At 36.7% G+C, this 113,643-nt stretch carries 112 protein-coding genes and 1 rRNA gene; 44 read left to right on the plus strand and 69 right to left on the minus strand.

Annotation, left to right across the window (positions count from 1 at the left end; all coding sequences use genetic code 11):
• Both T323_RS0122915 and T323_RS0122920 read right to left on the minus strand, forming a co-directional pair.
• Window positions 1-282, minus strand: a 16S ribosomal RNA gene (locus tag T323_RS0122915); the annotation flags it as partial.
• A gap of 541 nt (window positions 283-823) precedes the next feature.
• On the minus strand, window positions 824-2,884 hold the full coding sequence (locus T323_RS0122920; protein ID WP_026675362.1) for a cation:proton antiporter domain-containing protein: 2,061 nt from the start codon (window positions 2,882-2,884) through the stop codon (window positions 824-826).
• A 215-nt stretch (window positions 2,885-3,099) separates the two neighbouring features.
• Between T323_RS0122920 and prpE the strand changes: the two genes are divergently transcribed.
• Together prpE and T323_RS0122930 are read left to right on the plus strand one after the other, a co-directional pair.
• Window positions 3,100-3,840, plus strand: a complete 741-nt coding sequence (gene prpE / locus T323_RS0122925; RefSeq protein ID WP_026675363.1) for a bis(5'-nucleosyl)-tetraphosphatase PrpE — start codon at window positions 3,100-3,102, stop codon at window positions 3,838-3,840.
• Between the two features lie 21 nt (window positions 3,841-3,861).
• Entirely contained in the window at window positions 3,862-4,299 is a 438-nt protein-coding gene (locus T323_RS0122930) for a hypothetical protein (protein ID WP_026675364.1), read from the plus strand.
• A 173-nt stretch (window positions 4,300-4,472) separates the two neighbouring features.
• Here the strand turns inward: T323_RS0122930 and T323_RS0122935 are convergent, their stop codons facing one another.
• The 4 genes from T323_RS0122935 to T323_RS0122950 are packed head-to-tail and all read right to left on the minus strand — an operon-like array spanning window position 4,473 to window position 7,222.
• Entirely contained in the window at window positions 4,473-5,363 is an 891-nt protein-coding gene (locus T323_RS0122935; RefSeq protein ID WP_035179775.1) for an RluA family pseudouridine synthase, read from the minus strand.
• Between the two features lie 3 nt (window positions 5,364-5,366).
• A complete protein-coding gene (locus tag T323_RS0122940) occupies window positions 5,367-6,161 on the minus strand; it encodes an NAD kinase (RefSeq protein ID WP_026675366.1) in 795 nt (264 codons plus the stop codon).
• A gap of 25 nt (window positions 6,162-6,186) precedes the next feature.
• Window positions 6,187-6,813: a GTP diphosphokinase gene (yjbM, locus tag T323_RS0122945; RefSeq protein WP_026675367.1), complete on the minus strand. Its 627-nt coding sequence runs from the start codon at window positions 6,811-6,813 to the stop codon at window positions 6,187-6,189.
• A 43-nt stretch (window positions 6,814-6,856) separates the two neighbouring features.
• Window positions 6,857-7,222, minus strand: coding sequence for a UPF0738 family protein (locus tag T323_RS0122950; protein WP_035179814.1), 366 nt, complete (start codon window positions 7,220-7,222; stop codon window positions 6,857-6,859).
• A gap of 163 nt (window positions 7,223-7,385) precedes the next feature.
• Between T323_RS0122950 and T323_RS0122955 the strand changes: the two genes are divergently transcribed.
• Window positions 7,386-7,967, plus strand: a complete 582-nt coding sequence (locus T323_RS0122955) for a CYTH domain-containing protein (RefSeq protein ID WP_026675369.1) — start codon at window positions 7,386-7,388, stop codon at window positions 7,965-7,967.
• 84 nt (window positions 7,968-8,051) lie between these two features.
• Window positions 8,052-8,693, plus strand: a complete 642-nt coding sequence (locus T323_RS0122960; protein ID WP_035179778.1) for a lytic transglycosylase domain-containing protein — start codon at window positions 8,052-8,054, stop codon at window positions 8,691-8,693.
• A gap of 81 nt (window positions 8,694-8,774) precedes the next feature.
• Here the strand turns inward: T323_RS0122960 and T323_RS0122965 are convergent, their stop codons facing one another.
• A complete protein-coding gene (locus T323_RS0122965; protein ID WP_026675371.1) occupies window positions 8,775-9,131 on the minus strand; it encodes a (2Fe-2S) ferredoxin domain-containing protein in 357 nt (118 codons plus the stop codon).
• A gap of 177 nt (window positions 9,132-9,308) precedes the next feature.
• Between T323_RS0122965 and T323_RS0122970 the strand changes: the two genes are divergently transcribed.
• From T323_RS0122970 to T323_RS27540, 3 genes are all read left to right on the plus strand, one after another.
• Window positions 9,309-9,713 carry a globin domain-containing protein gene (locus tag T323_RS0122970; protein WP_026675372.1) on the plus strand — a complete coding sequence of 135 codons (405 nt, stop codon included), beginning with the start codon at window positions 9,309-9,311 and terminating at the stop codon, window positions 9,711-9,713.
• Window positions 9,714-9,716: 3 nt separating this feature from the next.
• A complete protein-coding gene (locus T323_RS0122975) occupies window positions 9,717-10,628 on the plus strand; it encodes a ClpXP adapter SpxH family protein (protein ID WP_026675373.1) in 912 nt (303 codons plus the stop codon).
• A 76-nt stretch (window positions 10,629-10,704) separates the two neighbouring features.
• Window positions 10,705-10,884: a hypothetical protein gene (locus tag T323_RS27540; protein WP_035179780.1), complete on the plus strand. Its 180-nt coding sequence runs from the start codon at window positions 10,705-10,707 to the stop codon at window positions 10,882-10,884.
• Between the two features lie 88 nt (window positions 10,885-10,972).
• On the opposite strand, the gene pepF is transcribed toward T323_RS27540, so the two are convergent.
• From pepF to mecA, 4 genes are all read right to left on the minus strand, one after another.
• Window positions 10,973-12,790, minus strand: coding sequence for an oligoendopeptidase F (gene pepF / locus T323_RS0122985; RefSeq protein ID WP_026675374.1), 1,818 nt, complete (start codon window positions 12,788-12,790; stop codon window positions 10,973-10,975).
• A 102-nt stretch (window positions 12,791-12,892) separates the two neighbouring features.
• The gene (locus T323_RS27545; RefSeq protein ID WP_035179785.1) at window positions 12,893-14,077 is read right to left on the minus strand and encodes a competence protein CoiA; all 1,185 of its coding nucleotides are present in this window, start codon (window positions 14,075-14,077) and stop codon (window positions 12,893-12,895) included.
• A gap of 344 nt (window positions 14,078-14,421) precedes the next feature.
• Window positions 14,422-15,933 (minus strand): cardiolipin synthase, encoded by a 1,512-nt coding sequence (gene cls / locus T323_RS0122995; RefSeq protein WP_026675375.1) that lies wholly within the window; start codon window positions 15,931-15,933, stop codon window positions 14,422-14,424.
• A gap of 120 nt (window positions 15,934-16,053) precedes the next feature.
• The gene (mecA, locus tag T323_RS0123000) at window positions 16,054-16,713 is read right to left on the minus strand and encodes an adaptor protein MecA (RefSeq protein WP_026675376.1); all 660 of its coding nucleotides are present in this window, start codon (window positions 16,711-16,713) and stop codon (window positions 16,054-16,056) included.
• A gap of 381 nt (window positions 16,714-17,094) precedes the next feature.
• On the opposite strand from mecA, the gene T323_RS0123005 reads away from it, so the two are divergent.
• The gene (locus tag T323_RS0123005) at window positions 17,095-17,766 is read left to right on the plus strand and encodes a TerC family protein (RefSeq protein ID WP_026675377.1); all 672 of its coding nucleotides are present in this window, start codon (window positions 17,095-17,097) and stop codon (window positions 17,764-17,766) included.
• A 47-nt stretch (window positions 17,767-17,813) separates the two neighbouring features.
• On the opposite strand, the gene spxA is transcribed toward T323_RS0123005, so the two are convergent.
• Window positions 17,814-18,209, minus strand: coding sequence for a transcriptional regulator SpxA (gene spxA / locus T323_RS0123010; RefSeq protein WP_026675378.1), 396 nt, complete (start codon window positions 18,207-18,209; stop codon window positions 17,814-17,816).
• 386 nt (window positions 18,210-18,595) lie between these two features.
• Between spxA and T323_RS0123015 the strand changes: the two genes are divergently transcribed.
• Together T323_RS0123015 and T323_RS0123020 are read left to right on the plus strand one after the other, a co-directional pair.
• Window positions 18,596-19,813 (plus strand): efflux RND transporter periplasmic adaptor subunit, encoded by a 1,218-nt coding sequence (locus T323_RS0123015; protein WP_026675379.1) that lies wholly within the window; start codon window positions 18,596-18,598, stop codon window positions 19,811-19,813.
• Window positions 19,810-22,875 carry an efflux RND transporter permease subunit gene (locus T323_RS0123020; RefSeq protein ID WP_026675380.1) on the plus strand — a complete coding sequence of 1,022 codons (3,066 nt, stop codon included), beginning with the start codon at window positions 19,810-19,812 and terminating at the stop codon, window positions 22,873-22,875. Before T323_RS0123015 ends, T323_RS0123020 begins: the two co-directional genes overlap by 4 nt.
• Before the next feature lie 133 nt (window positions 22,876-23,008).
• Here the strand turns inward: T323_RS0123020 and T323_RS29630 are convergent, their stop codons facing one another.
• Both T323_RS29630 and T323_RS0123030 read right to left on the minus strand, forming a co-directional pair.
• Window positions 23,009-23,134, minus strand: a complete 126-nt coding sequence (locus tag T323_RS29630) for a hypothetical protein (RefSeq protein WP_279390764.1) — start codon at window positions 23,132-23,134, stop codon at window positions 23,009-23,011.
• 23 nt (window positions 23,135-23,157) lie between these two features.
• Window positions 23,158-23,724 (minus strand): GNAT family N-acetyltransferase, encoded by a 567-nt coding sequence (locus tag T323_RS0123030; RefSeq protein ID WP_026675381.1) that lies wholly within the window; start codon window positions 23,722-23,724, stop codon window positions 23,158-23,160.
• A 270-nt stretch (window positions 23,725-23,994) separates the two neighbouring features.
• Between T323_RS0123030 and T323_RS0123035 the strand changes: the two genes are divergently transcribed.
• Complete coding sequence (locus tag T323_RS0123035) at window positions 23,995-24,177, plus strand: hypothetical protein (protein ID WP_026675382.1); 183 nt, start codon at window positions 23,995-23,997, stop codon at window positions 24,175-24,177.
• 81 nt (window positions 24,178-24,258) lie between these two features.
• On the opposite strand, the gene T323_RS0123040 is transcribed toward T323_RS0123035, so the two are convergent.
• The 3 genes from T323_RS0123040 to trhA form a co-directional block, all read right to left on the minus strand.
• Window positions 24,259-25,482, minus strand: coding sequence for a putative glycoside hydrolase (locus T323_RS0123040; protein ID WP_245613761.1), 1,224 nt, complete (start codon window positions 25,480-25,482; stop codon window positions 24,259-24,261).
• A gap of 25 nt (window positions 25,483-25,507) precedes the next feature.
• Entirely contained in the window at window positions 25,508-25,738 is a 231-nt protein-coding gene (locus T323_RS0123045) for an excisionase family DNA-binding protein (RefSeq protein ID WP_026675384.1), read from the minus strand.
• A 70-nt stretch (window positions 25,739-25,808) separates the two neighbouring features.
• On the minus strand, window positions 25,809-26,447 hold the full coding sequence (gene trhA, locus T323_RS0123050) for a PAQR family membrane homeostasis protein TrhA (protein WP_026675385.1): 639 nt from the start codon (window positions 26,445-26,447) through the stop codon (window positions 25,809-25,811).
• A 192-nt stretch (window positions 26,448-26,639) separates the two neighbouring features.
• Here trhA and T323_RS0123055 point away from each other — a divergent pair, with 192 nt between their 5' ends.
• Both T323_RS0123055 and T323_RS0123060 read left to right on the plus strand, forming a co-directional pair.
• Window positions 26,640-27,179 carry an HD domain-containing protein gene (locus T323_RS0123055; protein WP_026675386.1) on the plus strand — a complete coding sequence of 180 codons (540 nt, stop codon included), beginning with the start codon at window positions 26,640-26,642 and terminating at the stop codon, window positions 27,177-27,179.
• A 285-nt stretch (window positions 27,180-27,464) separates the two neighbouring features.
• Window positions 27,465-28,460: a sodium:calcium antiporter gene (locus tag T323_RS0123060; protein WP_026675387.1), complete on the plus strand. Its 996-nt coding sequence runs from the start codon at window positions 27,465-27,467 to the stop codon at window positions 28,458-28,460.
• 207 nt (window positions 28,461-28,667) lie between these two features.
• On the opposite strand, the gene T323_RS0123065 is transcribed toward T323_RS0123060, so the two are convergent.
• Window positions 28,668-29,213 carry a TlpA family protein disulfide reductase gene (locus T323_RS0123065; protein WP_245613763.1) on the minus strand — a complete coding sequence of 182 codons (546 nt, stop codon included), beginning with the start codon at window positions 29,211-29,213 and terminating at the stop codon, window positions 28,668-28,670.
• A gap of 268 nt (window positions 29,214-29,481) precedes the next feature.
• Window positions 29,482-30,597 (minus strand): MGDG synthase family glycosyltransferase, encoded by a 1,116-nt coding sequence (locus tag T323_RS0123070; protein WP_026675389.1) that lies wholly within the window; start codon window positions 30,595-30,597, stop codon window positions 29,482-29,484.
• Window positions 30,598-30,769: 172 nt separating this feature from the next.
• Between T323_RS0123070 and trpS the strand changes: the two genes are divergently transcribed.
• Window positions 30,770-31,759: a tryptophan--tRNA ligase gene (trpS, locus tag T323_RS0123075; protein WP_026675390.1), complete on the plus strand. Its 990-nt coding sequence runs from the start codon at window positions 30,770-30,772 to the stop codon at window positions 31,757-31,759.
• 786 nt (window positions 31,760-32,545) lie between these two features.
• Here trpS and T323_RS0123085 read toward each other — a convergent pair.
• The 5 genes from T323_RS0123085 to T323_RS0123105 all read right to left on the minus strand — a co-directional run bounded on the left by T323_RS0123085 (window position 32,546) and on the right by T323_RS0123105 (window position 37,680).
• Window positions 32,546-33,292 (minus strand): YjbA family protein, encoded by a 747-nt coding sequence (locus tag T323_RS0123085; RefSeq protein ID WP_026675391.1) that lies wholly within the window; start codon window positions 33,290-33,292, stop codon window positions 32,546-32,548.
• Between the two features lie 87 nt (window positions 33,293-33,379).
• Entirely contained in the window at window positions 33,380-33,610 is a 231-nt protein-coding gene (locus T323_RS0123090) for a YuzI family membrane protein (protein WP_026675392.1), read from the minus strand.
• A 69-nt stretch (window positions 33,611-33,679) separates the two neighbouring features.
• The gene (locus T323_RS0123095) at window positions 33,680-34,528 is read right to left on the minus strand and encodes a DUF2268 domain-containing putative Zn-dependent protease (protein ID WP_026675393.1); all 849 of its coding nucleotides are present in this window, start codon (window positions 34,526-34,528) and stop codon (window positions 33,680-33,682) included.
• A 199-nt stretch (window positions 34,529-34,727) separates the two neighbouring features.
• Complete coding sequence (locus T323_RS0123100; RefSeq protein ID WP_026675394.1) at window positions 34,728-36,698, minus strand: hypothetical protein; 1,971 nt, start codon at window positions 36,696-36,698, stop codon at window positions 34,728-34,730.
• Window positions 36,699-36,795: 97 nt separating this feature from the next.
• Window positions 36,796-37,680, minus strand: coding sequence for a diacylglycerol/lipid kinase family protein (locus tag T323_RS0123105; RefSeq protein ID WP_026675395.1), 885 nt, complete (start codon window positions 37,678-37,680; stop codon window positions 36,796-36,798).
• A gap of 331 nt (window positions 37,681-38,011) precedes the next feature.
• Between T323_RS0123105 and T323_RS0123110 the strand changes: the two genes are divergently transcribed.
• Both T323_RS0123110 and T323_RS0123115 read left to right on the plus strand, forming a co-directional pair.
• The gene (locus tag T323_RS0123110) at window positions 38,012-38,383 is read left to right on the plus strand and encodes a Na-translocating system protein MpsC family protein (RefSeq protein ID WP_026675396.1); all 372 of its coding nucleotides are present in this window, start codon (window positions 38,012-38,014) and stop codon (window positions 38,381-38,383) included.
• A 213-nt stretch (window positions 38,384-38,596) separates the two neighbouring features.
• The gene (locus tag T323_RS0123115) at window positions 38,597-39,613 is read left to right on the plus strand and encodes a sodium-dependent bicarbonate transport family permease (protein ID WP_026675397.1); all 1,017 of its coding nucleotides are present in this window, start codon (window positions 38,597-38,599) and stop codon (window positions 39,611-39,613) included.
• 855 nt (window positions 39,614-40,468) lie between these two features.
• Here the strand turns inward: T323_RS0123115 and T323_RS0123120 are convergent.
• From T323_RS0123120 to T323_RS27550, 4 genes are all read right to left on the minus strand, one after another.
• Window positions 40,469-42,628, minus strand: coding sequence for a DNA topoisomerase III (locus T323_RS0123120; protein WP_026675398.1), 2,160 nt, complete (start codon window positions 42,626-42,628; stop codon window positions 40,469-40,471).
• 76 nt (window positions 42,629-42,704) lie between these two features.
• On the minus strand, window positions 42,705-43,085 hold the full coding sequence (locus T323_RS0123125; RefSeq protein WP_026675399.1) for a hypothetical protein: 381 nt from the start codon (window positions 43,083-43,085) through the stop codon (window positions 42,705-42,707).
• Entirely contained in the window at window positions 43,082-43,387 is a 306-nt protein-coding gene (locus T323_RS0123130; protein ID WP_026675400.1) for an antibiotic biosynthesis monooxygenase family protein, read from the minus strand. Before T323_RS0123130 ends, T323_RS0123125 begins: the two co-directional genes overlap by 4 nt.
• Before the next feature lie 71 nt (window positions 43,388-43,458).
• The gene (locus tag T323_RS27550; protein WP_051556694.1) at window positions 43,459-44,589 is read right to left on the minus strand and encodes a D-alanyl-D-alanine carboxypeptidase family protein; all 1,131 of its coding nucleotides are present in this window, start codon (window positions 44,587-44,589) and stop codon (window positions 43,459-43,461) included.
• Between the two features lie 297 nt (window positions 44,590-44,886).
• Here T323_RS27550 and T323_RS0123140 point away from each other — a divergent pair, with 297 nt between their 5' ends.
• The 6 genes from T323_RS0123140 to T323_RS0123165 all read left to right on the plus strand — a co-directional run bounded on the left by T323_RS0123140 (window position 44,887) and on the right by T323_RS0123165 (window position 50,487).
• Complete coding sequence (locus T323_RS0123140; RefSeq protein WP_026675401.1) at window positions 44,887-45,474, plus strand: cell wall hydrolase; 588 nt, start codon at window positions 44,887-44,889, stop codon at window positions 45,472-45,474.
• 257 nt (window positions 45,475-45,731) lie between these two features.
• Window positions 45,732-48,290, plus strand: a complete 2,559-nt coding sequence (locus T323_RS27555) for a CBS domain-containing protein (RefSeq protein ID WP_051556695.1) — start codon at window positions 45,732-45,734, stop codon at window positions 48,288-48,290.
• A 33-nt stretch (window positions 48,291-48,323) separates the two neighbouring features.
• Complete coding sequence (gene sigY, locus T323_RS0123150; protein WP_026675402.1) at window positions 48,324-48,836, plus strand: RNA polymerase sigma factor SigY; 513 nt, start codon at window positions 48,324-48,326, stop codon at window positions 48,834-48,836.
• 2 nt (window positions 48,837-48,838) lie between these two features.
• Complete coding sequence (locus T323_RS0123155; protein ID WP_035179789.1) at window positions 48,839-49,156, plus strand: YxlC family protein; 318 nt, start codon at window positions 48,839-48,841, stop codon at window positions 49,154-49,156.
• Window positions 49,153-49,377 carry a sigmaY antisigma factor component gene (locus tag T323_RS28585; protein WP_084309384.1) on the plus strand — a complete coding sequence of 75 codons (225 nt, stop codon included), beginning with the start codon at window positions 49,153-49,155 and terminating at the stop codon, window positions 49,375-49,377. The genes T323_RS0123155 and T323_RS28585 overlap by 4 nt, the downstream gene beginning before the upstream one ends.
• Before the next feature lie 141 nt (window positions 49,378-49,518).
• On the plus strand, window positions 49,519-50,487 hold the full coding sequence (locus T323_RS0123165; RefSeq protein WP_035179792.1) for an LCP family protein: 969 nt from the start codon (window positions 49,519-49,521) through the stop codon (window positions 50,485-50,487).
• Window positions 50,488-50,534: 47 nt separating this feature from the next.
• Here T323_RS0123165 and fabF read toward each other — a convergent pair whose 3' ends face one another.
• The 4 genes from fabF to T323_RS0123185 form a co-directional block, all read right to left on the minus strand.
• Entirely contained in the window at window positions 50,535-51,773 is a 1,239-nt protein-coding gene (gene fabF, locus T323_RS0123170) for a beta-ketoacyl-ACP synthase II (RefSeq protein ID WP_026675405.1), read from the minus strand.
• A gap of 34 nt (window positions 51,774-51,807) precedes the next feature.
• Entirely contained in the window at window positions 51,808-52,746 is a 939-nt protein-coding gene (locus T323_RS0123175) for a beta-ketoacyl-ACP synthase III (RefSeq protein ID WP_026675406.1), read from the minus strand.
• A 303-nt stretch (window positions 52,747-53,049) separates the two neighbouring features.
• Window positions 53,050-53,229, minus strand: coding sequence for a ComZ family protein (locus tag T323_RS0123180; RefSeq protein ID WP_084309385.1), 180 nt, complete (start codon window positions 53,227-53,229; stop codon window positions 53,050-53,052).
• Between the two features lie 23 nt (window positions 53,230-53,252).
• Window positions 53,253-54,203, minus strand: a complete 951-nt coding sequence (locus tag T323_RS0123185; protein WP_026675408.1) for a BMP family ABC transporter substrate-binding protein — start codon at window positions 54,201-54,203, stop codon at window positions 53,253-53,255.
• Between the two features lie 278 nt (window positions 54,204-54,481).
• Between T323_RS0123185 and T323_RS0123190 the strand changes: the two genes are divergently transcribed.
• Complete coding sequence (locus T323_RS0123190) at window positions 54,482-56,077, plus strand: peptide chain release factor 3 (RefSeq protein ID WP_026675409.1); 1,596 nt, start codon at window positions 54,482-54,484, stop codon at window positions 56,075-56,077.
• A gap of 39 nt (window positions 56,078-56,116) precedes the next feature.
• Here T323_RS0123190 and T323_RS0123195 read toward each other — a convergent pair whose 3' ends face one another.
• The 5 genes from T323_RS0123195 to T323_RS0123215 form a co-directional block, all read right to left on the minus strand.
• Window positions 56,117-56,299, minus strand: a complete 183-nt coding sequence (locus T323_RS0123195) for a hypothetical protein (RefSeq protein ID WP_026675410.1) — start codon at window positions 56,297-56,299, stop codon at window positions 56,117-56,119.
• 38 nt (window positions 56,300-56,337) lie between these two features.
• A complete protein-coding gene (locus tag T323_RS0123200; RefSeq protein WP_026675411.1) occupies window positions 56,338-57,240 on the minus strand; it encodes an NAD-dependent epimerase/dehydratase family protein in 903 nt (300 codons plus the stop codon).
• 70 nt (window positions 57,241-57,310) lie between these two features.
• Window positions 57,311-58,063, minus strand: a complete 753-nt coding sequence (locus T323_RS0123205) for an alpha/beta fold hydrolase (RefSeq protein ID WP_035179796.1) — start codon at window positions 58,061-58,063, stop codon at window positions 57,311-57,313.
• A gap of 634 nt (window positions 58,064-58,697) precedes the next feature.
• The gene (locus tag T323_RS28590) at window positions 58,698-58,874 is read right to left on the minus strand and encodes a YjzC family protein (protein WP_084309386.1); all 177 of its coding nucleotides are present in this window, start codon (window positions 58,872-58,874) and stop codon (window positions 58,698-58,700) included.
• Between the two features lie 48 nt (window positions 58,875-58,922).
• On the minus strand, window positions 58,923-59,645 hold the full coding sequence (locus T323_RS0123215; protein WP_026675413.1) for a YwiC-like family protein: 723 nt from the start codon (window positions 59,643-59,645) through the stop codon (window positions 58,923-58,925).
• Between the two features lie 129 nt (window positions 59,646-59,774).
• Between T323_RS0123215 and T323_RS0123220 the strand changes: the two genes are divergently transcribed.
• A complete protein-coding gene (locus T323_RS0123220; RefSeq protein ID WP_026675414.1) occupies window positions 59,775-60,302 on the plus strand; it encodes a hypothetical protein in 528 nt (175 codons plus the stop codon).
• 227 nt (window positions 60,303-60,529) lie between these two features.
• Here the strand turns inward: T323_RS0123220 and T323_RS0123225 are convergent, their stop codons facing one another.
• The 10 genes from T323_RS0123225 to mobB form a co-directional block, all read right to left on the minus strand.
• Window positions 60,530-61,240, minus strand: coding sequence for a Crp/Fnr family transcriptional regulator (locus T323_RS0123225; protein WP_051556696.1), 711 nt, complete (start codon window positions 61,238-61,240; stop codon window positions 60,530-60,532).
• Window positions 61,241-61,341: 101 nt separating this feature from the next.
• On the minus strand, window positions 61,342-61,896 hold the full coding sequence (locus T323_RS0123230) for a glycerol-3-phosphate responsive antiterminator (RefSeq protein ID WP_026675416.1): 555 nt from the start codon (window positions 61,894-61,896) through the stop codon (window positions 61,342-61,344).
• A 205-nt stretch (window positions 61,897-62,101) separates the two neighbouring features.
• Window positions 62,102-63,631: a glycerol kinase GlpK gene (gene glpK / locus T323_RS27560; protein WP_051556697.1), complete on the minus strand. Its 1,530-nt coding sequence runs from the start codon at window positions 63,629-63,631 to the stop codon at window positions 62,102-62,104.
• 90 nt (window positions 63,632-63,721) lie between these two features.
• Window positions 63,722-64,549 (minus strand): MIP/aquaporin family protein, encoded by an 828-nt coding sequence (locus T323_RS0123240; RefSeq protein WP_026675417.1) that lies wholly within the window; start codon window positions 64,547-64,549, stop codon window positions 63,722-63,724.
• A gap of 259 nt (window positions 64,550-64,808) precedes the next feature.
• Entirely contained in the window at window positions 64,809-65,006 is a 198-nt protein-coding gene (locus tag T323_RS0123245; protein WP_026675418.1) for a hypothetical protein, read from the minus strand.
• Window positions 64,999-65,529 (minus strand): QcrA and Rieske domain-containing protein, encoded by a 531-nt coding sequence (locus T323_RS0123250; RefSeq protein WP_026675419.1) that lies wholly within the window; start codon window positions 65,527-65,529, stop codon window positions 64,999-65,001. The genes T323_RS0123245 and T323_RS0123250 overlap by 8 nt, the downstream gene beginning before the upstream one ends.
• A gap of 15 nt (window positions 65,530-65,544) precedes the next feature.
• On the minus strand, window positions 65,545-66,087 hold the full coding sequence (locus tag T323_RS0123255) for a 4Fe-4S dicluster domain-containing protein (protein WP_026675420.1): 543 nt from the start codon (window positions 66,085-66,087) through the stop codon (window positions 65,545-65,547).
• 18 nt (window positions 66,088-66,105) lie between these two features.
• The gene (gene fdhF / locus T323_RS0123260; protein ID WP_026675421.1) at window positions 66,106-68,229 is read right to left on the minus strand and encodes a formate dehydrogenase subunit alpha; all 2,124 of its coding nucleotides are present in this window, start codon (window positions 68,227-68,229) and stop codon (window positions 66,106-66,108) included.
• Window positions 68,226-69,368, minus strand: coding sequence for an MFS transporter (locus T323_RS0123265; protein ID WP_026675422.1), 1,143 nt, complete (start codon window positions 69,366-69,368; stop codon window positions 68,226-68,228). The genes fdhF and T323_RS0123265 overlap by 4 nt, the downstream gene beginning before the upstream one ends.
• Window positions 69,369-69,602: 234 nt before the next feature.
• Window positions 69,603-70,112, minus strand: coding sequence for a molybdopterin-guanine dinucleotide biosynthesis protein B (gene mobB, locus T323_RS0123270; RefSeq protein ID WP_051556698.1), 510 nt, complete (start codon window positions 70,110-70,112; stop codon window positions 69,603-69,605).
• A 138-nt stretch (window positions 70,113-70,250) separates the two neighbouring features.
• Here mobB and modA point away from each other — a divergent pair, with 138 nt between their 5' ends.
• From modA to T323_RS27570, 5 genes are all read left to right on the plus strand, one after another.
• Window positions 70,251-71,003: a molybdate ABC transporter substrate-binding protein gene (modA, locus tag T323_RS0123275; RefSeq protein ID WP_026675424.1), complete on the plus strand. Its 753-nt coding sequence runs from the start codon at window positions 70,251-70,253 to the stop codon at window positions 71,001-71,003.
• A 2-nt stretch (window positions 71,004-71,005) separates the two neighbouring features.
• The gene (gene modB, locus T323_RS0123280; RefSeq protein ID WP_026675425.1) at window positions 71,006-71,686 is read left to right on the plus strand and encodes a molybdate ABC transporter permease subunit; all 681 of its coding nucleotides are present in this window, start codon (window positions 71,006-71,008) and stop codon (window positions 71,684-71,686) included.
• Window positions 71,686-72,723: a sulfate/molybdate ABC transporter ATP-binding protein gene (locus T323_RS0123285; RefSeq protein WP_026675426.1), complete on the plus strand. Its 1,038-nt coding sequence runs from the start codon at window positions 71,686-71,688 to the stop codon at window positions 72,721-72,723. The genes modB and T323_RS0123285 overlap by 1 nt, the downstream gene beginning before the upstream one ends.
• 32 nt (window positions 72,724-72,755) lie before the next feature.
• The gene (locus tag T323_RS27565; protein WP_281175767.1) at window positions 72,756-73,610 is read left to right on the plus strand and encodes an Mrp/NBP35 family ATP-binding protein; all 855 of its coding nucleotides are present in this window, start codon (window positions 72,756-72,758) and stop codon (window positions 73,608-73,610) included.
• Between the two features lie 68 nt (window positions 73,611-73,678).
• Window positions 73,679-74,362, plus strand: a complete 684-nt coding sequence (locus T323_RS27570; protein ID WP_051556700.1) for a Crp/Fnr family transcriptional regulator — start codon at window positions 73,679-73,681, stop codon at window positions 74,360-74,362.
• A gap of 340 nt (window positions 74,363-74,702) precedes the next feature.
• Here T323_RS27570 and argF read toward each other — a convergent pair whose 3' ends face one another.
• The 10 genes from argF to ctaG form a co-directional block, all read right to left on the minus strand.
• Window positions 74,703-75,659: an ornithine carbamoyltransferase gene (argF, locus tag T323_RS0123300; protein ID WP_026675427.1), complete on the minus strand. Its 957-nt coding sequence runs from the start codon at window positions 75,657-75,659 to the stop codon at window positions 74,703-74,705.
• A 15-nt stretch (window positions 75,660-75,674) separates the two neighbouring features.
• Window positions 75,675-78,830 (minus strand): carbamoyl-phosphate synthase (glutamine-hydrolyzing) large subunit, encoded by a 3,156-nt coding sequence (gene carB, locus T323_RS0123305; protein ID WP_026675428.1) that lies wholly within the window; start codon window positions 78,828-78,830, stop codon window positions 75,675-75,677.
• On the minus strand, window positions 78,823-79,902 hold the full coding sequence (locus T323_RS0123310; protein ID WP_026675429.1) for a carbamoyl phosphate synthase small subunit: 1,080 nt from the start codon (window positions 79,900-79,902) through the stop codon (window positions 78,823-78,825). The genes carB and T323_RS0123310 overlap by 8 nt, the downstream gene beginning before the upstream one ends.
• 84 nt (window positions 79,903-79,986) lie before the next feature.
• Window positions 79,987-81,132, minus strand: coding sequence for an acetylornithine transaminase (gene argD / locus T323_RS0123315; protein WP_026675430.1), 1,146 nt, complete (start codon window positions 81,130-81,132; stop codon window positions 79,987-79,989).
• Between the two features lie 15 nt (window positions 81,133-81,147).
• On the minus strand, window positions 81,148-81,933 hold the full coding sequence (gene argB, locus T323_RS0123320; RefSeq protein WP_026675431.1) for an acetylglutamate kinase: 786 nt from the start codon (window positions 81,931-81,933) through the stop codon (window positions 81,148-81,150).
• 22 nt (window positions 81,934-81,955) lie between these two features.
• A complete protein-coding gene (argJ, locus tag T323_RS0123325) occupies window positions 81,956-83,188 on the minus strand; it encodes a bifunctional ornithine acetyltransferase/N-acetylglutamate synthase (RefSeq protein ID WP_026675432.1) in 1,233 nt (410 codons plus the stop codon).
• Window positions 83,189-83,235: 47 nt separating this feature from the next.
• On the minus strand, window positions 83,236-84,273 hold the full coding sequence (gene argC, locus T323_RS0123330; RefSeq protein WP_026675433.1) for an N-acetyl-gamma-glutamyl-phosphate reductase: 1,038 nt from the start codon (window positions 84,271-84,273) through the stop codon (window positions 83,236-83,238).
• Between the two features lie 302 nt (window positions 84,274-84,575).
• Window positions 84,576-85,067, minus strand: coding sequence for a FixH family protein (locus T323_RS0123335; protein WP_026675434.1), 492 nt, complete (start codon window positions 85,065-85,067; stop codon window positions 84,576-84,578).
• Between the two features lie 13 nt (window positions 85,068-85,080).
• Complete coding sequence (locus tag T323_RS0123340) at window positions 85,081-85,677, minus strand: SCO family protein (protein WP_026675435.1); 597 nt, start codon at window positions 85,675-85,677, stop codon at window positions 85,081-85,083.
• A 24-nt stretch (window positions 85,678-85,701) separates the two neighbouring features.
• Window positions 85,702-86,625 (minus strand): cytochrome c oxidase assembly factor CtaG, encoded by a 924-nt coding sequence (gene ctaG, locus T323_RS0123345; RefSeq protein ID WP_035179801.1) that lies wholly within the window; start codon window positions 86,623-86,625, stop codon window positions 85,702-85,704.
• A 201-nt stretch (window positions 86,626-86,826) separates the two neighbouring features.
• Between ctaG and T323_RS0123350 the strand changes: the two genes are divergently transcribed.
• The 3 genes from T323_RS0123350 to T323_RS0123360 all read left to right on the plus strand — a co-directional run bounded on the left by T323_RS0123350 (window position 86,827) and on the right by T323_RS0123360 (window position 88,993).
• A complete protein-coding gene (locus tag T323_RS0123350) occupies window positions 86,827-87,648 on the plus strand; it encodes a Cof-type HAD-IIB family hydrolase (protein ID WP_026675437.1) in 822 nt (273 codons plus the stop codon).
• A gap of 127 nt (window positions 87,649-87,775) precedes the next feature.
• Window positions 87,776-88,228 (plus strand): GNAT family N-acetyltransferase, encoded by a 453-nt coding sequence (locus tag T323_RS0123355; RefSeq protein ID WP_026675438.1) that lies wholly within the window; start codon window positions 87,776-87,778, stop codon window positions 88,226-88,228.
• A 165-nt stretch (window positions 88,229-88,393) separates the two neighbouring features.
• Window positions 88,394-88,993 (plus strand): YkzI domain-containing protein, encoded by a 600-nt coding sequence (locus T323_RS0123360; RefSeq protein WP_026675439.1) that lies wholly within the window; start codon window positions 88,394-88,396, stop codon window positions 88,991-88,993.
• A gap of 96 nt (window positions 88,994-89,089) precedes the next feature.
• On the opposite strand, the gene T323_RS0123365 is transcribed toward T323_RS0123360, so the two are convergent.
• Together T323_RS0123365 and T323_RS0123370 are read right to left on the minus strand one after the other, a co-directional pair.
• Entirely contained in the window at window positions 89,090-89,341 is a 252-nt protein-coding gene (locus T323_RS0123365) for a DUF6154 family protein (protein WP_026675440.1), read from the minus strand.
• Between the two features lie 40 nt (window positions 89,342-89,381).
• Window positions 89,382-89,939, minus strand: a complete 558-nt coding sequence (locus T323_RS0123370; protein WP_026675441.1) for a helix-turn-helix domain-containing protein — start codon at window positions 89,937-89,939, stop codon at window positions 89,382-89,384.
• An 83-nt stretch (window positions 89,940-90,022) separates the two neighbouring features.
• On the opposite strand from T323_RS0123370, the gene T323_RS0123375 reads away from it, so the two are divergent.
• A complete protein-coding gene (locus T323_RS0123375; RefSeq protein ID WP_026675442.1) occupies window positions 90,023-90,727 on the plus strand; it encodes an AzlC family ABC transporter permease in 705 nt (234 codons plus the stop codon).
• The gene (locus T323_RS0123380) at window positions 90,727-91,035 is read left to right on the plus strand and encodes an AzlD domain-containing protein (RefSeq protein ID WP_026675443.1); all 309 of its coding nucleotides are present in this window, start codon (window positions 90,727-90,729) and stop codon (window positions 91,033-91,035) included. Before T323_RS0123375 ends, T323_RS0123380 begins: the two co-directional genes overlap by 1 nt.
• Before the next feature lie 81 nt (window positions 91,036-91,116).
• Here the strand turns inward: T323_RS0123380 and T323_RS0123385 are convergent, their stop codons facing one another.
• Window positions 91,117-91,422 (minus strand): hypothetical protein, encoded by a 306-nt coding sequence (locus tag T323_RS0123385; protein WP_035179803.1) that lies wholly within the window; start codon window positions 91,420-91,422, stop codon window positions 91,117-91,119.
• Between the two features lie 165 nt (window positions 91,423-91,587).
• On the opposite strand from T323_RS0123385, the gene T323_RS0123390 reads away from it, so the two are divergent.
• From T323_RS0123390 to T323_RS29045, 3 genes are read left to right on the plus strand one after another with little or no spacing between them, the layout of a single operon-like run.
• Window positions 91,588-92,868 (plus strand): hypothetical protein, encoded by a 1,281-nt coding sequence (locus tag T323_RS0123390; protein WP_026675445.1) that lies wholly within the window; start codon window positions 91,588-91,590, stop codon window positions 92,866-92,868.
• Window positions 92,852-95,857: a DEAD/DEAH box helicase gene (locus T323_RS0123395; protein WP_026675446.1), complete on the plus strand. Its 3,006-nt coding sequence runs from the start codon at window positions 92,852-92,854 to the stop codon at window positions 95,855-95,857. Before T323_RS0123390 ends, T323_RS0123395 begins: the two co-directional genes overlap by 17 nt.
• A gap of 22 nt (window positions 95,858-95,879) precedes the next feature.
• Entirely contained in the window at window positions 95,880-96,053 is a 174-nt protein-coding gene (locus tag T323_RS29045; protein WP_156942520.1) for a hypothetical protein, read from the plus strand.
• Between the two features lie 117 nt (window positions 96,054-96,170).
• Here the strand turns inward: T323_RS29045 and T323_RS0123405 are convergent, their stop codons facing one another.
• The 4 genes from T323_RS0123405 to T323_RS0123420 all read right to left on the minus strand — a co-directional run bounded on the left by T323_RS0123405 (window position 96,171) and on the right by T323_RS0123420 (window position 98,683).
• Window positions 96,171-96,647: a BsuPI-related putative proteinase inhibitor gene (locus tag T323_RS0123405; RefSeq protein ID WP_026675447.1), complete on the minus strand. Its 477-nt coding sequence runs from the start codon at window positions 96,645-96,647 to the stop codon at window positions 96,171-96,173.
• 17 nt (window positions 96,648-96,664) lie between these two features.
• Entirely contained in the window at window positions 96,665-97,486 is an 822-nt protein-coding gene (locus T323_RS0123410) for a YitT family protein (RefSeq protein ID WP_026675448.1), read from the minus strand.
• A gap of 23 nt (window positions 97,487-97,509) precedes the next feature.
• Complete coding sequence (gene yjfP / locus T323_RS0123415) at window positions 97,510-98,274, minus strand: esterase (RefSeq protein ID WP_026675449.1); 765 nt, start codon at window positions 98,272-98,274, stop codon at window positions 97,510-97,512.
• 145 nt (window positions 98,275-98,419) lie between these two features.
• Window positions 98,420-98,683: a YbyB family protein gene (locus T323_RS0123420; protein ID WP_026675450.1), complete on the minus strand. Its 264-nt coding sequence runs from the start codon at window positions 98,681-98,683 to the stop codon at window positions 98,420-98,422.
• A 127-nt stretch (window positions 98,684-98,810) separates the two neighbouring features.
• Between T323_RS0123420 and T323_RS28595 the strand changes: the two genes are divergently transcribed.
• Window positions 98,811-98,942, plus strand: a complete 132-nt coding sequence (locus tag T323_RS28595; RefSeq protein ID WP_084309388.1) for a DUF3941 domain-containing protein — start codon at window positions 98,811-98,813, stop codon at window positions 98,940-98,942.
• 311 nt (window positions 98,943-99,253) lie between these two features.
• Here T323_RS28595 and T323_RS0123435 read toward each other — a convergent pair whose 3' ends face one another.
• From T323_RS0123435 to T323_RS0123445, 3 genes are all read right to left on the minus strand, one after another.
• The gene (locus T323_RS0123435; RefSeq protein WP_026675451.1) at window positions 99,254-99,622 is read right to left on the minus strand and encodes a rhodanese-like domain-containing protein; all 369 of its coding nucleotides are present in this window, start codon (window positions 99,620-99,622) and stop codon (window positions 99,254-99,256) included.
• A gap of 68 nt (window positions 99,623-99,690) precedes the next feature.
• A complete protein-coding gene (locus T323_RS0123440; protein WP_026675452.1) occupies window positions 99,691-100,776 on the minus strand; it encodes an AI-2E family transporter in 1,086 nt (361 codons plus the stop codon).
• Between the two features lie 53 nt (window positions 100,777-100,829).
• A complete protein-coding gene (locus T323_RS0123445; protein ID WP_026675453.1) occupies window positions 100,830-101,729 on the minus strand; it encodes an AraC family transcriptional regulator in 900 nt (299 codons plus the stop codon).
• Between the two features lie 143 nt (window positions 101,730-101,872).
• On the opposite strand from T323_RS0123445, the gene T323_RS0123450 reads away from it, so the two are divergent.
• The 4 genes from T323_RS0123450 to T323_RS0123465 all read left to right on the plus strand — a co-directional run bounded on the left by T323_RS0123450 (window position 101,873) and on the right by T323_RS0123465 (window position 107,462).
• Window positions 101,873-103,240 carry an MATE family efflux transporter gene (locus T323_RS0123450; protein ID WP_026675454.1) on the plus strand — a complete coding sequence of 456 codons (1,368 nt, stop codon included), beginning with the start codon at window positions 101,873-101,875 and terminating at the stop codon, window positions 103,238-103,240.
• A 108-nt stretch (window positions 103,241-103,348) separates the two neighbouring features.
• On the plus strand, window positions 103,349-104,005 hold the full coding sequence (locus T323_RS0123455; RefSeq protein ID WP_026675455.1) for a GerMN domain-containing protein: 657 nt from the start codon (window positions 103,349-103,351) through the stop codon (window positions 104,003-104,005).
• Between the two features lie 368 nt (window positions 104,006-104,373).
• Window positions 104,374-105,330, plus strand: coding sequence for a TAXI family TRAP transporter solute-binding subunit (locus tag T323_RS0123460; RefSeq protein ID WP_026675456.1), 957 nt, complete (start codon window positions 104,374-104,376; stop codon window positions 105,328-105,330).
• Window positions 105,331-105,515: 185 nt separating this feature from the next.
• On the plus strand, window positions 105,516-107,462 hold the full coding sequence (locus T323_RS0123465; RefSeq protein ID WP_026675457.1) for a TRAP transporter permease: 1,947 nt from the start codon (window positions 105,516-105,518) through the stop codon (window positions 107,460-107,462).
• A gap of 291 nt (window positions 107,463-107,753) precedes the next feature.
• On the opposite strand, the gene T323_RS0123470 is transcribed toward T323_RS0123465, so the two are convergent.
• Window positions 107,754-108,608, minus strand: coding sequence for a MurR/RpiR family transcriptional regulator (locus T323_RS0123470; protein ID WP_026675458.1), 855 nt, complete (start codon window positions 108,606-108,608; stop codon window positions 107,754-107,756).
• 242 nt (window positions 108,609-108,850) lie between these two features.
• Here T323_RS0123470 and T323_RS0123475 point away from each other — a divergent pair, with 242 nt between their 5' ends.
• Window positions 108,851-110,029 (plus strand): KamA family radical SAM protein, encoded by a 1,179-nt coding sequence (locus tag T323_RS0123475; protein ID WP_026675459.1) that lies wholly within the window; start codon window positions 108,851-108,853, stop codon window positions 110,027-110,029.
• A gap of 49 nt (window positions 110,030-110,078) precedes the next feature.
• Here the strand turns inward: T323_RS0123475 and T323_RS0123480 are convergent, their stop codons facing one another.
• Complete coding sequence (locus tag T323_RS0123480) at window positions 110,079-112,181, minus strand: methyl-accepting chemotaxis protein (protein WP_026675460.1); 2,103 nt, start codon at window positions 112,179-112,181, stop codon at window positions 110,079-110,081.
• A 200-nt stretch (window positions 112,182-112,381) separates the two neighbouring features.
• On the opposite strand from T323_RS0123480, the gene T323_RS0123485 reads away from it, so the two are divergent.
• Complete coding sequence (locus T323_RS0123485) at window positions 112,382-113,137, plus strand: membrane lipoprotein lipid attachment site-containing protein (protein ID WP_026675461.1); 756 nt, start codon at window positions 112,382-112,384, stop codon at window positions 113,135-113,137.
• Window positions 113,138-113,643: the final 506 nt, after the last annotated feature.

The raw sequence follows: 113,643 nt of genomic DNA on the forward strand, positions 1-113,643 counted from the left end.
TAAGCCGTTACCTTACCAACTAGCTAATGCGCCGCGGGCCCATCCTGTAGTGATAGCCGGAGCCATCTTTTAAAATGGAATTATGCAATTCCATCTATTATCCGGTATTAGCACCGATTTCTCGATGTTATCCCAGTCTACAGGGCAGGTTGCCCACGTGTTACTCACCCGTCCGCCGCTAACATCAAAAGAGAACAAGTTCTCTCATGAAGTCCGCTCGACTTGCATGTATTAGGCACGCCGCCAGCGTTCGTCCTGAGCCAGGATCAAACTCTCCATAAAAGTGTTTGATATAGCTCAAAATAATCATTTCATTTCATTCGCTTGGCTTTTTTCTGTTCAGTTTTCAAAGAGCTATTGGGGTGTCAGACACCGGCTGTCAAACAGCGACAGAATTAAATCATACCATCTTTTCTACATTCATTGCAACTACTTTTTTTTGGTAAAATGTTTATTTCATTGTTGGAACATTGTAAAAAGTGTTGTTCGCTTAAAGCGGCAAATATTATCTTACCATTTTGTCTTTCACTATATCAACAACTAATTACTGGAAATAAACTAGAATATTTAGATGATATTTTGTTCCTCTAATCGGATGTCGCTTTAAGCGACAAGAAATAATATAACATTTTAGTTTTAAAGATACAATAGTTAGCACCACTACAAATATTGGAAACAAATCATTTAGCAATTTATCTAAATGTAGATGGTATGATTTTTCGCTGTAGTTTCTTTATCCCCGATACTGAATTTGTCCTAAACATGAAAAAACAAAAAAGTTCGGAAAGGTTTAGTTACAACCTTTCCGAACTTTTTCTTCTTTTTAATCTTCATATTGCCCATATGGCAAATATGTTCTTGGGACTGCTGTTCCTCTAGCACCTCTCATATCATATTCTTCTGTTTCTTGAGGATATATCATAATAAAGCTTTCTGGAACGGCCTTTGATAACTCTCGAGGCAACCGCTCTAATTGAGGATGCCATGCAATCGTACCTCGTCTCGCACTTACAACAACAACTAAATCATCGTTTTTTAACATTAATAACACATTTTCCAGTAATTCTGACCATGTATTCATCGTTACAAACTTTGATGTGACATCAGGTTTTATTTCTTGGAACACAGTTTCATATTGACCGCTATTATCTTTCATTACAAATGCATAGATAGACGCACCGATACCAAAAGCAATCGTTTTTATTTTTCGAACTGCTTCAAAAAAACCTGTTTTATGGTTTACGCCTGGGGGCAAAACAACAATAATCCGTTTAGTCGTATTTAATGGATGCCCTAGTTTCGATACGAGAACCATTTCATTTGTACGCTCAAGTAATTGATCAAGAATTCCTCCAAAAATCATCTGCGGTGTGGATAACTTCCCATTCCATCCTATAATAATCGTTGAAATTCGAGTTTCTTCAATTGCTCGAACGACTCCTCTTGAAATATTTTGATCGACCCTTGTTAATAATTGAATTGGAATTTGTGCACCTGCTGCATAGGTGACAGCATGGCCGAGCATTTTTTCCGCCTCAGCGACTTTGCTTTCTGACGTCCCATTTCCTTTTTGTACAACCGTTAACGGGTATAGTGGCTCTTGACTTTGCCCTCTTAACACAAAAGCCAAATCAAGTAATGACTCCATCGTCTTAGGGTTCGCTAGCGGAATTAGAATTCTTTCTTGTAGCTGATTAGGCTTATACGGTTTTTGTTCTTCTGCAATCGAAATCGTTCTACTATATTTTTCAACCATATATGGCCCAACAATACATGTTACTAAAATCATAACGATAACCGCATTTACTGTGGCGCTGTTAAATAACCCTAACTCAAAACCAACTAATGTCGCAGCTAATGTCGCCACAGCTTGTGGGACAGATAAACCAAACATTAACTTAATTTCTTCTTTTGAATATCCGTTCATCTGCCCGCTAATCCAAGCAGCCATATATTTTCCAAATTGAACGAACACGACAATACCAGCCGCTAAAATCCAAGCTTCCGGTTGTTGCAATAGCACTTGAATATCCATTAGCATTCCTACGGACAATAAAAAAAACGGGATAAACAACGCATTTCCTACAAACTTAATTCGATTCATTAACGGACTTTGGTCTACTATGTAACGGTTTAAACAAAGACCAGCTAAAAAGGCACCGATAATCGGCTCTAACCCAACAACAGTCGCAAAAAAAGCTGTCACAAATAAAATTGCCATAACAAAAATGAATTCTGTCGAGCCTTCACTAATATTCCGAAAAAACAGTTTTGCTAACCTCGGAATAATAACTAAAACTAACAGCACATATACACTAAGTGAAACAAGCATTTGAACCCAAAAGATTGGCGATAAGTCTCCTTGTAATGAGGCCGCGATGACAGCTAGAAACAATAATGCAAACGTATCTGTCATAATCGTTCCACCGACCGTTGTGGTCACCGCCTGGTTTTTCGATATACCTAAACGGCTTGCGATAGGATATGCCAATAGTGTATGTGACCCTAACAACGATCCTAATAATAATGAAGCTTCTACCGAATAACCTAGCGCAAAGCCTAAACCCGTTCCTAATATACAAGGTATAAAAAAAGATAAAGACCCAAAAATAATACTTCGTCTGCGATACTTGCGAAATCCTTCTAAATCAATTTCTAATCCTGCAATAAAGATGATATATAGTAACCCAACAGTTCCTAATAATACAATAGTAGGATCACGATCAAGGAGTCCTATTCCATTTGGGCCAATAACAACACCAGCCAAAATTAAACCAATAATCCCGGGTAATTTTAATCGGACCATAATGATGGGAGCTATGAGGAAAATAACCATTGCAATAGCAAAGATTAGAACTGGATTTGTAACCGGTTGGTCGATCATAGTAGGTCTCCTTTCTTTTATCGTATAAAAAATATAAAAATCATTATAGCACTCTCTCAACTATCACACAAAAAGATGTCCTCTGTTTAGAATAGTTATTGTACAGGCCTAAATATGACAACAAAACCCACTTGTCATTTTTTTGCAAACTCATTTCAGTATGCTAAGATCTTCTTGTTTGTATCCTTATATTCCTTTTGAAAGGACGGATAATAATGACTTATGATATTATTGGTGATATCCATGGCTGTTACGATGAATTTAAACTTCTTACAGAAAAACTTGGTTATGACTGGAGTAATGGCATTCCGATCCACCGTGACAATCGTTTATTAGCCTTTGTTGGAGACTTAACAGACCGTGGACCAAATTCAGTCGGAGTGATCAAGACCGTTTGTGCTCTTGTCAAACAAAATAAAGCGATTTATGTTCGCGGTAATCATTGCGATAAGCTGTATCGCTATTTTCTTGGCAGGAAGGTTCAAATTACACACGGATTAGAAACAACAGTGGAAGAACTAAGTTTCCTTACTAAAGAGACAAAACAAGAGATCTCTTCATCATTTCGACAACTTGTTGAAAACACACCGCTTTACGCCGTTTTAGATGAAGGAAAATTAATTATTGCTCATGCTGGAATTCGCTCTGATTATATCGGTCGTCATGACAAAAAAGTAAAAACCTTTGTTTTATATGGAGACATTACAGGAGAAACAAATAAAGATGGGACTCCCGTTCGAAGAGATTGGGCCACTAAATATGATGGACAAGCTCTCATTGTTTATGGACACACCCCTGTTACACAACCACGATTCATTAACCAAACCGTAAATATTGACACCGGTTGTGTATTTGGTGGACAATTAACTGCATTACAATACCCTGAAATGAAGATCGTTTCCGTTCCTTCGTCACAAGAGTATGTCCCTGAAAAGTTCCGCTCCTTTGATACGTAATTAATATAAGTAGGTGATGATATGAAAAAAATCATGTTAACTTTCTTGTTTTTATCCAGTTTCATCCTCATCAGTTGTGGTCCACAAGTCGCCATTGAAGGTGACCTCGAGGAAAGCCGGATTATTATCGATGAAGAACGCCAATTATTTACTATTTATACTCGCGTAATGAATACGAGTACTCTTCCATCTGGTGAGTTATTTTTAAACTTTATTGTTCATCATGATGAATTGCGGTCATTTTTAGGGACAGATACGATTGTAATTGATAATCGGGATCATACTCCAATGTCATTTACGATAAGCGCACAAAGTGGTTATTTAATCTCCGAAACCTTTGAGTATGATGAGACGGTCCAACTCGAAGACCTTGAAAATGCCATTGAAGTGATTGTTTATGATAAAAACGGTGAGGAAGCTACACGCTATTTTATTAATCAGATCGAAAAAGAGGAATAACTGTCAATAATAAAGAAACCTGTTGATGATACCAACAGGTTTTTGTATGCTAAAAACAGATAACAAATGCAAGGAATTTCCTATGAATTGACCTATTTGTAAAGTCACAGAAGAAATGACGTAAAATGTTAGCGTTTAATTCATAGATTTATGTTTTTATGACCAGCAATCGGTTATTCTTGTTCTATTGCTCTTTGAATATCTTGAGGGGGATGTTGTTCTAGTTCAATCTCTTCTTTCGTAAAAGGATGAAGAAAGCGCATTTTCCAACTATGTAACGCTTGCCGCTGAATCTTTTCAAGGGTTCCCCCATATAAATCATCGCCAAGTAAAGGATGACCAATAGATGAAAAGTGAACACGAATCTGATGTGTTCTCCCCGTCGATAACTTTACTTCTACAACAGAGTGGTCCTTATCTGCTTTACGGACAACGACATTTGTTAGCGCGTGTTGTCCATCTTCCCGAACTTCCCTTTCTATGATACTACCATCTTTCCTGCCAATTTTTGCATTGATTTGAAATTCCTTTTGAATTAATTTTCCATGGACAACAGCAAAGTACACCCGCTGTATATGTCCTTGTTTTTGTTGAGTACTCATTAAATCATGGGCATAACGATGCTTTGCTATTAACACTAAGCCTGACGTATCTTTATCTAATCGATTTACCGCATGAAAAGTAGAATCAATGTTGTGTTGATCATAATAACCTAATACTGCATTTGCTAATGTTTTAGATGGATACATCCATGAAGGAATCGTTGGCATACCTGCTTGTTTGTTTACAACAAGAAAATAGTCATCTTCGTAAACGATTTGAATGTCTATGTTTTCAGAAAGTAAAGTAGGGCTCCGTTGTTCAGGTGGGAATTTTATTGTAACCGTATCTCCAGCTTGTAGCTTTTTTCGAACAGTCGTTTCAATGCCATTAACCGCGATATTTCCCCCTTTATACTTGATATCAGCTAATGCTCCTTTTGAAATCGCTTTTTCCTCTCGAAGAAATTCTCGAAGGAGGAGTCCCTGTTCTTTTGTAGTAACTTTCCAAGAGAAGTTCACCATTTTTTATTCTCCAACAAATGATTCTTTTACTCGTTTCCAAAACGGAAATGGTCGGAATCTCGCAAAACGAACTTTCTCTTCTGAAACTCTACATTGAATTGATTTCACTTTTGTATGAACAAGTGATAAATGATCGATGGTAATTTTTAAGTCCACATCATTTAACGGCTTTAATAAACAAGTATGATGTTGAGGTAATACAAGAGGTGATCCAACTGTACGGTACACACGATTATTAATAGAAGCCATTTCCGAAACTTGAATAGACGCTAAGGATGGATGTAAAATCGCCCCACCTAACGCTTTATTATATGCTGTACTTCCTGAAGGTGTAGAAATGCATAAGCCATCTCCCCGAAACGTTTCAAAATTATCCCCTTTAATATCCACATCACAAACAAGGGACCCTTCAAGAGTTTTTACCGTACATTCATTTAAAGCAAGATAATTTTCACAATCACTGTCCCCATGATGCCGAATAACTACTTCAAGTAATGGATACTCTACAATTTGATACGGGGTTTTCGCAATGTGAATAACCAACTTTTCTACTTCTTCCGGCATCCAATCTGCATAAAACCCTAAGTGTCCCGTGTGAATTCCTACAAATGCAGTATCTTCGAGGCGGTGTTTATAATAGTGGAACGCATGAAGAAGTGTTCCATCTCCTCCAACCGTGATGACAATTGCTGGTTCGATGTCATCGTACGTTAATCCGAATTCTTGTAAATATGTTTTTATTTTTTCTCGAAGTGCATTAGATACCTGATCTCCTCTTGATCGAACCGCATACTTCATAGAACAAAATCCATCCTTTATCACATTAATGTTGTTGCTCTTGTTTCCTCGTAATGATTTGTTGAGCTTCTCGAACTTCCCCTCGTATTTGAGAAACCTCTTCATCAAGTTGAAATGCCGCTTCAGCTGCGCGTTTTAACCGAAGTTTAATATCCTCTGGAATTTCTCCTCGATATTTATAATTCAATGAATGTTCAATTGTAGCCCAAAAATTCATAGCTAATGTTCGAATTTGTAACTCGACAAGGATCATCCTTCGTCCACTTATTGTTTCTACCGGGTACCGTAATACAATATGATAAGAACGGTAACCACTCTCTTTCTGTTCAATAACGTAATCACGTTCTTCTACAATAACAAAGTCAGTTCGCGACCGAATGAGTGACACAACCGTTGAAATATCTTCAACAAATTGTGTAACAATGCGAAGTCCCGCCAAATCTTGCATTTCTTCTTCAAGACGATCTAAAGGAATATTTTTTCTCTTAGCTTTATCTAAAATACTTGAAACCGGCTTTACACGTCCTGTAACAAATTCAATTGGTGTATGTTTCGATGACTTTTGGTATTGTTCTCGTATTCCTCTAAGTTTCACTTTTAACTCTTCCACAGCCTGTTTATAAGGAGATAACATAGTATCCCAATTGTTCATATCACCACACCCAATCATATTCTCTATTCTCTACTTATGTGGTTTATTGAAAAACCGCCGCAACTGCTGACGTCATTTTTTCTCCGTAATTACTATTATCTTCAATATTTGATAGTAAATATTCAAGTTCATCTTGGAAAGCAACAGCTTCTACCTCTTCTTTTTCATTTATTTTAATAAACACTTGCTTTTCCTCCTCTAAGGCTTCCTTTACTTGACGCCATAACGGTTCACGAACGCTAATATAAACATATTCGTCTTCACTTTCTAAAATATATATAAATGCCAGTTCATCGGAATCGACTAACATTCTTTGTCCAGGCTTTAATGAGTGCACATTTGACTCTTCGATTGTGAACTCTAGTCGATTTTCAAGTAACTCTGCTTTAATCACTTCAAGTCTTACCATAATTACATCCCCCACTCCATACTCTAATCCTCCTATAGTTTACCATAACTTACGTTTCAATAAGAAATAATAACAGACACCAACCTCTTATATTCTGCCTTTTCATGTTGCTCTTTCCATGTCATAATAGGAACAATTCAAACAAAAAGGAGTTTTTTTCCCGATGACAAAAGAGATTGAAATCGAAGCTAAAAACCTCGTCACAAAAGATGAATTCGTTCACCTTTGTTCTTCTTTCCAATTAAAAAAACAAGATTTCCACGTTCAACACAACCATTATTTTGACACCGCTCATTTTGACTTAAAAGAAAAACAATCTGCTCTTCGCATTCGAGAAAAACAACATAAATTTATATTGACTTTAAAACAACCTCATGAGGTCGGAAAACTAGAAACACACCAATCGATCGATAAACAAACGAAGGATTATATACTAGCAACTGGGATTATTCCAAATGGTGATGTTGCAAACCAATTGAGGGAACTTGGCGTGACAACGAACACGTTTATTCTCCTTGGAACATTAACAACATCACGAGCAGAAATCGATTATAAAGGAGGCACTCTCGTATTTGATGAAAGTTCTTATTTATCTATTATTGATTATGAATTGGAATACGAAGGTGAAGAAGAAGATAAAGTGGAATCGACATTTGGAGCTTTATTAAAGGAATTTAATATTCCGAAACGGGACACTGATAATAAAATTGCACGCTTCTTTAAAGCAAAAGCTGAGCAACGCTAGAATACTTTTAACAAAAAACTCCATTGTCCATTTTCCTTTCTTTCTATATAATGAATAGGAGTATATGATAAATGGAGGAAAACTATGAACAACATTTCAATGCTACATCAAATTGCAGAAATGAGTGCGATTCAGCAACTACGAACTAATAGAAATAATCAAGCATCACCATTTCAATCGTTTTTTTCTTCCTTTATGCAAGAAGAGCTAGGGAAATTAAGTGGAATTCAACAAGCTCCGACTCGAAATATGAGCTTATTTCTACATCCATCCCTACAACTAGAAACCGAACAGCAGTTAAAAGCGTCTGTTGTTGGACAAACACCTGCTTTATCTAAGAAAAATCCATCTCAATATGATGACCTTATACAAGCTGCAGCAAAGAAACATGGAGTAGATCCAAATTTAATCTCTGCTGTTATTAAGCAAGAATCGAATTTTAATCCGAACGCGAAAAGTCATGCAGGTGCAGCAGGATTAATGCAATTAATGCCCGGAACTGCTCGTTTCCTAGGCGTGACAAATGTGTATGACCCAGCACAAAATATTGAGGGTGGAACGAAATATTTACGCCAAATGTTGGACAAGTATAACGGAGATGTTCGTCTTGCTTTAGCCGCATACAACGCAGGTCCAGGGAATGTTGATAAATTCGGAGGGATCCCACCATTTAGAGAAACACAAAAATATGTTCCCGCTGTTTTAAAAAATTTTATGAATGCGTAACTGTATTAAAAAGCTGTCGAGCCCTATTATCGACAGCTTTTTTTCTTTGTTCTTGAAATAACGGACTACAAGACCGATACGTTATTTCTTTTTCCCTTCACTATTTCCAGGCTGAAGCTTAAAGTGGTCTTCATATGTATACAACACTTCGTTGATATTTTTGTTTTCTTTAATAATATATTCCGTTATGATTTTCTTTCCAATTTCAGGGGTTACGTCTTTAAACCATGTTCCTTCAGGATATAATATCGTTACACAGGCATTTTCACACCTGCCATTGCAGCGCGTCCTTGTTGTATGAATAACTCGGTCTAATTTATGCTCTGCAATCGTATCTCGAATCGCTTGAGTAACCTCTTCCCCACCTTTTTTCATGCAACTGCTTCCGTTACAAATGAATATATGATGTTTTGTTTCTTCCAAATCCCAAGTCGCCATCATTCACACTCCCATTTTTTTGTAAAGCGTAATCTTTCTTACATCATCATAGTACAACAAATTGGAAACGGCAATATGAAACAGATAATTTGCTGTTCTTCATATAGATTGCTAAAATAAACGTAACCATTGTTAACAATGGTCTATTTCTTCAGTTAGGCAAAGGAGAATCAAATGATGGAAGGTCCTCAACAAACACCTTATGAGGCAATTGGTGGGCATGCTTTTCTTGATAAATTAGTTGACACCTTTTACAAAAATGTAAAATCACATCCAGAGCTTGCTCCTCTTTTCCCTGAGGATTTGACGGAAACTGCTCGGAAACAAAAACAATTTTTAACTCAATTTTTAGGTGGTCCAACTATTTATTCTGATGAACATGGACACCCTATGCTTAGAGCGAGACATATGCCGTTTCGCATTACTCCAAAAGGAGCCGAAGCTTGGTTATCTTGTATGAGTGATGCAATGGATGAAGTACAATTTTATGGTCCATTACGTGACCAATTATTTGCTAGATTGACAATGACAGCTCATCATATGGTAAATCATCCGAATGAAGCCGGGACGGAAGGAGGGTAACCTTTGTCTTCACATAAAAACAATTCAGCTTGTGATTCTCAACAAGGTTGGTGTGGACCAAGCGAGCCATCAGAGATGTCATGTAATAAGCCGTTAGAAATCTATACATTTATTGACCCTTTATGTCCAGAGTGTTGGGCATTTGAACCCATACTAAAAAAACTACAAATTGAATTCGGACGTTATTTTCATATTAAATATTTTGTAGCCGGACGCTTAGAAGCTTGGAACTATAATCAAGCGAAATTAAATAAAGTTTCCTCGTTAGAAAACTTAGCTGAAATATGGGAAAAAACAGCGAACCGAACAGGAATGAGCTGTGATGGTGACGTTTGGCTAGAAGACCCGGTTGGCTCTGCTTATACAGTTTCACTTGCAATTAAAGCAGCTGAGATGCAAGGGAAACAAGCTGGATTTCGGTTTTTACGGAAACTACGTGAGTATTTATTTTTAAATAAAAAAAATGTATCTAAAGAAGCGGTCTTACTTCAATGTGCCACCGAAGCAAAGCTAGATGTCACTGAGTTTACTCAAGACTTGCATTCTGAAAGTGCAATTAAAGCCTTGCAATGTGATGTAAAAATGACAAAAGAAATGGGAATCGATTTTTCTCCTACCTTTGTTTTCTTTAATGACAATGTAGAAGAAGACGGTGTAAAGGTAGTTGGCGTTTATCCTTATGAGGTTTACGTTCATATTATAAGGGAAATGTTAGGTTTTGAACCAAAGCGAGATGAATCAATGACATTACTTCAATTTTTAGCAAAATATAATTGTGTCGCTACAAAAGAAGTTTCGGTTGTTTTTGATATTTCAATAGAAGAAGCCGAGCGACGGTTACGCCGTCTTTTACTTGAACAAAAAGTAGAAAGACTCCCTGTCAAATATGGTACGTTTTGGCGTTATAATGGTTAATTACATTTAAATCCATTCATAAATGAGTGACATGGTCATACAATTGTACAAAGTGTATGTTCATTGAGGTGAGGATATGGCCCAGCGTATCTTAATCTATTTAGGAATCGCCATGACAATTGTGTGTTATTATTTTTTCATTTTAGCTTTAATGAACTTGTTTCCTCTCTTTATTGCAGGTCCGCTTTTATTTGGGGCGATTATGTTTACAATTAAAATGTTTAACGAAAGAAAGAAGTTCCGAGGATTTCACTAGAAAGTCTGAAGCGAAAAACAAACATGGAAAAAAGCTGCCGACACTTAAATCGACAGCTTGATGAGGAGTAACCACTCCTCATCTTTTTTTATTGTTCTGAAAGAAGTTTCTCCATTTCATCCAATGTTTTTTCAAACACTGAGCATGCTTCTTGGATTGGTTCAGCTGATGTCATATCAACACCTGCTTTTTTCAATACTTCAATTGGATAATCGGAACTACCCGCTTTAATAAAGCTAATATAACGTTTCACTGCTTCTTCGCCTTCTTCTAAAATTTGTTTCGATAACGCAGTAGCAGCACTATATCCCGTCGCATATTGATACACATAAAAATTATAATAAAAATGTGGGATCCGCATCCATTCCAGACCGATTTCTTCGTCAATGATAATGTCACTTCCAAAGTATTTCACATTTAAATCATAATATGTTTTCGTTAGTAAATCTGCTGTTAAAGACTCCCCAGCTGCTGCCATTTCATGAATCTTTTGTTCAAATTCAGCAAACATTGTTTGTCTAAAGACAGTGCCTCTAAACCCTTCTAGAAAATGATTGAGTAAATACAGCTTTTCTTGTTTGTCTGTTGTAATTTTTAATAAATGGTCGTTTAACAAGGCTTCGTTTAATGTAGAAGCGACTTCTGCAACGAAAATTGTATAATCACCATATGGGTATGGTTGTGTCGCACGAGTATAATAACTATGCAAAGAATGGCCTAACTCATGAGCAAGTGTAAATAAATTATTCACATTATTTTGCCAGTTCATTAAAATATATGGCATTGTTCCATATGCCCCAGAAGAATACGCACCACTTCGTTTTCCTACATTTTCTTCAACATCAATCCAACGATTGTCGTAACCTTGTTTAATAATATTTACATATTCTTCACCAAGAGGAGCTACACCATCCACAACTAATTGTTTTGCTTTTTCATACGGAATTTCCATTTTTACATCTTTGACTAACGGTGTGTAAAGATCATACATATGCAATTCTTCAACACCTAGTATTTTTTTTCGTAGTTTTACATAGCGGTGCAATAAATGTAAGTTTTTATTTACCGTTTCTACTAATTGGTCGTATACAATCTCAGGAATATCATTTTTACTTAACGCGGCATGTCTTGCTGAGTCATACTTTCGTACATTCGCATAAAATAAATCACGTTTCACTTGGCCACTTAATGTACTTGCAAACGTATTTTTATACTTTCCATACGTTTCATACACGGCTTTAAACGCATCTTCTCTAACTTGGCGATTACTTGACTCAAGGAATGTAATAAAACGTCCATGCGTAATTTCAATTTCTTCACCGTTCTCATCGGTAACAGTCGGAAATTTAATGTCTGCGTTATTTAACATCCCAAATGTGTTACTTGGTGAACTCGTTACTTCACTTGCTTGAGCTAAAATGGATTCTTCTGATTCCGTTAAAACATGTGGACGTTGTTTCGCTACTTGATCCAACATATGTTCGTATAAACGTAAACCATGGTTTTCCTTTAAAAATTCCGCAATTTTCTCTTCAGGAATTGCTAAAATTTCTGGTGTCATAAAAGAAGCCGCTTGAGCAACTTGAGCCGCTAAGCTTGCTGCTCTGTCATGTAAACCTTGGTAAAATGAATTTGTTGTATCTTGGTCATTTCTCATATGAGCATATGTATAAAGTTTTCCTAGCTTTAATGAGATTTCATCTGATTGTTGTAACGCATCAAATAACACTTTTGATGAACTGTCTAACTTCCCTTGATACTCTTTGATTTTTGGGAGTAAATCTTTAATAGCATTAAATTCTCTTTCCCATTCACCGCCATTTTCGTATATCGCTTGTAAATCCCACGTTTTTTCAACAGGAATCTCCTCACGCTTTGGTAATGTTTTTGTCGCTTTTATTGTCAAAAAAAGCACCTCCTAGTATGTCTCTCTTTCATCAGGAACATTGTCCTTATTAATATACGTTCGCGATAAGAGGTTTCATTCCTTTAACTTCATAATAATTTCTTAAAATTTATTTAGGGACTCAAAATGTAAAGTATATAAATTTGCATCTAGCTTATTTGCTTCCTCAATCGAACATGGAAGTGTGACATCTTGTATGCGATAATATTTCTCATTTTTCATTTGTAGCAGACCTATTTTTACTAAAAATTCAACATATGATTTAAGAGCTATTTTATAGTTTCCTTTTTGTAGGATAATAGGACGAACAAAGAAAATATCGTTATTTACCATCGTTTGAAATGTATGGGCAATCGTTTCGAAATGAAAGGGGGAATGTTTTGGTTGAGACATAATGGATTCAAGTAAAACCCAACTTTGCCAAATATAAGGGGGTGTTTCAATCCAATGGAGATTCGGAGTCGGCCATCCAGCTTCAATCGGAAAAAGAAAGGAAGAACATGTTCGCTTCATACAAAACAGTTCAAAATAAACCTGAGTCTTACTTTTAAAAGGCCGAACTTGGTAACGCCAATGTTTTTTTTGATCTAACCATGCTGAAAAGATAGGGGTATTTTCCAAAGGGGAAAGAAGTTGGGGAACAGACATTTGTTCTAATTGTTCAAACAAAACTGTCGCTAACACTTTTTGAGTTGAACAAGAAACCATTCCAGACAACACACTAATCTGTTTTGTACTTGAACAGTAATAGATAAGGGTAGGATACGAAAATGAGGTATAAGAGCAAAGCCACTCAAACGGATAGAGCAAAAAGGTATTAGTTGATTTTCTTCGGAGACGATTTCCGCCTAATATCCAAATAGGAACAATAGAATGGCGTAAATACGTTGTTGTCCTTTTTAAAAATAATGTTTCATGAAGACTTGAGCATTGATATTCTATCGCATAATACCGATTGTGTAACTGAAGAAAAACATCTGGGCGTTGGTGAATCGATGATAAATATGGTTCAAGCCATGTTTTGCAATGTGGCTGACTTTTTAGCCAAACATGTAATTGTAATTTCCCTTCTCTGTGGTAGATGGATTCAGGTTCTGACTCATAAGAGCATGTTTCCTTTGTATGTGCGAAATGCCATTGCCGTCGTTCACCAAGCTTTAAATCAACTTGTTGTTTACATATAGGACAATAGAAACGCTGCTTTTTCCGTAATTGAAATAGATCCGATTTATCCCATTTTTCAGCAAGAGAGAGTATTTTACCTTTTTCATCTAACGCAGTTAGCACCGTGCACGCTCCTTTCTACATTTTCATACCTTAGTTTCTTTCTTCACTCTCCGCCTTTCTCCTTTTAAAGATTTCGTAAATTTTTTTACCATAAGTAAAGCATTATTTTAAGAAAAACGCAGAGTGTCTTTTCGTTTCAAGCGAAGTGCGGAGCCCTGCCCGCTTTTAACAGTGAACCACAAATGCTCTTCTTGGGGTGAAACGCGCAGGTGCGTAGCCTTCGCTCTTCTTGAATAAGCTTTCAGAGCTTCGCTGCTAGACCAAAAATTTTATAATTTCTTATCTTTCAAAAGAAAGAAGCATCTTCCATGCTTCTTCCGACTTTGCTTCCTTGTCATCAGACCCTAAAGTAACGGACTTAATAACCTCGATGTTGACTCAATCACTCGTAGAAAAATAGAGCGTTTCTTGAAGACTTCATAACTGATTTGATTTGAATGTTCTAAATCAAAAATATAATCGCCAACAAGCGTTGTTACACTTTTTGTTTGATAAAGAAACGCATTGACTTCAAAGTTCAAATGGAAACTTCGCATATCCATGTTAGAAGTTCCAATCGACGCAATTTCATTATCGACTATAATAATCTTGCTATGCATAAATCCGCGATGGTATTCGTAGATTTTCACTCCTGCTTCAAGAAGTTCAGGAAAATAAGAGCGTGACGCATGAAACACGATTTTTTTATCTGGTCGGTTTGGCACTAAAATCCGAACATCTATTCCACTTAAAGCCGCAATTTTTAACGCACTTAATATATCATCATCAGGGATAAAATATGGGGAGGCAATCCAAATTGATTTTTTTGCCGAGGTAATCATCGAGAAAAATAATTTCTTAATGACTTCCCAGCGCTTATCTGGCCCACTAGCAATCATTTGTACGCCTCCATCCTTCCCTTCCTCTATAAGGATTGGAGACAAGTAACTCGGCTTTAATAGTGCTTCTCTCGTTTCATAGTACCAGTCCTGGATAAAAATAAGCTGCAGTGTTCTAACAGCCTCTCCTCTCACAAATAAATGAGTATCACGCCAATAGCCAAAATAGCGGTCCTTACCTAAATATTCATCACCAATATTTAAGCCTCCTACAAACGCAACATGCCCGTCAATGACAATAATTTTTCTATGATTGCGGTAGTTTATTTTATTCGTTAGAAATGGAAGCTTAACCGAAGAGAAGGGAACCATTTCTACTCCATTAGCCCGTAACTCTTTAATATAACCTTTAGATAATCTCCAACTTCCTACGGCATCATATAAAAAGCGAACTTCTACCCCCTCTTTTGCTTTCTCGATTAATATGTCTTTAATCTCATTTCCAATTTCATCATGACGAACAATATAATATTCAAGATGAATATGATGTTTTGCCATCTTTAAAGCTTGTAAAATATGGGTAAATGTTTCTTTTCCATCCGTTAATACTTTTGTTTCCGTAGCAAATGAAATCGGGTTATTCCCTAATTTATGAGCCAATCGAAATAATAATTGTTGATGTCCACCCATTTTTTTTATTTCTTTCTCATTTAACTGCTTATGTCCTTGGATTTTTTTAAAGGCTTGTTCATCGAATAATGCTTTTTCAGTAAACGAGCGTTTCTTACGATAATTTTGTCCAACCATCAAATAAAAGAAAAAGCCAACAAGGGGGAAAACGCCAAGAACAATTAGCCATGTCAATGTTTTTGTTGGATGGCGATTTTCTAAAAAAATGACAATCGCGACAAATAAGACAGAAAGTGAAAACAATAAACTAAACGCACCAACAAACCATCCTGCCCAATAGTCTTTTGTTAAATATAAAATTAAAATTATAATGAAAAGAAAAGAAAGAACATTAAACCGGTTATTCATTTCATCGCCTCATCTAAAAAATGTTAGATTTATGCACCAATTAACAGTATACTGCATTTCTTAATGTATATGGGTAATGTAAACGTAAAGAAGCCGATTTCTGATGAAATCGGCTCTAGTTTAACGTTTTGAAAATTTTTGACGAAGCGATGTAATCGCATCATCAAGTATGATAGCTTTTCCATATTCTTGTAAGCGACAAACTGTTAATTCAGATTCATACCCAAACTCTAAAATTTGGCTTAGCATATTATCTTGCTCGTCTTCGTTATATTCATCATCATTAAATGTAACATGTAAATAATAACGACCTTCAAAGTGATACAGTGAATTATCAATTTGTTCATTTACGAAACTATGGCTGAGTGAAATAATATCTTCAAAATCGGAAAAACCGATAACGAGTTCTAATTGTTCTTCTTCTGTATCTAAGTTATCACGGAATTGCGCATCAAGCATATCGACAATATTATGGTCAACAGGTAAATCTGTACTTTTATCAGAAGATACTGGGATTTCTAACTTCACACTTCCGTCTGAAATTTGCCCTCTTGTCACGACGATTTCTAATCCTTTTTCGAGAGCTTGGACTTGAATCCATAAAGGTCCTTCTATTTCAAAATCCTCACGGTCGTGAGCTTCATTCATCATCTCAAAAAATAATTCTTCACTCCGTTCACGGCTATACCATATTTCATCCCGGTCAAAGCCACGGTCCTCTATATCCTTATACGTAATATAAAACTTAATGGTAGAATCGTTTACTCTTTCGATTTCCATTGTATCTCCCTCCTCTTTTTAATATCTTGGCGGAAGGATGCAACACTTCCCCAAATTCTACTGTTCGTACGACAACTTTACGTATACAAACGGATGTTAAATGCTTTTTTTCTTTTATTAAGTTTTTGAGGGCTTTTCAAATTCTTATTTCTATTTTATGATAAAACGCTCAAGAATGGAAATTAAAAATGCTGACTATTTTGTCTTTTTTTCAATTTCAACATTAGCCTGTTACATTATACAGAATTAAAAGTTCTGATATGCCTGTCTTTGTATACATATAGTAATGATAACATTGCCAAGCCTATTATTCCTAATGAGAAATAAAGGGAAATAAGATTTTCACAAAAAAAGGAAAGACAAAGAAAAAGGATGGTGACCATGGTTGACTTAGAACTGCTCATCGCGCTTCTCACGATAATCGGCATTGATATTTTATTAGGTGGTGATAATGCTATCGTTGTCGCGCTAGCTTGTAGAAACTTACCAAAGCACCAAAGAAATAAAGCCATAATTCTTGGTATAACATTAGCATTACTTATGCGAATCTCACTTACATTTATTGCTGTTCAGTTACTAGAAATCCCTTATTTACTAGCTTTAGGGGGAGCTCTTCTTATTTATATTGCCTATAACCTTTTAACCGAACATGGAAACGACCAAAATATAAAAGGAGAAACGAGCTTGTTCGCAGCAATAAAAGCAATATTAATTGCAGATCTTATTATGGGCTTTGATAATGTTATCGCTGTTGCTGGCGCTGCACATGGAAATATGACGCTCGTCATAATCGGATTGCTCGTCTCTGTCCCCATTATTATTTATGGAAGCAAACTAATTCTAACGGCTTTTGAACGGTTTCCTTTTATCATTTATATCGGTGCTGGAATTCTTACATATACTGCAAGCAGAATGATAACACATGAACCTATGCTCCAGCCACTATTTCAATCTCATCCCTTTATTACGACACTCTTTCAAGTTATCGTTATCTTCTCTGTTATTATTATCGGTGTCTGGAAAAACAAGAAACCAAACCACATTACCATTTAAATGAAAACAAAAACTTCTACAGGCATAGGCTTGTAGAAGTTTTTCTATTAATTAACCATCTTTTGAGCTTCTTGTAAATGAAACGTTCGAACTTTTCTTGGAAGAAAACGACGAATTTCTGCTTCATTGTAACCAACTTGAAGACGTTTATCATCAAAGATTATCGGACGTCGTAACAATCCAGGATTTTCACTAATCAGTTGAAAAAGAGTTTGTAACGACAAAGATTCAACTTCAACATTTAAATCTTGAAAAACTTTTGAACGTGTTGAAATAATTTCGTCCGTACCGTTTTCAGTCATTCTAACGACTTCTTTCACTTCTTTAACTGATAATGGTGCTGAAAATATGTTCCGCTCTTGAAATGGAATCTCATGTTCCTCCAACCAAGCTTTTGCTTTTCTGCATGATGTACAACTTGGTGATGTAAGTAGGGTTACCATAATTATCGGACATCTCCCTTCAATATATATAAAGCAAATTTGCAGTCATTTTTTTCTTGCATTTATCATTATACAATAATAATTCTAATTTGAATAGGGCGTTTTCTTAATAAAGTATACATTTATTATACAAGATTGTGTCCGTTTGACGGCGATTCCCCCTCACCAAAAAGGATGTATATATGTAGTAAACTCAAGTTTATTTTTTCATATACCCTATTCTTTTTAATAATAAACCTCTTTTTTATTTTTTATTTTTTGTTCATAAATATGGAATGATTGTAACACCATAACAACTGTATACGTTTTGTCAAACGGTCATTTTGATTCTCACTGAAAATCAAAAGTGGACATGCTTTTTACTGGAATGCAGGAGCTGAGCCATAATGAAAAAATACTGGATTATTATGTTATTATTTATTCTTATAAGCTGTAACGGGGAGGACCATCATGCCAAACAAGAAAATGAATCGTTTCTTGTTGATGTAACAACGGTCACAAAAACAACGCTATCAGAAACACTAGACTTAAATGGACAAGCTCTTCCATCTAAACAAATTCCCATTTTTACCCAAGCGCCTCTTGAAATTAAAACTGTACATAAACAAATTGGGGAGACTGTAAAAAAAGGCGACCCTATTATTTCGCTGCAAAGCGAAGAAGCCAATTTACAATTGAATCGTGCCAGAACGGTTGTAACCGAAATTGAAGGGGCACTAGAACAAGCCAATCGTGTAAATGCTATGGCTCAACGTTCGGTCCTTGAACTCGAAACGTTACAAAGCGACATGCAATCAACCGTAAACCGTACATATGAATTGATGGAACAAATCGCTAACAGCAATCTAGATAAATCGCTAATTCATCTTTTACAACAATCACTAGAACTAACGATAAAACAAGCCGAGCTCACACAAGCTACAAATGTCATGATGCAATTACCAACTATAAATACAACGGAATTAGAAATTCAACTTGCAAGTGCAAGGGAGAGTGTCAAGCAAGCGGAACGTCTTGTAGAAAGTACAACAATACGTTCTCCTGTCGATGGCATCATCGGTCAACTTGATGTCGCTGTTGGACAAACCGCCATTCCGAATACACCGCTTGCAACAGTTGTCGTTCTAGACCCTATCATCGCTACTTTTACTGCCAATCCATTTCAAGTTGTTCAAGTACAACCCGGATTAAATGCGACGATTGCTGTCGATGGATTATCAGAGGTATTTCAAAGTCAGATTTCAACGGTATCCCCTACTGTAGACCCAAACTTGCAATCTTTTTTTATTGAAGTTCCACTTGAAAACAAAGAGGCAAGGATTAAAGGAGGCATGAAACTTGAGGGGCGTTTTGAAGTTGGATCAACAGAAGAGGCAAAAGTGATTCCTGCAGATGCAATTTTTTATGAAGAAAACATTCCTTATGTCTATCTCGTAGATAATAATAAAGCGAAAAAGCAAAAAATAGTGACCGGTACACGCTCTGAGACTTTAATAGAAGTGATTAAAGGAGTAGAGTTTAACGACAAGATTATTACAACTGGGAAAGAACAACTCTCTGATGAATCCGAAATTACAATAAGAAAGAGTGAGTCGATTCAATGAACATTGCAAAGCTTTCTGTCTTTCGTCCAGTCGCTATGGCCATGGTCATCGGTTTACTTGGGATATTAGGACTTGTTTCTCTTCGGGATTTATCTATCGATTTATTTCCTGAACTCACGTTTCCTATTGTTGCTGTCACTACATCATATGAAGGAGCTGGACCAGAAGAAATTGAGAAGTTAATTACTCAACCAATTGAAGAAATCATGTCTAGTGTACCTAATGTCGAATCGGTATCTTCTACATCTAGAACAGGTGGTTCCCTTGTTTTAGTAGCTTTTGACTGGGGAACGGATATGGATTTTGCAGCTCTTACGATGCGCGAACGGATTGACATGGTTCGAGATTCATTACCTGAAGGTGTTCAGACACCACAAGTTTTGCGGTTCGATCCGAATATGTTACCAATCCTTCAATTAGCGATTACAGCTCCTTCACAAAGTGTAATTGAGGTAAGAAAACTCGTAGAGAATGAAATCAAACCTCGCCTTGACTCTGTTGATGGTGTTGCTTCTGTTCAAGTTGAAGGAGGCGCAACTGAAGAAATTCAACTTCTTGCAGATGCAAACCGTCTCGCGATGTATGGGATTACGTTGCAAGAATTACAACAATATATCGGTAGTGAAAATCTAACAATGCCTGGTGGTCAATTGCTAGATGGAAATGAACAAATTCCGATTCGGATTTCAGGTGAATTCAGTTCCATTTACGACCTACAAACATTACCTATTCCAACTTTAACTGGGTTTATTACACTTTCTGATTTAGTCGAAATAAAAGAAACCATTACACCTTCCCTTCAAGAAAGTTATTTAAATGGCGAGCCTAGTATTGGTATCTCGATTTTAAAAGCGTCAGGAACAAACACAGTAGCGGTGGTAAACGGGATTCACGATGAACTCCTATTATTAGAAGAACAACTACCGGCTGGCATCGAAGTTGTGCCCATATTTGACCAAAGCCGATTTATTATTCAATCCATTAAAGCTGTTGCTTGGAATATCGTCGTAGGTAGTCTTCTAGCTTCATTTGTCCTTTATACGTTTTTGCGTAATCTTCGGAGTACGCTCATTATTGCATTTTCCATACCGATTTCTATCATAACAACATTCCTATTTATGTATGGAAGTGGACAAACTTTAAATGTACTAACGTTAGGGGGATTAGCTCTCGGGGTCGGGATGATGGTCGACAACGCCATTGTCATATTGGAAAATATTTATCGACTCCACCATCAAGGAGTTTCTATTAAAGAAGCCGCTATTAAAGGGACAAATGAAATTGGAGGGGCGATTATTGTCTCTACCTTAACAACGATTGTTGTTTTTTTACCTATCGTGTTTGTTGACGGATTGGCGGCTCAACTGTTCAAACCGCTTGCGTTAACAGTAGCATTCTCATTGTTTGCTTCTTTGTTCACTGCATTAATTATTGTTCCTTTACTTACAGCAACCTTTTTAAAGAAAAATTCGGAGACTTCTTCTTTTCAACATGGTTTTGAAAGATTGCTTGCCCTTTATAAAGCACTTTTACATCATGCGCTAACAAAACCAAAACGTGTTATCATCACAACCATTAGCTTATTCGTCTTATCTCTAGTCGGAATTCCTTTTACTGGAACTGAATTTCTACCTGCACAAGACCAAGGAATGGTTACCATTGATGTACGACTTCCAGCCGGTAAAACAATTGAAGCGACAACATCGACCGTTCATGAAATCGATGAAAAAATTAAAAGTATTCCAGAAGTCCAATCTGCATATGTAACGGTAGGAGGGACAGATAATTTTACAATATCTGCTGGAACTCAAACGAACCGTGCAACTTATACATTATTGTTACATGAGCGAAAAAATCGGAATCGAACAGATGTAGAAATTGCCGAAGATATTCGAAATAAAATAAAGCATATTCCCGGAGCTGACATTTCGGTCTCAGGAAGTGACAGTGGTTTTACCGGAGAGCCTATCTCGATTACTTTACATGGACGAGATATTGAGACATTACACTATTTTTCAAAAGAAATCATTGAACTGATTAAAGGCGTGGATGGAGTTAGAGAACCTTCCTCTAATATGGCAAGCGGAAATCCTGAAATAAGCGTGGAAATTAACCGTAAAAAGGCTTCTCAATATGGAATTGGCAGTATGCAAATGGCGTCTACCATTAACACCGCAACACGAGGACTTGTCGCTACAAAATTAGCACGTCAAGGAGATGAAACTAATGTTCGATTGCTTTTAGACGATTCGACGGAAAAAACAGTAAACGCTCTTAGTCAACTATTACTTGATACACCTTCAGGGGAACGGATACCAATTTCAGCGGTTGCCACGTTAACGAGAGATGTTGGCCCAACAACCATTCGAAGATCAGACCGATTACGAGAAGTTACCATTCATGCTTCCATTATTAATCGGGACCTTGGTAGCATTGTCACCGATATTAAAAATAGACTTGATGATGAATTGGTACCGATTCTTCCTGCTGGCTACTCCATTACGTATGGTGGACAAGACGAACAAATGCAAGATGCCTTTTTAAAATTAGGAGGGGCTATTGCTCTTGCGATTATCCTTGTGTATATGGTTCTTGCCGGACGCTTCGAATCTTTCTTTTATCCGCTTCTCATCATGTTTTCTGTTCCCATTACGTTAATTGGGATCGTATTTGGTTTATTAGTTACGTTTCAACCGATAGGGGTTGGCTCACTTATAGGGATTTTAATTTTAACAGGAATTGTCGTCAATAACGCCATTGTGTTAATCGACTATATTAATACACTAAAAGCAAGGGGATTGACTAGCTTTGAGGCGATTATTGAGGCGGGGCCAACGAGATTACGACCTATATTAATGACCGCGTTAACGACTATTTTGGGGTTAATTCCATTAACACTTGGGTTTGGCGAAGGTACTGAAATCCAACAACCGATGGCCATCGTCATTGTGTTTGGATTAGCCGTCTCAACACTCATTACTTTGTTTTTTATTCCTACGTTGTATTATTTGTTCGATAAAAGAAAAGAGGAAAAAGAAAAGAAGAAAAACATGGTTATGTAAAAAGTGAAGAGGCTACAACAAATAAAATTTACAGATTAACTTCTACGGGCACATCTTCGCTAGCAAAGGTTTGTGCACGTGTCCCAGTTATCCACTTTTATTTTGTCTAGCGCCTCTTCTTCATTCCTCTTTCTTATGCAATTGTTTTTTGAGCGGCAGGGCCTGTCGTTGGCTTTCTTTGCAATGGCTTAAGGTTTTTTTTCAGAAATCCTTTTAAAATATCACGCTTTTTCTTTTTTAGCTTTTGCTTCCTTTTCATAACCTTCACCACCCTCGCATAAACTATGACAATTGGTTTTCCTCTTTCGTTTCATCGTATGTGAGTACATCATTCACACTTTCATACGATTGACCGTATAGCTCTTTGTCTTTATACGTATGAATCGTTTCATACGTCTTCTTCATTTTATCAAAAATATTCTCTTCTGACTCATCAATTGGTGACCAGTATAAAATTTCCAATTTATTAACTTCATTTGTTGCTAATGACTTTCGACTATAGCCAATGGAAGTGGCATGCTTAAACCCTTCTCTTTCATAAAATCGAAAACGCTTCTGAGTATCTGAATCTTCATAATCAAGTGGCTCTACTTCAAGAATGATTGGTTTTCCTTTTGCTTTTAACTTTTCAAGCAATTTCTTTCCTAACCCTTGCCCTCTCGCTTCTTTTGACACAAATAAATAATCTACAAAAACAAAGTCTTCCATCTCAACATACATCATCACATGATGCTTTCCTTCGTCTTTAAAGTAAATATCTGACTTTTCTTCAAGTAAAAGCTCAATATGTTCCTTTGATTTCATCTCTTCAATCGGAAAATATTGACTTAATTTTTTATACCAATTCACGTGAATGACCTCCATTTTCTTTATACTTATTAGTATATGCTCAATTAAAAAATACATAAACTTGGATATTTTACGATTTTCCTTAATATCCTATAAGTGATACTGTCTATTCACGATAAGGTCGTGCTTCTATATAAATGCCAATTGATCCCCCTTTTTCCTTCTCTTTTTATATTTGAGGGAAGCCCTTTCATTTTTAGCGCTTTTCCGTTAGAATAAAAAAAGATATATATGTCTTTCTTTACAACATATGTGCTAGGAGGTATTGTTGTGACAAGCTTTATTATTGATTTTCTATTACTAGCAGTGGTTATCATTGGAATTACCGCCTTAAATGGAATCATAACAAATGTATTTGGAATGAAAATATTCGGACGAGGGCAAGTTAATAAATTCACTTCAAAAACGTCCCATATCCAATCAGGTTGGAAACAAGTTGGTGGGAAGAAATAACGATGAGGAATACAAAAGGGCACGGAAAAGTTTTTTTCTTTTCCATGCCCTTTTTCCAATTATTTAAACGCCAATACTCTATCAATCGCTACCCGGAGTATAATTCACTCCTTTTGTATATTTGTTTCCTGCATTCCACAGTAAAAATTCTTCAATGCCATTATCATGTAAGGCTCGAATTTGCGCTTCGACTTCCTCTTTTCCATACCTTATATAATTGCCTTCGCCTAAATAGCTTGCAGTAAAATCTTGTAGCCAAGGTCGGGATATTGGAGGATTTTCCAACTTACCTAACACTTCATTCTCTACTTTTGCATACTCATTTACGAGTTCATATGGATGTAAGTCAGGTTTATTAATCCCAAAATAAGATGTCCAATGGCTTGGATAAATCATCGAGGAAATGACATCTACATTTTCGGAAATCTTCGTGAAATTTTGTCCAATACCAGGTGCTTCTTTTATTGTCGCAGCATAACCAAATATATCAACGGACACATCAACGTCATACGGCTCAAGTCGTTGTTTAGCATAAGCGACAAAATCAGTTACAGCAGTCACTCTTTTTTGAACATTATCCTCGTCTATTTCTTCATACTCTCCCATTCCATATTGCAAGTCCGCGTCTCTTCGTTCAAACCCTTCAGGGAAACGAACATAGTCAAATTGAATTTCTTGAAATCCCAGTTGTGCCGCTTTTTCAGCAATATTAATATTATAGTCCCATACCTCTTTTAAAAATGGATTAACAAAAGCTTCATTCCGACTATTTTTCCACACCTCTCCATCACTCGTTTGAAAAGAGAGCTCCGGTTTTGCTTCAGCTAATACCGAATCTTTAAACACAACAATTCGTGCAATCGGATAAATTTCTTTTTCTTCTAAGATGCTCATCATCTCTGATATATCTTGTATAAAATTTTGAGAAATGCCATAATACGGAGAAGTTTCATCTGGTTTATACGTTAAATATCCATGATCTTCTTTAATATCAATCACCATGGCATTTAATTCTGTCGTTTCCACGAATTCAACTAAGCTTAAAAAGCGCTCTCCCCCGGCACTATTTCCCGTTACATAAATCCCCCTAACAGCGTCTGGATAGGAAAATGAATAGTCTGAATTCACTTCAGTTGAAAAACGTGCAATTTCTTCAGGTAATACTAAGACTTTCCCCCCCTGTTCTTTTTTGCTGTGGAATAAAATCGAATTAGTTTCTTCCTTTTTTGCATAACCCGTTGATGTTCCAAATAAAGCAATGATAAGAACGAGAAATAAAACAAGCTTTTTCATATTTGTAGCCATCTTCCTCCCCTTTATTTTGTAAAGACTAATCTTCATCTTTAACATCAATATCTTCTGGAATGTCCTCTTGCTGTTCTTCTACCCATTGTGCTACTTTCTTTTCAATTTGCTCTTTATGCCAATTAAATTGTTCTTTATTTACTAAATATGTACGCCCGTCATATACGGCTTTAATATTACCAATTGTAACCTGTTCTTTTATATAACTTACAGATACGTTTAAGTATTCCGCTAGTTCTTCTAACGTGATATACATCGTCTAATCCCTCCTAGTACAAAGTATACCATGATTATTCTCCAAAAAAATAAAACACCAGAGCGGTGTTCTATTTTAAAAGCTGAAGGACAGAAAAGAAATGAGCAACGGTCCCAGCTATCACAAATAAATGCCAAACCATATGATGATATTTAAAGCCTCTCCACATATAAAAAACAGACCCGATGGAATAAAGCACACCACCTATGACTAAAAAAACAATCCCTGTTCTTGTTACATTTTCTATAATTGGATTCCAAACAAATATCACACCCCACCCCATCACTAAATATAATAGTGTGGAGAGATATAAATATTTTTTTACAAAGAAAGATTTAAAAACCGTTCCGCCAATGGCTAAACCCCACATTATCCCAAAAAGCGTCCAGCCTACCCAACCAGTTACAGCAATAAATAAAAAAGGCGTGTATGTTCCAGCAATAAAGAAATAAATGGAGGAGTGGTCTAAAATTTCAAAAACGTCTTTTGCCTTCCCTTGTGGTAGCGCATGAACAAAAGTGGAAGAAAAATACAAAATGACCATCGTAACTCCAAATAATGTAAAGCTAACGACATGCCACGCAGTTCCATAAAGAGAGGAAAATACAATTAATAAAACGAGAGCAGCAATGCTTAACAATGCACCAATTCCATGAGTAATTGAATTTGCAATTTCTTCTCCTTTTGAAAAAATATGTGTTGTTGCCAATGCTACCATCCTTTCATGACCAAACATTTCATGGCAATTATACCAAATTACTCGCCAATTAAAAACTAATGAGCGCTACACAAAAAATATTGAGAAATAACCTTGCATATCCCATTGCATCTCTGATTATAAATCTTTATAATAGAAAAAATACCTAAAAAGCCAACTCTACAAAAGGAGGAATGAACGATGATTAGAACGGTCACATTAACTGAACTTTTTGAACATCCAATTACAAAAAAATACGTAAAACGGTCTGGTTTGGCTCATGCCATTGCTACTGCTCACCATGCCTTTAAGCTTTCAGAACAGTATAATGTAAATCCAGACCTTGCAACAAAAGCTGCATTCCTTCATGATATCGGTCATTACACATGGTATAAAAGAAATGGCGATTGGGATTTTCAATCGTATCGAGAAAATGATATCCATGCGATAAAAGGAGCTGAGCGTGCACATAAACTCCTCATCCGACTTGGAGAAGAGCCTTCTTCTGCAAAACAAATCGCGTTAGCCATCCTTCTTCATACCGATTCCTATTTGCCTGAAGGAAACCTTAAATTAGACCCTTTACAGAAAGTCGTTGCATTAGCTGATGCAGCAGATGAAGAACCAAACGGGAACCACCATTACCGGGATATTTCGTTTGACCTCGCTAGAAAAAAGCTTCAACTTCTTGACAAATTAGTCGACGAAGCACTGAAAAAAAATCAATTACAACGAACGGTTTAGAAAGGAGTGCCTGATTCCTTTCTGTTTTCTTTTGTTTTTTTATTGACTGTTATTGGAACACATGCTACATTATAGAAAAGCGAATAACCCAAAAAGGGGAGTAGCGACCTACTATAGGTTAATGAGTCGTCATGACGGTGAGTTTCTCACTCGGTTCATTAAGCTTTATCTATGATGGATAACATTAACAGGTAAAGTCCGCAAGACCTTTTTATGAGAGTTTGATTTAAGGGTAAACTTTCATAAAAGGGTCTTTTTCGTGTTGTTAAGGAGGAGAAAAGTTTTATGGTGTTTTTATTGTTTTTTATTTGTGCCGTTGTGACGGTCATTACCGCAATTAAACTTTCTACGTATGCAGACGTTTTAAGTGAAAAATCGGCTCTTGGTGGGATGTTAGTTGGGACTGTTTTGCTAGCAGGAGCTACATCTTTACCGGAAGTTACGACGAGTGTATCGGCCATTGTTTTAAATAATCCTGACATTGCAATCGGAAATGTGTTAGGAAGTAACATGTTCAATATACTCATTATCGCTTGTTTTGATTTATATTATCGAAAACAACAATTTTTTAATGGGGCTGCTAAAGAACATATTTACACAGCGACAGTTGGTTTTCTTTTAGCCGTAACAGCATTTTCAGCTTTGATTGTTCAAATTAACATTGAAATCTTCCATATAGGGCTTGATACGCTAACCATTTTATTGATTTACATTGTAGGAATGTTTATTATTGCTAAAATAACGAAATATGAAAATTCAGTTAAACCTATACCACCTAAAGAAGAAGAGGAAAAGCAAAATACAAATGCGATTTCCTTGAAACGCGCGATTATCGGTTTTGTCATCGCTGCGATCGTCATTTTAGCTGCAGGCTCTTTGCTAACCATTACAGGTGACCGCATTGCGGTTATTACCGGATTAGGTTCTAGCTTTGTCGGGAGTTTCTTAATTGCAGCAACAACATCATTGCCAGAAGCCGTGTCTGTTCTTATCGCCATTCAGCTACGAAATTATAACTTAGCGATTGGTTCAATACTCGGAAGTAACTTATTTAATATGATTATTTTAGCTGGAACAGATGTGATTTACCGTCCTGGTGCGATTTTATCGTATGTTGCACCTGTTCATCTCATCACAGCGACAGCCATATCAGTATTATCGATTATCCTTTTATATTCAATAGGAAGAAAAACATCACGCTCATCCTTTACGTATATGTTACCTTCTATCTTGTTAGTTGTTGTTTACTTCATTTCTTCGTATTTAATCTTTATTCAATAAGGAAAATGCGGGAGCGTCTTTTCTAGAATAAGCTTTCAAAGCTTCACTGCAATACCAATATTTGCATGTTTCATTTTTGCGGTCAGAGCCGCCGTTATTTGTGAACATGATACGGGTTTCCGTTTTTTAGCGGCCACAGGAGCGCTTAATCAATTTTTTATAATCTCTTATATGTTAAATAAAGAAAAAAGCAAATGAGACTATCGCTCATTTGCTTTTTCCTATCTCTTCTAACATTTCCTCCGTAACCATACCATTGATTCTTTTTTCAATAACACCATTCTCATTTATGACGACCGTTGTCGGGATTCCAAAAATAGAGTATTGTTTCATTACTTCTCCAGTTTCATCATACAATACTTCAAAGTTCGCATTAAAATGGTTTAAAAATGGCTCGACGTCTGCTTTAGATCGTTCTTGACTTGTTAAATTCACACCAAGGAGAATCGTATTTTCATCAAGTGTTTGTTCATATTTCACTAAAGCTGGCATCTCCTCTTGGCAAGGTAAACACCAAGTTGCAAAAAAATTAACAATAACTCGTTTTCCTTGGAAAGATTGTAATGAGATTTCGCTACCATCTTTATCTTTTAACGTAAAGGGAACCGCTTGTTTCCCTTCAAAAGCACCAACAGAAGCTGTAGCAGCAACGGCTTTTTCAACTTGTTGGAATACAGGCTCTGATTGTTCATATACCATTCCGATTCCGAACATAAGAAAAAACAAAGCACAAAAATAAAACATTTGTTTCATTTTCAAAGGTAATCACCTCTTTCCACCCTTTATTCACCTTGATATAATATATGAACAACAGACAAGTTTCATGAAATGAGGATGTTTATGCTTACTATTTTTTTATTTTTATCGATTATAAGTCTTTGTTCATATGTGATTTTCAGTTATACAACTGGATTTACAAATTCAATCCTTTTTATTTTCCTCATCTTAATTTCCATTACTTTATTTGCTTTTAAAAAGAAAAAATCATAATATTTTTTGTCCTATTTCCTCGGAAATTAGATTATTGAATCGCTTCTTCACTTTCACTATTCACAATAATTTCCTCAATAATATGTGTTGCGGCATTTGGTTTTTTTAATGTTCTTGCTGCTTTTTTCATTTTCTCATTTACCTTTTTCGCAAAAATGCGATTTAATAAAAACGGAATCTCAACTTCTTCCTGGGCTTTTAATGCTACACCGTTATCAATTAAAAATTTAGCATTGTGCTCTTCATGTCCTGGTACAGGTTGGTAGACAACTATCGGTGTTTCACATATAATCGCTTCAGCCATCGTAAGTCCACCAGATTTTGAAATAATAACATCACTAGCTCGTAAATAATCTAAAAAGCGGTCAGTAAACGGGATGACATCAACAATATGTTTACTCTTCATTTGTTTCAGTTTTTGTTCAACTTTTTTATTATGACCTGTCATACATAAAATTCGAAGCTGACGATTACAATTTTCAAGTGAGCGTACTACTTCCGTGTAATTTGTAAGACCAATCCCCCCTCCTGCAATGAGGACAATTTTTTGGTTGTGCTCAAAACCTAATTCATACCGACATTTCCATTTCGAACGAGAAAAAGCTGGATTTTTCGGTACGGGGATTCCAGTCGTAATAAACCGTTCTTGTGGTAAATTATGTTTTTTAGCAAATAAACGAACATCGGGATCAGCCGTAAAGTATCCTGTGATTTCATCACGCCAATAAGCACGATGCAAAACAAAATCTGTAATTACCGTATACAAAGGGATTTTTAGCTTTTTTTTCTTTTTTAAAGTCGTTAAAAAAGCCGTAACAAATGGATGTGTTGATATAATAAAAGGAGTTTTGGATCGATCAATAAACGCTGCTAACTTTTCTACAAATAGTTTGCCAAATGAATCTAAATACAAAAAATATAATTTTTCTTCAGAACGATAATAAATATTTCTCCAAATGTTTGGACTAATCTTCAATAAGGAAAGATATGAATGCAACACAAATTTATGAAGCGTCGGACTAATGGAATGAAAGGTATCAATGATTATTGGTTCATAGCCTTTATTCATTAATTCTGTCTCTAAAGCTTTTGCAGCCTGTTGATGACCGTGACCTATTGATGCAGAAAAAATTAAAGGTTGATTCATCATGCTCCCCTCTTTCATCACAGTTGTATCCATATTATTTGTTATTCGATTGGAAAGCATTCACAATGACTACGGATGGATAATATTAGTCATGTGTTTTGTTTTAGTTTACTCTCTCGCTAGTTTTCGTTAAGATAACAGTAAAAGGAATGAGTGAAAGGAAGACATTTTTATGAAAACTGTTTTTTCTGGTATTCAACCAAGTGGGACATTAACACTTGGAAATTATTTAGGAGCAATGAAACATTTCGTTGAAATGCAAAATGACTATCATTGTTACTTTTGTATTGTTGATCAACATGCAATAACAGTTCCACAAGATCGCTTAAAGCTTAGGCAGAATATAAAAAGTTTAGCTGCACTTTATATCGCTGTCGGTATTGATCCCGATAAGTCTACGTTATTTATTCAATCAGAAGTACCTGCACACGCTCAATTAGGTTGGATGATGCAATGTGTTTCTTATATTGGTGAACTTGAGCGGATGACTCAATTCAAAGACAAATCAACAGGAAAAGAAGCCGTTTCTGCCTCTTTACTTACCTATCCTCCACTTATGGCAGCTGATATTCTTTTATATCAAACTGATATTGTTCCAGTTGGGGAAGATCAGAAACAACACTTAGAATTAACAAGAGATTTAGCGGAAAGATTTAATAAAAAATACAACGATATTTTTACAATCCCTGAAGTGAAGATTCCAAAAGTAGGGGCTAGAATTATGTCTTTGAATGATCCAACAAAAAAAATGAGTAAATCCAACCCAAATGAAAAAAGTTATATTTCAATGCTGGATGATGAAAAAACAATTATGAAAAAGATGAAAAGTGCCGTCACAGATTCGGATAATTCCGTTCATTATGACAAAGAATCAAAACCCGCATTAGCTAACTTACTATCGATTTACTCGCTTTGTTCTGGAAAATCAATTGAGGAAATCACCGCTATGTATACTGGAAAAGGGTATGGGGATTTCAAGCAAGATTTAGGTGAAGTCGTAGTCGAGGCACTGAGACCGATTCAAGAGCGGTATTATGAATTAATCAATTCAGAAGAATTAGATCAAATTCTTGATATGGGACAAGAAAAAGCAAACAAAGTCGCGCAAAAAATGTTAGCAAAAGCTGAACGAGCGATGGGATTAGGGCGAAAACAAAGGTAACGGGTAGAACATATCTCTCATACAAAAGTGAGAAAGAACAAATTCAAGGTTTGGACACGCGAATAAATAGTTTGTACAAACAATAATGATTTTCGACTAATGTAAATATACGCTTTGATACTTACGAGGCAACTTTTATGCGGTCAGAGCAGCCGTTATTTGTGAACATGATACGGGTTTGCGTTTTTTTGCGGCCACAGGAGCGCTTATTCACGCAAAAGCAACACTATTCCACGCGATATATGAAAAACACCCTTTGCGGGGCGATACGCTCGCTGTGCGCTACACTGTGGTAAACCACCACAGTGTTGCTTAAGACACTACAGCGGCTTCTCTCCCTTACGCAAACGATCCCAAAGGGAAAAGCACCCTTTGGGCGGGCGATACGCTCGCTGTGCGCTACACTGTGGTAAACCACCACAGTGTTGCTTAAGACACTACAGCGGCTTCTCTCCCTTACGCAAACGATCCCAAAGGGAAAAGCACCCTTTGGGATCGTTTGCTATCAAAAAAGCATACAGTTTTTATGTATGCTTTGCTTTCTTATTAATAACCTTTTTGCTTTTTCCAAATGGCACCTACTAATAATGAAATTCCAATCGTACCAACTACGGCAACAACGGTTAGAATTTGCATTGCTCCATGTACAAATCCATCCACTGTCATCCCTCCTCCGTCTATGAATTACAGTTGCGTTGTTCATTTCCTACTATCTCATTATAAAGGTCTTTTTTCCTTGTGTAAATATTCGATAGAGAAGGTTGTAATGTTGACACAATTTCATCATTATTTCACACTTTCTCCGTGCTCTAATTCCCATAACTTCTCAAAGAACGGTTGACCCTTTACCATTTTACTACATAGTTGGTAATGCCTGCTTGTCCAACCTAATTTCACTTCCTCAAATAAACCATTCCATGCTTCTTCCATTGACATTTGCTGGATGTCCATATATAGATTTGGGTTCCATTCAGTATACCAATACCGTATTTCTGCCTCATTTCCCGAAGTATATAATTGGTCAAGTGCCATAAATAATAATTGCTTTAATTGCCGTTCTTTTCTTGTTAATCCTTTCATATCTTCAGGACTTGGAGAAAGGATATGATATTCTTTTGAAAAGATTATATTGTCTAACGTATATTCTTGCATTTCTTCTGTTTCGACTAAATCAAACACAATTTGTTCTTGTCTTGGTGTTAATCGACTTTTTCGTATCGGGGTTTTATATCCGATCGTATCTACTGCTATTATTCTTTTACCATCTGTCGCTATAAAACAGTAATCCAGTTGTATTCTTGACATATTTTTGCGTAAATAGCTTTTTTGAAAAACGGCTAATAGTAAAGAATCCGGCAATTCAGCAATGTTATTTTCAATATAGTCAAATAATTCTTCGCTTACTTTTACAACATAAGCTTGATCCAACACTTCAATCCTATCGTCACTTCTCCACTCATAAAAGTCACAGACATTGTATCCATTTTCTTCACCTTCAAACCAATTTACCCAGACATCACGAATGTGGACCATCGTTAACATGCCCCCCTGCTAATAATGTTTGTACCATCAGTATAGTCAGAGAGTACCCAATTTATTCCACGACTACTATATTCATGCTTATAAGTTTTTATGCGACTTTTTTTTCGAAGAGCTTGGCCAATATAAACAAAGAGTAATAATTATAAAACCACCAATCAACAAATAAAATTCTACTCTGCGAACAATAAAGGAAGAAAAACTTGAAACATCATAACCTACCGCAAAAAGATTGAGATAGGCAAGTATACTTATTCCACCTGACACGGCTAATCCAAAACCTACGAGCAACATTATAAATCGAAAAACCATCGAACAACTCCTATTTATAACCTTGCCTATCTTTTTCTCGCTTGAAGGTAAAAAAACCTGCCTTCTTTTTTATGTTTCTGTTTCAAAGGACGTATTTTTTATTATTTCTTTCGCTGACATTCCTAACAATTCTTTTGAATTTTTTTCATCTCGTTTAGCACACTCGTCGACAATAGCATAGCCAAGAGCATAACCAATCCATTGTGGCCACCCTAAGCCACGATGACCAAACAAATAAGGATTATGGTTTTTTCTTCCTTTTACTGTTAGCCTTGCTTTAAATAAATAATCCCACCAATATACCAACACATCATCGGTGTATATCGACGTCCATATTGCATTCATTTCCTTTCCCAACTCTTCTTCAACCGCTTTCTCAGCCAATCCTTCAATAAGTAAAGAATCAAGTAGAGTTAGTTCGCTTTCATCGTTTTTTTCAAATCTTAGTCGACATACATGATGATATTCATGAGTAACTAATGCTTCTATTTCTTTTTTCGTAGTTGTTGCTGAAAGAAACAAAATAATTTTCTCTGTAAAGCCAATGCCCATCTTCTTTCCTAAATGTTTCATAATCATTTCATTTCTTTCTTCTACAGGAAAAATAAAAATATGAACATCAGGACCATGCCACTTTTTTTTCAAATAACGAAACTGTCTTTCTACAATTTCCCATACTCTCTTTTCTTCAAACTTTTCAATCGTATTCACAATATCAACATCAGGATGAAAAAGTCCCTGTCCTAGTAAATATTGATGTAATTCAATTGGATGAGGATGTTCTTTAAAGACATTTTGTTCAATCATTGGTTTTATCAGCATATCGCACTGTGCTTTAAATTGTTGTTCACGCGTATTTGCTTTTTTTACCGATTGACAATATTGTTGTAACCATTTGTTAGTATTAACGACTCCCATCTCTCCTGCTCCCTTTTTGAAGTGTTGTAATATACTATGCGACTAGCATTAGAAAGGGACTCCATTTATCTAGAGTTGATAGACAGAACTATGCTCCATCTACAATATATTAGAATACATGTCCGAAACATCACGCTGCACTGCTATACTAAATTTTTTCTTATCTTACAAGAAAAAGCCAGGAAATCCTGGCTTTTCTCTACTTATTTCTACTGCTCGTTAATGACAGCAAATACTTCACTAACGCCTCTTGTTCCTCTTTTGTAAAACCACTTTCTTCATCTACCCAATACTCATGGCCGCTTCCTTCTACATGGGCGTCTTGTAAATGCTTATTTTCTTTGTTTGCTTGAACGACTTTCTCCCGGAGGTTTCGATCCACAACCGCACGTAAGCTGTGATAAGGATCTGGGTTGATTCCTTTTATTACTGTACCAGGTAATCCTAAGTCTGTATTTGGATTAGGACCGACGGATACTCCCCCATCATGTAAATAAGGTGGCGACCACGCTAAGCCAATTAGTCCCTTTACTTTATACCCGCCTTTTTCGTCTTTATCTTTAGCAAATACAAATTTCTTTTGTTCTTCATCAACATGTTCAGTCGGAACTTCAAGAATCGTTGCATCTTCTGGGACAGGTACAGGAGTATCAGGTGAATAGGTTAAAGACTTTCCTAGAAAATCCGGAATGTCTTTAAACGATTGAGCACGAGAAGGTTCAGTCTTTATTTCTTGTTGTGGAATAATTTCATGGTTTGTATAGGTTGGACCTGCATGACAAGATATACAGCCCGCTCGGTTAAACACTTCACGACCAGTAGCCAGTACGCTGCTATCGACATGTTGGTTGTACTTCGGAGGAACTAGCGCATTTTGATATGCTGACATTGCATTAATTTGTTCCCCGACGCGAAAACCAGGCGAACTAACAATCGTCCCATTTGGTGAGTACATCGATACTTTTGGATAATTGGGTGGTTTGACCATTTCATTTACACCAGGTACTTTAGGTTCTTTGTCAATAGATGCTAAAAACTGTGATGGAGTCATCTCACTCTCAGGATTGAAGCGATAATTTTTATTGGCTGCATTTTGTAATATCGTTCCAATAAATTGGTCTTTATCAATGTTAAATAACGGTTCACTTTGTCCAGCTTGTGCTAATATATCTGAATTTTGAGCATGGACATTATTATTTAATGAGCTTAATCCTTTGAAAGGACCAACTGCCGCAAAGCCATTCCAACCATAAGGATGGTCTCCTAACGTAAACGAATCTGGAATTTGAGTAGGGTTATTCACTAAATCCATTGTAGAATCGAAATTACCTGCTGGCCATTTTACTAGCATCTCATCAACCGCTTGTTCAAACTTTTCTGCATCGGGTAAGGAAACTTCTTCTCCATCTTCATTTCGAACTGTTGGAGTATGCTCTGTAATATATTCCTTTAATTTCTCTGCATCCATGTCTGTATTCGTAAAGTAAGCTGCTGAGTTGGTTGCTAAAGCCAGCAGCAGTCCACCATTAAAGTTTTTATTAGGTGCGCCTTCAACGACCATTCCTGTTTTCATATCAACAGAAGCATGACATGCTGCACAACTAACTCCCGCTTTAATACGTCCTTCTGAAAAAGAAATTGGCATCCCTAAAGGTGTTAGTGAACCTTTCGCTACATCTAACCCTGTATTAATTTTTTCCCCTTTTTTAAAGATTTGGCCCCCTATTCTTACATCTTCTGCCAACTCTACCTGTAAATTATCAGTATACCCACCACGTAACTCTAATATAGCTTTAGAAATATTCGTTACTGTCAATGGACCATCTAACATTCCTAATATATCCGTAATAAAAACTTCATTATTAAATGTTTCATTATAAAAAAGCTCTCTCCCTAATGTTATAAATTCTTCGTCCACCTTAACAGCTCCGTTGCTTTCAGAAAGAGGTCCACCTTTTCCTTGAGCCAGTAATGAATCAGAAGTAACATCATCTCCTTTAATCGTGACTCCCCATAAATCATACATGGTAGATTCCTCAATATTCATCGTTTCATTTAAAATATTATCTTCAGGTGGAATATAAGAATATTGAGGTTCGATAATATAAAGACTAGCTACAAGTAAAATGATTACGGCGACAATCCCATAGAAAATATACCGTTTTTTCATCGTATCCCTCCTTATCTTTACACCTATTTTTTCACAAATTATATTCAATATGTAAAAAGGAACGAAAGAATAAGAATAGCCTTACTCTTTCGTTCCTTTATACGATATGTAGCATACTTTTTTGAATCGTGACTTCAACAGGGGTTTCTCCAATGATTTCACCATCTCCGTGAATGATGACTGGACTTTCAGATGTAACCGTCACTGATTTTCCTTTCATTAACGTAATGGCAGAATGATGAATATGTTTTCCTTTAAATACTTTCGGAAACACTTGCAGCAATTTTATCTTAGATATATTATGAACAATACAAACATCTAAATACCCGTCATCACTTAAAGCTTCAGGACAAATATTCATCCCACCACCATAATAAGGAAGATTCGCAATTGCAATTAACCACACATTTGAAAATTGAACGCTTTTCCCATCAATCATCATTGTTACAGACGTTGGCCTGTATTGAAAAAGCACTTGTAATACGATAATCCCATAAATAAGTTTTCCAAGATTAAAACGATTTAAGATTTTTTTTAATTTTGATTGATTCGCCAGTTGAGCCACTTTCCCGTCAAACCCAATGCCAACGACAGTTGTACAACATTTTTCACCAACAAATAAAATATCCATTTGTTTTTTTATCCCGGACAAGATTCGATCTAATGCTAATAAATGATGTTTCGGAACGCCCATTGCACGAGCGTAATCATTACCTGATCCTGCAGGAATAATTCCAAATGCGATTGGTAAATTCCGAATTCCATTTACAACATCATGTACGGTTCCATCTCCACCGATAGCGACAACAGCAGTTACCTTTCTTTCATCAAGTCCAATTACACAATCTGTTGCATGACCACGATACCTAGTGAATATCACGTCATACTCAACATTTTTCTTTTGGAGTACTGTTTCAATTTCTTTCCATATTATATGACCACGACCATTACCTGAAATCGGATTTACAATAAAAATATACATTGCCGAGATTACACCCCATTTCCCCAACCACTCTTACCATTTTTTCCAGTCTTAGCACGGTTATACCACTCTTGTCATTGTTACCCTAATTTTACCGTTAAATCAAAAAAGTTCAATATTAACTATTGACACGTTCCTTTTTCATTCTTATAATCAATAAAAAGAATAAATGTGGAAATTTAGTGTCTTTTTTTGATTAGTGAGCATTTTATTATAATATGATAAAATGAAAACTATAGTAAAGATTACTAGAATTCATTGCTTATTTTTTATATTTCATCTTTCCTCAAATGGTAGTGAAATATACTTTAGCACCTTTTGGAGGGTTTTGATGAAGATTTTAAAAAAAGGATTACTAGAGGCCGAAATAAGTAAAGCATTAACCCAATGGGAAAAAGAATACCTTGGAAGAGGCTCTGTTCAAGTCAAGACAGATATTCTCCGAAATATGGTCATAGTTGCTTTAAAAGGGATATTAACCCCTGCTGAACAAGCATTAACGAAAACAACGGCAGGCCTTCTTTCGATAAAAAAAACTCGGTCTGATCTTATTGAAACAGGCAGCGACCAAGTCAAAGAAATCATTCACGCGTTAACAGGAATTAACGTCTACAGTTTCCATACAGATATTAGCACGAGAAGTGGCGAACGCCTGATTATTTTTATGTTAGAAGAAAATTTAGAAAATAAATTAACAGAATAGCTCTGGGAGTTCTATTCAACAATTATACATTGAGGGATAAAAAGACCGGCTTATGATGATCGTGACAAACGTCTTCTTAAGCTGGTCTTTTTTATGGCTTATTTCGTAAACAATGTGATTTTCAAAAAGTGGAGACAAGCAAAATCACAACAGCTGGACGAAAAAAAGCCTTATACACATAAAAAGATATAGAAAAAGGATAGGAGGAGAAAAATGTTTGATATCGTCGTACAAAACTTACTTTCACCCGTTGTATTATTCTTCATTTTAGGACTCATTGGTGCCATTGTTAAATCGGACTTTAAGTTTCCACCTGGGTTAAGTGAAGCGCTCAGTATTTATTTATTAATTGCGATTGGATTAAAAGGTGGGATGGAATTATCAAACTATAGTTTCTCCGAAGTCGCACTTCCGATTGCAGCAACACTATTCCTCGGTTCTATCATTCCTGTGATTACAATGGTCATCTTAAAGTGGATGATGAAGTTAGACCTGAAAAATTCCATAGGTCTAGCTGCGACCTATGGTTCTGTCTCCATTGTAACTTATGGTGCAGCCCTTACTTTTTTAGATAGTACGAACACAAGTTATGAAGCGTTTATGAACGGATTAGTCGTTGTAATGGAAATACCAGCTATTTTTGTTGCCCTATTACTACTAGCCATTCTTGAGAGTAAAAAAGCGGAAGAGTTACCGAATACAAAATCAGTTGGTATTTCTGCTACAAGCTTATCTTCAATTATTAGTCCTGAGGTCATTAGAGAAAGCCTATTCGGAAAAAGTGTTTTCCTATTGGTAGGAAGTTTGTTAACAGGACTCATCGTTGGGAAAGAAGCAGCGATGCCTGTCGTGCAACCTTTATTTATTGATTTATACCAAAGTGTGCTTCTGTTGTTTTTATTAAACATGGGATTAATTGCTGGGCAACGATTAGCCGTTGTTCGACGTCACGGTATAAAACTTTTACTGTTTGGTATCGTTACTCCTGTTTTATATGGAATTCTTGGCATTTTTGTAGGTTACGGCGTTGGACTTTCATTAGGGGGGGCAACATTACTTGGAATTCTTTCCGGTAGTGCTTCTTATATCGCCGCACCCGCTGCACTTCGGGCCTCTGTTCCTGATGCGGATCCGTCCATTTATTTAGGTCTTGCACTCGGAGTCACCTTCCCGTTTAATTTAGCAATAAATATACCGTTGCTCTATGCGATTGCGAGCTTGCTTTATTAATAAGAAAAACGCGAGAGCGTCTTTTCTTTTCAAGCATAGTGCGGAGCCCTGCCCGCTTTTGAAAGTGAACCCCAAGTGCTCTTCTTGGGGTGAAACGCGCAGGTGAGCAGCCTTCGCTCTTCTAGAATAAGCTTTCAAAGCTTCATTGCTACATCAAAATTATTATGCTCCCTCATTTGTCTCATTTTCGCGGTCACAGCAGCCGTTATTTGTGAACATGATACGGGTTTCCGTTTTTTAGCGGCCACAGGAGCACTTATTCACGCAAAAGCCACTCTATTCCTAGCGATATATTATGATTAACTGCTCCTGTGTCCACCAACGTTCCAAAACGCTAGCCATGTTCACAGATAACGGTTTTCATGACCGCTTACTTCCCATAACCACCAAAAGATAAACCCGACCCAAGTGTTGAATGATTCACTTGGGTCTTTTCTTGCTTGTCTCATAGTACTCCAAATCCCTAATTCATTCTAAGAATGTATTAGAGCAATGTTTTACACAAGTCGTATTTTATAGTTTCCTAAACAATAAGAAAAACGCGGAGCGTCTTTTCTTTCAAGCGAAGTGCGGAGCCCTACCCGCTTTTAACAGTGAACCTCAAGTGCTCTTCTTGGGGTGAAACGCGCAGCTGAGCAGCCTTCGTTCTTCTTGAATAAGCTTTCAAAGCTTCACTGCTTTCTATTTCGTTTGGACATGTGTTCGGCTATTTAATAGAAAATGAGCTTTTTTCAATTCATTACAGACATACGATCTACTATTTACTCAAAAGCACCCTAAAAACCCGTAATTTTTAGAATTTAAGGGATCCTATGTCCGTTTAAAAAAGGGGACAGCTCGAATTCCCCTGTGCTGCTACTGCTTTTGTTGGTCATTCGTCACATATTGAAACTCAATTTTCTTTTTCTCTTTATTCCAAAGCAATTTTGCATCAAATGATTGCTCTCCTTTTTTGAACCCTTTGATTACATTTGTTTGTTCATGTTCAAGTAGTTTTTTCACATTCGTTTTCGTTAGTTTTTTCCCTAACATCATTTTTGAAATTGTAAAAGTACATTTTGTTTTTTTATAATGAGAACACCCGTAAAACTCACCTTTATCGACGATTTTCCCATTACAAAGTAAACAAGGTCCTACCGTTTTTCCTAACGTATATTTTGATGTTAAGGAAGAAGTTTGTTCATATTGGGAAACATTCCAATTTGTTGAAGAAGAGATTGCACCTTCAATCATCACATGAGCAAGTTTTTTTATTTGTTCCATGAATCCTTTCGCAGATGCTTGTCCTTCTCCTATTTCAGCTAATCTCTGTTCCCACTTCGCTGTCATTTCCGGTGAAGCTAATATCGTATCACCGATAACATCAATGAGGAGTTTTCCTTTATCGGTTGCATACACCATATTTTTTTTCACATCGATATATTTTCGATCTTTTAACATTGTAATAATGTTAGCTCTTGTTGCTTCTGTACCTAACCCTTCTGTTTTGTTTAATACCTTTTCTAGTTCATCATTTTCAATATATTTTCCCGCTGTTTTCATGAGGGTAATAAGTTGACCTTCCGTAAACCGTTTTGGCGGTTCTGTTTTACCGTTTTTAATTATCGTTTTTTTAACAACACCTTTATCTCCTTTGTTTACATCAGGTAGTAAAATGTCTTTTTCTTCTTTTGCGAAGGCGGCGATTTTTCTCCATCCTTGCTTGATACACTTTTTCCCTTTTGTTAGAAACGAGACTTGTTCATCTACGGTTGTAGTTAACGTCGTATAATCATAGATCGCATCTTCACAATGTGCGGCAAGCAATTGGCGAACAATAAGGTCATATATATTCTTATCTTCTGCACTCAGTTTTTTTATATCTACCTTTTTTGTTGTTGGGATAATTGCATAATGGTCTGTGACTTTTTTTTCATTCACATATCGTTTATTATGTAAAATCGATTTTGGCAACGGAAAATAATGATTATATTCATCATACTCGCTCACATTTGCTAAAATTTGTGGAAATGTCGCCGCCTCTCCTTTAGTCACATACGAAGAATCAGAACGAGGATAGGAGATGAGCCCTCGTTGGTATAAGCGTTGCAAAATATCTAATGTTTTTTTCGGTGAATATTTAAATAACTGATTTGTTTTCGCCTGAAGGGAAGATAATGAAAACAGCAGTGGAGGTTTAAACGTTTTTCTTTCTGTTTCGAACTCTTTAATTATTGATGACTTTCCTTCACAAAACTGCGCGATTTTTTCAGCTTGTTCTTTTGTTTTTAACCGACTCTTTCCATCTTTCATCCATTTCCCGCGGTAACTTCCTTTATCAAACGAAAAGTCCGCCTCTACTTCCCAAAATTCTTCTGATGTAAACGAAGCAATTTCTCGTTCCCGTTTAACGATTAACGCTAATGTTGGTGTTTGAACTCTACCCGCAGAAAATACATCTTCATATCCTCGTTGTTTTAATAAAATTGTAAAAACTCTGGAAGCATTCATACCAATTACCCAATCTGCACAAGATCTTGTATAAGCTTCGAAAAACAAAGGTTTTGTTTCTTTTTCATCGATCAAATTGGAAAACCCATCGTAAATAGCTGCTTCCGTTAAAGAAGAGATCCATAATCGTTTTAACGGTTTATTTACTTTACATTCATGCAAAATGAGGCGAATAATTAATTCCCCTTCCCGCCCGGCATCTCCTGCATGGATAATTTCAGTGACTTCCTCTTTATGAACAAGTTGTCGAATAATGTGAAATTGCTTTCGTTTAGAAGGGATCGTATCAAATGTAAATTGATTTGGGATTATAGGTAAACTTTCGATATCCCATTTCTTCCATTTTGGATTGTACGTTTCTGGAGGAGATAATTGTAATAAATGGCCAACTGCCCAAGTACAGTAAGCACCATTGGGAAATAACTCATTTGGATAAACAAGAATATAGCCATCCGCTTTTTTATGTTTAAACTGTGATACAAGTGTTTTTGCTTGGTCAGGTTTTTCCGCAATAATGACTTTCATTTTCTAGTTCCTTCTTTCTTCTCAAACTGCTTAGTCGTTACTCCTATACAGTTCAGTAAAAAACGAGCAAGTCCACTTACACCTGCTCGTTCCTGGTCTTTTCCATTCGAAGAACTTGAATGGCTTGATGGATATACAATTGAAATTTCTCTTCTTTTTCTTTTTCAATGTTTCCTGTAATAGCGACAGCAATTCGTTCGAAATTATCAATGAGGTGGCTCGTCTTCATTCCGTGACGAACCAAAATTCCGTTCAGCCAAATGGCATAATCGACAAAAATTTCTTCGCTATCTAGTTGATATGCGGTTTCAAGGTGGTGAAAGTGATGCTCATTATCTTCTCTACATTTTTGTTTCCCTTTTTCACCAAACTGATGTAGCTCTGGGAATGCCTCATACATTCGTAGTACAACTTCATCTATTAATGGGTGGTATTGAGGATAAGGAAAAGTGATCACAAGGCAACCACCTCGTATTGTTTAACAATTGGAATAATGGAAGCAAGCTCTTGGTCTGGATATTTTTTTTCAAATTCATGAATTTGCTTAAAGTCATCACTGCGAACCCATGCTAAATAATCCTCTTTTGTGTCCCATTCAATTTGGACAGTTAATTCGCCTTGCTTTTTATCATTTTGCAACAATCGAAAATGACGAAACCCTTTTGCTTTATCTACAGATTTTGAACGTGATCGGTAAATCGAAATAACCTCTTCTGCTTTTTCTGTTGGAACAAGAAAAGTAGAGTGAACGATAAACATTGAATCCCTCCGAACAATGAAACTTACTTGCTTTTCATTATACATGGTTCATCATTCTATTGCTATTAGGACTACTTTTTCTCAACTTGTTGGAGTGTTGAAATGATGGACTCGTACAATCCTTGATTTAATTCTACTTTACTTTCCGTTTCAATATGCTCTTCTTTTACTTGAGTGAAAGCTGATGTTATAGGTCGTTCTAAAGGCTTTATTAATACAAGGCGATTTTGCTCTGTTAACAATCGCATATACCCATACACACTAATTTCGATAGTAAGCTTTTCCCCTTTTGGAACCGTCACAGCTAAGTCTTCACTTAAATTGTATTTGTTTCCAAACTGATCTTTATATTCAGTTCCACCAGCAATCCATTTTGTTTCATAATGTTGAAAACCGTAATCTAATAATTGAATCGTATCTTGAACTGAACGATGGGCTGTAGGCGCATTTAACGTGACTACAATTAAATCAAGATTATTCCGACTTGCTGTTGTAACAAGCGTAAAGCCTGCTTGCCCGACGTAACCATTTTTTACTCCTGTTACACCGTCATAATGACCTAATAAACGATGATGGTTAACAATGGTTGTTTCCCATCCCTCGCCTTTCCACTCTAATTCTCTTGTTGCGACAATGTCACGAAACTCTTTGTTTTTCATCGCATATTGTGTAATCTTAGCCATATCATAAGCTGTTGTATAATGTTCTTCACCAAACAACCCATGTGGATTAGTAAAATTGGTATCCTTTACACCGATCACTTCTCGGACAAACTTGTTCATCCGCTCTGCAAATCTTTGCTCTGTGCCATCGAAATGTTCAGCAATTGCCAAACCAGCGTCATTTCCAGAGTTAATCATCAATCCTTGAACAAGCTTATATAATGGAACTTGTTCGCCTTCCAATAAATATACACGTGTCCCAATTACTTCTCTAGCGTTTTTACTGACTGTTACGATGTCTTCAGGATTCCCTTGTTCTAATGCAATAATGCCTGTCACAATTTTTGTTAAGCTTGCCGGGTACATTTGTTTTTTACTCTCTTGGTTATATAATACCTTTCCAGAATTCGCATCAATCAGAATTGCCGTTTCACTATGCAATTCAAATTCTTGTTCAACGATATTTGCATAAGTGGAGAAAGGTGCAATCGCGACTAATATCATAATTATAAAAAAAGAAATGCCAGTCTTTTGTATCATTCTTGGTTTCCCCTTCCATACGACAATCCTATTTCCTAGTATACCGATTTTTCATAATATTGTCTTTTCAATTATATGACACTCTTATTACAATTCATTTTCCAGTATTTTATCAACATAAAAATAAAAAAAAGAATGTTATCTAATTGTAACAATCGTTAATGGTACTATATCACTACTAGTGTTTTCAACCCTTGCATTTCTCACTGGGAAATCTCCCCTAGCGACTTTCAATCTAGTATTTGTTAGTCTATTCATTGTGATTGCGAGATTGATAAACAACTAGGAGGTTTTCACATGAAAAAAATAGTATGGTTAACATTCGCATTTTTGACATTTACCTTATTTGGTTTTAATACAGAAGCAGACGCTAACACCGTTCACACTGTAAAAAGTGGTGATACATTATGGAAACTTGGTACTCATTATGGTGTACCTGTCGAGTCTATTAAATTAAGAAACAATCGTAAGTCAGATACCATTTTTGTTGGAGAGAGATTAACAATTCCTGCTAGTTTATCAGCTACTGACCGAGACTTATTAGCAAGACTTGTTCGTGCAGAAGCAGAAGGAGAACCATATGCAGGAAAAGTAGCTGTGGCAACAGTAGTGTTAAACCGTGTAGATAATCGTAATTTCCCAAATACCGTTCGTAGTGTAATTTATGAAGTTTCACATGGTCACCATGCATTTACACCTGTTCAAAATGGAAGAATTAATCGTGCATCTGATGCCGAATCTAGACGCGCAGTTAACGAAGCACTTGCTTTCCGTGGCCAAGGTGCAGGTTCTCTTTACTTTTATAATCCTCGTACTTCTACAAATCAATGGATCCTGTCTCGTCAAGTAACAGTGAGAATTGGAAACCACGTATTTGCAAAATAGATATTCAGTATAGAATTACACACCTCACCTACTTTAATTAAAAGTAGGTTTTTTTATTTTGTTCTGAACGTTTTTTTATGTGTAAACGTCTTACTATTACTTCTATTATTTTTTTAAATGAAAAAAAATATTAAATGGTTCATTTTGAATCACAACGTGTTCAACACGTCCTTCTAACGACTTTCGGAAAACTGTATTTAATGGTATGTTATCAATAGTGGAAAGCAACTATCTTATAAAGAAAGGGGAGGTTATAGTTGGAAATTATTGTTTCTCATACAAACACAGATTTTGATGCTCTTGCCTCTCTTGTTGCAGCAAAAAAATTATATCCAGATGCAAAAATGGTGATTTCTCATAGTCAACATGTTCAAGTCCAGCAATATTTAGCGTTATACCGCGACCACTTTTCTTTTTACTCTGCAAAGGAAATAAACTGGAAAGAAGTGACACATCTTATTTTAGTCGATGTTCATTCCATTGAACGCACTGGATTAAAACATGAACAATTACACCCCTTACATATCACTATCTTTGACCACCATCCTGCTTTAGAACAAACCATTACAGCAACACAAGATAGTACGATTGAACAAGTAGGTGCAACAATTACATTGCTTGTTGAACGATTAATGGTGAAAGAGATTCCGCTCACACCAATAGAAGCGACTTTATTTGGATTAGGGTTATACACAGATACAGGTGCTTTTACTCACCCTACGACAACAACCCGTGACTTTATAATTGCATCTGCGTTATTACAATATGGAATGAATCTTGAATTCATTACTCGTATGACAAAACAAATAAAAAACCAAAATCATGAACTTTTTTACAATCTTTTACAAAAATCAACAGAATATCTTCATGACGGGATTGCGCTCACAATTTGTACACATTCGGAACAAACATACACATCAGGGTTAGCTACCATCACAAAAAAACTCTTAGTTACAACGGAAGTTGATGCTGTCATCACAATTGTTGAAATGGGCTCCCGTACCTTTGTTGTTGGACGTGCAAACTCAAAACGAATCAATTTTTTACCTCTTATAAAAAAATTAGGTGGAGGCGGTCACCCGATGGCTGCATCTGCTTCGATTAAAAACGGCTCGGTAGAAGAGTTGAATGAACAAATCGTAAGTGAAATCAAGTCGATGATTACTCCCGCAGTTATAGCAAAACATATGATGTCTGCTCCTGTTAAAACGATTGCTCCTGAAACGTCATTACAAGATGTTGCTGAAATGATGTTTCGATATGGTCATACAGGATTTCCAGTTGTGGAAAATGAAAAAGTCATCGGAATGATTTCTAGACGAGATATCGACAAAGGCATCCATCACGGTTTAGGCCATGCCCCTGCCAAAGCTTATATGAGCCAACCTGTTCTCACAGTTGAAACAATAACACCACTAGAAGAGATACAACGATTAATGATTCAACATAATGTCGGGCGATTTCCCGTTATGAACAATAATACATTGGTTGGGATTATTTCAAGAACAAATGTTATAGAGACTCTGAACAACCCAAAAAAACAACACGGTCTAACAGAAAAAGATGATACCATTACTACTAAAATGAAAGCTTTTTTCTCAACCACTGAATACAAGTTACTAAAAAAAATAGGTGAACTAGCAGATGAAAAGAACCTTCGTGCTTTTTTAGTTGGCGGGATTGTGCGTGATTTATTTTTACAGCGTCCGAATGATGATATTGATATTGTCATTGAAGGCGATGGCATTCAGTTTGCAAACGAATTAGCTCAGAAATTCGGTGGAAGCTGTATAGACCATGAGCCTTTTGCAACCGCAAGCTGGAAAACAGAAGACGGTATAAAAGTCGATATCGTAAGTTCAAGAACGGAATATTACGTTAAACCCGCTGCCCTGCCAACAGTGGAAAAGTCGAATGTAAAAGAGGATTTATTTCGACGTGACTTTTCAATTAATGCTATGGCCATTCACTTAAACTCATCAACATTTGGCTTCTTAGTTGATGAATACAACGGTCTATTGGACATTAATGAAAAAAAAATTCGAGTTTTACATCCATTAAGTTTTGTCGAAGACCCTACTCGTATTCTTCGTGCCGTTCGGTTTGAACTTCGTTTCCAGTTCCAAATGGATGAGCAAACAGAGAAATTCGCGTTCCAATCGATAAATGGACTAAAAAATATATCATCCAAGCGACTAATTGCCGAGGTAAAGCGATTATTTCAAGAAGCTCAAGTGGGTGCCATTATGCAACGGCTAAATTCTCTCTTGTTTTGGGAAACGTTTATCGGTCGTTCTTTAAAGAAACAAGACTTTGACACCATTGAAAAACTAACATCTTCCATAAGGAAAGCTAAGCTTGATTATAAGCCAACACAACACTGGTTTTATTATTTTTTACTTCCTTTTATGGAAGCAAACGAAAATGAAGTACTGAAGCTATGGGAAACAGAGGCTAAAGCAGAAAGAAAACAAGTTATCGAATGCACTCAACTCGTTTCAAAATGGAAAGGGATTCTGTTTACATCTTTAGGTCAATACCATAAACATTTGCATAAATACGATGACTTCCCACTAATACTTTTTAGTTTGTACCTTACACAAAAAGAACAACAAGAACGATTGCTGGAGTATGTGTGGAAACGCAAAACGATACCACCCCTAATTACTGGTAGTGATTTAGCTTCGCTTATCACACCAGCTGGCCCTATCTATAAAACAATTATACTTGACATCGAAACAAGATATTTAAACAATCAAATTCAAACTCGTGAGCAAGCTGTCGCATGGCTTAAGGAGCAATGGGAGAGCGAATAGGAAAAACGAACGAAAGAAAAGAGGCAAAGAGGGATGGAAGAAAAAGACTTAATAAAAGCCGCGAAAAAAGGAAATCAACGTGCTTTTGCCATTCTATTGCAACAAAATTATACTTTCGTTAAACATTATCTTTTGAAGATAACCCTTCATCCGTCTTTAGCGGAAGATATTACACAAGAGACAATGATAAAAAGCATTGAAAAAATCCATCAATATAACGGAAAAGCAAAGTTTTCTTCTTGGCTTCTCTCGATTGCGTCAAACCTATATATCGATGAACTTCGGAAACAAAAACGAAAGACAAAGTGGCTACAAAATCAAGGTGTACATCAACTTCTATATGAAAATGCCCCTAACAATGATGAATGGGTAGAAGTGATTGAAGTATTAACGAAACTTTCAAGCGATTATCGAATCCCACTTATTTTAAAGCACTATTATGGATACACGTATGAGGAAATTAGTTCAATGATTGATATACCCGAAGGAACCGTTAAATCTAGAGTTCACGGGGCGTTAACCCAAGTAAGAAAGGAGCTACAATAGTGATGGAAGAAAAAAATAAATCAGAAAAAAAAATTGTAGAGGCCTTATATAAAATGGAAAGCACTATAAAAGAACAACCACCTACAGTACAAAACTTCGAACACCTTATTGTAAAAGTACAAGCTGAACAAAAACAAAAACTCATAAAGGAACTTTTCATTTTTTGGTTCATTTCTCTGTTCATTCTGTTTATCGTTATCTGGGGATATGCTCACTTTTTCTTAGGTCTTTTATTCCTTCAAGCGATTATAATTATCGGGGGCCTGAGTTATGTTCTTTATACAAGAAGGTCTCAACAAATGAGGAATGATGTTTCATGAATATAAAACCTGAAGACATGCCGATTTATTTTTGGATTGTCATTGCCTTAATCTTGCTTGCACAAAGTACTTGGTTATTTATTGATGCTAGACGAAGAGGACATCATCGGTGGTTTTGGGGGATATGGGGACTGATTCATTTCCCTTCCCCGTTGCTTTTCTATTTATTATGGTCACGTTTCTTAAAGAAGAAGTTCTTTTCAAAACGTCACCGTACCTAATAAAGCTATCCCTCCCAATTGTTGGTGAAAACTGTACAATTTTTCATTTCATAACATGAGATTAACAGTTCATACTATAACTACATTGTTATAGACAGATTGTGTGATTGTGTGTTACCTATCAGTATAGGGAGGGTTTTTATGACGTTTATAAAGAAACCCATCATATTCTTTTTCTTACTTTTCGTCCTCATCGGGATTGCATTTTCTCTATATGTATTTAGTGAATTTCAAACCGGACGTAATGCTTCTTTGCAGCAACTTGATGACAACACAACACCCGAAAATGAACAACTTCCTACAGAAAACACCGATATCGAATTTAATTCAGAACATCCGATTGAAAATGAACCGATTAATATCCTTCTTGTCGGTGTTGATGCCAGACAAGATGAAAAAGCAAGAACAGATACGATAATGATTGCACAATATCATCCTAAAAATGAATCATTCAAAATTGCTTCCATTATGCGTGATAGTTATGTTTCCATTCCAGGTTATCAAAACAATAAAATTAACACTTCCTTCTTTCTTGGTGGTCCAGAACTATTACGAAAAACGATTAAAGAAAATTTTGATATTGACCTTCATTATTATGCTATGGTTAATTTCGAAGGATTTATCCATGTTGTCGACTTAATTGCACCGGACGGTATTACTGTCAATGTTCCGAAACGAATGGTCCATAAAAATGATATTAATCTTTATCCTGGTGTCCAAACACTCGATGGAAAACAATTATTAAATTATGTGCGTTTCCGTAGTGATCATGAAAATGATTTTGGAAGGGTTCGCCGTCAACAAGAAACGATTAGTTTACTAAAAGACGAATTGTTAACATTAAAAGGGTTAACTAGAATTCCACAGCTTGTTGGTTCGGTTGAACCGTATGTTGATACGAATATGACGACAGGAAAAGTCATTAGCTTAGGAAAAGATTTTGTCCTTCACCCTGTTGATGAAGTCGAAACATTAACCATTCCTGTTCAAGATGGATATGAGGATAAACGATATCTTCATGCCGGACAAGTACTGGAATTAGATATTGAAAAAAACAAATTGGCTCTTCAAGAATTTTTTAATCTCTCACCACATCACGCCACAAATTAAAAAGCTGTAACAAGTTCAAACGACGTTGACCTTGCTACAGCTTTATTTTATTCGTATTTTTTAAATACTAATGTTGCATTATGTCCACCAAAGCCTAATGAATTACTCATTGCTGCTTTCACTTCTTGTCTTCTTGCTTCATTTGGAACATAGTCTAAATCACATTCTGGGTCAGGTGTTTCATAATTGATTGTCGGAGCAATAATTCCTTCTTGAATTGTTTTTACAGTTAATATAGCTTCAACCGCACCAGCTGCTCCTAACAAGTGACCTGTCATTGATTTTGTTGAACTCACGGCTAACTTTGATGCGTGGTCTCCAAAAACGGTCTTTAACGCCATTGTTTCATATTTATCGTTATATGGCGTACTTGTTCCATGTGCATTCATATAATCAATTTCATGTGGTTCTAACCCTGCATCTGCAATGGCTTGTGACATTGCTCGCACGCCACCTTCTCCTTCTGGTGCTGGTGCAGTTACATGGTATGCATCTCCAGTTGCACCATATCCAACGATTTCAGCATAAATGTTCGCGCCACGCTGTAATGCACTTTCTAATGATTCCAAAATAACAATACCTGCACCTTCACCCATAACAAAGCCATCACGATTAGCATCAAATGGTCTGGATGCTGTTTTCGGATCCTCATTTGTACTAATTGCTTTCGCTGTACTAAATCCTGCTACAGCCATGTCTGTAATTGGGGCCTCTGCACCACCTGTAATCATAATATCAGCGTCACCACGTTGAATGACTTTAAAAGCATCCCCGATTGAATTCGTACCAGATGCACACGCGGTTACAGAACATGAGTTAATTCCTTTTGCACCAGTTACAATCGATACTTGTCCTGCCGCCATATCAGGGATCATCATTGGGACAAAGAAAGGACTTACGCGCCGGTATCCTTTTTGTTCAAAAATACGGAATTGCTCTTGATACGTTTCCATTCCCCCGATACCAGAACCGATCCAAACTCCTACACGCGGGGCTATGTCATCTGTAATTTCAAGTGAAGCATCTTTTAACGCCATTATAGATGCACCTACCGCAAATTGTGTAAACCGATCCATCTTTCGCGCTTCTTTTCGATCCATAAAAGCAGTAGGATCAAAGTCCTTTACCTCAGCTGCTACTTTCATTGGGAATTTCGAAACATCGACTCTCGTTAATGGTCCAACACCTGATACACCATTAATGGCGTTGTTCCACATCGTTTTTGCATCTAAACCTAACGGTGAAACAGCCCCAACTCCCGTAATAACAACACGTTTTTTTTCCATTTATCTCGCTCTCCTTTACTATTAATTTTTCACTTTAACGACCCCAACGAAGCGCAACAGCACCCCAGACAAGTCCTGCTCCAAACCCAACGAGGACAAGAACATCTCCATCTTTTATTTTCCCGTTATTTAACTCTTCTACCATCGCAACTGGAATGGAAGATGCTGATGTATTCCCGTACTTTTTCACTGTTGTTGCCATCTTTTCAGGTGGCAAGTCAAGACGTTCCCTTGAAGCTTCCATAATACGAATATTGGCTTGATGAGGAACTAAAAAATCGACATCTTCTTTTGTTAAACCTGCTTTTTCAATAACTCCTAGGGCAGATTCACCCATCTGTCTAACAGCAAACTTAAAGACTTCTCGTCCATTCATATACAGGAATTCATCTTGTAAATGAATATGCATACCACCAGTTCCATCGGCTCCTAATTCAAAGGCTAAAATTCCTTTATCGTCACTTACAGGACCAAGTACAGCAGCTCCGGCACCATCACCAAATAATACAGCTGTATTTCGATCATTCATATCCGTTATTTTTGATAACTTTTCCACACCAACAACAAGAATCTTTTTATAAGCACCATTTTCAATAAATTGTTGCGCGGTCACAATACCATAAATAAACCCAGCACAAGCTGCACTTATATCCATTGCGGCTGCATTAGAAGCCCCTAACTGTTCTTGAATGATTGCTGATACAGAAGGAAAAGCCATATCTGGTGTTACTGTAGCGACAATAATTAAATCGAGTTCTTCGGGTGAAGTGTCTGCCTGTTGTAATGCTTCTTTTGCTGCCTCAAAGGCCATGTGTGAACTGTCTATCTGTTCAGAAGCAATTCGTCTTTCTTCAATCCCTGTTCTCGTTCGAATCCATTCATCTGTTGTATCTAATCTTTGTTCAAAATCTAAATTGGTTACAACCTGATCTCCTAAACTTCTTCCCATACCTAAGATACCAGCTTTTGTCATATCATTTCCCCCTTACCTTCTACTATTTCTAGTTTACAGGTAAATATTAAGACCTGATACCAATTTTATCTGATTTTTTTTTCCTTGTCTATGTATCATGCTTTCATAACATTATTTTTCAAATTATAAAGTGAATTGTATTATGAGTATGGACAAACAAAAGTAATGTTAATGCATAACAGATTTTGTTTTTTCATGTAGATATGACTATCCGATCCATCTCACTGAGCAAATCCACGCCATGTCCACGCACCATTACAAACAAAGCTATTAAAGGAAAAAAACCTTTAATAGCTTTATCATTTACTTATTCTCTTCTTTTCCAAGCTCATATGCTTCGTTCATGACGCTTAACAACATATTTAACACCGGTTGCAAATCATCCATCGATAATTCGATTCCTTTATTATCAAGTAATGCCTTTGCCTCAGGCATATGTTTCATCGCGATTTGCATAAATTTCATTTTTAATTCTGGATCCATACTTACACCTCCTATATTCATTGTTACTCAGGAAGTTTTCCTGTTTGTACATACTCTTTAATCGCTTGATTGACATTTGCTTGCACATCATCTGGTACTTGAGAGCTAAACTGCCCTAACGAAATGACACCATCTGCAAAGTCATAATATAAATTCCCTGATTCAAGTTCCCCTTTGCTATATCGGTCTGCAACCAGTTGATACAACGCATCTACATGTTGAACCGTACTCGTAAGCACGGTAGAACCACCTAAATCAGATTGGTCACTAATAAATCCGATCGCAAACTTGCCCTCTTTTTTAATTTCCTCAAGCAATTGGACATGAAAGCCATCACCAGCAGGATAAAAAACATCGGCACCTAACTTGGACATACCCTCATAAATATCTAATGCTTTTTCAGTATTCGACCAATCGCCTACGTAATCAACAGAAACTTTTATAGACTCGTCTTGATAATGAACGCCCTCAACAAAACCAGCTACTTCTGGTTGCCACGAATAAGCAGCAATGACACCAATATGATCAGTTTCAGACATTTGTGCTGCTACCATCCCTGCAAAAAAACCCATCGAATGGCTTTCAAAATGCAAACTTGTAATATTATCACCAGATACACTTCCATTAAAACTGACAAAATGAATATGTGGATACTCATCTTTTATTTCCGTGAAAAACTCAGCAAATATTCGCCCATGGCCAAAAACTAAATTTACGTCATTTTGAGCAAATTCTTCGACTGCCATTTTTGCATTTGATAAGCTATTTATTTCTTCTTTAAATTGGACATCTACTTTTAAACTACTTTGTATTTGTAATAGCCCTTGATAGCCTTTACTGTTCCACCCTTGGTCATCAATTGTATCCTCAACTAATAAACCTACTCTATGTATGCTAGATGTAGAACTTGTAGTCGCACAGCCTGTCCCAACTAAAACGAAAATGAGTAAGGCCATAACAAATCTGTTTCGCATGAGTAAGACAACTCCCTTATCTTTTTAACCAAAATTAATTATACTGGATTTTTAACGATATTACCGCAACAAATTAACTACATGGAAGGAATTACCTTGATTTTTATAAGGATTCTAACATGTAATCATTCGACAAATAAGAGAAAAGTCCTCTTATCCTCATATCTGTAATCATTTTTTAATGTTATTGAAATATTACATGAAAAGATTGACAAAAAGATGCATATCTAATTTTCACCTGTTATAATCAGAAAGAATGACATGTAAAGGGGATTTTTATGAACAATTATCATAAAGAAGTGCAAGCACGTCGTACTTTTGCGATTATCTCTCACCCAGACGCGGGAAAAACGACATTAACAGAAAAATTACTTTATTTTGGTGGAGCTATCCGTGAAGCCGGTACTGTAAAAGGACGAAAAAATTCAAAACATCCACTTAGCGATTGGATGGAAATCGAAAAGCAAAGAGGAATCTCTGTTACGAGCTCTGCCCTTGAATTTGAGTATAACGGATACAAAGTCAATATATTAGACACTCCTGGACACCAAGATTTTAGTGAAGATACGTACCGTACCTTAACAGCAGCAGATTCTGCAACAATGTTAATTGATGCGGCAAAAGGGGTAGAAGCCCAAACAAAAAAATTATTTAAAGTTTGTAAAATGCGCGGTATACCCATCTTTACTTTTATGAATAAATTAGATCGGCAAGGAAGAGACCCGTTTGATTTAATGGAGGAGCTAGAAGAATTACTAGGCATTCGTTCTTATCCAATGAATTGGCCAATTGGAATGGGTCAATCTTTCGTAGGTGTCTATGATCGTCACAATAAAAGAGTGGAGCTTTTTAATCCCGATGACAGTGGTGCTATTGATGTTAAAGATGTGACAGGACCAGATGACCCACTAATTGATGAGATTGTAGGTGACGAAAGCTTACTGGCCCAATTTCGAGAAGAAATGGAACTTCTTGATGTGGCTGGTGATCCTTATGATGAGGAAGCTATCCGAAATGGTACACTTTCTCCTATCTTTTTTGGAAGTGCAATATCAAATTTCGGTGTTCAAACATTTTTAGAAAACTTCTTAGAAATGGCCCCCTATCCAACAAAGCGGGAAAGTAATAAAGGGGTTGTCTCCCCGCTAGAAACAGAGAAATTTTCAGGTTTTGTTTTTAAAATTCAAGCGAATATGAACCCCGCTCACCGTGACCGCATTGCATTTTTGCGAATTACTTCTGGAAAATTTGAACGAGGGATGGCAGTAAACCATGTACGACTAGGTAAAACAATCAAGATTTCACAGCCTACGCAATTTTTAGCCCAAAATCGAAACATTGTTGAAGAAGCCTATGCTGGAGATATTATCGGCTTATTTGATCCTGGTACTTTCCGAATAGGAGATACATTAGTTGAAGACGATCATTTTGAATTTAGTGAAATGCCTCATTTCTCACCAGAACATTTTGCTGCCGTCACAGTAAAAGAAGCGTTAAAACATAAATCGTTTGAAAAAGGGATAAAACAATTAACAGAAGAAGGTGCCATACAACTTTTTCAAACGTACAATAAAGTCATTGAACAACAAATTGTTGGAGTTGTAGGTGTGCTCCAATTTGAAGTGCTTGAATATCGCCTTAAACATGAATATAAAGTAGATATCATTCTTGAACGTATTCCTTTTTCCATTGCTCGATGGGTACATGGTCCTGAAAAAGACATGGAAAAATTCAAGAAGATGCAAAGAAATCTAGTGACTGACCGAGATGGAAGAATTGTTGTCTTGTTTGAAAATGATTTCCAATTACGGACCGCACAAGACAAATACCCAGAAATTTCATTTTACGAAAATTCATTTGCAAAATTAAATTAACGATTATTATTCGAATAAAAAACGCGAAAAGATGTTATCCTACCTCTTCGCGTTTTTTTTCTTCAATATATTGTAGACAAATTCAGAACCAATTCCTAATAGTATTGCTAGAACTACAGCTGTCCCTTCACTTATATTCAAGAATATCGCTAGTATGATATAGGCAATAAGCGTCACAATCACAAACAGGAATGTGCTAATGAGCACTTGTTTTTTCTCCAACTTTATCCCCCCTCTGACTTGAAAGGGGACAATCCCCTCTATACGTTATTATATAATGCTTTCCACTGTTTGACATGCTCTTCTTGTCTTTTTAGTCCTGCTTCGATTGACGTTCTTTTTTTAAACTGAAGATCGTTTGCTGCTTTTTTGTTTGATATGAAGGTTTTTTGAGATGAATGTGGCATTTTATACGGTTCGTCTAATAGGATAGATTTAGCGCGATACCATTCGTCAACTTCTTCACTGCTTAGATTATATATTCCATTCACTTTTTTCGTTGTTCCTGCTAGATAAAAGGCTTGAGCAACGTCTGTTACATAAAGTAAATCAACCGTATTACGGTCCTCTTTCATTTGTAACGGTTCATTATTTTCTTTTTGTAGCAAAACTTGGTGAAAAGCCATATCTTCCCTCTGCCAAGGACCGTAAACGGTTGGCAATCTTAAGGTGATGATCTCCCTGTCATCCCTTTTTTCAATATAACGTTCTGCTGCTAATTTTGTCATTGCATACGCGGAACTTGGGGAAGTTGGTGTCTTTTCCGTTAACTCTCCAAATCGTTCTCCATACACATCGATCGAAGAAGCATAAATCATCCGTGATGAAGAAGACTTATGTTCAACAAGTTGTTTTGTAGCCTCCACATTTTCTTTTAATAATTGATCAAATTTAGACCACCCGATATAGGAAGACGTAATGGCTGCTAAGTGATATACCACATCACACTGCTTAAGTATATCTTGTTTGATTACATCCTGAATACTTTCATTTCTATAATGAAACAATGCATTTCTACCGAAACAGAACAGCTTTTCTTCAACTAGTGGAGAAGAGGGTGTACAAAAGTCAACAGCTATTACCTCAACCCCTTCATTAAGTAAAGTTTCACATAAATGGAAGCCAATAAAACCAAGTGCACCGGTGACCATTACTTTTTTCATTTATATTCTCCTCCCCTTCATTTGTAAAGAGGATGTCTCAAAGCTTTTTTCTTTGAAACATCCTCTTTCGTTACAACGAGGATTTTTTCTCAAGTTTTTCATTTTTTTTCAAATGAGACAGTGTAGGATGTGCATAATAGGAAAATGGTTTTTTCGGTAAATGTAACGATAACGATACTTCTAGTCCTCTTTGACGCTGATATTGTTCAAATCTGCGTCCATGGTCTTCCAATGAAAATGGCTCGTTTCCCATCTCAATCACCATACGAATTGGTGGCGACTGCTCAAGTTGCCACAGATGATTCTTTTTTAACACTTTCGCCTCTACCTCACTCGTATCAACACCATAGGCTTCAGATAATTCATATAATAACCGTTTATAAAAAAGCTTCGTTTTCCGCTCTTTTTTATAAAACCGATATAAATGAAGACAAGGATTAATTAGCACAGCCGAACGAAATTGCTCTGGTGCTTGTTGTAGCAGCTTAACCGCGACTAATGCTCCCATACCTTCAGCTATAATATGAACTTTATCATTTAAAATTTCTTGTCTTTGTAATACGTGATGAAGCTGTAAAGCCAGTTGACACGCAGGTTCACTTCCCCAATGGTTACCGTATAAATTGGACGTAAACACGGTATACCCTGCCTGTGTTAATTCCTTTAAAAAAAACGTTCGTTCAGGGTTTTGCAACCAGGACGAATTGTTGCTTTGGACAAAATAATTTCGATCACCGAGCAGCAAAACCCCAAAACCATTGGGCTGTTCAGGAAGATGAACGACGTTCCATTGACCATCTATCGAAAAAAACCGTTCGTTCATAAGGCACACCTTCTCCTTGCATAGTAAATCGGGGGTTATGTCCCTCCTTATACATTATGCAATCGCTAAAAAAACGCAATGAATGCTATGAAAAATGGGGATTCTTCTCATGGTTTTTATTACAAAAACATCCTTTATTACATTGTTGTTTCTCTCTTTACTCTCCAGTTTATGAGTATGTAACGAAAACATGATATTGAATAACCGATGCGAACTGTTTTCGTGGTCAGAGCAGCCGTTATTTGTGAACAGATACAGGTTTCCGTTTTTTAGCTGTCATAGGAGCGCTAATTAACGCAAAAGCAACTACAATCATAGCAATTTATTATGATTAACTGCTCCTATGTCCACCAACGTTCCAAAACGCTAGCCATGTTAACAGATAACGGTTTTCATGGCCGCTTGATTACACGATAAATAAGAAAAACGCGGAGCGTCTTTTCTTTCAAGCGAAGTGCGTAGCCCTGCCCGCTTTTGACAGTGAACCCCAAGTGCTCTTCTTGGGGTGAAACGCGCAGGTGCGGAGCCTTCGCTCTTCTTGAAATAGCTTTCAAAGCTTCACTGCTACACCAAAATTTTTCTTATCTTTCAATAAAAAAACATCAAAGGGAGACTCCCCCTTGATGCTCCTTTTTTATTTGTGTTTTAATTTCCATTTACGATTATGGTTACTCGTTTCAGGAAAAGTATCTCCGGCTTTTAATTTTACCGATTTAGGATTTTGCACTTCAGTTCCTGTTTCACCGATTTCAACATAAATCCCATTATTCGGAGCTTTCTGACCATGGTCAAACTGCCGATTTTGTCCCATATTCAATCTCCTCCTTTTCTTTATTACTATGTCCTAAAGGAAGCTGATTCATGAGAAAAATACAAGAACCGCAACTAGAAAAAAGAGGCTATTGATGATCTCAATGATTCCAATCGTTATCGGCTTAAATTTTTGTTTAACAGGCATCAACCAATGTTTTATGAAACTGAAGGAAAATATGATGGCGATAGCAGGTAACCCTACAAGTAATGGACCGATAATCCAAAGCGAATGGTACACTCTAGCCAAGTGTAAAAAGGTTGAATTGCCTTTTTCTCGGATAAAAACTTTAACATGAAAAACACTTCCAACAAAAAAAACGATTGAAAGACCCGCTACAATAAAAGCTGTAAGTGGAACTTCTTGCACCGCAATATACGAACACATTAACAAAAGGATCGAAAAAGCGACTATTGCTACTACATCATTTAAAAAAGCACGTTCTTGTTTTACTTTAGCAAACATGATATTTAAGGTAAATAACGGGAACACTATAATGAAAAAAACAAACAGAAACGGGAACTTTATGACGACAGGAACTAAAAGTAGAATTCCAGTCACTGCATAAACCAAAAACGCAGGTTGTGCTTCTTTTCTTCTTTTTGGTTTTCGAACAAACACTAAAAATGGGCTAGTGGCCATATACAAAAGCGTTATGCTTATAAAAAATAATAAATGATATCCATTTGGCTGATATAAAAAGGTACCTAGTAATAAAGGAACAAACAACATTGCCCACGCTCCATGTTCTTTAGGAATAAACCAGTTCATTTTACTCCCCCTCTCTATCTTAATTATACATCTTTCATTTTATCGTTGATGTGAGTCTTGTCACTGTGATATTCATCACTTCCATATGAAACTGTTTTTGTTATTGTTAATGTGAAAGGAGTGTTTCTCATGTTACAAGTATGTTTAACTTATAAAAATGAGCAACATGTTACTGCCCTACTTGCGCCTTTACTTCAAGTTGGCACACGTTTTCATAAAAAGCTTGGGAAGATTACAATTCAGCTTGAACAAAATCGCGAGAAAAATCAATTAATCGTTTATTTTCCTCCCAATGACTTTGATGCTCTTGAGCAAGTTCATCATTATATTCAAGAATTAATTCATACATGTGATGTCACTCAAATTAATGACGATAGCGCCCATGTTGGATTTTTAAAAAATGGAGATATCGCAACCATTACGCATCGTTTTCATGAATGGCAAACCTTTCTCTTAGAAGCGCAATACAGATCAATGGAAGGTCAAAAAATTGAAGTATTTAACGGGCCTTTAAAGTTAGGGGAAGGGATTTTACTCTCTTATGTACTAGAATCTATTCAACCGTTTCTCGTTCAATCTGCAACTGTCATTACGACATTCGGTGAAGAAGTATTTTCAGGAACTGATTTAAAATTAAAAGCTACGAGCCAATGGTAAAATAAGAAAAACGCGGGAGCGTCTTTTCGTTTCAAGCGAAGTGCGGAGCCCTGCCCGCTTTTAACAGTGAACCCCAAGTGCTTTTCTTGGGGTGAAACGCGCAGGTGCGCAGCCTTCGCTCTTCTAGAATAATCAATCAATACTTCACTGCTAGACCAAAACTTTTATGCTTTCTTATCTAGAAAATAAAGACCAAAAAGCTTAAAGCTCTTTGGTCTCTTTTTTTCTTATATTGTACAAATCTCAATTGGACAATCACCGCAGTGTAAATAATCTTTCAAGAACTTTAAATCCATTACGACGATAAAACCATTCTCCATCATCACGACGTTTTTCTTTTTTAGTTCATTTAACATTCGATTTACACTTTCCCTAGCGGTACCGATATAATTGGCTAAATCTTGATTTGTTAACTGCACATTAATTAATATCCCTTTTTCATGCTCAATTCCATATGAATTACAAAAACGGATTAATGTAGAATAAAGCGCCCCTGACTTTCCACATAATAACAAATCTTTAAATTTTGCTTGTGTTGATTGTGTATGTCTCGCAAACCATTTCATAAAAGCGACTGCAATTTCACCGTTGACATAAAACAATTCTTCTAATCGATTTGTTTCAAACCTTACTAGCTCAGCATCTTCTTGAACGGTCGCCGTTACACTAATACTCATTTCATTAAATAAGCCAACTTCACCAACTAATTCATCTTTTTGCTTAAGGTGGACTGATATTTCTTTCCCGTCTATCGTCATCTTGCTAAGACTAACCTTTCCAGAGCGAATAAGATAAACAAATTCTGGCTTATCACCTTCAGAAAATAACTTTGTTCCTTCCGTTACTACAGAAGATGTTCCAATCTCCAAAAGGATTTTTTGATTTTCGGGTGATAATTCAGTAAAGAACCGCTTAAACGGCAAAGCTTTATTTTCCATTAGAACACCTCTTTTGTGCAAAGCAGTTTGCACGAATCTGAATTCACTATATCACCCTTTATTATTTATTCATAGTGGAAATATATAAAAGTCAAAAAATGTTACGATCTATAATTCCAAAGCTCTTTCCTTGAGGTTGTCACTGCTTTTGCACCTGCATCAATAGCACTGGTAATTTCTTGCTCTTCATAAATTAATCCCCCCGCAATAATATCAATTTTCGTATCCTCATTTACTTTTTTTATAAAGGTTGGTAACACCCCAGGTAAAATCTCAATAAAATCTGGTTGGATTTTTTTAGCTAGCTTATAACTCGTTTCGAGTGCAATCGTATCGAGTAGAAATAACCGTTGAATGGCCAATATGTTATTTTTTTTAGCCGTTTGTAACACTTCTCCTCTTGTCGAAATGAGTCCGGCTGGCTTTAAACATTGACACAAAAATTCCGCTGAATATTTATCGTTTTTTAGTCCTTGAATTAAGTCGGCATGCAATAGAAGCTTTTTCCCTTTACTTCTTGCATATTTCATAATCCCAGCTAATTGTGAAATATGAAGATCCAACATGACCATATATTCATACTCACTGTTTAACACCGTTTCAAAATCTTTCATTTGTTTAATGGCTGGAAGTACTTTTTGCCCGTTAAAGTCCAAAATTACGCCCCCTTCTTTTACTACGGTCTGTCTCTCTTTTACCATTTTCTATACAAGCGTTAAGTTGACCTCTTTATTTTTTTTATTATACTGGGACGTTCCCTTCTTTTACAATGAAAAAAGACAACAACAAACTAACGAACATAAAATGTTCGCAGTTGTTGTTGTCCTCTCATCGACCTCGACGTTTCATTAACTTGTCATCTTACACAGATTGCTCTGTTTTTTCCACTCGTTTTACTGGTTTGAAACCCATTGTTGCTTCGACTGCTTTTTTCCATCCATCATATAGCTGTTCTCTTGTTTCATTATTCATTGTTGCTTCAAATGTTCGTTCTACCTTCCAATTTTGAGATATTTCATGTTTACTTGCCCAGAAACCGACGGCTAAGCCAGCTAAATAGGCTGCGCCTAGTGCCGTTGTTTCATTTACTTCTGGTCTTTCTACTTCAACATTCAAAATGTCACTTTGGAATTCCATTAGGAAATTATTTTTAACAGCGCCACCATCTGCTCGAAGCTTCTTTAATTCAATGCCTGAATCTGCTTCCATTGCTTGTAACACATCTTTTGTTTGATATGCTAACGATTCTAATGTTGCACGAATAAAGTGCTCTTTCGTTGTTCCGCGTGTTAAACCAAAAATTGCTCCACGTGCATCACTATCCCAATATGGAGTTCCTAACCCTACAAACGCTGGGACCATATAAACCCCATCTGTCGACTCAACATTTGCAGCATATGATTCAGTGTCTGGAGCTGACTTTATCATACGAAGTCCATCTCTTAACCATTGAATAGCTGAACCGGCTACAAAAATACTTCCTTCTAATGCGTATTCAACTTTCCCATCAATGCCCCAAGCGATTGTTGTTAACAATCCGTTCTCAGATGGAACAGCTGTTTCGCCTGTATTCATTAACATGAAACAACCTGTTCCGTATGTGTTTTTGGCCATTCCCTTTTCAAAACACGCCTGCCCAAATAAAGCTGCTTGTTGGTCACCTGCAACACCTGCAATTGGAACATTTTGACCAAAGAAATGATAATCAACAGTATGTGCATAGACTTCTGAAGATGATCGTACTTCTGGTAACATGGAAGCAGGGACAGTTAACATATCTAATAAATCTTGATCCCACTCTAAATTATAAATATTATACATTAATGTTCTTGATGCGTTTGTATAATCGGTAACATGAGCAACTCCACCACTTAGCTTCCAAATTAGCCACGTATCAATTGTTCCAAATAGCAAATCACCGTTTTCTGCTTTTTCTCTCGCACCTTCTACATGGTCTAAAATCCATTTGACCTTTGTTCCAGAAAAATAAGCATCGATTAACAAACCTGTTTTTGAACGAACAACATCATTATACCCATCTGCTTTTAATTGCTCACAAATGTCAGCCGTTTGTCGTGATTGCCATACAATAGCATGATAAACAGGTTTACCAGTATTTTTATCCCAAACGACGGCTGTTTCTCTTTGATTTGTAATGCCGATGCCGGCAATCTCAGCAGGTTTAACTTCTGATTCCGACAATACTTCTGCAATGACGGATAGAACAGAACCCCATATTTCGTTGGCATCATGCTCAACCCATCCTGGATTAGGAAAATGTTGCGTGAATTCTTTTTGTGCACTATGAACAATTTCCCCTGCTTTATTAAATAAGATTGCTCTTGAGCTCGTTGTACCTTGGTCTAATGATAGAATATATTTTTTTTCCATATATTTCTCCTCCTAATAAACTAGACTTTTTTTCATTTTCGAATTATAATAATTCTAAATAAGATTCTCATTTTTTTGTAGTGTCTCTCTTTAGGATGCTACTTTTTTTGTTGTTTCCATACCTGGTGATTCTTTCGGTGCTATTGCTTTTGATGCAAACACCGCAATAGCAACTACACCTAAGAAAATATAAAATCCAGTCATTGATCCACCTGTAAATAAAGAATGGTAAAACCTTGCTCCTAATATTCCCCCAATGACAGGACCTACAACAGGAATCCAAGCATATGACCAATCTGATGATCCTTTACCGGCAATCGGCAATAAGAAATGGGCAATTCGCGGTCCTAAGTCACGAGCAGGATTAATAGCATAGCCCGTTGTTCCTCCTAATGATAAACCAATTGCAACAATTAAGAAACCAACGATAAGCGGGTTTAACCCTTCAGTAAATTGATTTGCTCCGATAAATAAAATTCCAAAGACTAAAACGGCTGTCCCTAAAATCTCACTAATTAAGTTTGATGGTGTATGACGTATCGCAGGGGCTGTTGAAAAAACAGCAAGCTTTGCTCCTTGGTCCTCAGTTGCCCTCCAATGAGGGAGATAATAAAGATAGACGATAATAGCTCCTAGAAATGCTCCTAACATTTGCGCTGCAATGTAACCTGGAACTTGAGACCAAGCAAATTCACCGACTGATGCTAATCCTAGTGTAACAGCTGGATTTAAATGGGCACCACTTACTGCACCTACCGCATAAACCCCAAAGGCAACGGCAAACCCCCATCCCATCGCAATAACAATCCAACCTGATGCTTCTGCTTTTGACTGTTTTAAAACAACGCCAGCTACGACACCCCCTCCAAAAATGATTAAAATCATTGTTCCAATGACTTCACCTAAATAAGCTGACATATGTCATTCCCCCTTTAGAATTGAAGTTCATAAATGAAAGCGTTTACAAGACATACGAAAAGAGACAGCTTTTGAATCAAGACATACGTTTAGTGTGGTCCTGATACAAAAAGCTGTCCCTCAATGATCTCATCAGCTCATTTATAAACTTATCTACACTATACATAAATTGGACACAATTGTAAATAGTTAATTTATAATAGTCAAATAGAATCCTAAACGATTATTCGTAGACATATTTTCGTCAAATTTTTGTTTTTTAATTTGAATGATATTCATGTTTTCGCCATATAAAAAACGCAACTAATGCACAGATGACAGAAATAACTGCCACTGTTGAATACACATAGATTTTCTCATATTCTAGTCCTAGATATGCTTCAATTGTCCATTGTAACATCACAACATTTACAGCAATTGTTATAAAAATAACAGCCCAACATATTTTTTTAGCCATGGCGAATTTTCCTTCCAACGGCATACACAACCCCATTATCAACTTCAAGTTCAATTAATGGCAATTCTCGTTGTGGTGGTCCTTCAACAGGATGGCCGTTACCTAAATCAAAATATCCTTTATGACATGGACAAACGAGTGTCTCTCCTTCTGCTTCATAAAAAACCGGACACATCAAATGTGTACATGCACTATTATAAGCTTTCCATTCTCCTGATTTCGTATGAATTAATAAAGCAGCATCATGCTCGGTAGGATAGTTAAATGTAATTGAATTTCCTTTTGGGATTTCATCCACTTTTGCAATTGCGAAACGCTCAGGTTCTTCTTCCTCTATGCCTAACATTGCTCTGACAGAAAAGGGGACAGTGGCTAACCCTAACGCAACGGACACACCAACAGCCGACTTTAAAAAGGCACGACGATTATACTTTAAATCATCATCACGATTTAAATTATCAACAAGGTGGATCATATCGTCTTGTGTATCTTTTTGATTCCGTCCTGTTTTTTTATTTGTCATTGCTCTTCCCTCCTTTTAGTCCGAGTACACTCCAAAAAACTCAGGTACATATTTCCATTTATCTTGCTCTGTCGGTTTTTTTCCTTCTATTAAATTCAACTGTGTTCTTCTACGTCGCAATGCTTGCATTTCATCAAAGTCAATAAATCGAATCGCATCACTTGGACAAACAGAAGCACACATTGGTGAAATATCATGTTTTGTACGGTCATAACACATATCACATTTGTACATTTTATTTTCTTCAAAATCAAATTTCGGTATTCCGAATGGACAACCAAATGTACAATTTCTACAACCGATACACTTTTCTTCCATAGCTGAAAGTACAACACCTTCTTCTGTTATTTGAATTGCATTGGCAGGACATACTCTTGCACATGCAGGGTCTTTACATTGCATACATAACATCGGAAAGGTTTGTCGACTTTCCATGAAATCGACATACTCTACATAGTTTCTTTCTTTTGCATCATGCCCCCCACACTCTCGACAAGCCGCTTGGCATGAACGACATCCTATACAACGTTCAAACTCTAAATACATCACTTTTTTCATATTATCCACTCCCTCCTATTATGCTTTTTCCATTTTCACTGCACACACTTTAAATTCTGGCATTCTTGAAACCGGATCAAGTGCCGCATTTGTAAGTTGGTTTATCGCTAACTCTTTTCCCCAATGATAGGGAACAAAGACCGTATCTTTTCGAATTGCTTTTGTTAAACGTACCTCTAAAATCATGTCTGAACGTTTCGTCGTCAATTTTACTTTTTGACCGTTTGTTAGCCCGTACTGACTTGCAAGTTCTGGGTGTAATTCCGCATAAGGAACTGGACATTGTTCCATTAAAAATTTTGTTCTTCTCGTTTGTGAACCAGAAAGATAATGGAATACAACCCGTCCTGTCGTTAAATAAAGTGGATAGTCTGTTGTCGGAGTTTCATCAGATGGACGATACTGAACAACAGGTAAATTCGCTTTGCCATCTTCTGTCCCAAACTTGTCTTTAAACATTGTTGGTGTTCCTGGATGGTCCTCTGAAGGACAAGGCCAAAATACACCATCTTCTTTATCAATTCGTTCATACGTAATTCCGTAATAGTCTGCTTTTCCCCCTTTGGAGGCTAATCGGAATTCGTCAAAAATTTCTCTTGGGTTATCGTAAGGAAATAAATGTCCTTTACCCATTCGTTTTGCTATCAACTGCATAATTTCCCAGTCTGGTTTAGATTCTCCAACTGGATCTTTCACTTTCCGAATTCGAATGACACGACCTTCTAAATTTGTTGTTGTTCCTTCATCTTCGGCCCATGACGTTGCTGGTAATACGACATCAGCAAACTCCGCTGTTTCGGATAAGAAAAAGTCACTCACAACCATAAAATCCAATTTATTAAAGCCATTCCATATATGAGTTAAATTCGGAGCAGATACAGCTGGATTACTACAAATGACATGCATTGCTCGAATTTCACCTTTTTCTATTTCATCGAACATCTCATAAGCCGAAACACCTGCTTGTGGCATTTCTTTTGGGTCAATCCCCCACACACTTGACACATATTCTACTGCTTTCGGATCGGCAATTTTACGATATCCCGGAAGAGCATCTGCCTTTTGCCCATGCTCTCTTCCACCTTGCCCATTTCCTTGCCCGGTAAATGTTGCTACTCCTGAAGCAAATTTTCCAATTTGTCCACGTAATAAGGCCATAGACGTATATAAAGTAACATTATCAACACCTTTTGATTGTTGTTCAATTCCTCTAGCAAACATGACGACAGAACGTGGAGACCGACCATAAATATGAGCTGCTTTTTCTATTTTTTCAATATCGACACCGGTGACCTCAGCTGTATATTTTGCTGTGAACGGTTCAACCGATGCTTTTAACTCTTCAAAATTGTTACAGCGTGCTGATACATATGTTTCATCCACATAGCCGTGTTCGATGAGAAGATGTAACATTCCACTCGCTAGCGTATCATCTGTTCCAGGGCGAATATCTAAGTGAACATCGGCAATTCTTGCTGTTGGTGTTTCTCTAGGGTCAACAACAATCATTTTTGCCCCTTTATCTCTTGCTTTCCATAACCATTGAATGCTTGTTGGATGACATTCAGCTGTATTTGAACCTGCCATAAAGAAGCAATCGGTATGCTCTAATTCCGGCCAAGGTAATGTTGAGCCACGGTCTGTTCCTAATGTTTTCATAAATCCACCAGCCGCTGAACTCATACAAAAACGACCATTATAATCAATAAACCGTGTACCTAATACGGCTCTTGCATATTTACCAACTAAATAACATTTTTCATTTGTCATCGATACGCCACCAAAAACTGACACAGCATTTTTTCCGTATTCATTTTGAATCCGTTTAAAGTTAGACTCGATTAAATCAAGTGCTTCTTCCCACGACGCTTTTACAAATTGACCATTTTTCTTAATTAATGGTGTTTTGATTCTTTCTTCGTGATCAACTGTTTGATAGGCGGTTACCCCTTTGGGACACATTTTCCCTAAAGTTACTGGCCAATCATAGCGCGGCTCTACTCCGACAACATTACCCGTTTTTTCATTCACCCGAATATGCATGCCACATTGCATCCCACAATAACAACAATGAGTTGTGATGAGCTTTTCACCTTTATGATGAAGGTTTTTTACTCCTTCTTTTACAAGAAATTCTGTCATTTTATATCCCCCTCTTCTTTGTTATAAAATTCATCTGCTCTTTTTCTACCAAACCCTGGAATATGAATCCCATTGTTCGTTTGAATTGGCCCATTTGGTGTAAATTTTGGATCTCCCATATTTAACTGACTCATCACGCGTAATTTCCGTCTACATGCTGGGCAATAATCTGCCGCATATGTTCCATCTTGAAAAGATAAGTCAAACGCTTGAACACCTAAAATTTCTTTTACATCAGTAATTTGGTCATCGCTACTGTACGTCGTCCCACATTTTTGACAAGGTCGTGTATCCAATTGGACTTCCTCTTGATAATTCATAGGCACCGCCACAGCTAACGGACGGATTGGTAAATGAAATAGCTTACCAAAAGGGAAATATACTAAGAATATGACAACGGTTATTTGATGAAGTAATGACATATAATTGTGCATCCAACCACCAAGAAACTTATATTGAACCGTTAATATTAACCCTGTTACCGTTACAGCAAGTAACATATATAGTGGGAATAAATCAAACTCAATTCGTTGAGTTACGTCTAAATTATGATTATTAGATCTTCGAATTAACGCCATCGTGACACCGAGTAATACCATTAAAGCCGTAATGTTTAAAATGTTATACATAAACTCGGCTAATAGGCCGTCTGCCGCCATTTTTAATGTTGGAATTCCCATCACAACAACTTGGTATGTCGTTGGGTCTACTAATGAAAAGTGAATCCAGCCGAAAGTTAATCCAAAAGTAAAGGCAAACGATCCAATACAGCCCCAAGCAATCATCCAATGCATAATTCCTCGGTAGATTCCTCTTTTAAATATAAATTTTTGTAAAAAGATATTGTCGAACGCTGTTTTCGCTATCGCCTTCCAGTTCCGCTTTTGACGTTCTTTCTTTTTTAAGTTTTGAATACTTCGTTTTACTACTTGATGTGTGGCTGGTCGAATTAACCATGAACATGTGCGAATGGTGATTCCAATCGCAAAAACAATAGAAGAAATAAAGTAACCGAATAACATCATATCGATATGTGAAAACTGTTTTGTACCAACCCACATTGAAAAAATTAATAATAATACTACTAAAAAAGCATACATGCTTGTTTTTGAATAAAATGACCGCTCAAATTGACTCATCTTGTTTCACTCCTACCCTTTCGTATATTGGCTTATGTTCATTGTAGGTGGAGCGTTTTTCATAAACAGTGATTTTTGTCACAGATGTGAAAAACGGGTTTGGAACAGTGACAAATTCGTGACAACTCAGGAAAAACAAATAAAAAATAGCCGTAAAACCAATTGTTTTACGACAACTTGAATTATTTACTTTCAAAACCGAAATTGTCCATTCTTAAGTAGTTATTTCCTCTTTTATAAAGAATGTTTATAAAAGGAATATAACCATTCCAAAAACAATTCCTCTTCACAAATTGAAAAGACTGGTCCCTTATATATCATCTCCTTTTGTACTGTATCCCAATATACAACGGCACAACAGTTTTCTACATTATCGAGCAGACTCATATCTTCTTCCTTTTGAATAAACACAATTTTGTCATATTTCTCCTTCTTAAATCCTTCCACAAAAAGAACGTCATACGGAATCTGTTGATAAATCGACAAAATGTCAGCTAACGTCCAATTTATTTGCTTTGTCGACTGAAATTGAAAATTCGGACCCGCACAAACACTCGTCGCCATTGCCCCTGCTTGGCGATGTCGCCAAGAATCTTTTCCTTCATCAAGTGATTGAAGTTCCTCACTATGACCGTGGTGTTTTATCGTTGCTACTGATAACCCTTTTGCAGCAAAGTAAGAAATTGTTTTTTCAAGCATTGTCGTCTTACCACTATTGCTGTATCCAACAAATTGTATAATCATTTTGTTCCTCATTTCCGACTATCCCTATATTAAAGTCAATGACCCTCAACATTTCTCTCGTTTTCAATTCATGGTATAGTAAAAATCATATCATATTTCTTTTTTAATCTGAAAGTCGTGCATAAAGGAGATACAATAATGAAAAAGTTTTCCTTAATCGTATTTTTTCTCTTTGCCCTATCTGGATGTGGACAAGCAGAAAATGAAGCATCATCTGATTTATACATTGCGGCAGCCTCTGATTTAGTTGTGGCTTTTTCTGAACTTGAACCAATATTTGAAGAAAAATATGATGTTTCTCTTACGATTTCATATGGGTCCACTGGTCAGCTGACAGAGCAAATAAACAACGGGGCACCCTTTGATGTGTTTGCTGCGGCAAATGCGGATTTTATCGATGAACTAGAAAAAAATAATCGAATCCTCGCAGACACTAGAGCAGTGTATGCGTTAGGTAAAATAAATCTCGCCTCAATAGATTCTCGGTTCTCCCTTCATTCATTAGAAGATTTGCGTTCAGACGATATAAAAAAAATTGCGATTGCTAACCCTGATCATGCGCCATATGGAAAAGCGGCCAAACAAGCGTTGCAAACAAGCTTACTTTGGGAAGAAGTAGAATCTAAATTGATTTATGGAAGAAACATTGCAGACACTTTAACTCAACTTGAAACTGGGAACGCAGAAGTAGCGATTATTGCCTCTTCATTAACAAATGAGAACATAAATTATATTCCTGTTGATGTTGATTTATACGAGCCTTTACATCAAACGATTGCTGTTATCGATTCTACAAAAAACGAAGAGCTGTCTCGCTTATTTTTAGAATTTATTCTAACAGATGCTAGACCTGTACTAGAATCATATGGATTTGATTTCCCGAAGGAGTAACTATGTTTACCGACATTAATCTATTCCCTTTATTTTTATCTTTAAAAGTTGCCACAACAGCAACCGTTTGTACGATAATCATTGGAATACCTTTAGCCTATTATTTAAGCCGGACGAAAAGCCGTTTTGGTGACTTTTTAGATACTTTTTTGACGTTACCTATTGTCTTACCTCCCACTGTCTTAGGCTATTATTTACTTGTTCTCCTTGGAAGACAAAGTACAATTGGACGTTTTTTAGAAGAACAATTTGGAATTATGATTGTTTTCACACCAACTGGTGCTGTTATTGCGGCAACTGTTGTCGCCCTACCTTTTATGATTAAATCAGCTAAAGCTGCGTTTACAGATTTAAATAAAGATGTCATTTATGCTGCCCAAACATTGGGTCGCTCTGATTTTATGGTGTTTTGGACGATTATCATTCCCCTTGCTTGGCCAGGTATACTTGCTGGAGTTACACTTGCCTTTGCACGTGCATTAGGAGATTTCGGGGCTACACTTATGGTTGCTGGAAGCATTCCGAATGAAACGATGACAATGCCCATCGCAATATACGATGCGTTATTAGCCGGAAACCGTTCCTTAGCAAATACGCTCGTATTCATTATGACTTGTGTGTCCCTCATCATTCTATATGCGATAAATCGTCTGGAAAAACAGATGGTGAAAGGAAGAGCTTAATGTTATTTGTAAATATTCAAAAAAAGGTTCGTTCATTTCAGCTTGATGTTCGTTTTAATATTTCCAATGGAATTACAGGGTTACTTGGACCTTCTGGTAGTGGTAAAAGTTTAACATTACAGTGCATAGCTGGAATCCAAAAACCTGATTCTGGAGAAATATCACTGAACAATAAATCATTTTTTCATAGAACAAACAAAATTTCTCTAAAAACTCAACAACGAAATGTCGGTTTTGTTTTTCAACAATATGCGTTATTTCCTCATCTAACAGTTAAACAAAATATTGAGTACGGGTTGTTTTCGGTACCAAAAGAAGATCGACATCATAAAGCTAGTATTTGGATTCATTCGATGGGTTTAAACGGACTTGAACATCACTATCCTTCTCAATTATCTGGGGGGCAACAACAACGAACCGCCCTTGCCCGAACACTTGCGACAAAACCTGATATTCTTTTGTTAGACGAACCTTTTTCCGCCTTAGATACAACATTACGCTCAAAATTAGCCAATGAATTAATTCAACTTGTCGAACAACATTTTCACGGACCTGCCCTTCTCGTTACACATGATATTGAAGAAGCGTATCATGTATGTCATTCACTCGTTTTACTTCATGATGGAAAAGTGAAACAGACCGGAAAAACGCAAGATGTTTTCTTAAATCCACAATCCTATGAAGCAGCACAACTGCTCGGTTGTCAAAATCTCTTTCCGATTTCCTCTTACGAAAAATCATCGGGAATTGTTTTTATTAATGACGACATATCCTTACATGTGGATGAAAGAACAAACAACACACCAGCCTATATTGGTATACACCCTCATGATATTCAAATAGTATCTGAAATCGGTGAACGTGAAAATACATTACAAGCTAAAGTCTGTTCGGTAATGGAAAAAATACATACAACAACTTTATTTGTTTCCTTCTCCCAACACCAGCTTGAAATCGATGTTCCAAAAGGACATTCATCGACTTTTCACGCTAACTTAACTATTCATCTACCAAAAGACAAACTATTTCTCTGTTAATCATCCCCGCTTTCTACTACATGGAAGTGGGAGTGAAAAAAATCACTTCCAACAACTGTTCTCTGTTGTACAATCAAGTTGCATTTACAAATACAGAACAAGTAGGAGTGAAAATGATGAATGCAACCCATATTATCGCGATTACAAGTGGTAAAGGCGGTGTTGGAAAATCAACAGTTAGTGTCAATCTAGCTCTTGCCCTTAGTCGACTAGATAAACGTGTAGGCATTATCGACTTAGATATTTATGGCTTTAGTATTCCAAATATGCTTTCGATTACAGAACGACCAAAAGTATGGAACGAAAAAATAATTCCTGTTCAATCAAATGGTGTAAGTGTGATGTCAACCGGTTTTATGGTTAGAGATAATCAACCTATCGTTTGGCGTGGTCCTATGTTAGGAAAAATGATTGAACATTTTGCGAATGATGTATTATGGGGCTCTATCGACTATATGATATTGGATATGCCTCCTGGAACTGGTGATGTTGCTCTTGATATGCATAGTATGTTTCCAAAAAGCCATGAAATTATTGTTACGACTCCTCACCATACTGCAGCACACGTTGCAGAACGAGCTGGTACGATGGCCCAAAAATCAAATCATTCTATTTTAGGTGTTATTGAAAATATGGCTTATTTTTCTCCACCTTCCTCAGAAGAGAAGTATTATTTATTTGGTAAAGGCGGCGGCCAAACTTTGGCTGATTCTTTACAAGTCCCTTTACTTGATTCGTTGCCGATTGCCATCCCTAATCAAGAAGGAAAAATGGAAACCATTGTTGAAGAGTCGGATCCTTTATATCAACACTTTCACCATATTGCTTTTCAAATTGAAAAACAAGTTGAAGGGATAAACATCGAATCAGAGACAAATTTACTGTGATATCGATCACAGTTGGAACCACTACACCATGGTATGCTTGATTTAAAATAAGCAAATAAGGTGATGTTATGTCTGAGTTCTTTTTTGAAAAAATCCCTTTCTTTCAACAGTTAACAACAGAACAAAAAGAGCTCCTATCTCCTATTATTTTCACGCAATCTGTTCAAAAAGGAGAGGTGCTCTTTTTAGAATCTGAAGAAGCGAAAGCTGTCTTTTTTGTCAATGAAGGCAAAATTCGATTAAGTAAATGTACACACGAAGGAAAAGAAATTGTGTTACATGTTCGAAAGCCAGGAGACCTTTTTGCTGCAACTTCTTTATTTTGTAAACCAAACGAAACGTACCCTGCCACTGCTGTTGCGCTCGAGCCAAGTGTTGTATCGTTTATTCGAAAATCAGACTTTGAACAAGTCATCATGCACTCCCCACAGCTCGCCTTACCAATCTTTCAAATCATGTCAGAACGGTTACGCTTATCTCAAAAAACATTACGAGACGTTGCTTTATTTGGACAATATGAAGCCCTCGCTCAAACACTGCTACGCCTTGTGCAAGATTACGGCAAACAAATCGACCACGGCATTTTCATTCAATTAAAACTGACCCATGAAGAATTAGGTGGTTTTTTTGGCGCAACCCGTGAAAGTGTTAACAGGATGATTAATCAGTTAAAGCGAGATGGAATTTTAAGCATGGATCATGGTTTTATTACCATCCACGATCTCCCTTATTTGCAACAATTGTTCGAATGAAGGCACCGATCTGATTGTTCTAACACTTATTTTAGTTTATTGGTTTGTTGTAGGAAAAACGCGGAGCATCTTTTCTTTCAAGCGAAGTGCGGAGCCCTGCCCGCTTTTGAAAGTGAACCCCAAGTGCTCTTCCTGGGGTGAAACGCGCAGGTGCGCAGCCTTCGCTCTTCTTGAAATATCTTTCAAAGCTTCACTGCTACACCAAAATTTTTATACTTCTTATCTTTCAAAAAAACTGTTATGTTGATCACATTTGTTACACTTCTATCAATTATGCTCTTCCTCTAAGCAATACAAGAATCCCCCTAAAAGTAAAGTCCTTTAGGGGGATTTTTGTTTGTTATAGTAAGGCAGTTAATATCGCTTTTTGAGCATGGAGACGGTTTTCTGCTTCGTCATAAATATAAGAGTGCTTTGGGTCATCAATAATATCCGCTGTCACTTCTTCTCCTCGATGGGCTGGTAAACAATGTAAAAACATAAAATCTCGTTTCGCATGTTTGACTAATGATTTGTTTACTTGATAGGGTTGAAAAATTTGGAGACGATTTTCTTGTTCTGCTTCATAACCCATACTTGCCCATACATCGGTATAAATCACATCGGCTCCAGTTACGGCATACACAGGGTCATTTGTTTGCTCAATCACTGCTCCTGTTCTTTTCGCAACTTCTTTTGCTTTTTGTAGGATAGATTGATTGAGCTCATAGCCAGGTGGGGTTGCAACAGCGATGTCAATCCCTAGCTTCGCACAAATGATGACAAGCGAATGAGCAACATTATTTCCATCACCAATAAAAGACACTTTTAATCCTTTGTATAACCCTTTTGTTTCATAAACGGTTAACATATCCGCTAAAGCCTGACAAGGATGATAATCGTCGGTTAGTGCATTAATGACAGGAACCGTTGCATACTTTGCTAATTCCTCTACCGTTTTATGACTATTTGTTCGAATCATAATGGCATCGACATATCGTGAAAGAACTTGAGCTGTATCACAAATCGGTTCACCACGACCAATTTGTAAGTCTCTCGGACTCAAGAAAAGCGCGTGCCCTCCAAGTTGAGTCATCCCAACTTCAAACGAGACTCTAGTACGTGTTGATGCATTTTCAAAAATCATCCCCAATGATTTTCCCGCTAATAACGGTGCCATTTTCCCATGTTTTTGAGCATGTTTTAGTTCTACCGCTCGCTCTAATAAATATTTAATTTCTTCTGTTGAATAGTCCAATAAAGTTAATAAGTCTTTTCCTTTTAACGTACTAGGGATCGTTCTCACATTCGACTCCATTTTCTCCACTTCCTTTTATAGTTTCACAGTTTGAGAAGGTATTTGTTGTAACCATTTATTCATGGAACAAACCGTTGAAGCAGTGGCTTGTAAACTAGTTAGCATCATCTTCAACGTTGATAATTCAGTTATCACCGTTACGCGCTGCTTTAATGCCAGTTGTCTTCTTTCTTTCCCTGCTTTGTGCCCTTTTTTCGGGATACTGATGAAAGCCACTGCGTCATCACGCTCAATCCATTGTTCAAATGAATCTGTTATAAGTGTAAATCCTTGAGCTTGTAACTCCTTTGCAAGTGGCTCAAACTCTTCTTTTTCTTCCTCTGCAATATCACAAAAGATTTGGCCTTCGATTTTATAAATAGGTGGGATTTGACCTTCACTCCAGGCAAACGCTTTTCTCATCGCTTCTTCAAGCGATTGACTAATACTAATCAATTCCCCGGTTGATTTCATATCCGCTTCTAAAATTGGGTCTAAGCCTGCAAGTTTGGCATACGAAAAGATGGGAGCTTTCACCGTATAATATGGTGTATCGTCTAATAATCCTGTTGGCAATTGCATTTGTTTAAGCGTTTTTCCAAGTAATAGATTAACCGTGATATCTACCATATTTACGCCTGTGACTTTACTTAAAATCGGAACGGTTCTTGATGCTCTTGGATTAATTTCAATAACATACAATTGCTCGTTGTAATAAACAAATTGAATGTTAAACACACCTGTAAAGTCCATGCCCTTTGCTATTTTTTTCGTATACTCTACTACTTTATCTTTCACTTCCTTTGTAAGTGAGAAAGGTGGTGTGACAGCCATACTATCACCAGAGTGAACACCAGCTTTTTCAATATGCTCAAACATACCTGGAATGAGCACGTCGCTTCCATCTGTTAGGGCATCAACTTCAATTTCAACACCAGGATAATAAGCATCAACTAAAGTCGGATAAACGACAGTTGTATCATTTTCTTCTAAATAACTTTTTAATTCTTCCTCACTCGAGTGGATCGTCATCCCTTGCCCACCGATAACATAGGAAGGACGGAGAAGGACTGGAAAACCAAGATCATTGGCAAAATGAACCACTTCTTTTTTGTTTGTTGCTGTCACGCCTGGAATATGCTGTACACCAACCTGTTTCATAAAATCATAGAATCGTCCTCTATCTTCAAGTTCATCAATGGTATCGAGTGTGGTTCCGAACAATGGCACTCCTGCTTCTTCTAATCCTTGAACGAGAGAGATCGCAGTTTGCCCACCTAATTGAACAATCACTCCTTCAATTCCTTCAACTTCAATGACATTTAAAACATCTTCAATCGTTAACGGTTCGAAATATAGTCGGTCAGCCATTTCATAATCAGTACTAACCGTTTCAGGATTATTGTTCATAATAATCGCTTCGTAGCCTAATTTTTTTAAACTGAGTGCACCATGAACAGAACTATAATCAAACTCAATTCCTTGGCCAATTCGAATTGGTCCTGAACCTAATATGAGGATTTTTGTTTTGTTACTCGTTGGATCAACATCATGTTCACCTGTCCAGCTCGAGTAATAATAAGCCGTACTTGCCGTAAATTCACCAGCGCAAGTATCAACCATTTTAAAGGATGGGAGGATACTGTACGCTTTTCGTTTTTCTCTCACGGCTGAAAGGGTAGTCCCCCATATTTTTGCTAACCATTGATCGGAAAAGCCATGTTTCTTTAAAGTAAGAAGCTCAGTTGTCGTCACTGTCTGTAACGTATAAGACTTTGCTTTATTTTCTAACTCAATAAGTTTGTAAAACCGTTGTAAGAAAAATAAACTAATTTGTGTCTTCTCATGGATCTTTTCCACCGTTTCTCCTTGACGCAAAAGCTCTAATATCGCAAAAAATCGACGGTCATCTGCTTGAATTGTACTTTCCCATAATTGTTCTTTCGTCCAGTGAGAAAGACTCGGCATTGTTAAGCCTTCTACTTTAATTTCTAATGAACGAACCGCCTTCTGCAATGCACTTTCTAAATTTCGCTCAATCGCCATTACTTCTCCAGTGGCTTTCATCTGAGTTCCTAATTTTCGGTCAGCATAGGCGAACTTATCAAATGGCCATTTCGGGAACTTTACAACGACATAATCAAGAGCAGGTTCGAAGCTTGCATACGTATGGCCTGTGACAGGGTTTAATAATTCATGTAAGTGATAACCTAAACTGAGTTTGGCTGCCATTCTTGCAATTGGATATCCTGTAGCTTTTGAAGCTAAAGCAGATGAACGACTAACCCTCGGATTGACTTCAATTAAATAATACTGCTTACTATTTGGGTCAAGGGCAAATTGAATATTACAACCCCCGACAATACCTAAAGCACGAATGATCTTTAAAGAAACCGAACGAAGCATTTGATACTCAACATCTGTTAATGTTTGCGACGGAGCAACAACGATTGAATCTCCTGTATGAACACCCACAGGGTCGATATTTTCCATATTACAAACCGTAATACAAGTATCATTGGCATCTCGCATTACTTCATATTCGATTTCTTTAAAGCCCGCGATGCTTTTTTCGATTAAACATTGTGTGATTGGACTTGCATTAAGCCCACCTTTCACAATATAACGAAGTTCCTCTTCTGTATTGGCTATACCACCACCAGCTCCACCAAGTGTATAAGCCGGACGAATAATAATTGGAAACCCAACTGATTGAGAAAACTGGACCGCTCCCTCTACAGTTGAGACGATTTCACTTTCAGGAACGGGTTCATGTAATTCATTCATTAAAGCACGGAACTCTTCTCTATCTTCACCTTTAATAATGGATTCGATTGGTGTCCCTAATAACTCCACTCCATATTTTTCTAAAATGCCTTGCTTGTGTAGTGCAAGAGCTAAATTTAAACCAGTTTGGCCTCCAAGAGTGGCTAGCAATCCATCTGGTTTTTCAACTTGAATTATTTTTTCGATCGTTTCTACTGTTAATGGTTCAAAATAGACAACATCTGCACAAGCTTCATCTGTCATGACTGTTGCTGGATTATTATTTACTAATATGACGTTTACGCCTTCTTCTCGTAACGCCAAACATGCTTGTGTTCCAGCATAGTCAAACTCTGCGGCTTGCCCGATAACAATTGGGCCAGAGCCAATGACTAAGACAGATGAGATGGTCGATTGTTTAGGCATATGCTTTCTCTCTCCTCTTGCTGCTCATTTCCTGAAAAAACTGAGTAAAAATTTGTTCGCTATCACTTGGTCCCGGATGTGCTTCTGGATGAAACTGAATCGAAGTAATTGGATAATAAGAATGGGCTAGCCCTTCAACAGAACCATCATTAATATTTTTATAACGAACCGTAAATCCTGTTTCTAGCAAACTTTCTTCTTTTACTACATAGCTATGGTTTTGCGATGTCATATACACTTGATTCGTGACGAGGTCTTGAACTGGTTGGTTGGCACCCCGATGTCCAAACCGTAGTTTCTCTGTATCGCCACCAAAGGCTAGGGCAAGTAATTGATGCCCTAAACAAATGCCTAAAGTAGGATATTTTGAAGCAAGGGTTTTTATCGTTTCTAATTCTTGTATTAATTGTTTTGGATTTCCTGGTCCATTTGATAACAAAATGCCATCTGGGTGAAGATTTTCAATCGTATCAATTGATGTATCATAAGGAACGACTGTCACACGACAACCTAGATGAACTAAACTATCGACAATTGATTTTTTATAGCCAAAGTCTACGAGTACAACGTGAATATCTCCATTCCCATACTCTTCAAAATTTTCAGTCGATACTTCTTTTACTAAGTGTCGGCTACCGATTGTTTCATAGGAAGAAAAATCAATCGTTTCTACATTTGTCGTTAAAATCGCTCCCATATCTCCTAATTCACGAATGCGCTTGACAACTGCTCTTGTATCTACACCAACAAGCATTGGAATTTGTTCCCCTGTACATGACTGTTCAATCGATTGTGTTGATTCATAGTGAAACCCTTCGCTACTATATTCACTCATTATTAATCCTGATACTTGTGTTTGCTCACTCTCATTATCCACATGATTTATCCCATAGTTCCCAATTAAAGGGTACGTAAAGACAACAATTTGCCCTTTAAAGGAAGGGTCTGTCATTACCTCTTGGTAGCCTGTCATTCCCGTAAAAAAAACAACTTCACCATAGACGTCTTTATCTTTTCCGATCCACTCGCCTTCAAATGTTTCCCCTGTGGAAAGTACTAAATATCCTTTCATCCAAGTTCCTCCTCACTACTCTACTATGCTCGTATAATTATATTCGTTACGGTATTTTTATTCATTCATGTATAAAAAAAATTATTATATTGTAATACAATAATTTTCTTTCATTTTTTCAATCACAAAATCTATCTCTTCTTTTGTCACTGTTAATGGTGGCAATAACCGAATAACATTCGGACCTGCATTTAAAACTAAAATTTGTTGTTCGCGCAGTTTTTTTAGGATTTCGGTTACATTTTCTGTACATTCAATCCCAACCATTAGACCTTTCCCACGCACTTCTTTTACAAGTGATGAATCTTTAAAGATTGTCGTTAGTTGTTGCATAAAGTATTCACCATTCGTTGTCACATTATTTAAAAAATCTTCCGTGAAAATTGTCGTTAGTGTTGCTTTGGCAGCAGCCATCGCTAATGGATTGCCTCCAAATGTTGAACCATGACTTCCTGGGCTAAACGCCTCTATTAACTTCTCTTTCCCGATCATTGCTCCTACTGGAAAGCCGTTCCCTAATCCTTTCGCAACAGTAACAATATCAGGTGAAATGCCATAGTGTTGGTATGCAAACGGTTTTCCAGTTCTTCCAATACCTGTTTGAACTTCATCTATAATAAGTAAAGCTTCATGTTCCTGACACAATGCTTCTACTTCTTGAATAAAAGCATGGTCACCGATATTTACGCCACCTTCACCTTGGATAACTTCAAGCATAATTGCCGCTACATTATCGTCAATCGCGTCTTTCACTGATTGAATGTCATTGTATCGTAAATATTGAAACTCATGTAATAATGGTCCAAACCCATCATGTATTTTCGCTTGCCCTGTCGCTGACATACTCCCAAACGTTCGACCATGAAACGACTGAGCAAATGTTAAAATTTTTGTTTTTCCAGTATATTTTCTAGCAAGTTTAATTGCTGCTTCATTTGCTTCAGCCCCACTATTACAGAAAAACACATATTGCCCATCTGAATGCTGAACAAGCGTTTCGGCAACTTCCTCTTGTAATGGAATATGAAACAAATTAGATACATGCCACAATTTCTCTGCCTGCTCTTTCACTGCTTCAACAACAGCCTCATGACAATGTCCTAAATTACAAACGGCAATGCCTGATGTGAAGTCAAGATACTCTGTACCATCTGTTGCTTTTAAAGTCGTACCTTTCCCACTTTCTACTTCGATTTCCCACCGTGCATATGTTGGAAATATAGCGCTCATTTTTCTTCTTCCCTTCTAAACGACACGCGTTGGTATTTTCTCTTTTATTACTTTTGTTCCTGAAATACGACCATCTTTTGTTAGAGTCGAGCCTTTGCCATTTACAATCATAACTTCTTCAATTTGTCCTTGTAAACTTTTAATCGCGGCATGGACTTTAGGAATCATTCCACCGTAAATCGTTCCATTTTCAATTAATGCATTTACCTCTTCAGTTGTTACTTCTTCTAGTAAATTTCCGTTATCTAAAATTCCAGGAACATCTGTCACAAATAATAACTGTTTTGCTCCTAACCCTTCAGCAATTGCAGCAGCTGCACTATCTGCATTTATATTATAGCGTTGTCCATCTACCCCTAGTCCGATTGGAGCAATAACAGGGACGAATCCACTATCAACAAGTTGTTGAAGCATCGGTTCATTGATTCCAATCGGCTCCCCGACAAAACCAAGAAGCTCAACATTTATTGGCTCTACTTTTATCAATCTACCATCACACCCTGATAAACCGATGCTATTTAATCCCGTTAATTGCAGTTTTGCGACTAAATTTTTATTCACTTTTCCGCATAACACCATTTCAGCGGTATCCAGAACATCTTGAGTTGTTTTTCGTAAGCCTTTCACAAACTCACTTTTAATTTTTAATACTTGAAGCATTTTATTAATTTCAGGTCCTCCACCATGAACAATAACAGGTGCTTTTCCAGAATCCTTTAACGCTTTAATACTTAAATAAAAATCATCAGACAATTCCCCAATTGTACTGCCACCACATTTGACTACTACAATTTCGTTCATTGCTCTCTCCCTTTTCAACTTTTTACGTACGATATCCTGCATTAATTCTTACGTAATCGTATGTTAAATCACAGCCCCATGCTTTTCCATATCCTTCACCTACGTTTAAGTTCACGTTAATTTGAACATTTTCATTTTTTAAGTAGTTTGTTGCTTCTTCTTCTGAAAAAGAAAGAGGTTGACTGTTTTTTAATGTTTCAATTGGACCTAACCCAATATCAATCGTATCTGGATCAATATCAGCGCCGCTATAACCGATCGCACAAATAATACGACCCCAGTTCGCATCTGTTCCATATACAGCCGATTTCACAAGGTCAGAGCCGACGATGCTTTTTGCCACTTTCCCAGCTTCTTCATCGCTCTTGGCACCATTGACGATTACTTCAATTAATTTTGTTGCTCCTTCTCCATCACGAGCAATTTTTTTCGCCAACGCTTCACATGTTTTTTCTAACGCTTCTATAAATAAAGGCCAATCTTTATGATTTTCATCTAATGAATCATTTCCTGCTAACCCACTAGCCATGACGACAACCATATCATTTGTTGATGTATCTCCATCAACAGTAATCCGATTAAATGTTTTGTTTGTAATAAATGACAATGCTTTTTGTAGCTCTTTAGGTTCAATATTCGCATCAGTTGTAACAAACCCAAGCATTGTCGCCATATTTGGGTGAATCATACCAGAACCTTTGGCTACTCCACCAATAGTAATTTCTACATCATCAATCGTTGTTTTATAACACGTGTGTTTTTTTACCGTGTCTGTCGTTAAGATCGCTTCATTAAATTGATTTGCACCTGTAAATGTTCGCTGTGGTTCGAGTTGATTGATTCCATCTGTGATTTTTTCCATTTGTAAAAATTCACCGATAACTCCTGTTGATGTAACCGCTACTTGATGAAGTGGAAGAGAAAACTTTTCTGAACCGAGTCTCCGCATTTCATAGGCATCTTCTAGCCCTCTTTTTCCCGTACAAGCATTAGCATTTCCACTGTTAACGATAATCGCTCTTAGTTTTCCTTCTTCAGCTATACTTTCTTGGGTAACTTTTAATGGTGCTGCTTGCACCTTATTTAATGTATATACTGCAGCACTACTTGCTGGAACGTCACAAAGAATAGCACCTAAATCTAATCTTTTTCTTTTTACTCCTGTATAAATTCCCGTCGCTGAAAATCCCTTTGGAGTCACAATGCTACCTTCTTCTACAAGCGTGACTTTTGATTGTTGACTTACTGATTGCATGTTCATTTCACCTCATATTTTGTGTGGAACTTTCAACACCGTCTATCTTATGGATAAAGCGGTATAATATCGAGCCCCGTTTTCTCTTCTAATCCAAGCATAACATTTACATTTTGGATAGCCTGCCCTGCAGCGCCTTTTACTAAATTATCAATAACTGATACGACTGTAATTCTACCTGTTCTCTCATCATATGTTACCCCAATATCGCAGTAATTTGTACCATATACTTCTTTTGTTGATGGATATTCTCTTTCAGGTCGAATCCTTACAAATGGAGATTTGGCATAACAATCCTCATATAACTCACGCAAGTTATTTTCTGACATTGGACTTGTTGCTTTGGCATAAATGGTTGCCATAATTCCCCTTGTCATTGGAACAAGATGAGTACTAAAGGTAATCGTATCAAAACGCTCATCATAATTTTTTAACCCTTGCTCGATTTCAGGAATATGTTTATGTTCATTAACTTTATAAATTCTAAAGTTATCATTCATTTCTGGATAATGAAAGTTCAATGCTGGTGACCTTCCGGCTCCAGACACAGCCGATTTCGCATCAATAATTATTGAAGACGGATCAACGAGTTTTTCTTTTACTAATGGTAGAGCACCTAATAAAGAGGCAGTTGGATAACAGCCTGGATTTGAAATCACTGTTGCATTTGCTACCTTTTCTTTTTCCCACTCTGTTAACCCATATATAGCCTGCTCTAGTAAAGCTTCCTGTGCTGCTGGTAACCCGTACCATTTTTCATATTGTTCTCTTTGTTTTAACCGTAAATCACCTGATAAATCAACAACTTTTAAACCTTGTTCTAATAGTCCTGGTACAATGTCTTTTGAGACCCCAGGCGGTGTTGATAAAAAAACAAGCTCTGCCTTTTGTCGTATTCCAACTGGATCTATCGCTTCAAGTTGTAAATCCACAATGTTTTTTAAATGATGGTAACTTTCATTAATAATTGTTCCTTGCTGTGAAGAAGAGTGTACGGAACTCACTTCAATCTCTGGATGATTATGTAATAGCCGGATTAGTTCTGCTCCCCCATATCCTGTCGCTCCAATAATAGCCGCTCTCATGACATCTCCCCCTCATTTTTTCCGCTACTTTTTTATGATGAGTATAATTATAAGGATGAATAAAAATAAATGCAACTGTATTTTTATTTTTATTTTCATTTTATACTCTTTTCATATTCAAACGCCGATTTAGCGGTAACTAGTAGAAAAGCCTATTTTTTTAGTCGTCGAAAAAGCTACTTTTGTTAAATGTATAATTTCCTTAGTATTGCTTTCTTAGCTTTTTATAAGAAAACAGTAGACATGCTGAAAGCCTAATTTCTCAAAAGAAAATTAGGCTTTCAGTATTTATCCACTATCACTTAATGATCATGGCCATTTCCTGATTCATGGTCGCCGCTCATTGCTCCCTCAACAGTATCAGGTTCCGCTAATATTGCATCGACATCAGGGGTCCCAACTACAATCAGTTCTTTTTCCATTCGATGCATATCACAAGCAGTTACATGGTAGTACGCATAATATACACCTTCTTGCTCAAACGTCCACGGCATAGTATATAATCCATCTTCAACATGCTCTGTATTTTTCATATGGTGATAATCAGGATTATTATGCTCCCATATTTCAATATTCACTTCATCGGCATCAACGATTGGTACATTTTCGTGTGTCACAACTACATTAAAGACAACTTCTACTCCTGGCTCACTTTGTTCAGGATTCCAACTAAAGTCGACTTCAATCGGAACAACTGGGTTTTGACAAGGACTGACTTGTTCACTTTCCTCATTCGCACATGCTCCAAGAGCTAAGATAAGCAAAAGGAAAGAAAGAAATACTTTTTTGCTCATTCGTACATCTCCTTTATTTTAACACCTTTTTCACATCAGCTACAATTGGGTCTGGATCAAGAGCCAATCCATCATATTTACGGATGACTTGACCTGTCTCATCGACTAAATAAAAACTAGTAGCATGAATCATATCATTGCTATCTTCTAATTTGCTTACAGGTGCTAAAAATGCCTCTGCCGCAAACTCTGTTATTTCCTCTTGAGTGTAGCCAGATAAAAACATCCACTTGTCAAACTCTGCGCCATTGTTCTCACCATAACTTTTTAAAATATCAGGTGAATCAAATTCAGGATCGACCGTAAATGATACTAGCTTCACATCAAGTTTTTCTTCTGCCAACGCATCTTGAAGCATTCTCATATTTGGTGTCATCGTTGTACAAACAGTCGGACATCGAGTGAATACCATATTCGCAATCCACACAGTCCCCTGTAACTGTTCATTGCTTACTGACTGTTCATTTTGATTGATATATTCAAATTCAGGGACAAAAAGTTCTGCTTCTGTTAAATCAACACCTGCTTTTGGCCCTGATTCATACAACCAGCCACAGCCTGCCAATAACAACGAAAGGCCAATAATCAACGTTACTATCACTTTATTCACTTTAAAAACTCCTTTTGTCTATCACTATGAACGAATTTGGTGTGTGACTGGAATGTCACTAATGGATGGTCCATCAGATTGTTTTTCTTTAGAAACCCACTGTTTAAACACATACCCGATTGTCACACCGTAAATAATTTCTTGAATGACCTTCATAATAACACCCGCTAATTGCTGATCGTGATGGACAGACATTGGGGAAAAACCATTTTCACCAAGTAATTGATATGGAACCATTTCTCCTGGTGGTAAACAATACGCCATCACAACAGCCCAAGTTGTTGGGTCACTATAGACGGCATAAACCGGCGAGCCTGCAAAAATAATTAAAGCACAAGCAGGTGTTAAAAAGGCCCCATTGGCAAATATATAAAGCATTCTTCGCAAGTCCGTTAGTTGTCCTTTCATCGGTAATGGGGCTAACATGAACCACCACATTAAAAAGGCTCCAAGTAATAATCCGATTTCATATAAACTATGCAACGCTACATTTTTCATCAACGTATCAAAAACAACAGGTAAATGATAAATCGAGAACATCCCATTAAACCAAAGGATAGCCACCAATGGGTTAAACACATATTTCGCATAGTTCACGAAGGTTGTCCCTTCTAGCTTTCTTCCTATTGCTTGAAAGACCCATTTTGGGGTACCTAAAATAAATAATGGGACAGCACAAATATAAGCAAATACCATTTGAAACATGTGGAATGTCAACATTAAATGACCTGCAATATAAAGTGGACTACCCCACCCTAAATAAAGCATAAATAAACCTAGAAAAAAGAATATTTTTTGCTTTACCTTTACTGGTGTAGAATCTTGGAAGCGATGTCTCCACTTTTCTACGAGAAGCAAGTAAAGAAGTCCAACCACTCCTAATATAAGGATAAGCTCAGGAGTCCATAAAGCCCGGAAACTAAAGTTAGAAAATAATAGATCTATCATGTTTTTCCTCCTAAACAAAAAGATTAACAAAAAGATTACAATACATTGTACAATGTACCATATAATATAAGTATAGAAAAAAGGTATTCAAAGTTTAAACACTAACAAATACTATAGCATATTATACTCTCTTTCCTAAGCTAGAAAGATGTCTTTTTTGTTACCTTTTCTCGACCAATTTTTTCAATAAAAGGAGTTTATATGTCAAACCAACATTTAATCGCATTAGACTTAGACGGCACTTTACTAAATGAAAAAAAGGAAATCTCAACTCGGACAAAAGAAACGATACTGAAAGCGAAAGAAGAAGGTCATATTGTATGTATTGCCACCGGACGTCCATACCGTGCTAGCTTGCAATATTACAATGAATTATCTTTAAATACACCTATCGTCAACTTTAATGGTGCTTTTGTCCATCACCCTACTAATAGTAGCTTCGGGTATCATCATACCCCAATGGATAAACAAACTGCAAAAGCTATCATTGAAACATGTGAAGCTTTCCGTGTCCAAAATATTATGGTTGAAGTGATTGACGACTTTTATTTGCGTTACTTAGATAAAATGATTATTGATACGTTTACAATGGGACAATCTCCTGTAAAGCATGGAAATCTACACTCTTTACTAGATGAAGATCCGACATCAATATTAGTCCATCCTAAAGAAGATCACGTTCAAGAACTTAGAAAACTCCTTCAAGATGCACACGCTGAAGTCATTGACCAACGAATGTGGGGAGCACCGTGGCATGTCATTGAAATCATTAGAGCTGGCATACATAAAGCGGTCGGGTTAAAAAAGATTGCAGATTATTATCAAATCCCAAAAGAACGAATTATTGCATTTGGTGATGAAGATAATGATTTAGAAATGCTCGAATACGCTGGAAAAGGGGTAGCGATGGGGAACGGTATCAAAGAGGCGAAACAAGTCGCCAAATTTGTCACTGCAACAAATGAAGAAGAAGGGATTGCGTTATTTTTGGAGGAGGAATTAGGGATTAGTCTTCATTCCTAACAAATATCTTTCCAAGGTAAAGTGGCGGAAAGCCTATCCCAACTAGTCCTTTTATGTTACTCTAGAAACTAGGAAATAAAAGAGACAGAAAACAAGTCGATTCGTTGTACAAAAAGGGGGAAATGGTATGAAGATTTATGAGGTACCTAAGGATTCAGACCAACCACTTCGAAATAAAATTGCTGATCTATTAATGGGGCAAATGGAGTCAGTTGGTGAAAAGAATGCATATGAGATCCTTTTAGAAGCCATTAATTTAGCCCTACAAGAAGGTTCAAGCGCACATATATTCGTTGCAGAAAAAGATAATACGATACTAGGCGCTGCCTTTTTTAATATTGGAATTAGTATTGACAAAGGAGGACATTATCTTTGGTTAAATGATTTATACGTTCATAAAGAACATCGTAACCAAGGGATTGCAAAAAAGATCCTTCTTAACGTCATTTACTGGGCCGAGAATAAAAAAATTAAAGGAATTGAACTTGAAACAGGGATTAATAATGAAGCAACTAAAGCCCTTTATAATTCATTAGGGTTTTACGATATTATCTCGAAACGATATGGTTTCAGATTTTAAACTGCCGACGTATACTGGCAGTTTTTTTATTTTGTCCATGGAAAAAACAGATTTTTTTCTTTTTTTCTAAACGTCTGCACTTCTTTTTTTAAATTTAAGGCATAGGATAATATCAACCTAGAATTACACAATTTACACAATTGATGGGTAAGGAGTGTACTAACTATGAATAAGTCATTTTATGAAGCTGAATTCAATGACCTTTACATCAAATTATCAAAAGATGCACTCCACGAATTCATAAAGAAAATGATGGATGAAAACTTCTCACTCTTTTGGCGCTACGAAGATGAAACGATTTATCTTATCATCGACAACGAAGATGCTCTTTACGAAATTCCCTTTAAACGCAGTGATGATTCACTTACCCTCCATGTTGACCACTTACAAGTAAACAATGAAATCATCGTTGAAGCACTTGAGGTTTTCATTTCTGAATTCAGTGGAAATGGTGTAGTAAAAAAGTTTACTGGTGGCCCGCTTTATATTACCTCTTATCGTACTGGAGATATTCAGTCCATTATTGAAATTGATGGGAGTGACAAAATCATTATGAATAAAAATGGCTCTATTATAGAGTACAAGGAGTATGGTCATGAATTAGAACCAAAAACCATTTATCATATGACACTACTAGAAATCGATTACGAGCTAATGGAACTTCATGAAGCGATCCAATCTGAAGATGAAGCACAAATTCGTAAACATAAAAAGCGTTTAAAAAAATTAGTAAGTCGTCATAACGAAGTTTCTCAATTTTTGTAATGCGCTTAGCAACCTCATATTTCTCCGATTGGAGAGGCAAGCACGGACATGGTGCTTGCAATTTTTTCTGCCTTCACTCTCTCTTTTATCCTCTGCTTAATGAAAAATCCGATGAGTCTCATCGATACTACTTTCCTTATACCGATTTTCATGCAACAGCAATCGCAATCTTTCATACATGTATAACATGACCATCTCCATCACTTCATCATCTGACATGTCTTTAATATACTTTTCCAATTCTTTTCGTTCTGTATTTTCTACAATATCAGACACAAGGAGAAGCGCATCCTCATCACTATTAATGTCTTTGGCATACATCTTAAATAGATCTTCTACAAATTTCATACCTTCACCTCGGTATTAGCATATACATTTCCACACAGTTTTATCGATAGAAAATCATCATCACTAAAATACAATCGTCTCCTCCAATGTTTTTGTATTCATGTTCATAATGAGCCGCAAATTGAATCGCTTCACCTTGATGTAAGACAAACTCTTGTGTGGCCACAGTAAGTGACATGTTCCCTTTTTCAACAAAAATATATTCCTCAACACCTTCAGGATGAGCCTCTGAACAGTAATGACAATGTTGTTTTAATGTTATTGAAAAACATTCAACAGGCTTCCCGATTTCTTTTGGAAAAATCGGTCTCACTAAAAACTGACCACTTTCATCAGGCAATGGCTTAATTGTATCTCGATTCACAACTTTAACTTGTGGTTTTTCTTCTTCAATAAAAGTCGTAAAAGGTACTTGTAATCCATTTGCAATTTTCCATAATGTACTTACAGTCGGATTCGATTCTCCTCTTTCAATTTGCCCTAACATTGGTTTGCTCACGTCTGTTATTTGAGCAAGTTTGTCTAAGCTTAACTTTCTACTCATACGAATCTTTTTTAAACGTGTTCCAATCCTGTCATTTAAATTTACAGATTCCATATAAAATTCTCCTTGCCGATTTGTATGTTATCACATACAATTAGTATATCATATTTTACACATTAGAAGAAAGGAAAGATAAAATGAACACTGCAACCGTTCAAAAACGCCCGAATTCAGCCGTTTATAAAGGGTTAATGGCAGGAGTCGGAATTGCGATTGGTTATACACCTGCTGCCATTACATTTGGTCTACTTGCTAAAAGTACTGGACTCTCGTTTATCGAAACATTTGCGATGAGTGTATTTGTTTATGCTGGCGCAGCTCAATATATGGCGTTAAATTTAATTGCAATCGGCACTGGTGCATTTGAAATCATTTTCACCACGTTTATTGTCAACATCCGCCACCTGCTTATGAGTGCATCTGTAAGCGAAAAGCTAGTGGATACCCACCCAATAAAAAAAGCAGGACTAGCCTTTGGGATTACGGATGAAGTTTTTGCCGTTACGACCACACAAGAAGGGAAAATGAAAGCCGCTTTTCTTTTTGGTGTTGCCCTCATCGCATATTCAAGCTGGGTAATTAATACTGCCATTGGCTATTACGTTGGAGCGATATTACCAGACTCCCTCCAACAAAGTATGGCGATTGCTCTTTATGCAATGTTTATTGCATTATTAATGCCTTCCTTAAAAAAGCATCGCAAAGTTGTGTCTCTCGCGATCTTAGCAGCTCTATTAAATTCAATTTTTTCATTATTCCTGCCAACAGGCTGGTCTATCATATGTGCTACAGTTGGGTCATCTATCGCTATTGAACTTATCGAAAGAAAGGGGAGAACATAATGGAATTACCTTTATTGTATGTCATTATCGGAATGGCGATTGTAACTTACATACCTAGATTACTTCCTCTTATTTTACTTGATACTGAAAAAATTCCCCCTTTTGTTCAAGCCGTGTTACGAAATGTTCCTTATGCGGCACTTGGTGCCCTTATTTTTCCTGGGGTACTATTTATTCATGAATCGATTTGGTTTGGGATTATTGGTGCTATAACAGCTATCGTGATTGCTTATCTTGGTGCAAATTTAATCATCGTTGTCATCAGTTCGATATTTGTATTATTTATGTATTCTTCCTTTTTTTTATAATGCCTTTTACATAACACAACAGGCGATGGCTAACGGAAAGGTGACTCAAAAAGTTTTCACTTCATGAGTCACCTTTCTCTGTTATCCAGACTGTTGTTGGTCCTTTGTCCTTATTTCTTTAATGGCATGATTAACGGCAGCACGATGCTTCCAAAGGAGTGGCAATACTTCTTCTACTGCCAAAAACGTCTCTGCTATATCCGAATACTTATCCCCTTTTCCATGAATAGACCAGTTACCATTTGTATTCATTAGTGTTAACTGTCCTCCTCTTTCACGGTCATGAAATACGAAATAATATTTGTGTCCTTGCGAATCAAAGCTCGCAAACTCTGAAAAAGAAGTGAGAAACTGCTCAATATGAACCCTCTTGCTTATTATCAACATTTCGATTCACCACCTTTTCATTTACGACTTTCTTTTCCTTTTCTTTTTTTTCCGTAAAAATCCTGCCTCATTTTGTAAACTTTCCTTTTTTCACCGCCTTAGACTTTTCTTCTTTCGTTACGGGGGTTACAATAAAAGGATGACAATAAACGGTGGTGGCAACAAATGAACGTTTTTTCTTTAACAGATGACCAATATCATACTATGGAAACAGCGATTGTATCTGTATACCGAGAGATGACAACTTCAAACTATTTAACGGATCGACACCAGTTTGAAATCGCGCAATCTGCTTCTGTCGTCATTGACAGATTAGAGCTAACAACCCAATCGATTGATGCAACCATCATTTTCATTAATGGTGTTTTATCATTAGCCAAAAAGTTTTCAACATACTCTTCGTTTGAACGAAGATTCTCACAGTTTTTCCATGGACTATTGGAGCTACGAAAACAAGACCTTATTGAAAAAGGACGTCAACTTAACAAAGAAGAACATCAATATATTTCAAACGAACTCCTATATCATTATATTGATAACCTTCATCTCCCATCATCCCCTTGGGATAAGGTGATACGGCTATGGTTATTGACGATGACATCAAATGAGCAACTGACGAATTATTTAAACGAATTAAATAAATCACAAGAAAAGTGGCCATCTCATTTTTCTTTATCCCTACTTACAAGTCTTGTCGCTCTTTATATTGGAGATGGGTCTCAATCGCTCTCTTTATTACGTCCATATAAACAAATGTTACGACCACATGACATTTATGATCATTTTTTACTTTTAAAACATACGAAGGAATGGGAAATGCTCCGTCTTTGGTTTGATTATTTTAAGCCTTTTTGGAAGCATGAAAAACTTGGCAAACTCGAAGACATTTATACTGAATCCCTTGTTCATACAAATAGCGAGAGAGAAGATGTTTCCGATATAATTTGGGAAAAATGGCTTCAACAACCGAGTTTTCAAAAATATAAACGATTGAAACAACAATACGGTTTAGGTTCAAATAACCAAAGATTACCTTCATTATTGAACTCTTTAAAGCAACAACTTCATAACCCAGCAACAGAGAGACTATTATTGCAACTTTTGTTACTTGAAGAAAGAGTTGATGAAACTGTTGAGTATTTTCTCATGTTCGAGAAATCACCGCTACAACTAAGTGAGGAAAAAAAACAGTTACTTATTATGATTCAAACCCGTAACCCGAAGGCGGCTATTCCGATTTATCATCAGTTTATTGTTCGGTTAGTGGAACGGAAAACGAGACAACATTACGAAGAAGCCGTCGTTTATATGAAGCAACTTCAAAGCATATATAACACCATTGGAGAAAACGACCAATTTTATGAGTATATTCGTCAACTGAAACAGCTATATAAAACATATCGAGCTTTAATACAGGAGATGAAAACCATTGACTTATCATTATAATCCAAACAAAATCATCCTTCATGGTGGTTGGATCGATAATCATTTGTTTGTATGGGGAGAACAAAAACAACATAAAAAATATCAAGACTTTATCAATTTTCAATATCCGTTTTTATATTCTCCATTTGAATTAAAATTACAATTGTTTCAAAATGATCCAACATCCTATTATGGAACGTTTATTGAAGTGGATAAGGCGATGATCCATGTCCCTATCTTTCAGAGACAATTTCACTCACAAGCCGGAGAAGCAACGGTATATCAAGCCAACAATGAAGATACGTCTTTTCGATTTCCAATTGAAGGTGTAAAAATCGATGTAAACCGTATAGGTCAGCACCTTCCTACATTATTATCATGGAAGAACAGAACAGAATGGATTATTGATGATGACTTACTTTTTTGGATCCGGTTATTAGAAGAAATTGGAGATGAAATTATAGCCGGACAGTTCTTGCCTTCTGTTACAGGCAAATGGCAATTATCAGATTTTGATTTATCGACATGGGAGGCATGTATCCCCCTTTCATCGGTCGCATTATCACATCCAAGCTTATATACATTACAACAAAAACAAGAAGTTCATGACTATGCAATTGAACTAGAACCCATTGTTCAATCGATAACAGATGTTCTGATCCGTCATACTATACAAGTTGACTCAAATGTCAACTCGGCCTTTCAAGCGTTACAATCTGAAAAACCAACTGTTGTGCGAACTCATTTGCAAGCACTCGAAACAAAAGCAACGAAAGTCGAAGAATATATTCAGGAAAATGAATGGCTTGAACAAATCGGCGCTGTTTCTGTTACTCCATTTAAAATTGGCATTGCGGTTGAAGAACCCGTTAATGAAAATGGAAGATGGACAGTTTCCTTATTTGTCCAAGACCGGAATAATCCGAATCATGTTGTGACAATGCAAGATTTGCAAATAGGAAATCATCCATGGCGGACAAATCCAATCCCAACACTTAAGGAAAAAATTGCAATGGCTCAACGGAAAATCCCGTTTCTCGAAAATTTGTCTTCAACAAATCCATCAATCGATGTAACAAAAGAAGAAATCTATTATTTTCTAACTGAACAATATGAACAAATGGTAACGCTCGGGTTTGCCATTGCTGTGCCACAATGGTGGAAAAATCGGACACAGCAATCATTATCTGTTCAAATTGAAATGGATCAAGATGACAAACCCTTTCAACAAACACCTGATCCCATTATGAATTGGGAAAACCTAGCTCAATTTAATTATGAAGTGTCAATTGGGGGGAATGTCATTAGTGAAGAAGACTTTTTAAAACTAGTAGATGAACAACATTCTCTTATCCATGTAAAAGGAAAATGGATGTTTTGGGACCCTCAACAAGCAAAAAAGTTAAAAGCTCAATTAGAAAAACAACAGAAAAGCTCTTATTCTGCCCTACAAGCACTTGATATTACGCAAGAGGACGACGATTTTCATTACGATATAAAATGGAATGAACAGTTTCAACAACTATTACAGGAAGTTTATAATAAAAATGTGCCTATCCATAATACCCCAACATCACTTTGCGGGACATTACGCCCATACCAACAACAAGGAATGTCATGGTTATTACAAATGAGAAAAGTAGGGTTCGGCGCTTGTTTAGCCGATGATATGGGATTAGGAAAATCCATTCAGACCATTGCCTATATTCTATCTGTCATTGAACAAAGTAAACATCTTGATAAAGCTCCTTTTCTACTCATTTGTCCCACTTCTCTCATTGGGAATTGGCATGAAGAGTTAAAGAAGTTTGCACCACTGTTATCCATTTACATTCATCACGGAGCAAGCCGCTTGGCAGAAGATGAATTTACATCAAGTCTTTCTTCAATCGATGTGATTATAACATCTTATGCCCTAGCATTCCGTGACCAAGATATGTTTTTACAGTTCAAGTGGAACGGATTAATTTTAGATGAAGCCCAACATATAAAAAATATTGAAACTAAACAACGTAAAGCGATTAAGAAATTAACAGCTTTTCACCGCCTTGCTTTAACAGGGACACCCATTGAAAATCGTTTGAAAGAATTATGGTCGATTATTGATTTATTAAATCACGGGTATCTTGGCTCGTTCAAACAGTTCACCCAAACGTTCAGCAAAGAAATTGAAGCAATAGATGGGAACAAAGAACGGCTTGAACAGCTACAACAACTAATATCCCCATTTATACTAAGACGGAAAAAGTCAGATGAGTCATTGAAATTGCAACTTCCTGAAAAAAGTGAACAAACTTATCAAGTTGGATTAACAATTGAACAAGCGAGTTTGTACCAAGCAATTATTAATGATTTGTTTTCTTCAATTGATACTCGAACAGAAATCGAAAAACGCGCCTTAATTTTAAGTAGTCTTACAAAATTGAAACAAATTTGTAATCACCCTGCTCAATATTTAAAAGAAAAAGAGTCGCTTGATAATCGGTCAGAAAAATGGGATTTGCTTATGACTCTTGTTGAACAAATTATTGATCGGGATGAAAAACTATTAATCTTTACCCAATTTAAAGAGATGGGCGATTTAATTCAACAAGCACTTTCAAGACAGTTAAAATATGATGTCCCGTTTCTTCATGGAGGATTACAGCGTACAAAACGGGAGCAAATGATTAGTCAGTTCAAAGAAAACGAAAAGATTAAAGTGTTTATTTTATCTTTAAAAGCAGGTGGAGTCGGTTTGAATTTAACCGCCGCCACTCATGTTATTCATTATGATCGTTGGTGGAATCCAGCAGTAGAAAAGCAGGCAACCGACCGTGCTTACCGAATCGGTCAAACCGAAAATGTAACTGTGTATAAATTTATCACAAAAGGAACATTAGAAGAGCGAATCGACGCCATGTTACAGCGAAAAGAAAAACTAGCGGAAGAAGTATTAACAGTTGGAGAAAAGCAACTCTCAGAGTTATCGGTTGATGAGTTAAAAGAATTGCTTGAATTACGATTGTAACCTAAAGTTTTGGGGGATTGACATGCAGGAACATAATTTACAGTCATTTTGGAAAATGCGAGGGACACTCCCTGCGCATACGGAAAGAACAGTGAAAAATAAAGATGGCCTAGACGAGAAGTGGGTCTCCTTTTTAAAAGCAATTGAACAAGCTGGCAAATCTCAATGGAAAGAAAATGATGATAAAGAAGCCTAGGCTAGGCATGCTTAAGGGAAGCCTCTTCGTGTTTTTGCACTGTGGAGGCTTCCCTTTTATCTTTCATTTAAAAGTGACACAGTTTTTTCTTCAACAATTTTCGTATTAAAGCTCATGTTACTTTTGAATTTCTACTGTTTTTTCTACTTTTATTTCACCTTTATTTACTTGTTCACCATTCACTTCGATCGCATCAAGGGAGGCAACAATATGATAAACACCAGGTTGTAGCATTTTATAATTCCACGTATCACTAAAAGTTAACGTCTCACTTGGGGCCAGTTCACTTGTAATCAATGCCATCGTAAACATTTTCCCTTCAGAATATCGATATACTACATCTTGATTTTCATTTTTTACTGTAATTTCAAATTGTTGCCCAGATGGGAATAATATCGATACATCCTCTTCCCCTTTGTTTGTTACTTGAAATAAAAACGAAAGAGCATTTTCTTTTTCCTCGACCTCTAAAGTTAAAGCTAACATCTTCCACATTTGTTCTTCCACGTTTGTTTCCCCTCCATTCACACTTTCATTTGTCCCACAACCGGCTACCATGAAAACAACTAGAAACCAAAACACCCATTTTTTCATTATTATCCCTTCTTCCTTTACTGTTCCTTCCGAAATAATCCGAATACGCCTGCTGTTTCTACAATATTCGTAAACGCCTGTGGATCAACTGATTGAATCACTTGTTTTAAATCATAAAGTTCATACCTTGTAATGACTGTTAGTAACATTTCTTTATCAACTTGTGAGTAGCCACCCTTTGCAGGAAGCCGCGTAATGCCTCGGGTTATTTTTTCATGAATGGCTTCTCTCAGTTCTTCAGGCTTTGTCGTAACTATCATGGCCGTTAGTTTGACATGTCTTGTATGAATCGCATCAATAATTCTTGATGTGACATATAGTGTAACAAGTGTATATAATGCTTTTTCCCAATCAAATAAAAGCCCTGATGTAATGACAATTATGGCATTAAGAACAAAGAAATAAATGCCTAGAGGCCTGTCACTCATCCGGGAAAGAATGAGTGCAATAATATCCAATCCTCCTGTAGAAGCACCGTATTTCAATGTAATACCAGCTCCAACAGCAACGATGACACCCCCAAAAACAGCATTTAGCAATATATCCTGAGAGATTTCAATAATTGGGATAATTTCTAAAAAAAACATCGTAAGCACAACACTAACAAAGCTATACACCGTAAATGCTTTCCCTATTTTCATCCATCCTAAAATAGCGACAGGGATATTTAATAAAAACAACAAGACCCCAGTTGATATCGGTAACACGGTTGCTAGTAGTTGTGCCACCCCAGTAAAACCACTCGCAAACACATTCGCTGGGATTAAAAAAATATTTAAAGCCACAGCTAGCAATATGGCCCCAACGATAATGACAACTAACTTTTTTAAAATTTCCATCTTCCACCTCGTCCTTGGAATTTCTACACTAATTTTTTATCAAACCATTCAACTGTGGATTGAATTCCCGAACGTGAAACTTTATGGTCAACCGACTTTTCTGACATAAATGCTAAATTTTCTCGTTTCGTTTGATACAATGCTTGAACTTGATCATAAAATTTCTTTGAATATGGATATGGCACTACATTATCTTCTTCACCATGCCAAATAAATAATGGACGTTGTTTAAGTGAATCCATTTGTACAGACAAGTCATATTCGGCTAATGCGTTAATTTGCATTTGAATTTCTTGCTCATTCAGTCGAATTCCTTGCTTAGATAATGCTTTAATTTGTTCATTGGCAAAGTGTTGATAATAAGGGGTTCCCATTAAGGAAGCTGCCGCTTTGATCCATGGATATTTTGCTAAAGCTCCGTATGTAATAATACCTCCCATTGATGTCCCAGCCATTCCAACTAATCCATCTAATATAAGTGATTTCCTCTCGAATTCTTCTTTTAAAACACCAATTTCTTTAATAGATTGAACAACCATTTCCCAAAATTTCAATTCTCTTGTCTTATAATCAATAGACCCTTCACGTTCTCCATGATAAATTACATCAGGTAAAATTACCCGATATCCTTTTTCTGCAAGTAGATAGGCATAATGAAGATTATGTTCCTTCGCACTTGTATAACCATGAATAAAAAAAACGAGCGGTAACGGGGCTAGCTGTTGCTGTTCCTGGGCAATATGTAAAACCGGAATCGATGCTACATGTTCTTGTTTAATTGTTATCATATCCATCCACCTTCGTCTCATTCTGAATTCTAGAAAATTATAACATTTTTTTTGACGAAGACGCTAATGTAAAAGGACTAATTTAGGCTTTCTTTGCTAACGGGAAAAGCACTGAAAAGATTTTGCCCTCTCAGTGCTTTCTTTATTATGACGTCTTTTGTTGTTGCTCATTATATCGTTGAATTGCATATAAAGAGCCCTCACTGACCATCTTTGCTTGTTTTTCATCATTCGGATCTGCAATTTCTTTTCGGATGGGTTCCGTTTCTTTGTTTCGTTTTAATTTACTTATAGCTTGTCCACTTATTCTTTTCATTTTACTACGGCTTTTTTTATCTAAAAATAAAATACTCGTGACTCCGACAACAGCAACACTGATTGAACTAATCACAATATTTTTTCCATTCATTTCTATCTCCTCCTATGAATGTGTTAGTATATCAATACCCTTCTTCATTAGTTGTAAACATTCCATCGTATGATTTCTGTGAAGAAGCACATTCTAAGAGTAGCTTCAATAAAAAGGAGGTTTTTTTATGTCTGTCACAAAAGATGATGATAAAAAGAAAAAAGATAATAATGCCAAAAACCAACAAAGAAACCGTCTACGCGAAAAAAACGCCGAGCTTGGTAAACACCAATACTCAAAGAAAACCGACCATTTATAAAAGAAGTTCATTCATTATACTATTGCATTTTAAAAAAACGCATTGGGGTTAACCAATGTGTTTTTTCTTAGATTGGCTTTTCAATTAGACACTTCTCTTCGGTTTGGCCTTGTTTTGTCCAATAGCGCCCTTCTATTGGACACTTCTACTCGTTTTCGCTCTTGTTTTGTCCTTCGTAACCGCGATGAAGGACACTTTCTCCACTTTTCCACCCGCTTTTGTCCTTCATAAACGCGATAAAATTCATCTTCTCTCCAATTCCCCCTTTAAAAAAAGAGTTCAATTCACCCACGAATTGAACTCTTTTTTTACTATTTATATAAATCTTTAATGTCTTTCACGACATTTTCCATTCCTTCATTTGTTTCACCGTGCCATGATAACATGCCACCAGAGAAATTAATCACTTTTTCAAAGCCCTGGTCTTTAAAATATAACGAGACATTTTGGCTACGGCCACCGCTTCGACAAACAAACACATACTCTTTACTTTTATCAAACTCATCAATAACCATCGGGATTGAACTCATTGGAACTAACGGAATGTTAGGGATATGCCCTTCCACATATTCTTCTACTTCCCTTACATCGACAATAACCGTATTGTCGTCTTTTGTTTTTAGTAATTGTTCTAATTCGGATGCCTCAATTTGAGGAATACCATCTCTTTCTTCAGCCATCAATACCCCACCTATCTATTCATTATATACCCCACTTTACCGAAAACCCCACTACGAATGCAAGTTTATCAATCAGACTGTAGTTTTCTCAATTTCCATAACCGATAAATATGACTAACGATGACTTTTAACACCGCATACGTTGGGACAGCTAATATTAACCCGAGTAGGCCTGCAAATCGCCCCGCTGCTAATATGAGGAGAATGATCGTTAATGGATGAATCGCAAGCTTTCGTCCCATGACTTGAGGTGAGATTAAGTTGCTTTCAATTTGTTGGATGACAATAATCACAAGAATAACTAATAACGCCATAAACGGTGAGTGAATTAACCCGACGACAACCGCAGGAATCGTGCCTATCCAAGGTCCAATAAACGGGATAACATTCGTAAACATCGCCACTAACGCAAGCACTAATGGATAATCTAACTTAATAATTAAAAAAGCAATATAAGCTAGAACCCCCACACAAAAACTTACGATAATTTGACCTTGTATGTAAGAACTTAGCGCTTTATCCATATCGCCTAAAATGCGTCTAGCATCTTCTTGTTGCTTTTTCGGAAGCAGCCTTAAAAATTGTGCCGGCGCTTTTTCTCCTTCTTTTAACATATAAAAAAGGACAAATGGGATAATAATGACAATGAGAACTGCATTAGTAATAAATCCAATAAAGGATGCTAAATTTGTTCCAATCGTCGATAACACATTATTAATTGTAGTCGTTAACTCAGAACTAATTTGTTCAAAAGAAAAATTTTCATTTAATTGAAATCGTGCTAAGTATTCATTTTGTTGTAAATTATTTATTAAAGTACGAATTTCATTCATTAAGTGTGGAATGTTTTTCATAAAGCTATTCAGCTGCTTTTGCAATTCTGGACCGACTAATAAAAACAAAAATGTTAAGACGGCCGCCACAATAATATATAAAAGAAGAATCGCGAGCGAGCGTGGCATTTTTTTTGCTAATAAATTTACAAACGGTCGAAATAAATAGTATAAAACACCAGCTAAAATAATAGGTGCAAACAGCGTTTGAATAAGAACCGCAATCGGTCGAAAAATAAAATCAACTAACGTCGATAAGTAAATAATCAACAAAATGATAATTAAAGCATATCCTATTCGAAAATATTTACCTTGAGGCACTCTCCCACCCCTTTGCAATTTAAGCAATTTTTTCCCAATTATAACATGTTTTTTTATTTCTCGTTTGAAATGGTTTTACTTTTTCGTTCTTCTTTTGAAACGACACGTCGGTATTCTGTAGGTGAAATTCCTTCATATTGCTTAAATAACCTCGAAAAATACGTTCCGTCAGAAATACCAACTTCTTTTCCGATCGAATTAATTTTTTTATTTGTACTCGCTAATAGCCGTTTGGCTTGAAGAAGCCGATACTGATTTACATATTGAATCGGTGTGATTCCCATTGTTTTTTGCATGCATCTTGTCACATAATCAGGATGAAACAACAGCTCTTTTGCAATATCATTAATTTTGATTGGCTCTTGATAATGAGCATGGATAAAAGAAACAAGCTGATTTGTCACTTGTTCAGCACTAGTCGGAATTGTAATAGCTTCCAGTTGTAGCAATCTCATGCATTCACTAAAAACCATTTGCTCCTTTAGTTGATTGGCTGGATCTTTTTCATCTCCTAATGCAATTAACTGTGACAACTCTCGCAGTAAAGTTTCTCCATTGCGCAAAGGTGCATATTTAGGAATTTGAAATTCAAATAAAGCTGGACGAGTATATGTCCCTTCTCGCTTTACTATTTTCGACCAATCAATTTCCTCTTGTTCTTTTACGACATACCCCTCTGGTAGTGAAAAATGGACCCAATCATACACCGTATCTTCTGTACAAGGATATGTACCAGAATGCTCTAAGCCTGGTGATAAAATCAAATACTCGTTAGGCATTATGTTATAACTAATCCCCTCTTCTTGAATATGTAAACACCCTGTTTTCACTACGATTAAATCAAAAACAGAAAATCCAGAACGATAAAAATGTTTATCTCCTTTTTTAAACAATGCTTCTCCTGCTTTAATAAACGTCGGATAAGGGGGACAACTGAACGATAATATACTCATTTTTCTCACTCCAAAATTGGAAATAAAAAAGTCGGATTTGTTAAAGGTGAATCGTGTTTTTATCTATCTATTGTACCACGTTCAAAGTATACTTATATTACTTTTGTTATCACTTTATTTTTTATGAAATCAGGAGGGTTACCATGCCTAAAGAAACAAACAACACAAAAAAACTAACTCTCTTTGCCTTAACATGGCCAATATTCATTGAGATTTTCCTTCATATGCTTATGGGGAGTGCCGATACATTGATGCTCAGTCAATATTCAGATGAAGGGGTAGCCGCTGTTGGTGTCGCAAACCAAGTGCTCTCACTCATCGTCGTTATGTTTGGATTTATTGCAGTTGGAACGAGTGTGCTCATTGCTCAATATATTGGGGCTAGACAAGAACAAGAAGCAGGGCGTATTGCTGTTGTTTCTCTTGTTGCTAACTTTGCTTTTGCGCTTTTATTAAGTATCGGAATTGCTTTATTTAGTTCTCCTATTTTAAAATTGATGAATATTCCAGCTGAACTAATGGAACCTGCCATGATTTATTTAATTATTGTCGGTGGTTTCTCCTTCGTTCAAGCGTTATTAATGACAGCTGGGGCCATCATTAAAAGCCACGGTTTCACAAAGGATGCGATGTATGTCACGATTGGGATGAATGTCTTGAATGTTATCGGGAACTATCTCGTATTATTCGGTCCATTTGGATTCCCCGTATTAGGAGTGACAGGTGTTGCAATATCAACAACAGTCAGTCGTGGAATTGGTCTTATAATTCTTATGGTTATTTTGTATAAACGAGTAAATGGAGATTTACCTTTTTCCTTTTTACGCAAATATCCGAAAAAACAGCTTGGCGATTTATTAAAAATTGGTGTTCCTTCTGCTGGTGAGCATATTTCATACAACTCGTCCCAGCTGATGATTACATTTTTTATCGCGATGTTAGGAACAGAAGCGTTAACTACAAAAGTGTATGCTCAAAATTTAATGATGTTTATTAGTTTATTTTCCATTGCAGTTAGCCAAAGTACCCAAATCTTGATAGGACACCAAGTAGGCGCTGGAAAAATAAAAGAAGCTTATCAACGTTGTATTAAAAGTTTAAATATCGCGATTTTGATCTCATTAGTCATGGCCGGTGTCTTTTCTTTATTTCGAGAAGATTTGCTTGGCATTTTCACGAGCAATTCAGACATTATTGCGCTCGGAAGTATACTCATCTTATTAACAATTATTTTAGAACCAGGCCGTGCTTTTAACCTGGTTGTTATTAACTCGCTTCGAGCAGCTGGTGATGTGAGATTCCCAGTGTATATGGGGATTTTATCGATGTGGGGTGTCGCCGTTCCTCTTTCTTATATCCTCGGTATCCACTTTGGATTAGGATTAATTGGGGTTTGGATTGCATTTATCGCCGATGAGTGGTTACGTGGTGTAATTATGCTCCTTCGTTGGAAAGGGAAAAAGTGGCAAAACATGGCGTTTGTTTCAAAAAAAGACCGACAAACTGCATGATTGGATCGTTGGTTGAAATTTAAGAGATTTGCTGTACAATTTTAAACAGGACATATAAAAAAGGGGGCTTCCCCTTTTTAATTTTACTTACACACTAGGAGGAATTATATGAAACGCATATTACAACTTTTGCTTATTACAATGCTTTCCCTGTTCTTTGTTGCCGCTTGTGGTCAAGACGAAGACCCTATCGACTCAAATGAAACGACAAATGGAATTGATACAGAACAAAACGGAGACATCATTGAAAACGAACCAGTAGAAGAGGACGAGTTAATAGAAGAAGAGCCAAATGAAAACACTACTGAAACAGATGAACAAGAGGTCGTTGAAGAAACAGTTTCTTCTCATTCTGTATGGCTTGTCTTTTCTGATCAAGATGTCATGGATATGTACCGCATTCCTGTTACAGTAGAAGCTACACAAAGCGAATTATATATAAAGACTTTTGAGGCATGGATTGAAGGTCCAAAAGAAGAGGGACTCGTCTCTTTACTACCTGACAATGTATCTGTTCAATCGGTTACAATAGAAAATAACATTCCTCATGTTTCATTTTCAAAAGAACTATTAAATGCGAATCTAGGATCAGGTACAGAAGCAATGTTACTAGACCAAATTGCACTTATCATGGAACAGTTTGGATACAATCAAACGCAAATCCTTGTTGACGGTGAAATTTCCCCTTCACTATTTGGTCACGTTAGTACAGATACACCGATTCAAGTTGATTCGATTGAAACGTATCAACAATGGGATGAATAATATATTTTCACATAAAGCTGTCGAATGACAGCTTTTTTCTTTTCCACAACATGAATCGTTAGAGAACTGTAATCCCGTTCTTACAGACATTTGCTCCGTTTTTTCATAAAATAGCAGAATAAATATCCGCAACTTGAAGTGTAAAAAAGGAAATTGTCGGCATACTAACAAACAGGTATGTTTAAGGCGTATTATCTTTTTATAGCCATTCATGATTTTATATCTAATTTCCTATTTTTATAGATTTTCCCATATTCATGTCGTTATTCTTTGACAAAACAAGCTCTTCTTCTATAAAATTGGACTAGGTGAATCTTTGTTCATCAAATGTTCATCAAAAAAATACATAATAAGGGGGACACAACTTAATGAAGAAACTTAAGTTTTTATTCGTTTCAATTCTTGCTACAGCAACGCTCGCAGCATGTGGCGGTGGTGACGCTACAGAATTGCAAATGGGTACCGGAAGTACTGGGGGTACGTATTATCCATTAGGACAAGAAATGGCGACAGTTATGAATGACAATGTTGACGTTGAAGGCTTTAACGTTAGTGCTGTTGCTTCTGGTGCATCTGTTGAAAACCTTGCGAAAATTGGCCGTGGCGAATTTCAACTAGGTATGACAGTTCATTTACCAGCTCTTGATGCTGCAAACGGTGAAGGTGAGTTTGCAGATGGTGCAATTGAGAATTTCGGCTTTATGGGTCATATTTATCCTGAGGTAATGCAAGTTGTAACGACAGAAGGAACTGGAATTACATCGATTGCAGATTTAGCAGGAAAGAAAGTAGCGATTGGACCACCAGGAAGTGGAACACAATCTGCTGCCAAGCTAATTTTAGAAGCATACGGAATTCAAGATGGTGACTATGAAGCACTAGAAGAAGGCTTTGGAGATGCTGCAGGTCGCTTACAAGATGGACAGCTTGATGCTTCATTTGGTCTATTAGGTCTTCCAGCAGGTAACATCATTGATATTTCCACGCAACGTGATGTCGTCATTTTACCGATCGAAGGTGAAGCACTAGACTACATCGAAGCAAACAGCGGATATGCTGGTTATGAAATCCCAGCTGATTCCTATGACTTCTTAGATGCACCTGTCATGACAGTAACAGCATATGCTGTTCTTGTTGGGTCTACAGATGAGATCAATGAAGACTTAGGGGATGACATTGTAAAATCTCTTTATGAAAATGCTGGTGGCATTTCTCACCAACAAGGAACACACTTAACAATCGAAAATGTATTAAATGGTTCAGATGGTTTACCAATGCACCCTGGTGCTGAAAAGTACTTTAGAGAAATTGGAATTCTAAACTAACCATCAATAAAGGACCGGGCAAACTGTCCGGTCTTTTTTTTCGCTTAAGATATCGCTGACGAAAAAAGAGGATTATTAAGGTGACTAGTTGTAATTTATACTCTACTTTGTTTATGATGAGAAAGGTCCTTTATCCATATCCCCTCTTTTCGTCAGGGTACTATTATTTTAAGGTGGTGAACCTCATGTCAAAAGAACAACAAGATTCAAATGCTCAAGAATTGTTAGCTAAATATGACCGAGAATCAGCATACCGTATGAATTTAAAAAAATGGGCTTGGGTCGTAACAATCCTAGCCATATCCTTGACTATTTTCCAGTTATATACGGCTTTTCGAGGTCCTTATGTTTCATTAGTTCAAGGTGCGATTCATTTAGGAAGTGCATTAGGGTTAATTTTTATTTTATATCCAGCCAAGCGGTCCAATTTAAAAAAAGCTGGGGTACCATGGTATGATGTTATACTTGCTTTCTTAGCAATGGGTTCGTGTTTTTATATTGTTTATAATTATCAACGCTTAGTATCCGAAGCAATTATTCGTGGTTATACAGATTTAGATGTATTTGTCGCGATTACAGGTGTATTATTATTACTTGAGGCGACGAGACGAGCGGTAGGTTTACCTATCGTCATTATCGCTGGCCTAGCTCTTGCCTACGGAATGTGGGGACGTGGCATCCCGATTTTCGGTCATGCTGGGTTTAGTCCAGAGCGGTTATTTACAAGTATGTTTTTTACATCTGAAGCTGTGTTTGGGATTCCAATTCAAATCTCATCAACATTTATATACTTATTTTTATTCTTTGGTGTCATGTTAGTAAAAACGGGTATTGGACAATTTTTTAATGACCTTGCTTTTGGGGCCACAGGAAGAATGACTGGTGGAACCGCAAAAGCAGCGGTAACTGCTAGTGCTCTACAAGGGATGGTAACCGGAAGTTCAGTTGCAAACACGGTCGGTTCAGGGTCATTTACGATTCCCATGATGAAACGAGCTGGCTTTAAGCCAGAGTTTGCTGCAGCAGCTGAAGCTTCCGCATCTACTGGTGGTCAAATTATGCCACCAATCATGGGTGCTGCTGCATTTATTATGGCCGAATATACAGGTACACCATATAGTGACATTATTATTATTGCGATTATACCGGCGCTTCTTTATTTTTCTGGTGTGTTTATGGGGACTCATTTTGAAGCGAAAAAACGTGGCATTCTTGGTTTAACAAAAGATCAACTTCCGACATTTACTGGTTTAATGAAACGAATTGATTTACTCTTGCCACTCTTTGCGATTATCGGTTTATTACTAGCCGGATATACAGCAACAACCGCAGCACTTTGGGGGATTTTTGCCGCCTTTTTCATTTCACTATTCCGCAAAGACACAAGAATGTCTGTACTTGGCGTTTTAGATGCGCTTGAACAAGGGGCACGTGTCGCTCTCCCTGTTATTGCCGCTTGTGCTAGTGCAGGTATTATTGTTGGTATTGTTGTTATTACAGGACTTGGTGGAAAAATTGCCGGAGGAATTTTGCAATTAGCAAATGGAAACTTATTCCTTCTCTTATTCTTTACAATGATCGCTTGTATTTTACTTGGGATGGGACTTCCAACAACGGCTAACTATGTTGTGACAGCTTCGATGGCAGCACCAGCACTCATTGCCTTTGATATCCCGGTTATGGCTGCTCATATGTTCGTCTTTTACTTTGGTATTGTGGCTGACATTACACCGCCAGTATGTTTAGCGGCGTATGCAGGGGCAGGAATTGCGAGGGCGAATCCGATGAAGTCAGGGGTGAACGCCTTAAAGCTGGCGATTGCCGCCTTTATTATTCCATATGCGTTCGTCTATAGTCCTGTCCTTGTCTTGCAAGATTGGACGTTCGCGACATTAATTCCGCCATTAATTACAGCTTTAATTGGGATGATGGCGATTAGTGCAGCTATGATGAACTACTTTATTACATCACCAAAAATTTACGAGCGAATTCTTTTATTCGTTTCAGGATTATTGCTTATTTATCCTGGTGACCTTCGTGTTTCACTACCTGGACTTGGAGTATTAATTTTAATTACTGTCCTTCAATATGTGAGAAGTAAAAAGAATGAAGGAACACAAGCAAATGCATAAAGAATAAGTTTTCAAAGCCTCAGAAAAACTGTGGAGACTTTCTCAACAGCCAAAAGGCCAAATCGATGATTTGGCCTTTTTATTTTTTTATCGGACATCGGTTCCGCTATTCCATCGATTATCAAGTCAATTCAAAACCTATCGGACACCCGTTCCGTTACTTGACTCGATTCTAGTCAAAACACTAAAAAAAAAGTGAATTGACGGAACAGATGTCCATAGGCTCTGTCTTAGTGGATGTTTTAGAAGGAATAACGGAATAAATGTCCGATAGCACAAAAACTCTCTCTCCTATTCCTGAAACACATCAAAATTACCCCATAACCCTTCAAGTTGCTTTAATCTTTTTTCAACCTTTTCATGTTCAGACCGCGTCACCGCCGTTATGATTGCGCTTACGATACTAAACGGAGCTGCGAATGAATCAATAAAAGAATTGATTTCAGTTGATGCTAATAAGGTGTTGTCTCCATATGGGACAAGGGGTGACATCATATGGTCTGTAATGACAATCGTCTTTGCTCCCCTTGTTTTCACGTATTTTAAAACTTCCACTGTTCTTTTTGTATATCTTGCAAATCCAAAGCCAATCACAACGTCTTCATCTGATATATCAAGCAAATGCTCTGATACCCCATCTGCTTGTTGTACTAACTCTGTATTTTGTAATACTAAGTCAAGATAAAATTGCAGAAACATTCCTAAGCTTGCCGCACTTCGATAAGCAATAATATAAACTCTTTTAGCGTTTATTATGTCTTGCACTGTTTGCTGAAAAACAGATTCATCCATTTGAGAAATGGTAGATTTTAAGTTTTGAATATCATCAGATAACACTTCTTTTAACGCACTTTCTGGGTTATCATTTTCATCTGTTGTCCTAGCAAACACTTCAGCTGACGTCCATTTTCGTTGAAGCGCTTCCTGAAGATGCCTTTGAAAATCTGGGTATCCACTATATTGTAAAAAAACAGCAAACCGAACGACAGTCGCTTCTCCTACTCCCGAATATTTCGCTAGCTTTGAAGCGGTTAAAAAAGGGGCCGTTTCTGGGTGGCTAGTTAAATAATTTGCGATCTTTTTTTGTGATTTGCTCATCTTTGATTGCTTTGCAATCATACGTTGATATACTTCACTTTCTAGCATCCGTCTCCCTCCCTCCTGTCACCTCTTCTCTTTATACTACAACAAATAGGAGATCTATACCATGACAGAACACTTAACTTTCCTCTTCTTCATGAAAAACAAACTCAAATATTATAGTAAAATATGAAATATACACTTCATTTTTCTATAAATGGAAGGATTTCTTTCTTTTTTGACGGCATTTTACTATTCTTGATATAATGATTTTGTCAAATCATAGAAAAACGAAGGAGGGCAATACGATGGCACAACCTAAGTACATTATGAACATTGACAAGCTAGACTATATACCTGAGGACCAAAGAAAGAAATTAAAAGCAATTACGGACAAGTTTGTTTTTCGTGTCAATGAGTATTATTTAAGTTTAATTGATTGGAATAATCCGAACGATCCTATACGTAAACTCGTTATCCCTAACGAAGGTGAACTAGAGGAATATGGGCGCTGGGATGCTTCCGATGAGGACACGAACTACGCTGTACCTGGCTGTCAACACAAGTATTCGACGACAGCTCTATTAATCTGTTCTGAAGTTTGCGGAGCTTACTGTCGATACTGTTTTAGAAAAAGATTGTTCCGGAACGATGTAAAAGAAGCGATGTCTGATGTCGATCCTGGATTAGACTATATCGCTAATACACCTGAAATTAACAATGTGTTATTAACTGGTGGAGACCCTCTTATTCTAGCAACAAAGAAATTACGTTATATTATTGAAAGATTACGTTCGATTGACCATGTTAAGATTATTCGAATCGGATCAAAACTACCGGTATTTAATCCAATGAGAATTTATGAAGATGAAGAGTTACTCTCATTAATTCGTGAATATTCTACACCTGATAATCGCATTTATATTATGGCACACATTAATCACCCAGTAGAAATTACCGAAGAAGCAAAAAGAGGCTTTAAAGCGCTTCATGATGCTGGTGCGATTGTCGTCAACCAAACGCCTGTATTACGGGGCATTAATGATGACCCTGAAGTACTTGGTTCACTACTCGATAAATTATCGTGGGCTGGTGTAACACCATATTATTTCTTTATTAATCGACCAGTTGCTGGGAATCGCGACTTTGTCCTTTCATTAAAAGAAGCGTACGAGATTGTAGAACAAGCAAAAGCGAAAACATCTGGCCTTGGGAAACGCGTCAGACTTTCAATGAGTCACACATCAGGAAAAATTGAAATTTTAGCGATTGAAGACGGAAAAGCCTATTTAAAATATCATCAGTCTCGTGATGGTAATTATGGTAAGTTTATGGTATTGGATTGCCCTGATGATGCTGCTTGGTTCGATGATTTACCAGGCAATGAACAATATTGGGATAAGCCTAAAAAACGGACAGAAGAAGTTGTTTCTGTAAATGAACTTCCTGATGTACCACAAGGAAAAAAAGCATTAGTAAGAAACTAAAGTGTAGGGGTGTCACAAGGTCGATTGTCGTTGTGACACCCCTTTTTTTCTATACTTTATATTGTTCCACTAAGTTTTGAAGTTGTTCAGCACGGGCACTAAGTTCATTTGCTGAAGACGTAATTTCTTGCATAGAAGCAAGCTGTTGTTCGGTCGACGCTGCAACCGTTTGAGTATTTCCTTCCGTTACTTTTGTTTTCGTCGCGGTATCTTCAATCGACACTCGCAATTTCTTCATTTTATCCATTATACTAGAGGACACTCCGGTAACTTCACTAATTTCTTTTCCTACTTGTTTTGTTGCTTCTAAAATCGTTAAAAAGGTTTTTTCTGTATTTACAGCTATTTCTACTCCTTCTTTTGCCTCTTGATTCACGTGTTCCATCGCTTCCATTGTTTGTGCAGTATCATTTTTTATTGCTGAAAGCAACACTTGAATTTGCTTTGCTGCATGTGAAGACTGTTCTGCTAATGTTCTCACTTCACTAGCAACAACAGCAAACCCCTTTCCATGTTCTCCTGCCCTTGCAGCTTCAATGGCTGCATTTAAAGCAAGTAAATTGGTTTGGTCCGCAATGCCTGTTATCGCATGAATCATTGTACCGATATGATTTGATCGTTCTCCTAAATCTTTAATTATTGTTGTTGTTTGAACGACTGCTTCATCAATCGTTTTCATTTGTTGAATTGCTTTTTGGATATTTTTTTCGCCTAATTCAGCTTGCTCATTTGCATACTTTGACGAATCTGATACTTTATTTGCTCTCGATGTAATCGCTACAATTCCTTTATCGACATCAACCGTCGAATCAACATTTTCATTGGAACTTTTTAGTTGTTGTTCAACTACAGATGCAACTTCCTCAACTGATGAAGAGATTTGTCCTGTTGCTTCTGTTGCTTCTTCTATCGTTGCTACTAGTTGTTGGGAAGACGCTCCTACTTCTTGGGACAATGATTGACTATTGACGACAATATGACGGAACGAATGTAACATTTTATTGATTGAGATCGCTATCTTTTGCATTTCATCATTTGAAGTCAATGATACTTCTTCTCGCAAGTCGAAATTCGCAATCTTTCCAGTTATTTCTTCGATTTTTTGTACATTTTCTTGAACAGATCGATAGAATCCAATGAATAAATAAATCATAAAAATAGAAACAAACAATACAATCGATAATGTTATGTTACGGATCATGACTAAACTAGTAATTTTTTGGTCTAATGATGCTGCTAATACATTTTCTTGTAACAAAATTAAGTCAAAAACACTGTTAATCGTTTCTGTCGTTAATTGAAAGTATTCTTGTTGCGAAATCGTAATCGTTTCTGTTTCAATAATTTCTCTGTCGATTATATTTGTGATCTGCAATGCTTTTGCTATTGCTTGTTCACTCGCAACACTTAATTGTGCTTGTAGTTGTGGATTATATGTGAAGATGGCATCATAGCTTTTTGTCGTATCAGAAAGATAAGTATCTAACAATCTCGTTAAATAGACGAGTTGAATTTCTTCTTCATGCGTCATTTCTTTATTTGTGATAACTCTCGAACCTACAGCACGAGCCGTTCCCATAAATTCCGTAATTTGTGGCAAGTTTTGGACAAGTAAAAAGATACTATAGTTATTTTCTAAATCCGAATCTAAACGTAAGTTGGATTCATCTGCAATCAATCCAATTTCCTCTATCATTAAAGCAATCAATTCATTATGACTTTGAATCGATTCACTAACCGTATAATTGAACACATCGGATTCTATATGATTCCAGTCTTCCATAATATTTTTCCACGATTCTTTAGTCGTGTAATCATGTTTAGCTTCTCCTAGTAAATAGCCAACGGTTTGGATATGCTCATTCACTTCTTGTTGTTTCGTTATTACTTGATTCTCTACGGTTTTATCACCTGATAAATAAGTAACAGTTAAACCACGATGTTGTTGAGTTGACTGAATAAGAGGATAAACAGCTTCTAGTAGCATTAACCCCTCTTTTTCTTTTTTTGTGAACGCTAACTCTGCTTGTAAGTTAGTAGTTGTTATGATTGATAATATGACAATAGGAATAAAAACAACCAAAAAGATAAGAGCAAACTTTTTTGCATAACTCAACTTGTTTAATATTGAAACGACTGGCTTAAATATCATTTCTTTCTCTCCTTTTATGATATAATCAGACTATTACTAAAGTCCTTTGTTTCGATTTTATTATAAAACTTTAAATAAGAAAGTGATTTTTATCACACGTTAAAATGTGGCAATTGTTTCTTTTGTTATTTATGTTTACGAAACTTTGACAGTACGATAAAATCATAGAATACACTATAGCATCTACCTAGAGGTGAGACATGAACAAATTTATTTATTTTGCAATCATTCTCTTTTTATTAGCAGGCTGTTCTACTGTTTCACAAGAGAAGGAAGATATAGATATTCATATGATGGAAAACGAAGACATCCGAGTCTCTTATCTACAAATGATCCCTGAAGAGCAAGATGGGGAGTCTGGCTTCTCTGTTTATTTTTCTATTGAACAACTTGGTTCTACTCCTATCACAGAAGACAACTACACATTTACATTACAACGGACAATTACAGATTATGAAGGCAATGCTTATGAAACGTTAACGAATGAGCGGATGACCGTCGATTTTGAAGGAGATCCTTTACCAGAAGGAATTGTTTATTTTAAACAGTTTTTTACTCCTGAAATCATTGAGGAAACATCGATTCTTCCTGTTAGTTTCTTTACAAAGCCAATTTATCAGCGTGACATTATTTTTGAATCAATTAGCTTTGACCAAGCACATGAACCAATTCATAATAATGGGTTAACGATTCATAAATTTGAAGTGGACAAGGATAAATTATCGATTGTTTTGGAAGATATCCATCCTGTTAATGGGCTAAAAATGACTTTAATTAAAGACGGGGAAGAGCTTTACCCACTATCCTCCCTGACACATGTTAGCGATGATAACAATCATATGTCGGTGCAATTTCAATTTGCTCAACCGATTCCTGACCCTTTTACTATTAAACTTTCACGCCATCGCATTGAAGAAATCATCTGGGAGTTTCCGTTTGAACTTGAAGTAGAATAATAAGAAAAACGCGGAGCGTCTTTTCGTTTCAAGCGAAGTGCGGAGCCCTGCCCGCTTTTGACAGTGAACCCCAAGTGCTCTTCTTGGGGTGAAACGGGCAGGTACGCACCCTTCGCTCTTCTTGAATAAGCTTTCAAAGCTTCACTGTTCGACCAAAAGTTTTAAGATAAACTGAGCGAGGAAACCCACTCACTTAGTCCTTTTTTGTTTCCTGCAAATCTGAAAGCCTGTACTCTACTCCATGTACCCCTTTATAAAACTCAGGATACATTTCTCCTCCACAAGCTTCACAGAAAAACATTGGTGGTATCATCGGATTGCCACCATCCATTAACCAAAAACTCATACCATTTCAAAAGGTATCTTTTCCTTTTCATGACCCACTAAACAAATAAGCTGATAGAAGCCCTCTTTTAGACACTTCTATCTAGGGGATGCATCTCATTTGTATGAAGGACACTTTCGCTTCGTTTTCTCCTTGTTTTGTCCTTCATCGCCTTTATGAA

Origin of the sequence: Alkalihalobacillus bogoriensis ATCC BAA-922, assembly GCF_000621445.1 — a bacterium.
Taxonomy (GTDB): Bacteria; Bacillota; Bacilli; order Bacillales; family Bacillaceae_F; genus Bacillus_AO; species Bacillus_AO bogoriense.

Coding starts and splice junctions, on each gene's coding strand:
- T323_RS0123225 (WP_051556696.1), bottom strand. CDS start 61,240: ATGGAAAATAAAGCTTTGCCGTTTAAGCGGTTCTTTACTGAATTATCA.
- cls (WP_026675375.1), bottom strand. CDS start 15,933: ATGAATAACCGGTTTAATGTTCTTTCTTTTCTTTTCATTATAATTTTA.
- T323_RS0123115 (WP_026675397.1), top strand. CDS start 38,597: ATGTTTGATATCGTCGTACAAAACTTACTTTCACCCGTTGTATTATTC.
- T323_RS0122935 (WP_035179775.1), bottom strand. CDS start 5,363: ATGGTGAACTTCTCTTGGAAAGTTACTACAAAAGAACAGGGACTCCTC.
- trpS (WP_026675390.1), top strand. CDS start 30,770: ATGAAAACTGTTTTTTCTGGTATTCAACCAAGTGGGACATTAACACTT.
- T323_RS0123140 (WP_026675401.1), top strand. CDS start 44,887: ATGAAAAAAATAGTATGGTTAACATTCGCATTTTTGACATTTACCTTA.
- T323_RS0123435 (WP_026675451.1), bottom strand. CDS start 99,622: ATGGCTGAAGAAAGAGATGGTATTCCTCAAATTGAGGCATCCGAATTA.
- T323_RS0123085 (WP_026675391.1), bottom strand. CDS start 33,292: ATGGTCCACATTCGTGATGTCTGGGTAAATTGGTTTGAAGGTGAAGAA.
- T323_RS0123040 (WP_245613761.1), bottom strand. CDS start 25,482: ATGGCTACAAATATGAAAAAGCTTGTTTTATTTCTCGTTCTTATCATT.
- T323_RS0123240 (WP_026675417.1), bottom strand. CDS start 64,549: ATGTCAGCTTATTTAGGTGAAGTCATTGGAACAATGATTTTAATCATT.
- T323_RS0123470 (WP_026675458.1), bottom strand. CDS start 108,608: ATGCTAGAAAGTGAAGTATATCAACGTATGATTGCAAAGCAATCAAAG.
- T323_RS0123480 (WP_026675460.1), bottom strand. CDS start 112,181: ATGATATTTAAGCCAGTCGTTTCAATATTAAACAAGTTGAGTTATGCA.
- T323_RS0123105 (WP_026675395.1), bottom strand. CDS start 37,680: ATGTATATTTTTATTGTAAATCCGATTTCAGGTAATGGTCGTGGTCAT.
- T323_RS0123365 (WP_026675440.1), bottom strand. CDS start 89,341: ATGAAATTTGTAGAAGATCTATTTAAGATGTATGCCAAAGACATTAAT.
- T323_RS28590 (WP_084309386.1), bottom strand. CDS start 58,874: ATGGGACAAAATCGGCAGTTTGACCATGGTCAGAAAGCTCCGAATAAT.
- T323_RS0123180 (WP_084309385.1), bottom strand. CDS start 53,229: ATGGATCCAGAATTAAAAATGAAATTTATGCAAATCGCGATGAAACAT.
- T323_RS0123200 (WP_026675411.1), bottom strand. CDS start 57,240: ATGAAAAAAGTAATGGTCACCGGTGCACTTGGTTTTATTGGCTTCCAT.
- mecA (WP_026675376.1), bottom strand. CDS start 16,713: ATGGAAATCGAAAGAGTAAACGATTCTACCATTAAGTTTTATATTACG.
- yjfP (WP_026675449.1), bottom strand. CDS start 98,274: ATGATAACAATTAAACAAGAACATGTAGCATCGATTCCGGTTTTACAT.
- T323_RS0123100 (WP_026675394.1), bottom strand. CDS start 36,698: ATGAAAAAACGGTATATTTTCTATGGGATTGTCGCCGTAATCATTTTA.
- spxA (WP_026675378.1), bottom strand. CDS start 18,209: ATGGTAACCCTACTTACATCACCAAGTTGTACATCATGCAGAAAAGCA.
- T323_RS0123175 (WP_026675406.1), bottom strand. CDS start 52,746: ATGACAAAAGCTGGTATCTTAGGTATGGGAAGAAGTTTAGGAGATCAG.
- T323_RS0123250 (WP_026675419.1), bottom strand. CDS start 65,529: ATGACAAATAAAAAAACAGGACGGAATCAAAAAGATACACAAGACGAT.
- T323_RS0123265 (WP_026675422.1), bottom strand. CDS start 69,368: ATGAGTCAATTTGAGCGGTCATTTTATTCAAAAACAAGCATGTATGCT.
- T323_RS0123335 (WP_026675434.1), bottom strand. CDS start 85,067: ATGAGCAAAAAAGTATTTCTTTCTTTCCTTTTGCTTATCTTAGCTCTT.
- T323_RS0123390 (WP_026675445.1), top strand. CDS start 91,588: ATGAACGTTTTTTCTTTAACAGATGACCAATATCATACTATGGAAACA.
- T323_RS0122970 (WP_026675372.1), top strand. CDS start 9,309: ATGGAAGGTCCTCAACAAACACCTTATGAGGCAATTGGTGGGCATGCT.
- glpK (WP_051556697.1), bottom strand. CDS start 63,631: ATGGAAAAAAAATATATTCTATCATTAGACCAAGGTACAACGAGCTCA.
- prpE (WP_026675363.1), top strand. CDS start 3,100: ATGACTTATGATATTATTGGTGATATCCATGGCTGTTACGATGAATTT.
- yjbM (WP_026675367.1), bottom strand. CDS start 6,813: ATGAACAATTGGGATACTATGTTATCTCCTTATAAACAGGCTGTGGAA.
- T323_RS0122950 (WP_035179814.1), bottom strand. CDS start 7,222: ATGGTAAGACTTGAAGTGATTAAAGCAGAGTTACTTGAAAATCGACTA.
- argD (WP_026675430.1), bottom strand. CDS start 81,132: ATGAGCGCTATATTTCCAACATATGCACGGTGGGAAATCGAAGTAGAA.
- T323_RS0123090 (WP_026675392.1), bottom strand. CDS start 33,610: ATGGTTTTTCGATTTATAATGTTGCTCGTAGGTTTTGGATTAGCCGTG.
- T323_RS0123130 (WP_026675400.1), bottom strand. CDS start 43,387: ATGTTTATCGTTCACTCTACTTTTCTTGTTCCAACAGAAAAAGCAGAA.
- T323_RS0123380 (WP_026675443.1), top strand. CDS start 90,727: ATGGAATTACCTTTATTGTATGTCATTATCGGAATGGCGATTGTAACT.
- T323_RS0123205 (WP_035179796.1), bottom strand. CDS start 58,063: ATGAACGAACGGTTTTTTTCGATAGATGGTCAATGGAACGTCGTTCAT.
- T323_RS27540 (WP_035179780.1), top strand. CDS start 10,705: ATGGCCCAGCGTATCTTAATCTATTTAGGAATCGCCATGACAATTGTG.
- T323_RS0123095 (WP_026675393.1), bottom strand. CDS start 34,528: ATGGGAGTCGTTAATACTAACAAATGGTTACAACAATATTGTCAATCG.
- T323_RS27570 (WP_051556700.1), top strand. CDS start 73,679: ATGTCTGAGTTCTTTTTTGAAAAAATCCCTTTCTTTCAACAGTTAACA.
- T323_RS0123070 (WP_026675389.1), bottom strand. CDS start 30,597: ATGAATCAACCTTTAATTTTTTCTGCATCAATAGGTCACGGTCATCAA.
- T323_RS0123355 (WP_026675438.1), top strand. CDS start 87,776: ATGAAGATTTATGAGGTACCTAAGGATTCAGACCAACCACTTCGAAAT.
- T323_RS0123310 (WP_026675429.1), bottom strand. CDS start 79,902: ATGAAAGGATATTTAGTACTTTCCACAGGGGAAACATTTGAAGGCGAG.
- T323_RS0123450 (WP_026675454.1), top strand. CDS start 101,873: ATGCCTAAAGAAACAAACAACACAAAAAAACTAACTCTCTTTGCCTTA.
- fdhF (WP_026675421.1), bottom strand. CDS start 68,229: ATGACAGAATTTCTTGTAAAAGAAGGAGTAAAAAACCTTCATCATAAA.
- T323_RS0123045 (WP_026675384.1), bottom strand. CDS start 25,738: ATGTATATCACGTTAGAAGAACTAGCGGAATACTTAAACGTATCTGTA.
- T323_RS0123120 (WP_026675398.1), bottom strand. CDS start 42,628: ATGAAAGTCATTATTGCGGAAAAACCTGACCAAGCAAAAACACTTGTA.
- T323_RS0123165 (WP_035179792.1), top strand. CDS start 49,519: ATGACGTTTATAAAGAAACCCATCATATTCTTTTTCTTACTTTTCGTC.
- T323_RS0122940 (WP_026675366.1), bottom strand. CDS start 6,161: ATGAAGTATGCGGTTCGATCAAGAGGAGATCAGGTATCTAATGCACTT.
- carB (WP_026675428.1), bottom strand. CDS start 78,830: ATGCCTAAACAATCGACCATCTCATCTGTCTTAGTCATTGGCTCTGGC.
- T323_RS0123245 (WP_026675418.1), bottom strand. CDS start 65,006: ATGGCTAAAAAAATATGTTGGGCTGTTATTTTTATAACAATTGCTGTA.
- argF (WP_026675427.1), bottom strand. CDS start 75,659: ATGGAGTCGAATGTGAGAACGATCCCTAGTACGTTAAAAGGAAAAGAC.
- T323_RS0122965 (WP_026675371.1), bottom strand. CDS start 9,131: ATGGCGACTTGGGATTTGGAAGAAACAAAACATCATATATTCATTTGT.
- T323_RS0122920 (WP_026675362.1), bottom strand. CDS start 2,884: ATGATCGACCAACCGGTTACAAATCCAGTTCTAATCTTTGCTATTGCA.
- sigY (WP_026675402.1), top strand. CDS start 48,324: ATGGAAGAAAAAGACTTAATAAAAGCCGCGAAAAAAGGAAATCAACGT.
- modA (WP_026675424.1), top strand. CDS start 70,251: ATGAAAAAGTTTTCCTTAATCGTATTTTTTCTCTTTGCCCTATCTGGA.
- T323_RS0122930 (WP_026675364.1), top strand. CDS start 3,862: ATGAAAAAAATCATGTTAACTTTCTTGTTTTTATCCAGTTTCATCCTC.
- mobB (WP_051556698.1), bottom strand. CDS start 70,112: ATGATTATACAATTTGTTGGATACAGCAATAGTGGTAAGACGACAATG.
- T323_RS28585 (WP_084309384.1), top strand. CDS start 49,153: ATGAATATAAAACCTGAAGACATGCCGATTTATTTTTGGATTGTCATT.
- T323_RS0123485 (WP_026675461.1), top strand. CDS start 112,382: ATGAACAAATTTATTTATTTTGCAATCATTCTCTTTTTATTAGCAGGC.
- T323_RS0123215 (WP_026675413.1), bottom strand. CDS start 59,645: ATGAACTGGTTTATTCCTAAAGAACATGGAGCGTGGGCAATGTTGTTT.
- T323_RS0123015 (WP_026675379.1), top strand. CDS start 18,596: ATGAAAAAATACTGGATTATTATGTTATTATTTATTCTTATAAGCTGT.
- argJ (WP_026675432.1), bottom strand. CDS start 83,188: ATGCAATCAGTAAGTCAACAATCAAAAGTCACGCTTGTAGAAGAAGGT.
- T323_RS0123255 (WP_026675420.1), bottom strand. CDS start 66,087: ATGAAAAAAGTGATGTATTTAGAGTTTGAACGTTGTATAGGATGTCGT.
- T323_RS0123185 (WP_026675408.1), bottom strand. CDS start 54,203: ATGCGAAACAGATTTGTTATGGCCTTACTCATTTTCGTTTTAGTTGGG.
- T323_RS0123060 (WP_026675387.1), top strand. CDS start 27,465: ATGGTGTTTTTATTGTTTTTTATTTGTGCCGTTGTGACGGTCATTACC.
- T323_RS0123220 (WP_026675414.1), top strand. CDS start 59,775: ATGTTACAAGTATGTTTAACTTATAAAAATGAGCAACATGTTACTGCC.
- fabF (WP_026675405.1), bottom strand. CDS start 51,773: ATGGAAAAAAAACGTGTTGTTATTACGGGAGTTGGGGCTGTTTCACCG.
- T323_RS0123370 (WP_026675441.1), bottom strand. CDS start 89,939: ATGGAATCTGTAAATTTAAATGACAGGATTGGAACACGTTTAAAAAAG.
- modB (WP_026675425.1), top strand. CDS start 71,006: ATGTTTACCGACATTAATCTATTCCCTTTATTTTTATCTTTAAAAGTT.
- argC (WP_026675433.1), bottom strand. CDS start 84,273: ATGAGAGCGGCTATTATTGGAGCGACAGGATATGGGGGAGCAGAACTA.
- T323_RS0123065 (WP_245613763.1), bottom strand. CDS start 29,213: ATGAAACAAATGTTTTATTTTTGTGCTTTGTTTTTTCTTATGTTCGGA.
- T323_RS0123405 (WP_026675447.1), bottom strand. CDS start 96,647: ATGAAAAAATGGGTGTTTTGGTTTCTAGTTGTTTTCATGGTAGCCGGT.
- T323_RS0123360 (WP_026675439.1), top strand. CDS start 88,394: ATGAATAAGTCATTTTATGAAGCTGAATTCAATGACCTTTACATCAAA.
- T323_RS0123475 (WP_026675459.1), top strand. CDS start 108,851: ATGGCACAACCTAAGTACATTATGAACATTGACAAGCTAGACTATATA.
- T323_RS28595 (WP_084309388.1), top strand. CDS start 98,811: ATGTCTGTCACAAAAGATGATGATAAAAAGAAAAAAGATAATAATGCC.
- T323_RS29045 (WP_156942520.1), top strand. CDS start 95,880: ATGCAGGAACATAATTTACAGTCATTTTGGAAAATGCGAGGGACACTC.
- T323_RS0123410 (WP_026675448.1), bottom strand. CDS start 97,486: ATGGAAATTTTAAAAAAGTTAGTTGTCATTATCGTTGGGGCCATATTG.
- T323_RS0123155 (WP_035179789.1), top strand. CDS start 48,839: ATGGAAGAAAAAAATAAATCAGAAAAAAAAATTGTAGAGGCCTTATAT.
- T323_RS0122955 (WP_026675369.1), top strand. CDS start 7,386: ATGACAAAAGAGATTGAAATCGAAGCTAAAAACCTCGTCACAAAAGAT.
- T323_RS0123465 (WP_026675457.1), top strand. CDS start 105,516: ATGTCAAAAGAACAACAAGATTCAAATGCTCAAGAATTGTTAGCTAAA.
- T323_RS0123375 (WP_026675442.1), top strand. CDS start 90,023: ATGAACACTGCAACCGTTCAAAAACGCCCGAATTCAGCCGTTTATAAA.
- T323_RS27550 (WP_051556694.1), bottom strand. CDS start 44,589: ATGATACAAAAGACTGGCATTTCTTTTTTTATAATTATGATATTAGTC.
- T323_RS0123445 (WP_026675453.1), bottom strand. CDS start 101,729: ATGAGTATATTATCGTTCAGTTGTCCCCCTTATCCGACGTTTATTAAA.
- T323_RS0123285 (WP_026675426.1), top strand. CDS start 71,686: ATGTTATTTGTAAATATTCAAAAAAAGGTTCGTTCATTTCAGCTTGAT.
- T323_RS0123350 (WP_026675437.1), top strand. CDS start 86,827: ATGTCAAACCAACATTTAATCGCATTAGACTTAGACGGCACTTTACTA.
- T323_RS0123190 (WP_026675409.1), top strand. CDS start 54,482: ATGAACAATTATCATAAAGAAGTGCAAGCACGTCGTACTTTTGCGATT.
- T323_RS0123005 (WP_026675377.1), top strand. CDS start 17,095: ATGGTTGACTTAGAACTGCTCATCGCGCTTCTCACGATAATCGGCATT.
- T323_RS0123020 (WP_026675380.1), top strand. CDS start 19,810: ATGAACATTGCAAAGCTTTCTGTCTTTCGTCCAGTCGCTATGGCCATG.
- T323_RS0123110 (WP_026675396.1), top strand. CDS start 38,012: ATGAAGATTTTAAAAAAAGGATTACTAGAGGCCGAAATAAGTAAAGCA.
- T323_RS0123385 (WP_035179803.1), bottom strand. CDS start 91,422: ATGTTGATAATAAGCAAGAGGGTTCATATTGAGCAGTTTCTCACTTCT.
- T323_RS0123460 (WP_026675456.1), top strand. CDS start 104,374: ATGAAGAAACTTAAGTTTTTATTCGTTTCAATTCTTGCTACAGCAACG.
- T323_RS0123420 (WP_026675450.1), bottom strand. CDS start 98,683: ATGAATGGAAAAAATATTGTGATTAGTTCAATCAGTGTTGCTGTTGTC.
- argB (WP_026675431.1), bottom strand. CDS start 81,933: ATGAACGAAATTGTAGTAGTCAAATGTGGTGGCAGTACAATTGGGGAA.
- T323_RS0123455 (WP_026675455.1), top strand. CDS start 103,349: ATGAAACGCATATTACAACTTTTGCTTATTACAATGCTTTCCCTGTTC.
- T323_RS29630 (WP_279390764.1), bottom strand. CDS start 23,134: ATGAAAAGGAAGCAAAAGCTAAAAAAGAAAAAGCGTGATATTTTAAAA.
- T323_RS0122960 (WP_035179778.1), top strand. CDS start 8,052: ATGAACAACATTTCAATGCTACATCAAATTGCAGAAATGAGTGCGATT.
- ctaG (WP_035179801.1), bottom strand. CDS start 86,625: ATGATAGATCTATTATTTTCTAACTTTAGTTTCCGGGCTTTATGGACT.